Raw genomic sequence first — 81,813 nt, 5'->3', positions numbered from 1 at the left:
ACCCCCGCCAAAACGGTGCCCGGCGGCCTTCACCCCTACCCCCCCCCCCCCGGCCCCCCCCCCCCCCCCCCCCCCCGGGGGCCCCCCCCCCCCCCCCGGGGGGGGGCCCGGCCCTCTTCGTTTCATCATCGCCGAGGACGCGGTCCTCGGACGACTGAGCGAGGCTCAGCGCGACGTGCCGGCCATCTCCGGGACCGGCGCGTCGAGGGCGTCCAGACCGCGCAGGATGTCCTCGACCCGCTGCTTGGCGTCGCCGAAGAGCATCTGGGTGTTCTCCCGGAAGAACAGCGGGTTCTGCACTCCGGCGTACCCGGCGGCCATGGACCGCTTGAAGACGACCACGTTGGCCGCCTCCCACACGTGCAGCACCGGCATGCCGGCGATGGGGCTGGAGGGGTTGTCGGTGGCGGCCGGGTTGACGGTGTCGTTGGCGCCGATGACCAGGACGACCGAGGTGGCGGCGAAGTCGTCGTTGATCTCGTCCATCTCGAGGACGACGTCGTAGGGCACGTTCGCCTCGGCGAGCAGCACGTTCATGTGACCGGGCAGCCGGCCGGCGACGGGGTGGATGCCGAAGCGCACCTCGACGCCCCGCTCGCGCAGCTTGCGCGCCAGTTCGGCGACCGGGTACTGGGCCTGGGCGACCGCCATGCCGTAGCCCGGGGTGATGATCACCGAGGTGGCGTTGCCGAGGAGTTCGGCGGTCTCCTCGGCGTTGATCTCCCGGTGTTCGCCCTGCTCGCCGTCGTCGGCGGCCGCCGCCGGGGTGCCGAAGCCGCCCGCGATCACCGAGATGAAGGAGCGGTTCATCGCCTTGCACATGATGTACGACAGGTAGGCACCGGAGGAGCCCACCAGCGCGCCGGTGACGATCAGCAGGTTGTTGGCGAGCAGGAAGCCCGAGGCCGCCGCCGCCCAGCCGGAGTAGCTGTTGAGCATGGAGACGACCACCGGCATGTCACCGCCGCCGATGGAGGCGACCAGGTGCGCGCCGAGGGCGAACGCGACCACCGTGACGGCGATGAGCAGTCCGATGTTCGGGCGGGCCACGAACGCGACGGTGAGCGCGACGAAGGCGACCAGGGCGCCGACGTTGAGGATGTGCTTGCCGGGCAGCGTCAGCGGGTTCGACTTGATCCGCGCGGACAGCTTCAGATACGCGACGACCGAGCCGGTGAAGGTGACGGCGCCGATGAACACCCCGATGAACACCTCGGCGTGATGGATGCCCAGCAGCGAACCGCTGAGCTGGGGATCGACGTCGAGGTAGCCGTTCCAGCCGACGAACGTGGCGGCGAGGCCGACCAGGCTGTGCATGATGGCGATCAGCTCCGGCATGCCGGTCATCTCGACGACCCGGGCCCGCCACAGGCCGATGCCCGCGCCGACGGCCGTGGCGACGGCGATCAGCACGAGACCGGTGGCGGTGATGCTCCGGGAGGCGAGGCCGACGGTGGCGGCCAGGGCGATGACCATGCCCGCGATGCCCCAGACGACTCCCGAGCGGGAGGTCCGGTGCTGCGAGAGGCCGGCCAGGCTGAGGATGAACAGCAGCGCGGCGACGACGTAGGCGGCCTCTGCGGCCGTGACTGTGGTCATCCGTGATCAGCCCTTCGAGAACATGCCGAGCATGCGGCGGGTGACGGCGAATCCGCCGAAGATGTTGATGCTCGCCAGCAGGATCGCGGCGAACGACAGCACGGTGACCGCCGTGTGTCCCTGCCCGATCTGCAGCAGCGCGCCGACCACCACGATCCCGGAGATGGCGTTGGTGACCGACATCAGCGGAGTGTGCAGCGCGTGGTGCACCTGGCCGATGACGTAGAAACCGATGACGATCGCCAGGACGAACACCGTGAAGTGGCCGATGAGTTCACTCGGCGAGAAGGCCGTCACCAGGAACAGCGCGAGCGCTCCGGCACCGACGAGGGCGTACGGCGCCCACGCGGGCCGGGCGGGCTTCGCCGGAGTCTCCGAAGGCACGGACACGGGTTCCGGGTCCCCGGCCGGGGCGGGCGCGGCGGACACCTGGACCGGAGGCGGGGGCCAGGTCTTCTCGCCCTCGCGGACCACGGTCATCGAACGCTGCACCACGTCGTCGAAGTCGAGGACGAGTTGGCCGTCCTTGCCGGGGGTGAGCAGCTTCATCAGGTTGACGATGTTGGTGCCGTAGAGCTGCGAGGCCTGGGCGGGGAGGCGGCCGGGCAGGTCGGTGTAGCCGATGATCGTCACGTCGTTGTCGGTGACGACGGCCTTCCCGGCTACCGTGCCCTCGACGTTGCCGCCCTGGGCCGCGGCCATGTCGACGATGACGCTGCCGGGCCTCATGCGCGCGACGTCCTCGGCGGTGACGAGCCGGGGCGCCGGGCGGCCCGGGATGAGCGCGGTGGTGATGATGATGTCGACGTCGGCGGCCTGCTCGGCGTAGAGCCGCGCGGCGAGCTGGTTGTAGTCGTCGGAGGTGGCCTTGGCGTAGCCGTCGGTGCTCACCTCCTGCTCGGCACCGACCGTCAGGAACTCGCCGCCCAGCGAGCGGACCTGCTCGGCGACTTCGGGCCGGGGGTCGGTGGCGCGGACCACGGCGCCGAGGCTGCGGGCCGCGCCGATGGCCGCGAGTCCGGCCACACCGGCACCGGCCACCAGCACCTTGGCGGGCGGCACCTTGCCGGCGGCGGTCACCTGGCCGGTGAAGAACCGTCCGAAGGCGTGCGCGGCCTCGACCACGGCCCGGTATCCGGCGATGTTCGCCATCGAGCTGAGCACGTCCAGGGACTGGGCGCGCGAGATCCGCGGCACGGCGTCCATGGCGAGCACCGTGACCGGCCGCCGCGCCAGCTCCTCGACCAACCCGGGGTTGAGGGCGGGGCTGATGAGCGCGATGAGGGTCGCCCCGTCGCGCAGCCGGCCGATCTCCTCGCTGGAGGGGCCGTTGACCTTCAGCACGATCTGAGCCGACCACGGGTCCCCGAGGCTGGCTCCGGCCTCCTCGTAGGCCGTGTCGGAGAAGCGGGACGAGGCTCCCGCTCCCGGTTCGACCACCACGTCGTATCCGAGCGCGACAAGTCTCCCCACGGTGGCCGGCGTCGCCGCCACCCTGGTCTCGCCCGCAGTGGACTCGGCGGGTACGCCGATCCGCTGGGGTTCCGGTTCCGCTGGGGCCATCGTCTGCCTCTCTCGTCGTTCTGCTGCCTGTCCTCCTTGGTGCCCGCATCCTGCACCTTCGACGCGGCAACTGTGGCGGACCGTGGTCACATGGCCGAGGAGGTCGTCCTCACACCGCACAGGGGTTGCCGCGGGACGTGTTTGAGGGTAAGAGAGTGGCGCGCGGGACCGGAGTCGCCTTGTGATGCGACATGCCACGGCCGGGCGCAGACTGAACGCGTGAGCAGCACGCGCCCGGGGCGCGGCGAGGCCTCGCCCCCCACCCGATCGGCGCCGCAGCAGCAGTCTGTGGCACTGGCGGCGATGATGTTCGCCGTCGCGATGACCTTCATCGACCAGACCATCGTGTCGATCGCCGCTCCGGACATCGTCCGCGAACTGAACCTGTCGTCCTCCGGCATGCAGTGGGTGGTGAACGCCTATCTGCTGGCCCTGGCGGCGTTCTTCGCCCTCGGCGGGCGCCTCGCGGACCTCTACGGGCCGCGCCGGGTCGTCGTGATCGGCACGGTGGTGTTCGTCGTGTCGTCGGTGCTGTGCGGCTGTGTCCCCGAGGGCAGCGCGGCACAGACCTGGATGATCGTCTTCCGCGCCACCCAGGGGTTCGGGGCGGCACTGCTCTTCCCGGCGGCTCTGGCCGTGGTGGTGGCGGTGTTCCCGGTCGAGAGACGCGGTCGCGCCCTCGCCCTGTTCTTCGGTGTCTCCGGCGCGCTGACCGCGCTCGGCCCGCTGCTGGGCGGCTGGCTCACCAACTGGACCTGGCGCGCCGTCTTCTGGGTCAACGTCCCTGTGGCGATCGTGGCGCTGGTCCTCACCGCGCTGGCGCACATCGCCGACCGGCGGCGGTCCGGCACCCTGGACGTCCGGGGCGCCGCCCTGATCGCGGTCGGCATGGGGCTGAGCGTCCTCGGCTTCCAGCAGGCCTGGTCCTGGGGCTGGGACTCCTGGGCGACCTGGCTGTGCATCGCGGGCGGCATCGCGGTGCTCTACGGTTTCGTCCGGTTCGAGCGCGACGTGGAGCATCCGCTGATCGACCTGCGGGTCTTCAAGGACAGGGCGTTCAGCGTGGACGCGGCCGTGCTGTTCTTCTCGATGCTCGCCTTCGTCCCGCTGTTCTTCTTCACCTCGGTGTACGCCCAGGTGTCACTGAGCGCCTCGCCGAACCAGGCGGCCCTGTTCCTGCTGTACTTCTTCATCGGCTTCGCGATCGCCTCCCAGTGGGGCGGCCGGATACTCGACAAGAAGGGCGCCCGCCCGGCGCTGAAGCTGGGCACGGTGGTGGGCTGTGTCGGGTTCGCCCTGTGGGCGAACAAACTCACCGACCTGTCCATGCACGACCAGTGGCCGTACGCGGCCCTCGCCGGGGCCGGCATCGGCTTCATCCTCGCCCCGGCCTCCACGGACGCCGTCAACCGGTCCATCGGTGCCTCGTACGGCGAGGTCACCGGCATCACCCAGACCGTGCGCAACTACGCGGCGAGCGTGGGCCTGGCCGTCTACGGCACGGTCCTGACGCACGTCACGACCGACAAGGTGGTGCAGACCCTTGAGGCCCGGGGCATGTCCACGGACGACGCGAACACCGTGGCCCGCGACATCACCGAGTCGATCACGGGCAACGGCGACTCCCAGCCGCCCACCGGGACGGGCCCCGCCGCCGAGGCGACCCGGGACGCCATGAGCGCCATCCGCATGGACTTCGCCGAGGCCAACCAGTGGGTGTTCTACGGCATGGCCATCGCCCTGGGCATCGGGTACCTGTTCGCCGTGCGGCACCCGGGCGGGCGGCCGGCCTCGAGCGAAACGGTGGAGGAGCCGGTCGGTCAGACCCACTGAGGGTCGTCAGGTGAACAGGTCGGTCGTACGTGCCTGGATCTCCTCCGGTGTCAGCTCCTCGATCGGCTGGGAGATCATCCAAAGATGGCCGAACGGGTCGGCGAGACGGCCGCCGCGCTGGCCATAGTGCTGGTCGGCGACTGGGTACACCACCGTCGCGCCGCCCCGCAGCATGGCCTCCGCGACGGCGTCGGCGTCGCTCACGTCGAGGGCCATGATCACCGGGGAGCCGCCGAGGGAGTCCGGCCCCGGGTCGGCGTCGTCGGCGTCCTTGACCGCGATCACGGCGTCGCCGAGACGCAGCATGGCGTGCACGATCCCGCCCTCGGGGTCGGTGTACCGCTCGATCTCCTCGGCGCCGAGCGCGGTCCGGTAGAAGTCGATCGCGCGGGGGCCGTCGGAGACCACGAGCCGGGCGTAGAGCCGGGTGACGGCCGGGGCGTCGGATGGGGTTTCGGCTGCGGTGCCGGGTGTGTTCGTCATGCCTTCACGATCGCGGGTCCCGGGGGCCGTGGATTGTAGAAAACGGCCGTCCGGGCGGGGCCGTCACCCGCCGAGCGGAACGTGGTTGCGCTCCAGCGGCGAGCGCGGTGCGTACGCGGTCGGTGTGATCCCCGCGAGCGCGCGGAACTCATGGATCAGATGGGCCTGGTCGTGGTAGCCGCAGTCCGCGGCGAGGACCGCCCAGTCCGGCTCCGGTGCCCCGGAGTTCACGCGCCGCAGCAGCCGCTGGAAGCGCCGTACCCGCGCATACCGTTTGGGCGGGAGCCCCAGCTGTTCGCCGCACCTGCGCGCCAGCCGCCGGGAGGTCCAGCCGAGCCGGTCGGCGACCTCGCCGACCGGGGTTCCGCGATCGAGCAGCGCGGCGGCGAGGCGGACAGCGGGGTCGGGCTCCAGCGGACGTACCGCCCGCTCCAGCAGGGCCGTCTCCAACTCCCGCAGTCCGGCCTCCGGGCCGGCGGCGGCCACGGCCTGAAGCATCCGCTCGCGCAGCACCGCGCCGTCCGTGCCCCACAGCTCGTCGAGTCCGACCAGCTCGTCGCGGACCGCGGAGACCGGGGCGGCGAGGAAGGGATACGCCCCCGCCGGACGGAACGCCACCCACACGACGGCGCGCTGCTGCGCCGGGTCGATCAGGGCCGGCTCCGTGTACGGCCCCTGCACGGCCGCGCCCCGGATACGCCGGCCGGCGCCGCTCATCGGCGCCGAGGAGAAGGCGTCCTTGTCGAGGTTCACCAGCAGCTGCGCCCCGCCCGTCGGCAGGGCCAGCTCCGCGGCGTGCGCGAACCGCCCCTCGACATACCCCATCGCGCCGATCAGCGGCCCGAGCGCGGCCGCCGAGGGCCGGACCGTGACCGAGAGGGCCGCCGCCCCGGCCGTCTCCTCAGCCGCTTCCCCGGCCGTACGAGCCATGCGTCCAGCCTACGGCCGGTCCACGCCCGCCGCCGGACACCTCGTACGTCAGCCTGAACTCCGGCGGCACGGAGATGATGTGCACGATGAAGCCGCGAGGCCCGCGACGAACTCCTCTTCGGCCGGTCAAGTGGCGCCTGGAGCGCCTGCGTTCCGCGGGCGTGCTCCATCAAGCAGCTCTCCTGCGAACCGAGACCGAACCGTTGACGGAGGTGCGGGGCCCGCTTATCTTCTGACCGACTTCATGGCCGAATTCACGAACTGCGTTCGAAATCGCGGACAGTGAAACCGACAGAGGCGGCTCGTATGCTCCGGACTCCCCCTGTGGCCCCGCGCCGCAACCCCCTGCTCGTCTGCGTGCTCGCCCTGCTCCTCGCCCTAGCCGGCGCGCCCGCGCACGCCGCCGTCCCCGACTCCCCGGCCGTGACGTACACCAACCCGATCGCGGAGCAGCGGGCCGATCCGCACATCTTCAAACACACCGACGGCTACTACTACTTCACCGCGACCGTCCCCGAGTACGACCGCATCGTGCTGCGAAGGGCGACGACCATCCAGGGGCTGAAGACTGCCCCCGAGACGACCATCTGGACCAAGCACGCCAGTGGTGTGATGGGAGCCCACATCTGGGCGCCGGAGATCCACTTCATCGACGGCAAGTGGTACGTGTACTTCGCGGCCGGCGCCGCCGACGACGTGTGGGCGATCCGGATGTACGTCCTGGAGGGCACGGGCGCCAATCCGCTCACCGCCGCCTGGACGGAGAAGGGGCAGATCAGGACCCAGTGGGAGAGCTTCTCCCTGGACGCCACCACCTTCGTCGTGAACGGCGTGCGCTACCTGGCCTGGGCGCAGCGCGACCCGTCCGTGAACAACAACACCGACGTCTACCTGGCGAGGATGGCCAACCCCTGGACGATCACCGGCACTCCGGTGATGCTGTCGCGGCCCACCTACGCCTGGGAGACCGTCGGCTACAAGGTCAACGAGGGCCCGGCGGTCATCCAGCGCGGCGGCAAGGTGTTCATGACGTACTCCGCGAGCGCCACCGACAGCAACTATTGCCTGGGGATGCTCACCGCCTCCGCGAGCGCGAACCTGCTCAGCCAGGCGTCCTGGGGCAAGAGCCCCACGCCGGTGTTCGCGAGCAGCGCCGCGACCGGCCAGTACGGCCCGGGCCACAACTCGTTCACCGTCTCCGAGGACGGCAAGAGCGATGTCCTCGTCTACCACGACCGCGGCTACAAGGACATCAGCGGCGACCCGCTGAACGACCCCAACCGCCGCACCCGCGTGCAGAAGCTGTACTGGAAGGCCGACGGCACCCCGGACTTCGGCATCCCGGTGGCCGACGGGGTCACGCCGCAGCGCTTCTCCTCGTACAACTTCCCCGACCGGTTCGTGCGCCACTACGACTACCGGGCCCGTATCGAGGCGAACGTCGGAAAGCTCGCCGATTCGCAGTTCCGCGTGGTCCCCGGCCTGTCCGGCAGCGGCACGGTCTCCCTCGAGTCGGCCAACTTCCCCGGCCACTATCTGCGGCACAAGAACTTCGAGGTGTGGCTGGAGAGGAACGACGGCAGCGCGGCGTTCGCCTCTGACGCCACCTTCCACCGGCGCGCCGGGCTCGCCGACGCGGCGGGTGTGTCGTACGAGTCGCACAACTACCCGGGGCGATACGTCCGCCACTGGGAGTACCTGCTGAACGTGCAGACGGTCAGCACGGCGACCGACCGGGCGGACGCCACCTTCTACACCCAGTGACGGCAGGTTAAATGAACGTATTGCCCTGATTGTCTTCCCGGTGGGAGGGGCACTCAGGGCATGTGCACACACAAGACGAGCGACCGCGCAGAGTTCTGCTGACGGGGTGGTTCAGCTTCCGGGACCGGGAGGCGACCGCCGGGGACGTCCTGGCCCTGCGCCGGGTGGAGGACGTGCTGCGGGGGACGGGCATCCCCTACGACGTCGCCTGGAGTCCGGGCTTCCGCCCGGAGGCCCTGCATCTGGAGCGGCTGTGGCCCGAGGACTACACCCACCTGGTGTTCGTGTGCGGCCCCTTGCACGGGCCGCAGGTCGAGGAGCTGCACCGGCGGTTCGCGCACTGTGTGCGGATCGCCGTGGGCACCTCGGTGATCGACCCCGGCAGCACGGCCGTGACCGGCTTCCACCGGGTGCTGCCGCGCGACGCTCCCGACCGGGAGCCGGTGGAGGACCTGGCGGCCCGCGCCCCGGACGTGCCCGCCCGGCCCGTCGTCGGGGTGATCCTCGCGCACGGGCAGCACGAGTACGGGCGGCTGCGGCGGCACGGGCAGGTGGCCGAGGAGGTGACGCGGTGGCTGGCCGGGAAGGACTGCGGCAGGCTGGAACTGGAGACGCGGCTCGACGCGCACGACTGGCATCTGAGTGCGACGCCGGCGCAGCTCCAGTCCGTGCTGGCCCGGATGGACCTCGTCGTCACCGACCGGCTGCACGGGCTGGTGATCGCGCTGCGGGTCGGCACCCCGGTGCTGGCCGTCGACCCGGTCGCGGGCGGCTCCAAACTGACCGCGCAGGCCCGCGCCTGCGGCTGGCCCGCGCTGGTGGCCGCCGAGCGGCTGGACGTGCGGCAGTTGGACCGCTGGTGGGACTGGTGCCTGACCGGCGGCCGGGTGACCGCACGGCAGATCCGCGACGGTTTCCGCGAGGGCACCGTGCCGGACAGCGCGGACCGGCTCGTCGAGGCGCTGGCACGGCCGGTCGCCGGTTAGCTCCATGACCTCTCGGGGCATCCGCATCTACGTCCCCGCCGCGTTTCCCCCGCATGCCCCCGCTTCCCCGCCGCACGTCCCCCCGGGAGGAGAGACGGGCCGGCCGACCGGAAGGAGAAAGCGTGTCCATCGGCCGACTTCCCGATCACGAGCAGCGCATCCTCGACGAGATGGAACGCGCCCTGCGCCGCGACCGCCGCCTCGACCGCCGGCTGCGCACCCTGCGGCTGCGCCGTCTCCCCGACCCCGCCCGGGTCCTGGCCCGGCTGGCCGCCTACCGTCCCCGCGTCTGGACCGTGGTGTTCCTGTTCGCGGTGGCGGCCGGCCTGCTGGTCGCCGGGATCGTCACCTCCGCACCGGGGGTGATCTGGGCGTTCGCCGCGATATGCCCGCTGACGCTGTACGCGATGTTCCGGCTGATGTGCCGGTGGTGCGGGACCTCTACCTGACTACCTGACGCCGTCCGGCCCGGGACCGGCCGTGAAGGCCTCCTGGATGGGGCGTTCATCGGCCAGGACACGGCCCCTGGGCGGCCCGTCCAGTACCGCGCGGACCGCCGTCATCAGGTCCGGAGCGACATGGTCCGCGCTCAGGGTCTCCTCGGGGCGGGTCCGGGCGGTCGGTACGAGGATGCCGCGGGCACCGGCCCGGCGAGCGGCCTCCGCGTCGGCGTCGTTGTCGCCGATGACGACGAGGCCGGTGGGCGCGGTGCAGATCCGCCCGGCCGCCCACAGCAGTAAGCCGGGGTGGGGTGCGCGGCAGTGGCAGCCGTCATCGGGGCCGTGCGGGCAGACGGCGAACACGTCGAAGGGGCCGAGCAGTTCACCGACGCGGTGATTGACGCGGCGGACGTCGGCATCGGTCAGCAGTCCGTGGGCGACACCGGACTGCTGGGTGACGACGCCGGTGCGGATGCCGCGGGCGCGCAGCAGGGCGAGCGCCTCCCGGGCGCCCGCGACGGGGCGTACGCGGCCGGGGTCGGCGTTGTGGGGTACGTCCTCCAGCAGCGTGCCGTCACGGTGGAACAGCACGGCCTTCACCGGGTTCACGGGGCCGTCTCCTCCTGCCACGCGGCGGCGTGGCGGTGGCGCCAGGCGCCCGTCAGCCGGTGCCAGGTCGCGGCCGGCGGGATGAGCACGCTGGTTGCCACCATGGTCGTCACTTCGTGGCGGGTGCGCGGGCCGCGCGCGATACGGGCCCGGGCGAACTCCGCCGTGCCGGCCGCCCAGCCGAGCGCACAGGCCGTCGCGGCCCGTCCGTGCCCGGCGGCGGCGAGCGCGCACGCGGCGACACCCGCGGTCGTGATCGCCGCGTGGGTGCGGATCCGGCCGCGCGGCGCGACGGCCTTGTCCCACCAGTCGGGCCCGTGCAGATGCCGCATGAGGGCGTCGTCGGCATTGCCGCGCTGCTGGCGCACCGACTCCCAGCGGGAGGCGGGGTGCACAGGGTGCCGTGTGGTGCGGCGGCCCTGCCGGATGCGCCAGCCCGAGTCGAGGACCCGCAGCGCGAGGTCGGCGTCCTCGCGGAAGGCGCGCTCGAAGCGTTCGTCGAAACCGCCGACCTGCTTGAGCGCCTCCGTGCGGTACGCCATGTCGGAGGTGATCCAGTGGGCGCGGGCGAGTCCCGCCGTGCCGCGTTCCCAGTCTGTGGGGCGGCGTTCGCCGGGCAGCGGGACCGCGATGACGCCTTGGACGCCCGCGATGTCGGGCGATGCCTCGGCGAGGTCCTCGGCCAGCTGATCGCACCAGTGGGGCCCGACCTGGACGTCGTCGTCGAGGAACACGGTCCACGGCGCCGTCACGGCGCGCAGCCCGGTGTTGCGGGCGGCGGCGGGCCCACGACCGCCGCCGCCCAGCACTGTGGTGCGCCCGCGCAGATCACCGAGGACGCTCAACGGATGCTCCAGCGGCCCGGGACCGGGGTCGGTCCGGTCGTCGACGATGACGATCTCTCCCGGCCGGGGTCCGGTCGCGGCGGCGAGCGCCGCGAGACAGTCGGCGAGGGTGTCCCGGACGAGGGTCGGGATCACGACGGCGTACGAGGTCATGCGGCGGTCCTCCCTGCGGCGATCGCCCGCCTTCGGTGCTGGCGAGTGCCGCGGTACGGCCGTCTCAAACGCGACAGGGACTATACGCCGCGCGTATACACGCTATGTATAGTCCCGGCATGCCTTCTCTGACCAAGAAGATGAAGAAAACGGGGATCGCGTTCCGAACGGCCGGAACGCTCGCGGCGACAGCCGCCCTGACACTGGCCCTCAGCGGCTGCGCCGGACCCGACACCACAGCCCCCAGCGCCGTCCGCGCACAAGCGGCGACGGACGTCCAGGCGGCCCGCTACGGCACCGTCGACTGCCGTGAGGCGAAGTGCATCGCGCTCACCTTCGACGCGGGGCCGAGCGAGCATTCCGCGCGCCTGCTGGACATCCTGAAGGAGAGACAGGTCCCGGCGACCTTCTTCCTCCTCGGCGAGCGGCACATCGAGAAGTACCCGGAGCTGGTGCGGCGCATGGCCGACGAGGGCCATGAGGTGGCCAGCCACACCTGGGACCACAAGATCCTGACCCGGCTGAGACCCGAGGAGATACGCGAGGAGCTGGAACGCCCCAACCAGGAGATAGAACGCCTCACCGGACGGCGCCCGACCCTGATGCGCCCTCCCCAGGGCCGCACCGACGACACCGTGCACGAGATCTGCCGCGAGCTGGGCCTCGCCGAGGTGCTGTGGAGCGTGACGGCCAAGGACTACAAGACGACCGACTCGGACCTGATCACCCGCCGCGTCCTCGCCCAGGCCTCACGGGACGGCATCATCCTGCTGCACGACATCTACGACGGCACCGTGCCGGCCGTCCCGGGCATCATCGACGCGCTCAAGGAACGCGGGTACGTGTTCGTGACGGTGCCTCAACTGCTGGCACCGGGAAAGGCGGAGCCCGGGAAGGTGTACCGCTAGGCCGTGTCCGCAAAGTCCCGCCTGCCCCGCGACGCCTGGCACGCACTCTCGCCGCACCGGGCGAACCCCCAAGTACATCCAGTACGAGGGGCTCCACCCGGCACACCGAGAGCACGCACCAGACGCCGCGGGGCCCGCCCTCCGGGCGGACGACGGGACTTTGCGGACACGACCCAGGGCACGAACCCACGGACGGCTCTGGGCCGAGTGGGTGAGCCCTCCCCGACCGGGCCGCCGGACGGCTCGGGTTGCCTACGATCGGGATGTGGCCAACATCCTGCTCGAACGGACGGTCCCGCTCCCCCTCGACGAGGCGTGGCGGCGGATCACGCGGTGGCAGCGGCACGGTGAGGGGGTGCCTTTGACGCGAGTCGGGCCGGTCCCGGCCGGGCCGACCCGCGTAGGCACCCTCGTCGTGGCCCGCACGGGCGTCGGACCGCTGTCCTTCGACGACCCGATGGAGGTCACCGTGTGGGAGCCGCCCAAGGACGGCGTCCCGGGGATGTGCCGTCTGGAGAAACGGGGCCGTGTGGTGCTGGGCTGGGCGGAGCTGGAGGTGCGGCCGGGGCCCGGCGGCCGCAGCCGCGTGGTGTGGCGGGAGGAGATCCGGATCCGGCTGCTGCCGTCGCTCTTCGACGGCCTGGTACGGCGTTCGGCACGGTATGTGTTCGGCCGTGCGCTGAACCGCCTGCTGAGACAGGCGTGACGGGCGCCGGGCACACCGGGCCGGTCCCCGGAGCGTCTCAGGCCACCGACCCGATCCGCCCCACCGCCCCCGGCCGCGGCTCGTGGTGGATCGGCGTATGGGCCCCGGTCAGCGAGACCCCGCTGCCCCCGCGCCGCCCGGCGACGATCTCCGAGGCGATGGAAAGGGCCGTCTCCTCGGGCGTACGGGCGCCGAGGTCCAGGCCGATCGGGGAGTGCAGTCGGCTCAACTCCAGCTCGGTGACGCCGACTTCCTTCAGGCGGGCGTTGCGGTCCAGGTGGGTGCGCCGGGAGCCCATGGCGCCGACGTACGCCACCGGCAGGCGCAACGCCAGCTTCAGCAGGGGCACGTCGAACTTGGCGTCGTGGGTCAGGACGCACAGGACGGTGCGGGCATCGACGTCCGTGCGCTCCAGGTAGCGGTGGGGCCAGTCGACGACGATCTCGTCGGCCTCGGGGAAGCGCGTCCGGGTCGCGAAGACGGGCCGTGCGTCGCACACGGTCACGTGGTAGCCGAGGAACTTGCCCATGCGGACCAGCGCCGACGCGAAGTCGATCGCCCCGAAGACGATCATGCGGGGTGCCGGGCCCGAGGACTCGACCAGGACCGTGAGCGGCGCTCCGCAGCGTGAGCCCTGCTCCCCGATCTCCAGGGTGCCGGTGCGGCCGGCGTCCAGGAAGGCGCCCGCCTCGGCGGCGACCGTGCGGTCCAGTTCCGGGTGGGCGCCGAAACCGCCGTCGCGGGACCCGTCGGGGCGGACCAGCAGGGCCCGGCCCGTCAGTTCGCGTGGGCCCGACACGATCCGCGCCACCGCCGCCGCCTCCCCTCGAGCGGCGGCGGTGAGCGCGGACGCGACCACCGGCCGGACCGGATCGGCGGCCCGGACCGGGGCGACCAGGATGTCGATGACGCCGCCGCAGGTCAGGCCCACGGCGAAGGCGTCGTCGTCGCTGTAGCCGAAGCGCTCCAGGACGGTCTCGCCGTCCCGCAGCGCCTGCTGGCACAGCTCGTAGACCGCGCCCTCCACACAGCCGCCGGAGACCGAGCCGATCGCCGTGCCCTCGGCGGACACCGCGAGCGCCGCGCCGGGCTGCCGGGGCGCGCTGCCGCCGACGGCCACCACGGTGGCCACGGCGAAGTCACGGCCCTGCCCGACCCACCGGTTCAGTTCCTCGGCGATGTCCAGCATCTGTCTCGGTCTCCTTGAGGCTGCGACGAAGGGGGCTGGTGCGCGGGCGTCAGTGGACGCCGAGCCAGCTCTCGATCGGGTTGAGGGCGAAGTACACGAGGAACACCGCCGTCAGGATCCACATGAAGGCGCCGATCTCGCGCCACTTGCCCTGGGCGGTCTTGATGGCGGCGTAGGAGATGACGCCCGCCGCGACACCGGTGGTGATGGTGTAGGTGAACGGCATCAGGACGACCGTCAGGAACACCGGCACGGCGGTGGCCCGGTCGGCCCAGTCCACGTGCCGGGCGTTCATCAGCATCATCGCGCCGATGACGACGAGGGCGGCGGACGCGACCTCCTGCGGCACGATCGCCGTGAGCGGTGTGAAGAACAGACAGGCCGCGAAGAACGCGCCGGTGACGACCGAGGCAAGGCCCGTGCGCGCGCCCTCCCCGACACCCGTCGCGGACTCGATGAACACCGTCTGGCCCGAGCCGCCGGCCACGCCTCCGATCGCGCCGCCGGCCCCGTCGATGAACAATGCCTTGGACAGGCCCGGCATCCGGCCCTTGTCGTCGGCGAGCCTGGCCTCGGTGCCGACGCCGATGATGGTCGCCATCGCGTCGAAGAACCCGGCGAGGACGAGGGTGAAGACGATCATGCCCACCGTCATCGCGCCGACCTGGCCCCAGCCGCCGAACTCCACGTTCCCGAAGAGCGAGAAGTCGGGCATGGACACCGCGCTGCCGTGCAGTTCGGGTGCGCCGCCCTGCCACTGCTTGGGGTCGATGACGCCGGCCGCGTTCAGGATCGCGGCCACGACCGTGCCGCCGACGATGCCGATGAGGATGGCGCCCGGGATGTTCCGGGCCTGGAGCATGAAGATCAGCAGCAGGGTGCCGGCGAAGAGCAGGACCGGCCAGCCGGCCAGTTCGCCCGCCGGGCCGAGCGTGACGGGGGTCGCCTTGCCCTGGTGCACGAAGCCGGACTTGTAGAAGCCGATGAGGGCGATGAACAGGCCGATGCCCATGGTGATGCCGTGCTTGAGCGCGAGCGGGATCGCGTTCATGATCATCTCGCGCAGTCCGGTGACCACCAGCAGCATGATGATCACGCCGTACATCACGCACATGCCCATCGCCTGCGGCCAGGTCATCTCGGGCGCGACCTGGGAGGCGAGGACTCCGGAGACGGACAGGCCCGCGGCGAGGGCGAGCGGCACCTTGCCGACGAACCCCATCAGCAGCGTGGTGAGGGCCGCCGCGAACGCGGTCGCGGTGATGAGGCCCTTCTGCGCGAGGGTGTCCCCCGCCGCGTCCTTGCCGGACAGGATCAGGGGGTTGAGCAGGAGGATGTACGCCATCGCCATGAAGGTGGTGACGCCACCGCGCACCTCGCGCGCGACCGTGGATCCTCTGCCGGATATGTGGAAGTACCGGTCGAGCCAGGACCGTCCGGCCGGGACGCGGGTGCCTTCGCCCGCGTCCTCGGCTGTGGTCCTCGGTTCTACTGACTGCTGGGTCATGTGGGCCTTCTCCCAAGTTTCACAGGGGGTTGGGATGCACGACCCGGGGGACGGCCCGAGACGAACGAAAGGGGTCCGGGGGACACGGGGACGCGGTCCCCCGGACGGGACTCTCCTGCTCAGGCCTCGGAGAGTGACGTACCCGTGAGGTGCTCGGGCCGTACCGGAGTCCGGTTCAGCTCGAGCCCGGTCGCGTTCCGGATGGCCGCGAGGACCGCCGGCGTCGACGACAGGGTGGGCGCTTCGCCGATGCCGCGCAGCCCGTACGGGGCGTGCTCGTCGGCGAGTTCGAGGACGTCGACCGGGATGGTCGGCGTGTCGAGGATGGTCGGGATCAGGTAGTCGGTGAAGGAGGGGTTCTTGACCTTCGCGGTCTTCGGGTCGACGACGATCTCCTCCATGACCGCCACGCCGAGGCCCTGTGTCGTGCCGCCCTGGATCTGGCCGAGCACGGACAGCGGGTTGAGCGCCTTGCCGACGTCCTGGGCGCAGCCCAGCTCGATGACCTTCACCAGCCCGAGCTCGGTGTCGACCTCGACGACGGCACGGTGGGCGGCGAACGAGTACTGCACATGCCCGTTGCCCTGCCCGGTGCGCAGGTCGAAGGCCTCGGTCGGCCGGTGCCGCCACTCCTCCTCGACCTCGACGCTCTCGCCCTCCAGGACGTCGGCCAGATCACCGAGGACCTCACCGCCGTCGGTGACGACCTTGCCGCCCTCCAGCAGCAGCTCGGCCGTGGCCCAGGCCGGGTGGTAGGAGCCGAACTTGCGGCGCCCGATCTCCAGGACCTTCTCCCGGACGAGCTCGCAGGCGTTCTTCACGGCGCCGCCGGTGACGTACGTCTGCCGGGAGGCGGAGGTCGAACCGGCGCTGCCCACCTGGGTGTCGGCCGGGTTGATGGTCACCTGTGTGACGCCCAGTTCGGTCCGGGCGATCTGCGCGTGCACGGTGACACCGCCCTGCCCGACCTCGGCCATGGCCGTGTGCACGGTGACCACGGGCTCACCGCCCACGACCTCCATCCGCACCTTCGCGGTCGAGTAGTCGTCGAAGCCCTCGGAGAAGCCCACGTTCTTGATGCCGACCGCGTAGCCGACCCCGCGTACCACGCCTTCCCCGTGCGTGGTGTTGGACAGACCGCCGGGCAGTTGCCGTACGTCGGCGCCCTCGCTGCTCTCCCACTGGCGCTCCGGCGGCATCGGCATCGCCTTGACGCGGCGCAGGAGTTCGGCGACCGGGGCCGGGGAATCGACGCGCTGCCCGGTCGGCAGCAGGGTGCCCTGCTCCATGGCGTTGAGCTGCCGGAACTCCACCGGGTCCATGCCGAGCTTCCGCGCCAGCTTGTCCATCTGCGCCTCGTAGGCGAAGCACGCCTGGACCGCGCCGAAGCCGCGCATGGCGCCGCAGGGCGGGTTGTTGGTGTAGAGGGCGATGGCCTCGATGTCCACGTCCTCGATCACGTACGGCCCGACGGACAGGGAGGAGGCGTTGCCGACGACGGCCGGGGAGGCGGAGGCGTAGGCGCCGCCGTCCAGGACGATCCGGCACTTCATGTGGGTGAGCTTGCCGTCGCTGGTGGCGCCGTGCTCGTAGTACAGCTTCGCCGGGTGGCGGTGGACGTGCCCGAAGAAGGACTCGAACCGGTTGTAGACGATCTTGACGGGCTTTCCCGTGCGCAGCGCCAGCAGGCAGGCGTGGATCTGCATCGACAGGTCCTCGCGGCCGCCGAACGCGCCGCCGACGCCGGACAGCGTCATCCGCACCTTGTCCTCGGGCAGGCCGAGCACGGGCGCGATCTGGCGCAGGTCGCTGTGCAGCCACTGGGTGGCGATGTAGAGGTGGACGCCGCCGTCCTCCTCGGGGACGGCGAGGCCGGACTCGGGGCCGAGGAAGGCCTGGTCCTGCATGCCGAAGGTGTACTCGCCCTCGACGATGACATCGGCCCGATGCCGCGCGGCGTCGACGTCACCGCGGATGATCGGCTGGCGGTGGACGATGTTCGGGTGCGGGACGTGCCCGGCGTGGTGGTCGTCGCGGCCCTCGTGGATGAGGATCGCGTCCGGCGCGGTCGCGGAGGCCTCGTCGGTGATGACGGGCAGTTCGCGGTAGTCGACCTTGATCTTCGCGGCGGCGCGGCGGGCCGTCTCCGGATGGTCGGCGGCGACGATCGCGACCGGCTCGCCGTGATGGCGGACCTTGCCGTGGGCGAGGACCGGGGTGTCCTGGATCTCCAGGCCGTAGTTCTTCACCTCGGTCGGCAGGTCGTCGTACGTCAGCACGGCGTGGACACCCGCCATGGCCAGCGCCTCACTCGTGTCGATCGACACGATCTCGGCGTGCGCGACGGTCGACCGCAGGATCTGCCCCCACAGCATGTCCTCGTGCCACATGTCGGACGAGTACGCGAACTCGCCGGTGACCTTGAGGGTGCCGTCCGGGCGGAGCGTCGACTCGCCGATGCCGCCCTTGGTCTGCGACCCCTGGGTGATCTTCGTAGGAGCGCCGTTGGCTGCCATGGTCAGACCCCCTGGGATTGCCGGGCGGCCGCCAGGCGGACCGCGTCCATGATCTTCTCGTAGCCGGTGCAGCGGCACAGGTTGCCCGACAGCGCCTCGCGGATGTCCGCGTCGCTCGGGTTGGGGTTGCGCTCCAGCATCTCGTCGGCGGCGACCAGCAGACCGGGCGTGCAGAAGCCGCACTGGACGGCGCCGGCGTCGATGAACGCCTGCTGGATCGGGGAGAGTTCGGTGCCCTCGCCGGTCTGCGAGTCGGTGCCCGCGGCCTGCCACGCCTGGGCGCTCTGCAACGACGTACCGCAGGCTCCGCTCGCACAGCCACCGTGCTCGGCGCGCTGCTTGGCGAAGTCGGCGAGCCCCTCGACGGTGACGACCTCGCGGCCCTCCGCCTGCCCGGCGGCCACCAGGCACGAGCACACCGGCACCCCGTCGAGCCGTACCGTGCACGACCCGCACTCGCCCTGCTCGCAGGCGTTCTTGGACCCGGGAAGGCCCATGCGCTCGCGCAGCACGTAGAGCAGGGACTCGCCCTCCCAGACATCGTCGGCTTCCTGCGGACGGCCGTTGACCGTGAAGTTGACGCGCATTACGCGGCTCCCTCCGTGAGGCGGCGGGTGCCGCGGTAGGACTCCCAGGTCCAGGTCAGGGTGCGGCGGGCCATGACGCCCACGGCGTGGCGGCGGTAGCTCGCGGTGCCCCGGACGTCGTCGATCGGGTTGCAGGCGGCGGAGCACAGGTCCGCGAACTGCTTGGCGACCGACGGGGTGACGATCTTCCCGTTGTCCCAGAAGCCGCCCTCCTCCAGAGCGGCGTTCAGGAACTCCTCGGCGGCCTTGGCCCGAATGGGCGTGGGCGCGGCCGAACCGATCCCGGTCCGCACGGTCCGCGTCTCGGGGTGCAAGGCGATCCCGAAGGCACACACGGCGATGACCATCGCGTTCCTGGTCCCCACCTTGGAGAACTGCTGGGGCCCGTCGGCCTTCCTCACGTGCACGGCACGGATGAGCTCGTCCGCGGCCAGCGCGTTGCGCTTCACGCCCGTGTAGAACTCGTCGATCGGGATCCGGCGCGACCCGCGCACCGACTCCACCTCCACCTCGGCGCCCGCGGCCAGCAGGGCGGGGTGGGCGTCGCCGGCCGGGGAGGCGGTGCCGAGGTTCCCGCCGACACCGCCGCGGTTACGGATCTGCGGGGAGGCGACCGTGTGCGAGGCGAGGGCGAGACCAGGCAGCTCGGCGCGCAGGTTCTCCATGATCTTCGTATAGGGCACGGAGGCACCGACCCGCACGCTCTCCTCGCCCACCTCCCACTCGGAGAGGTCGCCGACGCGGTTCAGGTCCATGAGGTACTCGGGCCGGCGGTGGTCGAAGTTGATCTCGACCATCACGTCGGTGCCACCCGCAATCGGCACAGCGGTGGGGTGCTCGGCCTTCGCGGCGAGCGCCTCCTCCCAGCTGGCGGGGCGAAGGAAGTCCATGACCGCCTCTCTTCTCCGTCTTCTCGTGGGGCGTTCAGATCGAGCCAATCCGTGTGCGGCGGTCCCGGCTCGTTCATGTGCTGTTCACGCGTAGTGGCCTCAGTACACAGCGCGGTACTCCGACCGGGTCAGTCACGGAAACCATGAAGGAGTTGGCTGGCCAGGACGGTCATCTTGTAGATTCGTATGAACGGAGGCCATCAGAAACCTCCTCGTTCTCCTGTGGTAACGCGCGACACAGGCGCGTGACCTGGCACACAGCCGGGACAGGGTTTGATTTCGAGACAAAGAACGGCGGCGACGAGAATGCGGCTGCGCGCACTGCTGGACACCGACGCGCTGGGCCTCAAGCTGCTCGGCGGCGAGGAAGAGCTGGACCGCACGGTGCGCGGCGTGATGACCACCGACCTGCGCGATCCCAGCCGCTATCTCTCGGGCGGCGAACTGGTGCTCACGGGCCTGGCCTGGCGCCATGACGCCGAGGACTCGGAGCCGTTCGTCCGGATCCTGACGCAGCAGGGCGTGACGGCCCTCGCCGCGGGCGAGGCCGAACTGGGGGACGTACCGGAAGACCTGATCGCGGCCTGCGCCCGCCACCGCCTCCCCCTCCTCGCGGTGCACGAGTCGGTGGCGTTCGCGACGATCACCGAGCACGTCGTACGCCAGGTCTCCGGCGAGCGCGCCGGAGACCTGGCGGCCGTGGTCGACCGCCACCGCCGGATGATGACCTCGGGCCCGGCGGGCGGCGGCCCGGACGTGGTCCTGGACCTGCTCGGCTCGGACCTGGACCTGCGCGCCTGGGTCCTCGCCCCCACCGGCCGGCTGATCGCGGGCTCGAAGGCCGCGGGCCCCGCCGCGCTGCCCGCCGAGACCTGCGGACGCCTGGCCGCGGAACACCTGACCGCCACCCGCACGGGCCGCCGCGCCCCGCACCGCGTCCTCCTGGGCGGCACCACCTACTCCCTCTTCCCGATCCGCTCGACGGTCCGCTCCTCCCAGACCGCCCGCGACGCCCGCGAGACCCTGCTGTCCGACTGGCTGCTGGCCGTCGAGGCCGACGCCGGGGACTGGGCCGAGGAACGCCTGGACCTGCTGCACGGCGTCACCCAGCTGATCGCGGTCGAGCGGGACCGCCGCGACGCGGCCCGCACGGTCCGCCGCCGTCTCGCCCAGGAGGTCCTGGAACTGGTCCAGACGGGCGCGGCCCCCGCCGAGATCGCGGCCCGCCTGCGCGTGGCCGCCCCCGTCCTGCTGCCCGGCCTCGGGGCCGCGCCGCACTGGCAGGTGATCGTGGCCCGCGTCGACTGGGACGGGGACGAGATCGAGGGCGGCCCGGTGGCACAGGCCCTGCTGGAGGAGATCCTCGTCGACCCCCTCTCCACCGGACCGGAGCACTCCGACCGCATCGCCGTCGCCCACACCGGCGAGGAGGCCATCGCCCTGGTCCCGCTCCCCGCCGTCGCGGCGGAGCACGACGGCTCCGAGACCGGCGTCCTCGCCGACGCGCTCCTGGAATCCGTACGCGACCCCCTCACGGCGGGTCTCGACGGCGACGGACACCTGACTCTCGGCGTCAGCGCGGCCGTGCACTCGGCGGAGGGCCTGCGCGGCGCCCTGGAGGAGGCCCGCCACGCCCGCCGGGTGGCGGCGGCCCGCCCGGGCCGGGTCTGCGCGGCGGGCCACCAGGAACTGGCCTCGCACGTCCTCCTGCTCCCGTTCGTCCCGGACGACGTCCGCCGCGCCTTCACGGCCCGCCTCCTGGACCCCCTCCGGGACTACGACCGCAGGCACCGGGCCGAGCTGATCCCCACCCTGGAGGCGTTCCTGGACTGCGACGGCTCCTGGACCCGCTGCGCCGGCCGTCTCCACCTGCACGTCAACACGCTGCGCTACCGCGTCGGACGGATCGAGCAGTTGACGGGACGTGACCTGTCGCGGCTCGAGGACAAGCTGGATTTCTTCCTGGCCCTGCGCATGAGCTGAAACACGGGGCGCCCGGGCCCAAACCCCGGACACCCCCGAGTCCCACGACTTTGTGAAATCCTTCACCCACCCTCTTGGCCCGGCGCCGCGATTCGTGCTGAGATGCCGCCACCACTCAACAGCTCGATGGCGTGCTCGGGGAGGGCAACGTGGCGCATACCGCCATGTCTGGTAACGGAACGACCTCTGGTGACGATCCCCTCCAGACCGCGGTATGGCGGCTGCGCTCACGCGGGTGCTGGGCCGACGCGGCCGCCCTGCTGCTGCCGGACACACCCGCGGCGGCGCTCCAGCGCGCGTCGCTGCTGGTGGAACGGTGTCTGTACACCGAGCGGGGCTGGGAGGAGGCCGAGGACGCGCTGCGCACGGCCGAGGCGCTGGCCCACAGCGACGACGAGCGGGGCGCGGCCGCTTGTGAACGCGGTTACTTGGCCTACGCCTCGACGCTGCTCGCGGTGCGGGACCGGGCCGACGAGGCGCGGGCCGCGCTGGGGCGGGCGGCCGCGCTGATCCCTCCGGGGGCTTCGCGGCGGGCCCTGCTGGACTTCCGTCGCGGTCTGCTGGCGGAGAACCTGACGAGCGCTCCGCAGGCGGCGCGGGCGGCGTACCGCCGTGCGCACGCGGGGGCTACGGCGCATGACAACCCACTGCTGCTGTCCTTCACCTGGCGCCATCTGGCCGGGCTGGCCCTGCGGGACGGGGAGTTGGCGGAGGCCCGCCACGGCTTCTCCGAGTCACTGCGGATCCGGGAGGAGCTGGGGTATCTCGTCGGCACGGCCCCCGCGCTGGTCTCCCTGGCCGACACGGAGACCGAGCCGGAGGCGTCCCGGCTACGGGATGAGGCCCGGCGGCTGTACCGGCTGCTCGGGGGCGTACCGACCTGGCTGGCCCGGCAGTTGGCCCCGCTGCCGCCGGCGGCGACGGCTTGAGCGGGTCAGGGGGTGCCCGGTGTCGCGGCTGAGGCCGGGGTGTTACGCAGCTCGGCCACATGAGGTGCTCGGCGTGGGTGCTGGGGCCGGGTGGGTGCGCAACTCGGCGCGACGAAGTGCCGCTGCGCCCACCCGTGCCGCCCCCAGCGGCACGCATGCCCGCAGCTGGGGCGGTGCGCATGCCCGCAGCTGGGGCGGTGCGCGTGCCCGCAGCTGGGGGACTGCGTAAGGGGACGTGTCGGGGGGTGTCCGCCCGCAGTGGTTGGCGCGTCAACGCCAGTGAGTCGGTATGACACCCCATCGCGCCAATCCGAGGACGGACACCCCCCGGCGCGGGGGCCGGGCCCCCCCCCCCCCCCCCCGCGCCCCCCCCCCCCCCCCCCCGGCGCGGCCCCGACCCCCCCCACCCGGCATCAGGCGCGACCCGCGAAGTGCTCCCCCACCAGCACCCGCACCACATCCAGATCCCGCGCGATCAACGCGTCCAGCAACGCCGTGTGTTCATGCGCGTCCGCCACCAGGTCGGCCCGCCCCCGGCCCCCCGGCCCGCCCCCGACCAACGGCCACTGCGCCCGCCGGTGCAGATCCTCCGCGATCTGGACCAACTGCTCGTTCCCCGAGAGCGACAGGACCGCCCGGTGGAACACCCGGTCGGACTCCGCGTAGGCCGCCCGGCAGCCGGAGGACGCCGCACGGACCGTCGCCTCGGCGAGAGGCCGCAGCTCGGCCCACCGCTCGGCGGGGACGGCACGCGCCAGCCGCAGCATCACCGGGACCTCGATCAGCGACCGGACCTCGGCCAGTTCCGCCAGCTCCCGCGCCCCCCGCTCGACGACCCGGAACCCGCGGTTGGGCACGACCTCGACGGCGCCCTCGATGGCCAGCTGCTGCATGGCCTCCCGTACCGGCGTCGCCGACACCCCGAACCGCTCGCCCAGCACCGGCGCCGAGTACACCTCGCCGGGCCGCAGATCCCCCGCCACCAGCGCGGCCCGCAGCGCGTCCACGATCTGCCCGCGCACGGAGGACCGCTGGACGACGGGCCGCGGCCGCGGCAGCACCGGCTCGCTGTGCGTGTGCTCACCGCGCACCGCCCCGGCCTGCTGCGGCACCCGCGCCTGCTCGCCCTGCCCGGTCTGCCCCACCGCCTGCCCCACCGCCCGCTCCCAAGGAGCCCCCGTCCCGGCGGAGCCCTGCGCCCCCTGCTTCACGGGTCCTCCTTGGGACGTGTCGGTACTTGAGGTCATTACGGCGGGTTGTTACTCGTCCGTCAAGCACCATAAGCGCCCCGAGCGCCAGTTCAAATCCCAGCGATCTTGAGTTAGGTTAGGCTTACCTACGAGTAGATCGGTGATCCCATGCCCGAGCCCCGTTCGGCCGTCTCCGGCGCCTACGCCCGTCTGGCCGAGGTCCTCCCCGGGCTCGCCGTCACCGAACTGGCCCTCGAGGACGAAACCCCGCACGGCGGCGGCTGGGCCGCGGCCACCGACCTCGCGGCCGCCGGCCCCGCCCTCGACGCCTTCCTGTCCTGGGACGAGGACCAGATCCGCCGGGACTACGGCCAGGAGGCCCGCCCCGATGTGGTCGCCAGCTTCGGCCTGCACCGCTACGCCTGGCCCGCCTGCCTCCTGATCACCGTCCCCTGGTTCCTCCACCGCCGCGTCCCCCGCTACCCCGTGACCCACGTCTCGTACGACCGCACCGCCCCCGGCCACCCCATCGGCCGCATGGCCGTCCGCCCCGCCGGCTTCGCCTGTCTGCCCGGCGACGAGGCGGCGGGCCTGCCCGGCGCCCGGGTCGTCCCGGACGAGGAGGCACTGCGGGCCGAGGCGCGCTCGGCGGTCGCCGAGCACCTGGAGCCGGTCCTGACCGGCTTCGGACCCCGGATGCGGCGTCGCGGCCGGGCCCTGTGGGGCATGGCGACCGACGAGATCGTCGAGGGGCTCTGGTACGTCGCCCAGCTGTTCGGCGAGATCGAGGAACGGCGCGCGATGCGCGAGCTGGAGCTGCTCCTGCCGGGCGCGACGAAGCCGTACGTGGGCACGGCGGCGTTCCGGGAGCTGACCGGCCCCGACGGCGAGCCGCTGCGCACCCGGGACCGCGCGAGCTGCTGCATGTTCTACACGCTGCGCCCCCAGGACACCTGCGCCACCTGCCCGCGCACCTGCGACGCCGACCGGGTCACCAAGCTGCTGGCCACGGCCAGTTGAGACCCGCCCAGAAATAGCCCGCTCCTCCCGTAGGATCATCGCGGAACTCGCAGCAAGTTCCCGGAGAACCACCCGTACGGGTAGTCTTGTTCGAACTCAACTCCCGCCCCTCACGCGGCAGTTCGAGCAGAACGCCGCCCTGAACATTCCCTTGCACTTCCTTGGCGGCCTCTTGCCCCGAAACCCCCTGAGGGCTGTTGGGATTGGGCCACTATGGCGGGCGTTACGCCCTATCCCAATGCAAGGGACCACCCAGATGAAACTGACCGACATATCGCTGAACTGGCTGCTTCCGGGCGCCGTGCTTCTCCTGGGCATGCTGGCGGCGATAGCGGTTCTCGCGCGCGGCAAGCGTTCCTCGGTCAAGGACACGAGCGCGGATGATTCCTGGGAGCGCAGCGAGGAACGCCGCAGACGCAAGGAGGCCCTTTACGGCACCGTCTCCTACGTCCTCCTCTTCTGCTGCGCGGCCGTCGCCGCCGCACTCTCCTTCCACGGCCTGGTCGGCTTCGGCGAGCAGAACCTCGGCCTCAGCGGCGGCTGGCAGTACCTCGTCCCGTTCGGCCTGGACGGCGCGGCGATGTTCTGCTCCGTGCTCGCGGTGCGCGAGGCCAGCCATGGTGACGCGGCGCTCGGCTCCCGGATACTGGTCTGGACGTTCGCCTTCGCCGCGGCCTGGTTCAACTGGGTGCACGCGCCGAGGGGCGTCGGCCACGCGGGTGCCCCCCACTTCTTCGCGGGCATGTCCCTGTCGGCTGCGGTGCTCTTCGACCGCGCGCTGAAGCAGACCCGCCGCGCCGCCCTGCGGGAACAGGGCCTGGTGCCGCGCCCGCTGCCGCAGATCCGTATCGTGCGCTGGCTGCGGGCCCCCCGCGAGACGTACAGCGCCTGGTCGCTGATGCTCCTGGAGGGTGTGCGCAGCCTCGACGAGGCGGTCGACGAGGTGCGCGACGACAAGCGCAAGAAGGACGAGGCCCGGCAGCGGCGCCGCGACCAGCAGCGCGTGGAGCGGGCCCAGCTGAAGGCGATCAGCCGCGGTCACCGCGGCCACTTCGGCCGCGGCGGCGGCCGGCAGCTGGAGGTACAGGTGGAGCGCGGCTCCTCGCAGGTCTCCGCGGAGCCTGCCATATCCGCGCCGGAGCCGCTGCCCGTCCGCTCGCGTCCCTCCCTGCAGCCCGCTCGCAAAGGAGCTGACCCGGTGACCGTCGACCTCACGGCCGAGGACGACACCATGGCACTGCCGCGTCTGGACTCCCTGGAGCGCAAGCTCAAGGACCTTGAGCAGCAGTTCGGCTAGTCCGGCCGTACAGAACCGGGTAGGGGGCGCGGGCCTGCGGGCCGCGCCCCCTACCCGTTCACATCGTCCCGTTCACGCCGCCTCGGCCTCCAGCTCGAACCAGACGGCCTTGCCCACTCCGTGCGGCCTGACGCCCCATGCGTCCGCGAGGGACTGCACAAGGAACAGGCCCCTGCCGTTCGTACCGTCGTCGGCGATCGGTACGCGCAGCCGGGGTCTGCGGGCCACGAAGTCCCTTACCTCCACCCGCAGTCCGCGCGGTCCGACCGTGGCCGTCAGGAGCGCGTCGCGATCGGTGTGGACGATCGCGTTGGTGACGAGTTCGCTGGTGAGCAGTTCCGCTACGTCCGATCGCCCGGTCCTTCCCCACTGCCCGAGCAGTTCCCGCAGGGCCCTGCGGGCTTCCGGCACGGCCCGCAGGTCCGCCCGCCCGAGTCTGCGCCTCAGCTGAGGCCCGGGCACCTGCTCCGTGTCGTCGTCGGTCTTGTCGTCCGCCGTCTTCGCCGAGAAGGCCCCGATCGTTATGGGACCGCCTCCTCGTGCCTGCCTCTCCATGACCCCCGCCCGCGCGCCGATGTCGGTTCCCCTCCTGCTCGAACACGTTCACGGGGATCCATGCCCGATCGGACACGCGGCAGTCATGTCGAGTCGTCAACGACCGGGTGTTCGGCCAATCGGACGGGCCCGGCGTGCCGGGTTGCGGGCCGCTGAGCGGTACGGCGGTGGCTGGGAGGGGGACAAGAGGGTAGCCGGTATATGTCGTCGTGCGGATCGTGACCGCAGGAGATCGGCCGATGTGCCGATGGCCGGCTGCCGATCCTTGCGTACGCGACGAAGGAGCGGGGCAGCCGGCCCCCGTGCGCGGTGGTCCGGTGAAGTTGGCCGAAGTGCGACGGTCTCCCCCGGGTCCGTGACCGGAACAAGGCCGTCCTCCTGACCCCCGTGGCGGGAGGACGGCCCTGGTCTTCTCCGGTAATCGCTCGGTCAGTACAGCTTGTTGACGGCGGTGGTCGTCGTCTTCTTGAAGGCCGCCACGGGAGCGTCGTCGAAGTCGCCCATCTGACCCCACGACACGACGGTGACGGTCCTGCCGTCCCGTCCGACGGACAGCAGCGAGATGTCCGTGGCGCCCCAGGAGGTCTCGGTGTGCAGGCCGCGGACGCGGGCGCCCTCCTCGACCGGCAGAGTGCCGTAGTCCCGGCCCTCGGCCTCGACGTCCGGGTAGTTCTCCTCGATGCGGTCGGCGCAGGTGCGGATCAGGTCGTCGTAGTGCTTCGCCAGGGCCTTGGCCAGGGCGGCTGTGTCCGCCACGACGGTCAGCTGCACGGCGCTGGTCTCCAGGTCGGTCCGGAACTCCCGGTGCCGGTAGTCGTAGGAGGGCACGCCCTCCGTGCTCACGCAGGAGCCGAGTGCCTCCGGGAACCCTTCGGTGACCGGCCCGGCCGTCCAGGACGACGTCGGGTGCGGCGGCAGCTGGGACGCCGACAGGAACTTGGGTGCGGCGGCCTTCGCCGCGGCGCCGGCCGCCGGTGCGGTGAGAACCGAACCGGCCGCGAGGGCCGCGACGGTGAGCGTGGTGAGCGCGCCTGCTCGGATGCGCATGGGCATGGTTGTCCCCCGTAGGTGAGTGGCGTGGATGTCGGATGCCACCGCGACGCCGGTCGGTCTGCCGGGCCGGTCGGTGCGACACCAAGAGCATCAGCGGTCACAGCCGGCGGACGCAACAGCCCGCGGCCGATCAGCCGGGGTGGAACCATCCCAGCCCGTCTGACGTGCAGGTACAGGGATGCCTGGGATGCCGTCCCGGGCCGGGGTCGGACCTGACGAGGGCGGGGAAACGTGTCGGCACAGGAAGACCGGGAAGACATGGACGACGTCGGGGAGTTCGCGGCGCTGCTGAGAACGCTGAAGGAGCGCACGGACCGCAGTTACGGTTCGCTGGCCCGCCGTCTGGCCATGAACACCTCGACCCTGCACCGCTATTGCGCGGGCGAGGCGGTCCCTGTCGACTTCGCCCCCGTGGAGCGCTTCGCGGCGCTCTGCGGGGCGACCCCGGAGGAACGCCTGGAACTGCACCGCCGCTGGCTCCTGGCGGTGGCGGCACGCCGGCGGCCCCGTACGGCGAGCGCGGTGGAGGAGACGGCACCCCCGGTGGAGGAGAAGGCACCCCCGGTGGAGGAGAAGGGCGACTCGGATCCGGCCCCGCTCCCCCGCCGCCCCTGGTACCGCCGCAGGCGCGTCGCGGTCGGGCTGGCCGCCGCCTGCGCGTTGCTGGCGACGCTGGGGAGTCTGTCCGCCCTCCCGGACGGGCGGCGCCCCGCCGCCGACCGCGCCCGTACGGCCGGACCCGCCCCGTCCGACACGACGGAGGCGAAGGCACCGGACCGCAGCGGCACCTCGCCCACCCCGAGCGGCTCCCCCACCACCAAGCCGCCTTCGGTATCCGCCACCCCCAAGAACAAGCCCTCCCCCGCACCCTCCTCCGGCCCGAGCACCACCCCGCCGGCCAGCGGGCAGAAGCCCGCCCTGCCCCTCACCTGGTCCGCCGACTCCCAGGTCTGGAACCTCGGCTGCGGTCACGACTACGTCGTCGCGAAGCCGCCGCGGCAGGTGCCCCCGCCCCCGGCCCCGCAGGACGCCGGGACCTGGGCGGCGACGCAGGGCGCGGTGCACGGCGGCGAGACGATCGTGGAGCTGTCGGTGCAGGGGCGGACCGACACGGCCGTCGTGCTGAACGCGCTGCGGGTGCGCGTGGTGGGGCGTACGGCACCCGCCCCGGGCAACGCCTACGCCATGGACCAGGGCTGCGGCGGTGCGGTCACCCCGCGCTACTTCGACGTGAACCTGGACAAGGACCGCCCCATCGCCCGCGCGGTGGCCGGGAGCGACACCGGTGTGCCGATCCCGGCGGTGCGCATGCCGTACCGCGTCTCGGCCAAGGACCCCGAGGTGCTGCTGGTCACCGCCCGGACCGTGACCTGCGACTGCCGCTGGTACCTGGAGCTGGACTGGTCCTCCCAGGGCCGCAGGGGCACGGTCCGCATCGACGACGCCGGCCGCCCGTTCCGCACCAGCGGCATCAAGGGCCTGCCCCGGTACATGTACGACACCTCGGCACGCCGGTGGGGCCCTTACAGCTGACCGCGCTGCTCCCGCTCAGGGCCGGGGCACGTTGCGCAGGTTGGAGCGGGCCATCTGGAGCATCCGGCCGACCCCGCCGTCCAGCACCATCTTGGAGGCGGACAGGGCGAAGCCGGTGACCATCTCGGCCTTGATCTTGGGCGGGATGGACAGCGCGTTGGGGTCGGTGACGACGTCGACGAGCGCCGGGCCCTTGTGCTTGAAGGCGTGCTTGAGGGCACCGGCGAGTTCCTTGGGCTTCTCGACCCGGACGCCGTACGCGCCGCAAGCCCGGGCGACGGCGGCGAAGTCGGGGTTCTTGTTGGCGGTGCCGTGCGACGGCAGCCCGGCGACCAGCATCTCCAACTCGACCATGCCGAGGGAGGAGTTGTTGAAGAGGACGACCTTGACCGGGAGGTCGTACTGCACCAGCGTCAGGAAGTCGCCCATCAGCATGGAGAAGCCGCCGTCGCCGGACATGGACACGACCTGCCGCTTGCGGTCGGTGAACTGCGCGCCGATCGCCATGGGCAGCGCGTTGGCCATCGAGCCGTGGGAGAAGGAACCGATGACGCGGCGGCGGCCGTTGGGTGAGATGTAGCGGGCGGCCCAGACGTTGTTCATGCCGGTGTCGACGGTGAACACGGCGTCGTCGGCGGCCACTTCGTCGAGCACGGACGCCACGTACTCGGGGTGGATCGGCGTGTGCTTCTCGACCTTGCGGGTGTACGCCTTCACGACCCCTTCCAGCGCGTCGGCGTGCTTCTTCAGCATGCGGTCGAGGAAGCGGCGGTTCTGCTTCTCCTTCACCCGCGGGATCAGACAGCGCAGGGTCTCCCGGACGTCGCCCCACACGGCGAGGTCCAGCTTCGAACGGCGGCCGAGGTGTTCGGGCCGGACGTCGACCTGGGCGATCTTCACGTCGTCGGGGAGGAACGCGTTGTAGGGGAAGTCGGTGCCGAGCAGGATCAGCAGGTCGCACTCGTGGGTGGCCTCGTAGGCGGCGCCGTAGCCGAGGAGCCCGCTCATGCCCACGTCGTAGGGGTTGTCGTACTGGATCCACTCCTTGCCGCGCAGCGCGTGCCCCACCGGGGACTTGACCTTCCCGGCGAACTCCATGACCTCGGCGTGCGCGCCCGCGGTGCCGGCTCCGCAGAAGAGGGTGACCTTGCCCGCCTCGTCGATCATCTTGGCGAGCCGGTCGATCTCCTCGTCCCCCGGGCGGACCGTGGGCCGGGAGGTGACGAGGGCCGTCTCGACGGGCTTGTCCGGGGCGGGCTCGTCGGCGATGTCGCCGGGCAGGGAGACGACGCTGACACCGCTGCGGCCGACGGCGTTCTGGATGGCGGTCTGGAGCAGCCGGGGCATCTGCTTCGGGCTGGAGATCAGCTCGCTGTAGTGGCTGCACTCGGCGAACAGCCGGTCGGGGTGGGTCTCCTGGAAGAAGCCCAGGCCGATCTCGCTGGAGGGGATCTGGGAGGCGAGGGCGAGGACGGGCGCCATGGAGCGGTGGGCGTCGTACAGGCCGTTGATGAGGTGGAGGTTGCCCGGTCCGCAGGAGCCGGCGCAGGCGGCGAGCCCGCCGGTGATCTGGGCCTCGGCGCTCGCGGCGAAGGCGGCGGTCTCCTCGTGCCGGACATGGATCCAGTCGATGGCGGAGTTGCGCCGGACGGCGTCGACGACCGGGTTCAGGCTGTCGCCGACGACTCCGTAGAGGCGTTTGACTCCGGCTCGGGTCAGGATGTCGACGAACTGTTCCGCGACGTTCTGTTTGGCCATGGCTCTCGTGTGCCCCTTCGGTCTCCAGGGATCCCTCCGGGTTCCATCAAGTCACAGGGCGCTCGCTCACGCCTCCCACACGGCGGCGGCCGTACGGTCGTCCGCGTACCCCTTGACCCGCACCTGGGAGTCCGCGAGGAACGCGGCGAGGCCGGGCGGGTCGGGGCGGGACCACCGCTCGGCGAGGTAGTCGCCCAGTTCGGGTTCGCCGCGCAGCGGGTCGGCGAGGCCACCGCTGCACAGCAGGAGCGTGTCACCCGGGCGGGCGATGGAGGTACGGAAGCGGAAGGGTTCGCGGGGCGGCTCCGGGGCCGGTTCATAGGGGCTGGGCGGGGTCGGAATCCCCAGGTCCATGGTGAAGCGGTCGCCCTCGGGCGTCTCGGACGGCGGCGACCCGAACCCCAGCACGGGCTCGCCCTTGATCTCGGCGACCTGCGGTTCGATGTCCTGCCACTCGCCGTCCCGCAGCCGGAACAGCCCGCCGGGTCCGACACCGAAGAAGACGCGCGTACGGCACTCCGGGTCGGCCGACAGCAGCAGACAGCGCAGGCCGGCGGCGTACTCCTCGGGGTCGACGCCCTGTTCGGCGGCGCTGGCGCGGAGTTTGCCGAGACTGCGGTCGGTGAGGCGGTGCAGTCCCGACTTGAGGTCACCCCGCCGGCCGTCCCTTATGTCCGCCACGAGCCGGGCATGGCTGCGTCCGACGGCCCGGCCGATCCAGTGACAGGCCTCGGCAGCGGCCCGGTGCGCCCCCGGCGTGGCACGGGCCCCGGTCGCCATCGCCACCAGCAGCAGCGCGTGCTCGCCCGTGCCGAAGCGCGCGGTCAGCAACGAGTCGCGACGCGGCTCCCCCCGGTATCGCGCGGAGTCCCCCCGCACGGACACGGCCCGCAACGTACAGGCCCCGTACCGGGCCCCGTCGAGCACGGTGTCCGCGACAAGGTCGTCGAGATCATCGGGGTCCGCCGCCGGCAGCGCGATGGGCTCGGCGTCGTAGGTGGGCGGCCGGGACCCCACGTACCCACGGGGCCGGGGGGAGGGCGCGGGGCGCTCGATCCGGGGGGCGGGTCGGTCGGAGGGTGTATGCGGCGGGGCGGCCGGGCGAGGCGGGGCGAGCGCCGGGTCGGCTGGGCGTGGTGGCGCCGGCGGTGCGTCGGCTGGGCGTGGTGGCGCCGACGGATGTTCGGCGGAGCGGGGTGGCGCGGACGGTGGGTCGACCGGGGCGGGGAGGGCTGTCCCGCTGGGCTCGGTGGCCGGGAAGGCGGCGCTGCCGGACCCGGTGGCGGGGGCGCCGGTGGCCCCGGTGCGGCCGGAATCGGCCACCGGAATCGCGGTCCCACCGGAGTCAGTCCCCGGAGCCCCCGCCTCACCGGAGCCGGCCCCCGGAATCGCGGTCCCACCGGGGCCAGTCACCCGAGCCCCGGTCCCACCGGGCTCACCAGCGGGGAAGGCGGGCTCGGCGGGGCGGAATTCCGGGCTGGGCCAGGAGGGTGGGGTGGTGGGCAGGGGTGGAGGGGGCGGTGCCGGGGTCTGGGGGGTCCGCGACGTGGGGGCCGTTGTCGCGGGGGGATCCACCGGGCCTTCCGAGGGGCTGCGGGGGCCGCCCGTGGGGGGCCGGTCCGGTGCCTGCGCGGCCCCGCCCGACGGCTTCGCGGCGGTCGGGAAGGTCGAGGGGCGCGGGGGCCGGGAAGCCGGTGGCTCCCAGGGCGCGCGTGGCGGGTCCGTGGCCTCGTCGGCGGCTGCCCGGGGTGCCGGGACCACCGGCTCGGAGGCGGGCCGTTCGTCCGCCGGTTCCCCTACCGCCCCCGCCGCCGAGGCGAAGCGGTCGTCCAGGGAATCCGGGGCGGGTGTGGGGCCCGTGTCGTCGGTGGAGTCGTCGTACAAGTGCCTCCACCAGTCGTCGTCCTGACCGGTGGGCCTTCCCCCCTGCTGACTCATGCCCCTGATTGTCCACCGCCCGGGCGGGATGAAAACGGGGCTTCCGGAAAAACCGGTCCGTCACGGCACCGTGAAACGACGGCTCGAGTGATCCCTAGAACGACCATGCGATAAGGGAAGTCGGCGGGCCAAGGGCGGCTGACCTGCGGGTCCTGACCGCGGCCAGCCTTCTGACCTGCGTCTTCTCGTGGATTCCGGCAGGCTGGTCAGATGGGAGTGTGGGACCTCCTGCTGGTCGGGCTGGTCATCCTGCTCGGTCTGTGCGGAGTGCTGCTGCCCGCGGTGCCCGGGTCGTTGCTGGTGTGGGCCGCGGTCATGTGGTGGGCGCTGAAGGACCCCCAGCCCGTCGCCTGGTGGGTCCTGGTGGGTGCCACCGTCCTGATGTTCGTCTCCCAGGGCGTGCGCTGGGCCCTGCCGCCCCGGCGACTCCGGGCGAGCGGCGCCAACCGCCGCATGCTGACCTGGGCCGGAGCCGGATCCACCCTCGGCTTCGTCCTGCTCCCCGTGCTCGGCGCGATCCCCGGATATCTGGCCGGTATCTACCTCTACGAACGCCGCCGCCTGGGCCGCCACGGCGACGCGGTCGCCGCCCTGCGCACGGTGATGCGCTCGGGCGGCTCCAGCATCCTGGCCGAACTGTTCACCTGCCAGCTGATCGCGGCGGCCTGGCTCGGCGCGGTCTTCTGGGGCTGACACCGCCCCGGCGGGCAGGCCTAGAGCACACCCTCGTGCGTGAGCAGCCGTACCTTGCGGTCCATCCCGCCCGCGTAACCGGTCAGGGTGCCGTCGGCGCCGATCACCCGATGGCACGGCCGGACCACCAGCAGCGGATTGGCGCCGATCGCCCCGCCGACGGCCCGTACGGCCGCCCTGGGTGCTCCGATCCGCGCGGCGATCTCGCCGTAGGTCGCGGTCGAGCCGTAGGGGATGTCGTCCAGCGCGGCCCAGACCTTCTCCCGGAAAGCCGTGCCCTCGGTGCGCCACGGCAGCCGGAACTCCTTCAACTCCCCGGCGAAGTAGGCGGCGAGCTGCTCCTCGGCCTCCCGGAAGGGCCCGGGGTCCCGCCGCCAGCCCTCCAGGACCACGCGTCCGCCCTTCTGCCCGGGGACGGACAGCGAGGTCAGCTCACCGGTCGGGGCGGCGGTCAGGAGCAGCTGCCCGAGCGGACCTTCCGCTGTCGTCCAGTACGTCGTGGTCATCAGAACTCCCACTCCCCTGCTGCGCGCAGGTGGTTCAGGGCGTACGAGCGCCAGGGGCGCCAGCTGCCGGGGGCGTCGAGGCCGGGCGGGGCCACGTCCGGGTCGCCGAGGGCGCGGGTGCGGATCTCGGCGATGGTACGGGCGTCCAGGCCGGGCACGGCGCGCAGGGCGTCCTGCGCGTCGTCGCGGTCGGCGCCCGGGTCGAGGCGTACGGCGTGGTCGGCGAGGGCGATGGTGAGCGCGCCGAGGGTGCCGGCGGGCTCGGCCGCGGCGAGGACGGCCGGCTCGGGGAAAAGGTGGGTGAGGCTGCCGCAGGGGGCGTCGAGCGCCTTGCCGTACCCGCGTACGAGCCGTTCCGCCGCCGTCCGCCCGGTCAGCGCGCGCACCGCGAGTTCCTCCGGGTCGGCGGCGCCCGGCGAACGCAGCCCGGGCCGGGCGGCGACCAGGGGCGCGAGCCGCGGGTCGGCGGCGAGGCGCTCGTCGACGGCGTAGGGGTCGGCGTCGAGGTCGAACAGCCGCCGTAGCCGTTGTACGGCGGTCGTCAGGTCGCGGGGGTCGGTGAGGTGCAGCCGGGCGTCGAGCCAGCCGCCGGGGTGGGTGCCGAGCCCGGCCCGGGTGGTGCCGGGGCGCTCGTCGACGGCGACGATGCCGGTGCCGTAGGGGAGGCGGAGGGTGCGCCGGTAGGTGCGGGCGCCGGGCGAACCGCTCACCTCTTCGACGCCGGGTACGGCCTCGCGTTCCAGCAGGTCGAAGACGGGTCCGGCCTGGTAGGGGCCGCGGTGGGCGAGCCGCAGCGGGATGCCGGCGTTCGGGGTGGCCGTACGACGGTTCCGGCCGCCCTTGGGGACGGCGGCGGCGCGCAGCTCGCTCGGTGTCGAGGCGTAGACGGCCCGGATGGTGTCGTTGAACTGCCTGACGCTGGCGAAACCCGACGCGAATCCGATCTCGGTGACCGGCAGCCCGGTGGTCTGGAGCAACACGCGCGCGGTGTGGGCCCGCTGAGCCCGGGCGAGGGCGACCGGACCGGCGCCGAGTTCCGCGGTGAGCTGCCGCTGCACCTGCCGTGCGCTGTAGCCGAGCCGGGTGGCGAGTCCGGCGACGCCCTCCCGGTCGACCACGCCGTCGGTGATCAGCCGCATGGCCCGGCCGACGACGTCCGCGCGGACGTTCCACTCGGCGGAGCCGGGCACGGCGTCCGGGCGGCAGCGCCGGCAGGCCCGGAAGCCCGAGCCCTGCGCGGCGGCGGCCGTGGCGAAGAACCGTACGTTGGCCCGCTTCGGGGTGACCGCGGGGCAGCTCGGCCGGCAGTAGATGCCGGTCGTCTCGACGGCGAAGAAGAACACGCCGTCGAAGCGGGCGTCACGACTGCGTACCGCCTCGTACCTGGTGTCTTCGTCGGTCAGCTGGTCTCTCACACGTCCAGTCTCCGCCGTCGCCCGGCCTGCCGCTGGCGGAAATCGGACATGGCGCTTCGGGCACCGGGCAGGCTGTCGGCAGCGGCCGCTCCGGTCTGCCGGGCGGCCGGGCGGCCGGGAGCGGCGCCGCCCGGGCCGCATCACGCAGGGCTGAGCCGCAGCCGCCGGCGACCACGCAGATCGACTTGTTCCCGCGCGGCGCCGGCCGGCGCATGTCGCCATCCCCTTGATACGAACCCGCGACTTGATACGAACCCGCGACCGCCCCTCGGGCGGCCGCTGATCGTATCCGGCCGAGCGGCGCGCCTACGCGCGCCAGTGCGGCCCGCGCTTGGCCTCCATCGCGGCCCGTCCGATCGCCCCCTTCCGCTTCCAGTCCTTGCGGATCTCCGCCCGGAGCCGGGCGTCCGTCTTGGCGACGATGCGCTTGTTCTCGCGCAGGAGCTTGCGGTAGCTGTCCAGCCGCCGCTCCGGCAGCTCACCGCTCTCGATGGCGGCCAGTACCGCGCAGCCCGGCTCGGCTTCGTGGGCGCAGTCGTGGAAGCGGCACCGCTCGGCCAGTGCCTCGATCTCGGAGAACACCTGCCCGACACCGGTCTCGGCGTCCCAGAGTCCGACGCCCCGCAGTCCGGGGGTGTCGATCAGGACCCCGCCGCCGGGCAGGGCGAGCAGATTGCGGGTGGTCGTGGTGTGCCGGCCCTTGCCGTCGGCGTCCCGGGTGGCCTGGACGGTCATGACGTCCTCGCCGAGCAGTGCGTTGGCGAGGGTCGACTTGCCCGCGCCGGACTGCCCGAGCAAAACGGACGTACCACCGGCGACGATCGCCGCGAGCACGTCGAGCCCGTCCCCGTCGAGCGAGCTGACGGGCACCACCGGCACGCCGGGCGCGCTGTTCTCCACGTCCTGGACGAGGTGGGAGAGGGTGACGGCGTCCGGCACGAGGTCGGCCTTGGAGAGGACGACGACGGGCTGCGCCCCGGACTCCCAGGCGAGTGCGAGGAAACGTTCGATGCGGCCCAGGTCGAGTTCGACGGCGAGGGACACGGCGACGATGGCGTGGTCGACGTTGGCCGCGAGGATCTGCCCCTCGGACCGCTTGGAGGAGGTGGAGCGGACGAACGCGGTGCGGCGCGGCAGGTACGCGCGGACGTAGCGGGGGTTCCCGCCGGGTTCGACGGCGACCCAGTCGCCGGTGCAGACGACCCGCATCGGGTCGTGCGGCGTGACGAACGCGGTGTCGGCCCGCAGGACGCCGTCGGCGGTGACGACATCGCACTGGCCGCGGTCGACCCGGATCACGCGTCCGGGCAGCAGCCCTTCGGTGTCGTAGGGGGCGAACTCGGCCGCCCATGCCTCGTCCCAACCGTAGGGAGCGAGCGCGGAGGAAACGGATGAAGCGGAGCTGGAGGTCAAGGGTGACCCTTTCCAAGGTCGGCCCCCGGCCCGACGGTCGGTCGGATCAGCCGGTGGCCATGGAGGTGGACTTGATGAACTGGATGCGGGCAGCGCTCGTCGCAGTGACAGCCATCGGTCAACACCTCCTCGTCCTTGGACTCTTCGGTTCTCATCGGCTTCTCGTGGAACCGCCGTCACGGTATCCCGTCACGGCGGAGTCGCGTCAACCGGTTTTCGCGCAGTCCTCGCCGTTGAGCTCGAAGTCGTACGGCGGGGAGTTCTTGCCGCGCCAGGAGGCGAGGAAGCCGAAGGCCAGGTCGTCGCCCGCCTGGACCGACTTGTTGTAGTCGGCGGCGGTGGCGGTGACGCGGGAGCCGTTCTGGGCGACGGAGGCGTCCCACATCTGGCCGACCTGCTGGCCGTCCCGGAAGGACCAGGAGACGCGCCAGGAGTCGAGGGGCTCGTTGGTGGTGACGGTGACGGTGGCCTGGAAGCCGTCGGGCCACTGGTTGACCAGGTCGTACTCGACCCGGCAGGCGGGGTCCGCGCTCTCGCGGTCTTCCGGGCGTTCCGTGGGAGAGGAGGTGCCCTGCGGTTCGGTCCGGCTGTCGCCGCTCTCCGGCTTGCCGGGCTTCTGCGACTTCCCCCAGTTCTCGGTGTGCTCGGTGGCCTTGCCGGCCGGCTTCGAGGTCGCGGGAGGCAGGGAGGGGACGGACGGCACGGACAGGTCGGGGTCTGCCACCGGCTGACGGCCGGCGTCGCCGCGTGCGCCGAGGTCGTCGCCGCCGAAGGGCATCATCGAGACGCCGAGGGCCAGGACGGAGACCAGGACGGCGGCGACGAGGAGGCCGTTGCGGGCGACGCGCGCCTTCTGCGCGCCCTCCTCCGACTCTCCGGGCGGCAGTTCCGCCCGGCCGGGGCGGCCGGCGCCCAGCCGCACCTCGGCGGCGCGGCGCCGACGCTCCAGGTAGGCGAGCCCGCCCCAGCCGATCACCCCGCCGGCCAGCGCCCCGGGCAGTCCTCCGCCGTGCAGGCGCAGACAGGCGGCGGCCTCGGCGCACTCCACGCAGGTGGCGAGGTGCCGGGAGAGGTCGCCCGGGGTGTCCGCGGCGGAGGCGCGGGTGACGGCGTCCAGCAGCCGGGCGTAGCTGCGGCACCGGGCGTCCATCGGGGTGTCGAGGTGGTTGCGGTGGCAGCGGTCCCGGAACAGGGTGCGCACCTGCTGGAGTTCGTCGCCGGCGGTGGCCGGGTCGAGGCCCAGGCGGCGGGCGACCAGGGACAGCGGCAGCGCCTCGACCTCGGCCAGCCACAGCAGTTCCGCGTCCGCCTGCTGGAGGTCACGGAGTCCGCGCAGGGCGAGCGGGCGCCGCAGCGGCGGTCCGGTGTAGCGGGCGGCCTTGTCCGAGTTGAGCCACAGGCGCAGGTCGGGGTCGAGTTTGTGGCCCTGCCCCGCGTCCTCCCAGTCCGCGGCCGTGGTGCGTACGGCGGTCAGCAGCAGGGGTATGCGGGGCAGCCGGGCGGGGCGGCGCCCGGAGGTGCGGGCCGGTCCGGCATCGGCGGCGCGTGCCTCACGTATGCCATGTGCGAACGCCTCGCGGCCCAGCTGTGCGGCGGCCGTGGAGCCGGACGTGCACAGGTCGGCGTAGGCGAGGACCGCGTCCCAGCACTCGGAGAACAGCGCGGCCTCGGAGGCGTCCTGAGGGGTCGGCAGGTCGGGCATGGGTCTCCTGCATCCACAAGCGAGGTCAACTCACCATGTTGGCAATGGAGTTGGGGGGAACCTCGGGGAAGGGGAGGAGTTTTTCACGTTCTCGACACAACTGACAAGCCACGTTTTCAAATCCTGACGCAGCCGACTCCGGAAGTAGATACGCGCGGGAGGCCGAAACGACTCGATGGCGACCCGAAGTTCTTCGGGTCGCCATCGAGGCAGGGCCGGAGTTGAGCCCGTTGTCAGATCTCCACCGGCTCGTCCGCGGGCAGGCTGTCCATGAAGGAGCTGACCGAGAAGACCGCGTTGCCCGCGCCGGGGGGACCGTAGCCGGGGGGCGAGGAGAGGCCGAAGTCCTCCATGGTCTGCCGGTACGCCTGGAGCAGACGGATGTGGTACTCCAGGGGCGCACCCTGCGGGTTGGCCTTGCCGAGCGGGGTCGTGGGCTCCGGGCACCAGGTGGTGAAGCGGGGCGTGATGCCGTGGGACATGAAGAAGCGCAGACCCTCGGTGGTGGAGTCGATGGCCTCGTCGACGGTCTTGAACCCGAAGGGCTCGGCCATCTCCACGCCCGCCACGAAGTTGGGGATGACGTTGCGCGCGCCGAAGATGTCCGCCGAGTCGAGGATGCGCTTGTGCCACTCGTCGCGGCCGACGTAGCGCTCCTTGCCCGGGCAGTACATCTTGAAGAGGTACTCGTCCCACACCTCGTAGTTGGGGTGGTAGATCTGCACGCCGTAGTCCTTGAACCGCTGGACGTCGTCCTTGGGCAGCGCCTGGGCGACGACCTTGCCGATCCAGCGGCCCGGGAAGTGCTCCTCGATGGCCTTGGCGTACCGCCCGTAGAAGTCCGCCTCGTCCAGACCCTGGACCTTCGACGTGATCGCGCCACCGGTGAGGGTGTACGCGGTGGACACCTTCGCCGTGTCGTACTTGTCGATGATCTCGAGCGCCTCGAGGACCTCGTCGACGTCCTTCACGCCGGTGTAGGGGCGGCCCGCCGCCTTGTGCTGGCGCCAGTTGTGGTTGATGTCGCAGTACTGGCACTCCTCCTTGGCGCCGAAGTACTGGCAGACGCGGAACGCGGTCAGGTAGATCAGGTAGCCCCACTGGATGGTCGGGGCGACCTCCATGACCGACTTCCCGTTGGCGAGGGTGTGCCGGTAGTACTCGGGCATCGGCGGCACGCCGACGTCGGAGATCCGCTTGCCGTCGAGGTAGAGGCCGAGCACGCCGTCCTCGTTCGCGGCGACGCGGTACGGCGAGGCGGGGTTCACCCGGACCGAGACGACGGTCCGCCGCAGCTCGTACGGGCCGCCGGTGAGGATGATCTCCTCGGGCGGGCGGCGCAGCGCGGCCTCGCCCAGCTCGGGCAGGGTGCCGTGGTCGAAGGAGAAGATGAAGTACGACTTCGGCTTGACCTCGCCCCCCTCGTTGTCACTGAGCGCGGACGGGTCGAAAGCCACTCCGCCCCGAAGCAGGTCCTCCTTGAAGACGGCCTCCCGCGGGACATGCGGGAATCGCTCCATCAGATCCTCGACCAGCGCGGTACGGCTGCCGCTGCTCATCCCGTCTCTCCTCCCGGCTCGGACGTACGACTCCTCACGGTATGCCCATGGCTGCGCGTGAGCGGTACCGGGTCCCCTCGGAGCGGGGGCGCTACCCCACGCGGCGGGCCCGCGCCACCCACTCCGACCTGTGGACCTGCCCCGCCCGGCGGCGGCGCCGGGTCCCCCTGGGGCAGCGGGGCAGCCCACCGACAGGGAGCGGCCCGTGTGGACACCGGCACCGCGGCCGCACAGCCCGCACGGGGCGTGCCGCCGCCGCCCTCGCACGACTCCTCCTCGAACCGGCAGCGGCGCCATGCCCACGCGACGACGGCCCTGGCGGGGCGGGCGGGCCCGGCCGCCCGGTGGCCGCATCGGCGAGGACCCGCCGGGCCGCGCACCCCGGCCGACCCCATCGGAGGCCTCAGCGGCCACGCCTCGGGCAAGCGCACAACAGCCGAACGACGACGCAGGCCGACCTCGACGGCGGGGCAGGGGCAGGCAGCCGCGCGTCGGCGCCCGGACCGCCCTCGGGCGGCCGTCACGGACCAGCGGAACCGCCCGCCCGGCCGACCCATCGACGGCGACCCGCCGGGCCGCCTACCCCATCCGCCCCACCGGGCCCGCACCAAATAGGCCGGCGGGCGCATGGCGGCCGAACCGTGTCGGCCGGTCCGCGCCTGAGGAAGGTCCCCCATGTTCCCGAATCTCAGGAACGGCCCCGTCGGAGCCCGCCCTCAGGCCTCGCGCTCCAGCCCCGTCGGAGCCCGCCCTCAGGCCTCACGCTCCAGCGCCGCCGGATCGACCCCATAGGCCGGCTTCCCTCCGGCCAGCAGCCGTTCCGCCTCCTCCGCCACCGTCCGGCCGAGGCGGGCCAGTTCGTTGCCCTGGGAACCCGCGAGGTGCGGGGTGACGAAGGCGCCGGGCAGGTCGTAGAGGGGCGAGTCGGCGGGGAGGGGCTCGGGGTCGGTGACGTCGAGGATGGCGGTGAGGCGCTCGGCGCGCAGTTCCGTCACGAGGGCGTCGTGGTCGACCAGCGCGCCGCGCGCGGTGTTGACGAGCACGGCCCCGTCGGGCATCAGGGCCAGTTCGCGGCGGCCGATCAGATGGCGGGTCTCGGGTGTCTCGGGGGCGTGCACGGTGACGATGTCGGAGGTGCGCAGCAGGTCGTCCAGCGACAGCAGGGGGACGCCGAGCTCGGCGGCCTCGGCCTCGTCGACGTACGGGTCGGTGAGGGCGGGCCGCAGATCGAAGAGGCGGAGCAGTTCGAGGACGCGGCGGCCGATACGGGAGGCGCCGATGACGCCGACGCGGCGGCCGTAGTTTCCGATGCCGGGGACGACGCCCCAGCCGGAGGAGGCGCGGGACGTGCGCATCCGGTCGCGCGCGGCGAGGACGTCCTTCCCGGCGAGCAGGATCATGGCGAGGGTGTACTCGGCGACCGGCAGCGCGTTGGCGACGGCGGCCGACGAGACGGCGATGCCGCGCCGCCAGATCCCGGGGGTGGCGAAGGACTTCACCGAGCCGCCCGAGTGCAGTACGGCACGCAGCCGGGGAGCCGCGTCGAGGACCGTCTCGTCGATCCGGGGGCAGCCCCAGCCGGTCACCAGGATCTCGGTCCGTGCCAGCACCTCGAGCACCCGCGGGTCGGTGAAGTCCCGTGCCACGAGGGCGGGATCGATGTCCACGGACTCCCGCAGCCGCGCCAGCACCTCGGGCGGGAAGACCAGCGGCACGTTCTCTGCGGCCATGGCGAACAGTGCCTGGGGGCGCTGGCTCAAGGAGGTGACCTTCCGGCTCGGCGGCAACGGCGGAACCGCTGCGGTAGAAAACGCTCTCTACAACGTCTCCACGGTAGGCCGGGCCGGGCGGCCGGAGCAATGGACACCGGGCCGAGGTAGGTTCCGGCGGGGGCATGCCGGTCCCCACAGCCTCGGGGAAGGACGACGTGGATGAACGGGACCGTGACCAACTGGGCGGGCAACATCACCTACGCGGCCAAGGAGCTGCACCGGCCGGGCTCGCTCACCGCGCTGCGGGCGCTGGTCGCGGACAGCGACCGGGTGCGGGTGCTGGGCAGCGGACACTCCTTCAACGAGATCGCCGAGCCGGGCGCCGAGGGCGTCCTGCTGTCGCTGGCCGGGCTGCCGCCGGAGGTGGACGTCGACACGGCGGCCCGTACGGTCCGCGTCGGCGGCGGGGTGCGCTACGCGGAGCTGGCCCGCCGGCTGCACGGGCAGGGCCTGGCGCTGCACAACATGGCGTCCCTGCCGCACATCTCGGTGGCCGGATCGGTCGCGACCGGCACCCATGGCTCGGGCGTCCTCAACGGCCCGCTCTCGACGGTCGTGCGCGAGGTGGAACTGGTCACGGCGGACGGCTCGACGGTGACGACAGGACGGGACGAGGAGCGGTTCGGCGGGGCCGTCACCTCGCTCGGCGCGCTCGGTGTCGTCACCGCGCTCACCCTCGACCTGGAACCGGCCTTCGAGGTCGAGCAGCACGTGTTCACCGAACTGCCCCTGGAGGGACTGGACTCGGGGACGTTCGAGACGGTGATGGCGACGGGATACAGCGTGAGCCTGTTCACCGACTGGCGGGCGCCGGGCTTCCGGCAGGTGTGGCTGAAGCGGCGCACCGACCAGGCCCTGCCGGCCTTCCCCTGGGCCGCTCCCGCCACCGAGAAGATGCACCCGGTGCCGGGCATGCCCGCGGTGAACTGCACCGAGCAGTTCGGTGTGCCGGGGCCGTGGCACGAGCGACTGCCGCACTTCCGGGCGGAGTTCGTCCCGAGCAGCGGGGCGGAGCTGCAGTCGGAGTATCTGCTGCCGCGCGGGCACGCCGTGGAGATGCTGCGCGCGCTCGACGCGATCCGGGACACGGTCGCGCCGGTGCTGCAGACCTGCGAGGTGCGCACGGTCGCCGGCGACGACCAGTGGCTGAGCCCGTCCCACGGCCGGGACACCGTGGCGGCGCACTTCACCTGGGTCGAGGACACGCGGGCGGTGCTGCCGGTGGTCCGGCGGGTCGAGGAGGCGCTGGAGCCCTTCGGGGCGCGGCCGCACTGGGGGAAGGTGTTCACCGTTCCGGCGTCCGTCCTGGGCGGGCTGTATCCGCGGCTGGACGACTTCCGCGCGCTGACGCGGGAGCTGGACCCGGAGGGGAAGTTCGCCAACGCCTTCGTGCGGGATGTACTGGCGAGGGCTTAGGCAGCCGTCCGGCACCGCTCCCCCGACGCGCCCAGCCTGCGCGCCCTGAGGCATCATGAACGAGCCACGGCCGGACGGCGCCGGTCCCACCAGGAGCGCACTTTATAAAGCCCCTTTCCAAACCCCTTGTCGAAAGTCCCGCCAGCCCATAGCCTTGCGCCGCGCCGGTGCCGACGTCGACCCCGGCCAGGGCCGGTCCGGGAAGGAATGGGGCACTCCGGTGAAGCGCACATCACGCGACATCCGCACCGCGAACCGCTACGAGGTGCTGCGCCAGATCATCGCGGAGTCACCGACCTCCAGGCAGGAGCTGGCGGCCGCGACCGGCCTCAGCCTCGCCACGGTGGCCACGCTCGTGGGCGAACTGCTCGACCTCGGCATGATCACGGAGGTCGGCTTCGAGGACTCGGCCGGCGGCCGGCCCCGGGGCCTGGTGGCGGTCAACGCCTCGGGCGGCGCGCTGATCGGCGTCGACATCGCCGAGACCTACGTCCATGTCGAGCTGTTCGACCTGGGGCTGAACGTCCTGGCCCGCGCCGAGGAGGACGTCCGCGCGAGTGAGAGCCTGCCCGAGCAGGTGGTCGGCCACGTGGCCACCGCCGTCGGCTCGGTGGTCACCCAGGCCGGCATCGAGGGCGCCCGGGTGCTCGGGGTCGGGGTGAGCGTGCCGGGGCAGGTGGACCGCGCCACCGGCATCTCGGAGTACGCGCCCAACTGGGACTGGCACGACGTACCACTGCTCGACCTGCTCACGGAGCACATCGCCTACCCGCTCTACCTGGACAACCCGCTGCGCGCCAGCGCGGTCGCCGAGCTGTGGTTCGGGGCCGCGCGCGGGGCCGGGGACGCCGTGGTGGTCAACCTCGGGACCGGCGTGGGCGCCGGGCTCGTCCTGGGCGGCGGGCTGCACCGCGGCGTGAGCAACAGCGCCGGCGAGTGGGGCCACACCACGATGGTGCTGGACGGGCGGCTGTGCCGCTGCGGCAACCACGGCTGTGTGGAGACGTACGTCGGCGCGCGCGGCATCATGCTGAACCTGCGGGAGGTCGGCCCCGACAGCTCGCTGCTGCACGCGGACGACCAGACGGCGACCATCGACGCGCTGGCCCGCGGGATCGCCGCGGACGACCCGGTGGCACGCCGGGCCGTCCATGAGACCGCCCGCTATCTGGGCGCCGGCGTCGCGGACCTGGTGAACCTGTTCAACCCCGAGATCGTCGTGCTGAGCAGCTGGGTCGCCCGCACCCTGGGCGAACCGCTGCTGCACGAGGTGCGCGAGGCCGTGGCACGGCACGCGCTGCCGCGGCCGCTGGCCGCCACCGAGATCGTCCTCTCCCCGATCCCCACCGACCCGGTGTGCCTGGGCGCGGCGACGTTCGCGCTGGAGGGCGCGCTCCAGGCCGTCGGGCAGAAGAACGGCAAACGCGCCGCCCCCGTGAGGAGCCGAACCGCCGCCGCACCACCCTCGTAGCGGCGGAAGCAACTCCTCCACTCCCCCCGCATGTTCGAAATCGCGAACCGGACACAACGCTTCACACAGACTTCGTCCAACCCCTTGCCGAAGCCTTAGTCGAAGCTCTAGCGTCCCGCACCGCACCTCTCTTTGAGCCATCTGGCGCGAGCCCCCGGGCCCGTGAGCCATCAGGCAGTGAGCCGAAGAGCCGCAGCCGCACTCGAGACAAGGACGTCAGCATGTCGGCATCGAGCAACATGAACTGGGACCGCCGCAACGTACTGCGGGCCGCGATGGGCCTGGCCGCCGCGGGCGGACTCGCCGCGTGCGGCAGCAACACCGGGCGGGGCGGTGGGTCCGGGTCGGGCACCAACCTGACGCAGATGTTCCACGCGTACGGCGAGGCAGGCACCGAGCAGGCCATCAAGAAGTACGCGAAGGCGTACAAGGACGCCAACGTGACCACGCAGTGGATCACCAGCGCGGACTTCGAGAGCAAGCTCTTCTCGGCCCTGCTCACCAAGAACGCGCCGGACCTCTTCGAGTTCCACCCGCAGATCCAGATGGTCAAGAGCGGCCAGGTGGCGGACCTGACCGACATCATCGACCCGGTCAAGGACGACTTCAACCCGGCCGACATCAAGTCGCACACGGTCGACGGGAAGATATACGGCGTCCGCATGATCGACGACCCGCAGTTCTTCTTCTACCGCAAGTCGATGCTGGAGAAGGCCAAGGTCGAGGTCCCGACCACGCTGGACGAGCTGATGGAGGCAGCCGCCAAGCTCACCACCGGCAAGGTCAAGGGCCTGTTCATGGGCAACGACCTGCACAGCGTCAACGACACGTTGATCTGGTCGGCCGGCGCCCAGCACCTCGACGAGAAGAACCAGATCGCCTACCACACGGACGGCGTCGTCGAGGGTCTGAAGAAGATGCGCAAGCTGTTCACCAGCGGCGACCTCCTCCTCGGCGCTCCGACCGAGTCCTGGGACCCCTCCTCGTTCAACCAGGGCCTGTGCGCCATCCAGTTCTGCGGCATGTGGGCGATGCCGGCGATCCAGGACGCTCTCGGCGACGACTGGGGAGTCTTCCCCTTCCCCAAGGTCACGGACTCCGGAAAGCCGTCGGTCTACAACGGCGGCTGGTCGATGTTCGTCAACGCCAAGGGCAAGAACGTCGACGCGGCCAAGGAGTACGTCAAGTGGCTGTGGATCGACCAGAAGGAGTACCAGGAGGACTGGGCCACCTCCTACGGCTTCCACATCCCGCCGCGCACCTCACTCGCCAAGGAGGCCGACAAGCTCAAGTCGGGCAACGCCGCTGAGGGCGTCCGTCTCTTCAACGAGTTCGGGCACTTCGACAACATCGGCTGGACCCAGGCCATGCGCACCGCCTTCGAGGACGTCTTCGCCAACTGCGTCCGCAAGAACATGGACCCGGAGAAGGCCCTCGACAGGTGCGACACGGCCGTCAACCGCGAGCTCAAGAAGCTGTTCGGATAGGTCGCGGGACGGAACACGACATGTCGACGACCACCAAGCTCGACCTCGCGAGCCCCGCCTCGGCCAAGGCCTCCCCGGCCAAGCCGCGGCGGGGTCTGCGGGGCAGCCCCACCGTCAACTTCTGGCTCTTCACCGGACCGTTCCTGATCGGCCTGGCGATCTTCGTCTACGCGCCGATCCTCTGGAGCCTGTGGCTCAGCTTCTTCGAGGCCCGCTTCACCGTCACCCCCGACAAGTTCGTCGGCTTCGACAACTACGTGTACATGCTGACGAACGACGACTTCGTCGGCTCGCTCGGCACCTTCACCGTCTTCGCCGCGTTCATCGTGCCCACCACCTGGGCGCTCTCCCTGAGCCTGGCCCTGCTGGTGAACCGGATGCGCTTCATGCGGGCGTTCTTCCGGTCGGTCTTCTTCCTGCCGACCGCGGTCAGCTATGTCGCCGCGTCGCTCATCTGGAAGATGTCCATCTTCAGCGGGGTCCGCTTCGGCCTGATGAACACGGTCCTCGGCTGGTTCGGCATCGAGAACATCGCCTGGCTGATCGACCCCAACCCGCCCTGGTACTGGCTGGTCATCGTGACCGCCCGGCTGTGGCTGCAGTCCGGCTTCTACATGATCCTTTTCATCGCCGCGCTGCAGAACATCCCGGACGAGCTGTACGAGGCCGCCGCCATCGACGGCGCCAAGCCGGGCTGGCAGACTTTCTGGCACATCACCCTGCCCCAGCTGCGCGCCACGTCCACCGCGGTGATCCTGCTGCTGCTCGTCGCCGCCTACCAGGCCTTCGACGAGTTCTTCAACCTGCTGTCGAAGACCACCTGGGGCCGCCCGCCCCTCATGGAGCTCTACTACAAGGCCCTGGGCGAGAGCCAGGACTACGGCGCCGGCAGCGCGGGCGCGCTGATCCTGACCGTGCTGATCTGCGCCGTGACCCTGCTCCAGGGCAAGCTCATGGGCTTCGGAAGGGGGGACGAGTCCAAGTGACCACCACCATGCCCAAGGTGCGCAAGTCCGCGCCGGATTCGGACACGACCAGCCGGGCCAGGCGCGGCGGCGGAGTGATGAGCTCCACCGGCCTCTACGTCGCCACGGGTGTCGCCGCGTTCCTCTTTCTGATCCCGTTCTACATCCTCGTCCGCAACGCCCTCTCCACCGACGCCGAGATCACCGGAGAGAACTGGAAGTTCTTCCCCACGGACATCCAGTGGGGCAACATCGGCGAGCTCTTCACCGACGAGACGGTCCCCTTCGCCCAGTCCCTGTGGAACTCGGCGGTCGTGGCCACCCTGCACACCGTCGGTGTCCTGCTGGTGTGCTCCCTCGCGGGCTACGCCCTGGCCCGCATCCCGTACAAGCACGCCAACAAGGTCTTCTACGCCGTCCTGGGCACCCTGATGGTCCCCACCGCGGTCACCTTCGTACCGAGCTTCGTGCTGGTCTCCTCGCTCGGCTGGGTGGACACCTACCGGGGTCTCATCATCCCGGGCCTGTTCAGTGGTTTCACCTGCTTCCTCTTCCGGCAGTACTTCCTGGGGTTCCCCAAGGAGCTGGAGGAGGCGGCGCGCATGGACGGTCTGGGCTACTGGGGCGCCTACTGGCGTGTCGTCGTACCCAACTCACTGAACTTCTTCGCGGCCATGGCGACCATCACCTTCATCGCGGGCTGGAACGCCTTCCTGTGGCCCCTGGTCATCGGGCAGGATCCGGGGGCGTGGACCGTGCAGGTCGCGCTGTCCAGCTACATGACCAACCAGACCGTCGTGTTCCACATGATCTTCATGGCCACGGCCGTATCCATCCTGCCCCTGGTGTTCGTCTTCCTCTTCCTCCAGCGCTGGCTGGTGCAGGGGATCGCCCAGACCGGCATCAAGGGCTGAGCTAGGAGACCGATGTCTTTCCGCACCACCGCCGACTATGTCGAGGACGTCTCCCCGGGCAGCGGGGCCCTCGCGCCCCGCGCCTGGTACGCGTCCTCGGACGCCGCGTCCCTGTCGCTGAACGGCAGCTGGCGCTTCCGGCTGTCGGCCACCGTCGACGCCGAGGACGACTCGTTCGCCGAGGAGGGCTACGACGCCGAGGGCTGGGCCGAGGTCACGGTCCCCGGGCACTGGGTCCTCCAGGGCGACGGGGCGTTCGGGTCCCCGATCTACACCAACCACCTCTACCCCTTCCCGGTGGACCCGCCGCACGTCCCGACGGAGAACCCGACCGGTGACCATCTGCGGGTCTTCGACCTGCCGTCGGACTGGCCGGCGGACGGCGGGGCGGTGCTGCGGTTCGACGGCGTCGAGTCATGCGCCCGCCTCTGGCTGAACGGCACGGAGCTCGGCGAGTTCAAGGGCTCCCGGCTGCCGCACGAGTTCGCGGTGGGGCATCTGCTGAAGCCGGGCGGCAACGTCCTGGCGGTGCGGGTGCACCAGTGGTCGGCGGGCTCGTACCTGGAGGACCAGGACCAGTGGTGGCTGCCGGGCATCTTCCGTGACGTGACGTTGCTGCACCGACCGGCGGGCAGTGTGGGCGACTTCTTCGTGCACGCGTCGTACGACCACACCACCGGCGAGGGCACCCTGCGGGTCGACTCCGACGTCGAGGGGCGGGTGACCGTCCCGGGCCTGGACATCGATGTCGCGACCGGCGAGGCGGTGACGGTGGCCGTCGAGCCGTGGACCGCCGAGACGCCGAAGCTGTACGACGGTGTGCTGGCCACCGAGGGCGAGCGCGTGCCGCTGCGGATCGGTTTCCGTACCGTCGTGCTCGAGGACGGGCTGATCAAGGTCAACGGGAAGGCCGTCCTCTTCAAGGGCGTCAACCGGCACGAGTGGCACCCGGAGCAGGGCCGTGCCCTCGACCTGGAGACCATGCGCGAGGACGTGCTGCTGATGAAGCGGCACAACCTCAACGCCGTGCGCACCTCGCACTACCCGCCGCACCCGGCCTTCCTGGACCTGTGCGACGAGTACGGCCTGTGGGTCATCGACGAGTGCGACCTGGAGACCCACGGCTTCGTCGAGCAGGACTGGCGGGACAACCCGGTCGACGACGACCGCTGGACCCCGGCCCTGCTGGACCGCGCGGAGCGGATGGTCGAGCGGGACAAGAACCACCCGTCGGTGGTGTTCTGGTCGCTGGGCAACGAGGCCGGCACCGGCCGCGGGCTCACCGCGATGGCCGAGTGGATCCACGACCGCGACCCCGAGCGCCTCGTGCACTACGAGGGTGACTGGAACTGCCGCGACACGGACGTGTACTCGCGAATGTACGCCTTCCACGACGAGGTCGACAAGATCGGGCAGCGGCTCGACGGCGGGACCGGCAAGCGCCGGGAGCTTCCCTTCATCCAGTGCGAGTACGGGCACGCGATGGGCAACGGCCCGGGCGGGCTCGCCGACTACCAGGAGCTGTTCGAGAAGCACGAGCGGCTCCAGGGCGGGTTCATCTGGGAGTGGATCGACCACGGCGTCAGGCACGCCGAGCTGGGTTACGCGTACGGCGGTGACTTCGGCGAGGAACTGCACGACGGCAACTTCGTCTGCGACGGGCTGGTCTTCCCGGACCGGACGCCGTCGCCCGGCCTGATCGAGTACAAGAAGGTCATCGAGCCGGTCCGTATCGAGGGCGACGGCACGAGCGGCACCGTGCGGATCACCAACAAGCAGGACTTCGCCGACCTGTCCGCGCTGGCCTTCGAGTGGTCGTGCCAGGTGGACGGCGAGACCGTCGAGTCGGGGCCGCTGGCGGTGCCGGTGCTCGTACCGGGCGAGTCGGCCGAGGTGAAGCTGCCCGAGCCGCCCGCGGACGGCCGGGGCGGCGAACGCCAGTGGACGGTGCGGGCGCTGCTCGCCGAGGACACGGTCTGGGGTCCGAAGGACCATGTCGTGGCCTGGGGGCAGTTCGCCGTCGGGGCACGGCCGCTGCCGTCCTTCCCGGCGAGCGACCGGCCCGTGGCCGGCCCGGACCGGATCACCCTCGGTCCGGCCGAGTTCGACCCCCGCACCGGCGCCCTGCGCTCGATCGGCGGGGTGACGGTCGGCGCGGCGCCCAAGCTGGACGTGTGGCGGGCGCCGACCGACAACGACGACGGCGCGGAATGGCAGACCGACACCCGCTACGGGATGCTGTGGCGCACGCTCGGCCTGCACCGGATGCGGCACCGCCTGGTCTCGGTCGAGGCCGGCGACGACGCGCTGACGGTCCGGACCCGGGTGGCGCCCGCGGCCCGCGAGGTCGGCCTGGACACGGTGTACCGCTGGACGTCCGACGGCGAACGGCTGCGGCTGACCGTGTCCGTGACCCCGGAGGGCGACTGGACGGTGCCGCTGCCCCGGCTCGGTGTCCGCTTCGGGCTGGCCGAGGCCGACCGGGTGGAGTGGTTCGGCGGCGGTCCGGGCGAGGCGTACCCGGACACCAGGACGGCGTCGATGGTGGGCCGCTGGCAGTCGACGGTGGACGGGCTGCAGACGCCGTACGTCCGTCCGCAGGAGAACGGTGCCCGTGCCGACGTCCGCTGGGTGGAGCTGGGCGGGCTGCGGATCGAGGGCGACCCGGAATTCTGGTTCACCGCGCGGCGCTGGACGACCGAGCAGCTCGAGGCGGCCCGGCACCGCACCGACCTCACGGCCGGCGACACGGTGTGGGTCAACCTCGACCACGGGCAGCACGGCATCGGCTCGCAGTCGTGCGGTCCGGGCCCGCTGCCGCGGTACTTCCTGAAGGCGGAGCCGGCGGAGTTCTCGTTCGTGTTCTCGACCACCAGGTAAGAAACCTGTTAATCGATTGACCGATTGATCGACATTCCGACAGGGTCGGGATGTCATCCGCGGCCGGTCGGCCCTAGAGCCGACCGGCCGCAGCCGTGTTCATCGCATGGAAGCAGGTGGGTCGATTGAGTGTCGCCATCGAGGTCCGCGGGCTGTCCCGGACCTTCCACACCACGGTCCGCCGCCCCGGTGTCCTGGGCGCCGTCCGCTCGCTCGTCAACCCCGAGCGGGTGGCCAAGCACGCCGTCTCCGACATCACCTTCGACGTGGCCCCGGGCGAACTCCTCGCCCTGCTCGGCCCGAACGGCGCCGGCAAGTCCACCACCATCAAGATGCTGACCGGCATCCTCACCCCCACCTCCGGCGAGGCCCGGGTCGCGGGCGTCGTGCCGTACCGGGAGCGGGAACGCAACGCCCGGAACGTCGGCGCGGTGTTCGGGCAGCGCACCCAGCTCTGGTGGGACCTGCCGGTGCGCGAGTCGTTCGCGATCCTGCGGGACATCTACGAGGTGCCGAAGGCCGAGCACGCCGCCCGGCTGAAGGAGTTCGACGAGATCCTGGGCCTGTCGTCCTTCTGGGACACCCGGGTCCGCCATCTCTCCCTCGGCCAGCGGGTGCGCAGCGACCTGGCCGCCGCCCTGCTGCACGATCCGCCGGTGGTCTTCCTCGACGAGCCGACCATCGGCATGGACGTGGTGGTCAAGGAGCAGGTGCGGGAGTTCCTGCGTCACCAGGTGGAGCAGCGCGGCCGTACGGTCCTGCTGACCACGCACGACATGACGGAGGTCGAGCGGCTCGCGGAGCGGGTGGTGCTGGTCAACCACGGCCGGCTGATGCTGGACGGCGACCTCGACGAGATCCGCCGCAAGTTCGGCTCCACCTGGCAGGTGCGGGCCACCCTCGCCGACCCGCACGCCGAGGTCCTGCCGCCGCCCGGCACCGCGCTCCTGCGGCACAGCGGCGCACACGTCGTCTTCGGCCCCGACGGGCCCGGCGCCCCCACCGTCCACCAGGCGCTCAAGGCGGTGATCGAGCGGTACGAGGTGACCGACATCGCCCTGGACGAGGCGGACCTGGAGGACGTGATGCGGGCCGCGTACGCGCATGCCGGGGAGGTCTGACATGGCCGTGCCGCACGCCTGGCGCGCCGCCCGCGTCACCCCGCTGGGCGAGCTGAACGCGCCGCCCCGGATGACGGCCGTCGCCCTGCGGCTGGCCGTGCAGGTGGTGCTGGTCTGGTCGCTGTGGCGCGGCCTGTACGCGCACTCCGGCACGACCGCCGGCCTGAGCCGGGACCAGGCCGTCACCTACGCCGTACTGGCCGTACTGGCCTCCCGGCTGCGGGAGCTGGACCAGTACGCGGGCCGGGACACGGTCCTCCAGCACATGCACTTCGGCACCATCGTCTACTGGTACCTGCGCCCGCTGCCGCCGCAGCGCTACTACGCCCTGCGGGCCGCGGGCGAGCAGTTGTACGGGCTCGCGTGGGCGCTGACCGGGTACGTGATCTGCCTGGCCGCCGGGCTCGTCGACCCGCCCCGCTCGGCCGCCGTGGCCGGGGTTTTCGTAGTGAGCATGCTGCTGGGCCAGTGGGTCCTGTACTACGTCATGCTCGTGCTCGACCAGTTGTGCTTCTGGACGATCCGCAACACCGCCGCGATGCTCATCCTGCTGTTCGCGCAGAACCTGCTGTCCGGTGTGTACGCGCCGCTGTGGTTCTTCCCTGACTGGTTCGTGACGATGAGCGCCTTCCTGCCCTTCCAGGCCACGCTGAGCGTGCCGCTGTCGCTGTACGTGGGCCGGATTCCCTTGTCCGACGCGGCCTTCCAGCTCTGTGTGCAGGCCGGGTGGGTCGTGGTGCTGGCGTTGTTCACCCGGCTGCTGTGGCGGCGGGCCGCCCGGCGCGTGATCTCGCAGGGAGGCTGAGATGTCGCTGAAGGCTCTGCGGATCGTGTGGCGCGTGACGGCGCTCAACTTCCGCGCGCAGATGGAGTACCGCACCGAGTTCCTGCTGATGATCGCGATCGGGGCGATCTGGCAGGTGTCGGTGATCGTCTTCGCCACGGTGCTGCTGACCCGGTTCGCCGGGATGGGCGGCTGGGACAGCTCGGACGTGCTGCTGATCCCGGCGACGCGCATGCTGGCGCACGGCCTGTTCGTGCTGTTCCTGGGGCGGATGCACTGGGCCGGCCGACAGGTCCAGGAGGGCCGGATCGACATCTACCTGATGCGCCCGATGCCGGTGCACCGGCAGATCCAACTGGCGTTCTTCCCCACCAACGCCATCGGGGACCTCACGGTGGCGGCGGGCCTGATGGTGGGCGCGCTGTCCCGCAGCGACCTGGACTGGACTGCGGGCCGGATCACGTATCTGATCGCGGCCGTGCTGGGCGGCATGCTCCTGGAGGCGGCCCTGTTCACGGTCGTGGCCGGCGCGTCCCTGCGCTTCCCGGCCGCCGACATGTGGGGCCGCTGGCTGGAGGAACTCCTCGGCACGTTCGGCAGCTATCCGCTGAACGTGCTGCCCAAGGCCGTGGGAGGACTCCTGACCTACGGCCTCCCGCTCGCGTTCGTCGCCTACTTCCCGACGGCGGTGCTGACCGGGCACGGCCATACGACCGGTGTGCCGTACTGGCTGGCGGCGGCCTCACCGCTGCTCGGGCTGCTGGCGTATCTGGGGGCACGGGTGCTGTGGCGGTGGAGTCTGCGGCACTACAGCGGGGTCAACGGCTGACGGGCCGGCCCGCCCCGCGCACCGGGGTGAACAGGGCGGCTACGGCAAGCAGGACGCAGGTCGCTCCGGCGGCCAGGGCGACCGGCGTCGTGCCCTGTTCCTCCGCGGCCCAGGTCAGCACGGCGGCGCCGATCGGTGCCGCCGCGTAGTGCAGGGTCCAGAACGCGGAGGTGACCCGGCCCAGGAGGTGTTCCGGGGTCACCTCCTGGCGGAGCGACATCGAACAGGTGCCTCCCATGGCGGCGCAGCCGAGGAAGGCGGCGCACAGGGCCGCGACCACGGGCACGTCCCGGGCCCAGCCGAGACCGGCGAAGGCGAGCCCGCACACCGCGACCGAGCCGGCCCACGTCGGCCCGAAGCCCAGGCGTCGACGGATCCGGGCCACGAGCAGGGCGCCGGCGATGGTGCCGAGCGCGCCGGCCGCCATGACGGTGCCGACCGTGCCGTCGTCCTGGCCGAGGTCGTGCTTGAGGTGGTAGATGACCAGGTCGTGGATCCCGAGGGTGAGGAAGCTGAAGACGAACAGCAGGACGGTGAGCGAGCGCAGCACGGGGTGGCCGTAGAGGAAGGAGACGCCGGTGCGCAGGTCCTGCCACAGTCCGGCGCGCGTGCCCGGCTGTTCGTCCGGGGCGCGTCTGCGGAACCGTACGAAGAACAGGAGCGCCGCCGAGACCCCGAAGCTGGCCGCGTTCACGCCGACCGCGGCGGCCGGGCCGGACCAGGCGGCGACCAGCCCGGCGCACAGCGGCCCCAGCACCCCCGCTGCGGCGGCCGTGGCGTTCAACCGGCCGTTGGCCTCGGTGAGTTGCCCGGTGCCGACCAGGCCGCGTACGACGGTGACGTAGCCGACCGCGAACAGCATGCCGACGGCCTCGCACAGCGGCAGCACCGCGTACAGCAGCCAGATCCGCGGGCCCAACAGCCACACCAGGGGGATCACCCCGTACAGCCCCATCCGTACGAGGTCGCAGGTGATGAGCAGCCGGCGCCGGTCCACCCGGTCCACCACCGCCCCGGCGAACACGGCCGCGAGGACCGACGCCGCCCCGCCCACGGCGGTCAGCAGCCCCATCCGCGCGACCGAGCCCGTCGCCTCCAGGACCAGCAGGGGCAGGGCGATCAGGGCGAAGGAGTCACCGAGGACGGAGAGGGTCTGCGCGGTCCAGAAGATCCCGAAGTCCCGCTGCCGCCACAGCGGGCGGGTGCCGCGGCGGGTACCGCGTAAGCCGTCGTCGCCGGTGTCCGAGGGCGTGCCGCCGCCGGGCTCGTCCTCGCGCCGTGCCGCCTCGTGCGTCATGCGCCCTCCCCCGTCGCCGATGCACGGCAACCTTACGGTCCTCAGCGGCGACCGGGGGATGTCGCACCCGCATCCTCACCTCCCCCTGGAGGAGCCATGCCGCACACCCCCGACAGGCACCGCTCCCTTCGTCTGCCCACGCTCGCCGCCACGGGCACCCTGCTCGCCACGGCCACGGTCGCGCTCCCGCAGCTCACGGCTTCCAGGCGCACTTCGTCGTCGGCCAGCTGCCGTCCTCCATGAAGGCGAACCTGAAGCGCTGCTCCGACCTCGGCCTGGAGGTGTCGATCAGCGAACTCGACGTCCGCATCCCGCTGCCGGCGTCGTCGGCCGAGCTGGCCCAGCAGTCCACCGACTACAAGACGGCCACGGAGAACTGCCTGGGCGTGCCCCGCTGCGCGGGCGTCACGGTCTGGGGCATCACCGACGAGTACTCCTGGGTGCCGGGCACGTTCAGCGGTTACGGGGCGGCCCTGCCGTACAGCGAGACCTACGGCGCGAAGCCCGCGTACCAGGGGCTCTCCGACGGGCTCGATCCGCAGGCGTAGGCGGAAGAAAACCGTTACCGGCGGGCGGTGCGGGCGCAGTAGCGTCCGCACCGTGAGCGACACACTGGCGGCCTTCACCGCAAGGGCGACCGAGGATCCCGCGGTCGTGGGTCTGGTCCTCAGCGGCTCCCAGGTCCACGAGGGCATGCCGACCGTCCATTCCGACCACGACCTGCATGTCATCGTCGGGGACGAAGCACCTTCGTCCCTCACCGAACTGAACGGATTCCGCTCGGCCCGCCTCGACCTCGTCGTCATCCCGCTGGCCGAGTTCCGCACCCGCGGTATGCCCGGCCGCCCCGATCACTTCGCGCGCTACTCCTACGTCCACGCGGAGGTACTGCTCGACCGCCTCGACGGGACGATCGCGCGGATCCTCGACGAGAAGCGGAGCCTGGGCGCGGAAGAGGCCCGGGCCGCGGTCGACGGCTGGCTCGACGCCTACGTCAACCAGGCCTACCGCTCCCTGAAGAGCTACCGCGACGGCCACCCGGACATGGGCCACCTGGACGGCGCCGAGTCCGTCCCCTACGCCCTGGAGGTGCTCTTCGCGCTGCACCGCCGCGTCCGGCCCTACAACAAGTACCTGCGGTGGGAGCTGGAGCGCAGCCCGCTGGGCGACCGGCGGTGGGAGGCGGACCGGCTGCTGCCGGTCGTGGAACGGCTGCTCGCCGACGGCGACCCGGACACGCAGCGTGCGCTCTTCACCGACCTCGAGGAGGCGGCGCGGAGGGCCGGGCACGGCGAGGTCCTCGACTCCTGGGGGCCGGACCTGGAGCTGCTGCGTCACTCCTGACGCCGGGGCGTCTCCCACTGTTTTCCCGACTTCCCTTGCGTACCGAGGGTGTTGCCCCCGAACCTGAGCACCGTTCACTTTTCTTCCCCCTCCGCTCCCTCCCCTCCCCGACCGGAGACACCCCCCATGAAGAGACTGATCGGCACGCTCATGGCCGCCGCCCTGGCCGTCACGGGCCTGGCCGCCACCGCCGCGACACCCGCCGTCGCCGCGGACTCCGGCTCCTTCAACGTCCTCACCTACAACGTCGCGGGCCTCCCCGAGGGCCTGAGCTCCGGCAGTCCGGAGAAGAACACCCCGCTGATCTCCCCTCGCCTCGGGGCGTACGACATCGTCAATGTGCAGGAGGACTTCAACTACCACGCGGCCCTGTACGCGGGCGACGACCACGCCCACCGCACCGCGACCAGCGGTGGCGTGCCGTTCGGGGACGGCCTCAACACCCTCTCGGACCATCCCTTCGAGGACTTCCAGCGGGTGAAGTGGAACAACTGCACCGGTACCAACTGCCTTACGCCCAAGGGATTCTCGCTGGCCCGGGTACGGCTCGCCGAGGGTGTCTTCGTGGACCTCTACAACGTGCACACGAACGCGGACGCCACGGACGACGCGCTCGCCGCCCGCCGGGCCAACGTCGAGCAGCTCTCGGACTTCATCCAGGCGAACTCCGCGGGCAACGCGGTGATCGTCATGGGCGACACGAACACGCGGTACACGCGCTCCGGCGACAACATCCGCACGCTGCTGAGCGAGAACGGCCTCACCGACGCGTGGGTCCAGCGGGTGAAGGGCGGGACGCCCCCGGCCCAGGGCAGCGACGCGCTCGTCTGCCCCACGACAGCGCCCACGAACGACTGCGAGGTCGTGGACAAGGTCCTCTACCGAGGCAGCAGGCTGCTCAGCCTGAACGCGACCCGCTACAGCAACGAGTGGGCGTCCTTCCTCGACCCGGCCGGTGCCAACCTGTCCGACCACTTCCCGCACGCGGTCGACTTCTCCTACACGCTCGACTCCTCCCTGCGCGCGAGCGACTTCTTCGGCGGTCCGCACGGCACGGCCTTCAACGACGCGGACGACCTGCCGACGACCCCGGCGCCTCGCACGCTGACCCTGCGCGGCAGCGCCCGCCTGGACGCGGTGTCCCTGACCCACGACGGCGGTACGACGCTCAGCCACGGCGGCACGGGCGGCACGGCGACGTCCCTGACGCTGGCGGCCGGTGAGCACCTGACCTCCGTGAAGCTCACGCAGGGACAGAAGGACGGCCGGACGCGCCTGTTCTCCGCGGCGTTCTCGACCGACAAGGGCCGCACCCTGTCCACCGGCACGGCCACGTCCGACGCGAAGACCTTCACGGCCCCTGCCGGGCGACAGATCGTGGGCTTCACCGGCCGCGCGGGAGCCGAAGTCGACAAGCTGGGGGTGGTCTACGCCCCGATCCGCTGAGTCCGCGAATCAGCGGATCGGCGGGCGCAGGGCCGTCAGGTCGGCCGGCAGCAGTTCCGGGTGGTACGTCGCCAGGGCCGCGCCGCCGAGCCACCAGCCACGGTGGACCAGGGCCCGGCACAGGCCCGGGTCGAGGCGGTCGAAGACGGTCGGGACGAGGGCCAGGTGCCGGTTGTCGAAGGCGGGCTGTTCGGCGAAGGCGGCGCGCCAGCGGCGCAGGGCGTCCGGGCCGTCGGCCGGGAAGTCGGTGGAGAGCTGGACGAGGACTCCCCGGCGGGCACCGCGCGGCAGTTCGCCGTCCGGGCCCGCCGCCCTCGCCCTCTCGAAGCGGTCGACGACGGCCCGGGTCCGCAGCGTGGTGCTCTGCCGGTACAGCAGTGAGTTCGCCCGGGCCAGGTCGCGGACGACGGGGACGCGCCCGTACACACCGGGGCGCAGCAGTCCTCCGGCGTTGAGGGCGCACAGGAAGGTGTGGCGGTAGCGGTCCCCGTCGATGGCCTCCAGGCCGGTGTTGTCGTACGTACCGCCGTCGAGCAGCGCGGGCGCGTGGGTGGCGCACGGGAAGGGACGTCGGTCGAGGACGACGGGCGGGAAGGCGCCGGGCACCGCCGCGGAGGCCGACACGGCCCGGCTCAGCCGCAGCCCCGAGCCGGCGGTGGGCACGAGGCCGATGGTGTAGTCGCCGTAGACGTCGCGTTCGAAGGTGAAGCGGGCACCGGTGGTCAGGTTGGCCGCGTTGACGATCCAGCGCACCTGCGGGTCCAGCCGCTCCAGTTCGGCCTTCTCGAAGAACCACTCGTCCAGGCGTCCGGCCAGGAGGTCGGTGCGGGTCGTGGAGCCAGGGGTACGCCACAGCCCGCGCAGGAGGGCCCGCTTGAGGGAGCGGGAGGAGACACGGTCGACGACCGGGTCGATGACGAGTTCGTCCACGGCGCGCGCGGTGAAGCCCTCCTGCCGCAGCGCGGGCCAGGCCGTGGCCAGGCAGCCGTTGGCGATCGAGCCGCCGGACACGGAGGAGGAGTAGCGCAGCCGGGCCAGCAGCCCGGTGTCGGCCAGCAGCCGGACGAAGCCCAGTGCGGCGAGGGTGGCGCGGAATCCTCCGCCGGACATCGCGAGCGCGACCGGGTGCGCCGTGGCGGGCGGTTCGGCCGGGCGGAGGGTGTCACCGCAGGGGCGGGCCGTGAGGCCGGTGCCGACGGCGGGCGAGTCCACGATCCATCCCGGAGCGGCGGGCGTCATGGTCCCGGCCGGTGGCGCGGACGGGGCGGGGGCGTGCCGGGTGGAGGTCATGGCCGGTCTCCGATCGTGACGACGAGCGCCTGCTCGGCGGGCTCCCGGACGTCCACGCCGAACGCGCGGCCCTCGCTCAGCCGCGTCAGTTCCTCCTCGGCGAACGGGATGTGGTTGGTCAGGTGGACGACGTACTCGTCGTCCGGTGCCCGGGACTCGACGAGCCAGCGCAGGGTGTCCTCGTTGGGATGGTGGTGGCGGACGCCGTCGGCGGAGACGACGTAGTGGTCGGCCCGCACCTGCTCGAAGAAGCCGGCTTCCACGTTGCGGTCGCTGCCGTGGTGCGGCAGCTTCAGCAGATCGACGTGCAGCGGTTCCGAGTCGTCGAGCAGGCCGAGATCGCGCAGCCCGGTCAGGACGTGGTCGCCGCGGGCGTCGCCGGTGAGCAGCGCGGTGCGGCCGTCGTGGCGCAGCAGCAGGACGATGCTGGAGAGGTTCTGCACCGACGAGTCGGAGTACGCCGCCGTGATGACGTCGGGGTCCCCGCGCTGCTTCGCCTTGCGCCAGCGTTCCTCCAGCTCCTCCAGGGCCGCTTCGTCGGGCGCGACGACCGTGACGTCCAGGTCGGCGAGGGTGGCCTCGGCGCCCTCGGTGAGCGGTCCGCCGAACGGGGTGTTGCCGTCCAGGTGCAGTGCGCTTGCCGCGTTGCGGATGTCGCGGCCCTGCTGGTAGCTGGCGCCGAACGCCGCGTCGGTGGCGGCCCGTTCGAGGAGCGGCCGGACGGAGGCGCTCAGGCCGGGGGCGCGCTTGTCGACGAGTTCCTCCACGGAGTTGAACCACAGGGCGTCCACCGCGTACGGCGGGGCGTCCCCGTCCTGCTGGGCCTGCCGCATCTCACGGAAGAGCCGTACGAGTCCGCCGGCGTGGTCGTCGTCGACGTGGGAGAGGCAGACGACGTCGAGGTGCGGCGGGCCGTCTCCGCCGGCTGTTCCGAGCTGCTGGAGCCGGCCGCGGAGCGTGGCCCGGTAGACGCCTGTGGGACCGCCGTCGACGAGCATGACCCGTTCGTCGGGTGCGCCCCAGCGGACGAGGAAGCAGTCGCCGTGCCGGGCGTCGAGGAAATCGAAGGTATACATGTCAACCTGCCTGGCTGGTGGTTCGGCCGGTCAGACGGACTGCACGGCGCGCAGCACGTCGACGAGACCGTGGCCCTGGAAGTGGCGTTCGCGGGCGAGGTCGGTCGCGGTGGCGCAGAGGATCTCCTTCACGCGTTCCGGGCGGCCGAGCAGCTCCCGGTGGCGGGCCAGCAGCATGGCGGCGGCTCCGCTGACATGGGCCGCCGCCTGGCTGGTCCCGTGCATGGCGGAGATGCCCTCGCCGGGGATGGGGCCGTCGATGTCCTCCCCCGGTGCCACCAGGTCGGGCTTGAGCCGCCCGTCGCCGGTGGGGCCCCGGCTGGAGAAGTAGCTGACGCCGTGGCGGTGCGGGTTGCTGCGGTGGGTGGAGCCGACGGTGATGACAGACTCCGCGTTGCCGGGGTCGGAGATGCTGATGTCCCGGTAGTCGGCGCCCACGGTGTGGGCGGTGCCGCCGGTGAACCCCGCGTTCCCGGCCGCGGTGACGACCACGACACCCGACCGGGTCAGGCGGTCGCACTCGACGCACACGGGTGTCCAGCCGGTGGAGTGGCTGGCGACGTCGTGCGGGACCGACAGGCTGATGTTGACCCCTGCGACGATGAACCGTCCGGCCTGCTCGTTGATGTGACGGATCGCCTGGAGCGCGGTGACGATGGAGAACTCGTCGCCGTCGCCCTCGTCGTCGAGGACCCGGAAGTCGTAGAGGCGGATGCGCGGGCAGATGCCGCGGAAGTCCAGCTCCGGCCACCAGCCGCCGATGATGCCGGCGATGTGGGTGCCGTGCTGGTCGCCGGGCGGCGGCCGGGCGGGCTGTCCCGGGGCCGGGGTGGTCTCGACGGACGGCAGGGCGGCCGCCCAGTTGACGAGTCCGCCCACGAGGACGTCGGCGGAGAGCTTCTCCCGTACGCCGGTGAAGTCGAAGGAGCGGGCGATGCGCGTCTCCAGCGGCTGCGGCGTCGGGCCGGTGGTGTCCCAGTCGTGGAAGGCGGGGTGCCGCGCGTCGATGCCGCTGTCGACCACCGCCCACCCGATGGTGGCGGTGTCGACCGAGAAGACCTGCTCCGCCGCGTCGGCCTTGATCGTCCGCCGGGACCGTACGACCGCGCGGGTCGCCGGCCGGTTCGTCGTCACGGAGACGATCGGGTACTTCTGCCTGCGGTCGGCCACGCGCCCGACGGGTGTGTGCGGCCCGCGCACCGGGGTGGTGTCCACGACGACGTCGCCCAGCATGTCGACGAGTACGCCGGTCACCTCCTGTTCCCGCGTGTCGCTCCGGGCCAGGTCCGGCCTCGCGTTCTCCACGACGCGGTGCAGCAGCCGCAGGAGCCAGGTGAGATGACGGCCGCGCTCCTGCCGGCGCTCCATGCTGTCGTGGATCTCGCTGGTGGCCGGGGTCCTGACGTGTCCGGCGAGGGCCGCCTCGATGCCGTCCGCGCCGCCGGTCCCGGCGAGTTCATGGGCGACCCGCACCGCTCCGGCGAGACTGGTCAGGGGCAGCAGGCAGCTGACGAGTTCCTTCAGCGTCAGCCGGGCCGCCACGAAGCTGCCGGCGGCGATCGGACGGCACTTCTCCATCAGCCCGCGGCTCTGGAACCGTTCCAGCACCCGCTCGACGCCGTACTCCTCACGGATCGCGAGGATCAGGTCCTGCCGTCCCTCCGAGGACGGCCGCGGCGGCTGGGCGAACGCCAGCCACACGTCGAAGTGGACGGGGCAGTAGGTGGCCCAGAGGACAGGTACGGGTCCCTCCCCGTAGAACACCGCTGCGAGATCGGCTCGGTCCATGTGGATTCCCGGTGCGCTGTGCGTACGCCCCCGCGCGTGGCGGTGGGGGACGGCGATGGCGGCCGAGGGGTCTGTTCCCATTTTCCGCCCTGGTCATGGGCACTGCAACCGCTGGCCCGGCTACGATCAACCCCCATGCCCAGAGCCGGCCTCACCCCCGACCGCCTCGTCGCCGCCGCGGCCGACCTCGCCGACGAGGCCGGCTTCGAGCGTGTGACGCTGTCCGCGCTGGCCCGGCGCTTCGGTGTGAAGGACGCCAGCCTGTACACCCACGTCCGGAACCTCCAGGACCTCCGCACCCGCCTGGCTCTCTTCGCGGGCGGCGAGCTGATCGACCGGATCGCGGCGGCGGTCGAGGGCCGGGAAGCGGGCCGGGACACGCTCGCCGCGTTCGCCGGCGCCTACCGGGCCTACGCCCTGGAACACCCGGGCAGGTACGCGGCGACCCAGATCCCGGTCGACCAGGACCTCCTGGCCGACTCCCCCGCGATGCGCCGCACGGCCGACGTCACCTACGGCATGCTCCGCGCCTACGGCCTGGAGGAACCCGACCTCACGGATGCCGTACGCCTGCTGCGCAGCACCTTCCACGGCTACTGCGCCCTGGAGTCCAACGGCGCCTTCGGCGCACCCCGTGACGTACAGGCGTCCTGGGACCGGGCCGTCGACGCCCTGCACGCGCTGCTCCGGAACTGGCCCCGCGAGGAGAGGAACCCCGATGCGTGACACCGCCGACTCGATAGCCGAGCTCTACTCGCTCGGCACCGGCCCCTGGGCGATGACGCCCGTCACCCGGGGCGCACTCGGCCAGATCTGGAAACTCACCGGGCACGGCCGGTCCTGGGCCGTGAAGGAGCTCCTCTTCGGCTGCGACGAAGCCCAGGTACGACGCGAGGCCGCCTTACGGGACTCCGCGGAACGCCTCGGCATCGCCTCGCCCCGGCTGCACACCGACCGGCACGGCGCGCACGTCTCCCGCCTCGACACCCCGGGCGGCAACTCCTGGGTGAAGCTGTACGACTGGGTCGACGGCACCCGGGCGGACGCCTCCGACCCGGACGTCCTCGACTGGTTCGGCCGGACCATGGCCCTGCTGCACCAGGCCGGGGAGGACGCCGTGGACACCCCGAGCGGCTGGTACGAGAGGTGTCCCGACGAGGCCGAGTGGGAGGACGTGCTCAAGAAGGTGCGGGACGCCGGCCTGCCCTGGTCGGACGAGCTCGGCGGTTTTGTCGCCACGTCCGCTCCCCCGCTGGCTCACTGGGTCACCCCGTCGGAATCGCGCGGCCTCGTGACCTCGCACCTCGATCTCCAGCCCCAGAACGTCCTGGTCGGCCCGGACGGGCCGGTCCTCCTCGACTGGGACAACGCGGGGCCGGTCTCGGCGGAACGGGAGTTCGCCCGGGCCCTCTACGTCTGGTCGGGCGGCAATGACGTGAACATCGAATCCGCCCGCCGGCTGGCACGCGCCTACCGCAGTGCCGGGGGCCCGGCTGTCATCACGGGCCCGGAGTCGTTCTCGATGCTCTTCGCGACGGCTCTCAACTACGTCCAGGTACAGGCCGAGACGGCCGTCGACCCCGCTGTGACCGATGAGCAACGCGCGTTCGCGGGTGAGCAGGCCGTCGCCTTGCTGCGCGGTCTGCCGGACCTGGCCGCCGTCGCGCTGCTGGTCGCCGCGCTCGACACCTAGGTCGTGTCCGCAAGGTCCCTCCTGTACCGCGAGCCCTGGCAGACTTCCTACACGCCTACAACCACCACCGCTGCCACACCGCACTCGGCGGTCAGCCACCGATCAGCCGCGTTAACAACCCTGCGGGTCAATACACCTAGCGGGTCGCGAACCCGGCCACCTCGCCGTAGGACGGTGTCATGCCTCCCGGCGTCCGCCCCGCCCGGATGTCCGCCACCGCCTCCAGTGCCGCGCCCAGTGCCCTCCGGTACAGCAGCGAGCCGAGGCTGATCCGGCGCACGCCGACGTCGGCGAGGTGGGGGACGGGCGGGCCGCCGGGCGAGTAGAGGACGTTGAGGGGGACGTCCAGGTGGTGCACCAGGCCGGCGATCCGCCGCAGGTCGGTGAGGCCGGGGACGAACACGCCGTCCGCGCCCGCCTGTCGGTAGGCGTCGAGGCGGGTGAGCGTGTCCGCGGTGTCGCCGTCGCCGAGCCAGTGGGTGTCGGTGCGTGCGTTGACGAAGAGGGCGGGCGCCGCCTTCTTGACCGCGGCGATCTTCGCCGCGTGCCGGGCGACGGGCCCGAGGCCGTCCTCCAGGTTGATGCCGACCGCTCCCACGGCGTACAGCTCGCGCGCGAACTCCGCCACCTCGTCCGGGTCGTCGCTGAAGCCGCCCTCCGCGTCGACCGACAGCCGGAACCGTTCGGATCCCAGGGCGAAGGCCAGCCGGAGCGTCTCCTTCCGGGTCGCCGCCGCACCGTCGGGCAGTCCGGCGACCGCGGCGACGCCCAGACTCGTCGTCGCGATCGCCCGGAAGCCCTGCCCCGCGAGGGCCCGGGCCGAGGCGTGGTCCCAGGCGTTGGGCAGGAGGAGGGGCTCGTCCTCGTGGTGGAGGTCGGCGAAGGTGGTCATGGCGCCACGCTAGACGCGGGTCGCTTCGGCGCGGACCGAACCATGGTCTGTGGTGAGAATCGCTCGTCTCAAGCCGTGACGTCCGCCCCCGACTCCGTCAGCCGGACCCGTGTCACGCCGCCGTCGCCCCAGCGGACCTCCAGTGCTCCGGCACCGTCGGCGCGGACGGAGACCGACTCCTCCAGTGGGACCGGGTCCGGCTCGGCCGTCAGCCGGGCCAGGGCGACGAAGAGGGTGGGGGTCTCGCCCACGACGCCCGTCAGGGAGTCCGTGAGTCCGAGCGCCGGTACGAGTTCGGCCCGCAGGCCCTCCGCGGCCGGCCAGCCGGTCACCCGGACCGGCGTCCCGGGCTCCGCGCCCGTCACCAGATGCGCCCGGACCTCCGCGGCCCCGCGTGCCAGCACCAGACTGGTCACCCGCGCTCCCCCGCCCGCCGTGTGCCGGGATGCCGCCCAGCCCTCGCCGACGCCCAGCGGTTCGATGCCGGTGCGGCTCGGGTCCTCGCCGACGATCACGCTGTTGTCGTACGACGAGGAGGACGCCGGGGCCGGGGCCGTCACGGTCGAGTACGCCAGGCGCGTGTAGTACGGGTCGTAGCGGACGTCCTCGCTGCCGTGGTTGTGGAGGCGGACCACGCCGTCCGAACGGGTCGACTGGAGAAGCCAGTTGGGAGGGCCCACGGGCGTGACGGCGTCCGCGCGCTCGGTCGGCCCGGGTTCCTCCGCCGCCGTCCAGACCTCGTGGTCGGCGGGAAGCAGCAGGCCGAGGAAGCCCTTGCTCGCCCAGTACGGGGAGGCCGGGCCCGAGTAGCCCTGGAGGACGGACGGGTCGGGGCCGTGCCAGCCGAGGGACAGCAGGCCCCTGTCGTCCACCGCGCCCCGGTCGAGGAAGTACCGCAGCGCTCCCGAGGCCAGGCGCCGGGTCTCCCCGGGCGACAGGGGCGTGCGGCCGGTCAGCGCTCCCAGCCACAGAGGGGCCGTCGTGGCGAAGCGGTAGGTGAGGGAGCGGCCCTGGTGCATCGGGGCGCCGTCGCCGCCGAACAGCCGGGCGTAGTCGGAGAGGTGGCGCGAGAGACGGTCGCCGTACAGGTCCAGCAGGCGCTCGTCCTGCTCCAGCCAGGCGTGCAGCACCGGGTAGAGGTGCATCGCCCAGCCGTTGTAGTAGTCGAACTTGCGGCCGTCGCCGTCGGTGTACCAGCCGTCGCCCAGGTACCACTGCTCGATGCGTTCCAGGCCGCGGTCGATCGCCGCGCGGGACGCGTCCGGCTCGTGGCCGATCTCGGCCAGGAAGCCGCCGACCGTGACGGGGAACAGCTCCCAGTTGCAGGGCCACGCCTCGGCGGTGAGCGCGTCGCCGAGCCAGCCGGCCGCCCGCTGCCGTACGCCGTCGTCCAGCCGGTCCCACAGCAGGTCCCGGGTCAGGCGCAGGGCCAGCGCGATCGACGCCGCCTCCACCAGGGGCTGGCTACGGTCCTCGATGCGGGGCCAGACGCCCGAGACACCGGCGGCGAGGCCGGTGGCGTAGCGCTCCAGGGCCTTCTCGTCGCGGCGGAAGGCGGCCAGCAGCAGGGTGCGGGCGTAGCCCTCCAGACCGTCGGAGAGGCGGCCCGACCAGCTGGTCCGGTCGCCGGGCAGGTAGTAGAGGGCGCGGTCGTCGGTGGCGTAGGGCTCGACGGAGGTGAGCAGGGCGTCGGCCGCCGCCTCCCAGTGGGCGCGGGTGTAGCCGGTGAACGGAGACGTCGTGCGGTCGGCTGCGGGCAGCTGCATCGGTTCTCTTTCGTGCTCAGGGCGTTCAAAGGCTCAGGACACTCGGCCGGACCTGGAGCGCCCCGGTTCCGGTCGGGGCGCCCCAGGGGCTCTATCCCACCCGCACCTTGCCCTTCGGCACCAGATGCTGAGTGACGAGTTCGTCGCGGACGAGGCCCGCGTAGGCCGTGGCACCGCTCACGGAGGTGTGCGTGTTGTCCCGTGCCTCGTTGTAGAGGTACAGCGCCTTGGAGCCCTCCACGCCGAGGGACTCCACGAGGGCCTTGGTCTTCGCGGTGAGGTCGATCAGCGGGACGTCACGCTCGGCGGCGACGGAGCGGGTGACCGCCGGGTGGTCGACGCCGAGGCCGTTGACCAGGAGCGCGGTTCCGTTGTTCAGCGTGCCGTCCGCGTTGAACCAGCGTCGCACGATGGGAGTGACAAGGACCGGCTGTCCGCCCCGCGCCCGGACGCCTTCCACCAGGGTCTCCAGGTTGGCCCGGTAGGTGGCCTCGTCCGTGGTCTTGTCGTTGTGGGCGAGCTGGACCAGGACCAGATCGCCGGGGCGGATCAGGGGCCGTACGGTGGCCCACAGCTTCGGGTTCCCCAGATAGGAGACCGTATTCTCCCCGGAGTCGGCGTAGTTGGCGACGGACACGCCCTCGCGGAGGTACTGGGGCAGTCGCTGGCCCCAGCCGGAGTACGGGTCGCCGGACTGGTCGCAGACGGTGGAGTCGCCGACGAGGAAGATCTGGCGGGTGTGCCGGGCGGGGGTGACCCGGATGCCGGCGAGGGCGGGTGCGGAACCGCCGATCCGCAGGTCGAGGCCGGGGGTTCCGTCGGGGCCGGTGGGCTCGCCCTCGGGGGTGCGGACGTTCACGGTGAAGCTGCGGGTGACCCGTTCGCCTGCCGGGGCGGCTGTCTCGGGGAGCAGGGCACGGCGGGTCTCGCCGCTGACGCTGGTGGCGGACGCGGTTGCCCCGCCGAGCACGACCCGCACGTGATAGGTGCCCGGGGGGACATCGAAGTGACAGGTGTCCGCCGCGCACTGTGCGAGGCCGGAGTGGGCCTGCGCCGGTACGGACGGCAACGCGCTTCCCACGGCCACCGCCGCGACGACGGCGATGCTGAAACGTCTCACTCCCGGCTCCTCCCAGCGGACGACAAGACCTGGGGGTGGACGGTACCGCTCCGGACAAGCGCTTTCTAGATCCCGAGCAGCATTCACGAGATGGACTGCTTCACATGACCGAAAGCCCTTTCGCGAAATCGATTCAACTGTCACCCTCTCTCCCACCCGAACTCCCCCCACCCTCCCGAGGAGGCCCCCATGTCCGGATCCGCGCGCAGACCGGTCGGCCGCCGCACCTTCGTCCTCGCCGCCACCGCGGCCGGGACGGCCCTCACCGTCGGCACGGCCCACGCCGCCGCCTTCGGCTACAGCGACGACGGCTCGCACTACGTCGTCGACACCGGCGCCCAGCTGGTCTTCAAGGTCAGCAAGTCCACCGGCGACCTGACCTCGCTGGTCTACCGGGGCACGGAGTACCAGGGCTACGGCGGCATGAACTCGCACATCGAGTCCGGCCTCGGCGCCTCCACCGTCGCCATCAGGCAGTCCGGTTCGACGATCCTGGTCTCCGTCACGCACGGCACGCTGAAGCACTACTACGCGGCCCGCAGCGGCGAGAACAACATCTACCTCTGGACGAACAAGGCCGACACGTCCGTCTCCGCCACCCGGTACATCGTGCGCGTGAAGAAGGGCGCGTTCCTCAACGACGAGCCCGACTCGTACACCTACGCGCCGACCACCATCGAGGCCTCGGACGTCTTCCGGAAGTCCGACGGGCAGACCCGCTCGAAGCACTACTCCAAGCGGCGCGTCATGGACTACGACTACGTCGGCTGGTCCTCCGGCGGTGTCGGCCTGTGGGTCGTGCGCAGCAACCACGAGAAGGCCTCCGGCGGGCCCTTCTACCGCTCTCTGCTGCGCCACCAGAGCGCCGACGGCGGCGGCCTCTACGAGATCCTGTACTACGGCCAGAACCAGACCGAGGCCCAGCGCTTCGGCCTCCAGGGCCCGTACGTCATCGCCTTCACGGACGGCGGGGCGCCCTCCTCGGCGCTGTTCCCGGGCACGCTGACCACGCCGTGGGCCGACGCGCTCGGCATCTCCGGGTACGTGCCGGCGAGCGGCCGGGGCAAGGTGGCGGGTGTCGGGATATCGGGCCGGAACCCGGCGTACCCGTACACGGTCGGGCTGGCCAACTCGGCCGCGCAGTACTGGGGTCCGGCGCGTTCCTCGGACGGCTGGTTCTCGATCGCGGGCGTGCTGCCGGGGACGTACACGCTGACCGTCTTCAAGGGCGAGCTGGCGGTGTACACGACGTCGGTGAGCGTATCGGCGGGTGGGACGGCCACCCTGAACACGATCGCCCTGCCGTCCTCGAACGACCCGGCCAACGCGAGCGCGATCTGGCGGATCGGCGACTGGAACGGCACGCCGGGCGGTTTCAAGAACGCGGACCTGATGACGTACGCGCATCCGTCGGACGTACGGGCCGTGTCCTGGACCGGGAACGTGGTGATCGGCGGCGGCGGGGAGACGGCGGCCTTCCCCTGCTACCTCTGGAAGGACGTCAACAGCGGCCTCCTCGTGCACTTCAAGCTGACCGCCGCGCAGGCCGCCGCCGCGCACACCCTGCGCATCGGCGTGACGACGGCGTACGCGAACGGCAGGCCCCAGGTCACCGTCAACGACACCTGGACGTCCGCCATCCCCTCCCCGCCCACCCAGCCGAACACCCGGTCGCTGACCAACGGTTCCTACCGCGGCAACAACCACACGTTCACGTACAGCGTGCCCGCGTCCGCCTGGAAGACGGACACGAGCCAGTACAACGTGCTGAGGATCGACGTGGTGAGCGGGTCGGGGGCGAGCGGCTATCTCAGCGCGGGCACCGCGATCGACGCGATCGACCTGCTCGCCTGAGCCCGGTCAGGTGCCGCGCGTCCACTGCTGGTTGGTGCCGCCGTTGCACGTGTACGTGATGAGCGCGGCGCCGTTGGCGGCGGACGCGCCGTTCACGTCCAGGCACTCGCCGGTGGCGCGCGACTTGACGTTCACGTACGAGCCGGTGGTGGTCAGCGACCACTGCTGGCTCGTCGTCAAGGAGCAGTTCTCCTGCGTGACCGTGCTCGCGTTCTCCTGGACGCACAGGGAGCTGTTCCTGACCATGAGCTGGTAGTAGCCGCTGCCGACGGACTTGAACCAGTACCTCTGGTTGGCGCCGCCGTTGCAGTCGTACTGCTTCAGCTGGGCACCGGCCCACAGCGACTGGCTCGTCACGTCCGCGCACCTGGAGGAGTGGCGGGCGATGAGGGTGTTGTAGGTGGCGCTGGTGCCGGAGACGGTCCCGGCGGCCGTGTCGAGGGTGACCTCCGGCGACCAGGACATGGACATCGTGGTCGCGTTGGAGAAGGTCAGGGGCAGCCACACGTACCGCGAGTCGTTGACGGTCCCGCCGAAGGAGTTGCCCCAGCGGTCGCCCAGGTAGAGGTACGAGGTGCCCGAGGTGCCCTGCACGGGCAGGACGAACGCGGTCTGCGAGCCGTAGGTCGTCGAGTCGCCGACGTTCTTCATGGCCGACCAGGGGCCTGCGATGTTCGTGGCGGTGGCGTACTGCTGCTGGTTGGGGTTCCAGCCCGTGGCGCCCGAGGTCAGCATGAAGTACACGCCGTTCCGCTTGAACAGGGCCGGGGCCTCGCGGTGGCCGCCGGGCCAGGGGTTGGCGACCAGGGTGGCGATGCCCGTGTAGTCGCTGGTCAGGCGGTAGATCTGGAGGTCGTAGTTCTCCCGCGCGGCGGAGATCATGTAGCCGGCGCCGTCGGTGTCGACGAAGACCGTGATGTCACGGGACATGTGCTGGCCGAGCGGCCGGAAGCTGCCCTTCCAAGTGTAGTTCCCGTCGACGGTGTCGGAGACGGCGACGGCGGCCCGGGCCTCGCTGTAGTCGGTGCCGTTCTCCTTGTGCATCCACATCACGAACTTGCCGGTGGACGCGTTGTACATGACCTTCGGCCGCTCGATGTTGGCGGTCGCCAGCTCCGGGTCACTGGCCTCGGTCAGGACGTGGTTGCGGAACTCCCAGTTCTTCAGGTCGGTCGAGCGGTAGGCGTCGACGTACCGGAAGGTGTTGTCGGCGTTGCGGTGCTCGCCGAACCAGTAGTAGTAGGAGCCGACCTTGAGGACTCCGCCGCCGTGCGCGTGGACGGGGTTGCCCGAGGTGTCCTTGAACTGGGTGCCGTTGGTGATCGTCTGGGGCGCGGCCTGGGCGGGGCCGGCGGTGGCGAGGGCACCGAACAGGCCGAGGCACAGGGCGAGGAGGGCGGCGTAGGCACGTCTCATCTCAGTCACCCGCTTCTGTGGCGTCGGCGACCGGGATGCCGAAGTCCGGGGTGCCGTCCGGCTTCCAGCCGAGCTTCTGGATACGGGTGTGGCGGTTGGGGTCGTTCAGCGGGTCGCCGTTGATCTCCTTGTACTGGCGGGCGTGGTAGACGAGGACGTCGGTGCGGCCGTCCTCGGCCACCGTGAAGCAGTTGTGGCCGGGGCCGTACTGCTTGGTGGTGTCGTTGCTGGTGAAGACCGGCGTCGGGGACTTGGCCCAGCTGATGGGGTCCAGGAGGTGGCTGTCGGCGTCGGCGGTCAGCAGGCCCACGCAGTAGTTGAAGTCGGTGGCGCTGGCCGAGTACGTCATGAAGAGGCGGCCGTTGCGCTTCAGCACATAGGGACCCTCGTTGACCTTGAAGCCGATGCGCTCCCAGTCGTACTCCGGGGTGGAGAGCCGCACCTGCGGGCCCGTGAGGGTCCAGGGGTTCGCCATCTCGGAGAGGAAGATGCCGGTGTTGTTGTCCATGCCGGGCTCGTGCTGCGCCCAGGCGAGGTAGCGCTTGCCCCGGTGGGTGAAGGTGGTGGCGTCCAGGGAGAAGGTCTCCCAGGCCGTCTTGACCTGGCCCTTCTCCACCCAGGTGCCCTTGAAGGGGTTGGGGTGGGCGTTCTCCAGCACCCAGATGCGGATGGCCCAGACGTCCTCGGCGGGCGCGGAGGCGAAGTAGATGTACCACTTGCCGCCGATGCGGTGCAGTTCGGGCGCCCAGATGTGCGCGCCCATGTTCCCGGTGGGGTGGGCGCGCCAGATGACGGACTCGGCCGCCGTGCCGAGGCCGTTCAGCGTGCGGGAGCGGCGCAGGATGATGCGGTCGTACTCGGGGGCGGTGGCGGTGAAGTAGTAGAAGCCGTCCTTGTGCCGGTGGATGTGCGGATCGGCCCGGTTGCGGACGAGCGGGTTCTCGAAGGGGGCCGGCTTGGGGTGCCTGGCCGGGGTGGCGGCCTGGGCCACGCCCGGGAGGGCGGGAACGGCGGCCAGGGCGCCGGCGGCTGCGGCGCCCTTCAGCAGCAGTCTGCGGCTGGGGGGTTCGGGCAGAGCGTGGTCGCGGTCGCGGCTCATGCGGGGGGCTGCCTCTCACTGGGGGACACACGGCGTTGCTGATACCTGATGCGGCGTCTGACATTTCGAACACCATCTGTCATTACGAACGCCGAAAAGGTAAGGGGGTGACACGTGGAGGTCAACGGGTCTGACGGGACGAAGACGGCCGGGTCTCAGAAGGGGCGGCTGTAGGGGGACTTGCCCACACGGTCGTGGATCGCGCGCAGCCATGGCTCACGGACGGCGGGCAACCGGGCCAGTGTGTGGAGGAGGATGCGCGGGTCGGGCCGGAACAGCGAATGCGGGCGCAGGGGCAAGGGGTCATCGCGCTCGACTCCGTCGGGCAGGCGACCGGTCGCGGGAGCGGGCAACCGCGCGGGCTGGAGCGCCAGCTGGAGCCACACACCGGCGGACACGGGCACGGTGTGCGCGACGCCGGGCGGCGCCTGCCACACCTCGCCGGTCCGCGGGTGCCGGGGGACGAGGAGGATGTCGGGGGCGGGGCCGGGGACGGGCAGGCCCGGTCCGGCGAGGGCCGCCGCCTTCCTCGGTGCACGCCCCCGCGGGAGCAGCAGGTCGAGTGCTCGGCCAAGCGTCTCGGCGAGAAGGCCGTCGGGAAGGCTCACCGGTGTGCCCGCCGAGGCGGCCAGCAGGTGGGCGAGGGCCACCCCGAGGGCCGCCTCCCACCGGGGATCCCACCACCCGCCCTGCTCGACGGGCGGGATGGCCTCGTACTCCCGGCCCAGCGCCGACCAATCCGCCGGGAGAGCGGGTGCGTCTGCGGTGAGGGTCTGAACGGCGTCAGGGTCCAACCGCACCGCCTGCCAGAGCGTGCAGTCGTCGACGCGTGTCGCGACGGCCTGTCCGCACCGGGCGCAGGCCAGGTTGGGGCCGCTGCTCCCGTCCAGACCCAGGCAGTAGCCCTGGCATCGCTCGGGGATGAGAACCGTCCCGCGCACATCGCCGGGCGCGACGACGACCGCGCCCCGCGACCCGAAGGACAGCGCGGGTACGGGCGCGAACACGCCCCGTGCCCCCGCCTCCTGCGCCCCGACCTCGCTCCACCGCCGCCAGGGCGGTCCGGAGGGCTCGGGATCCACGGCGTAGGTGCCCGATTCCATCAGGGCGGGGAGCAGCTCATGGCCGTAGGTCTGACGGGCGTGGTCGGGCAGCGCCACCGGCGACACGGGCACGGTCAGCTCGGCACCGCACCGCGCACACCCGAACACGGCCACGCGGCCTCCCCCTTGTTCTCCCCTGGTCAGGGGGAGTATCACCGCGCGGCAACGGGCCGCCAACCCATTTTTCTGTTATCGGCGCCCGCCACTCCCGTCTCCGGTGATGTGCGCAGCCTCACCACCCACACCACAGCAGCGACCGTCGGCGTTCTCGCGGCGGTCGCGTCTCTGCTCGGCGCTCCCCCGGCGGCGGCCGGTGGTCCCCGGGACGTCACGGCCGCCGTGCTCGACGGGCGGGACGTGACGCTCGCCGGGGACACGGTCGTCACCGTGCCGCCCGGGACGACGACCTACGACGGCGTGTTCCGGGGTGAGGGCACGCTCACCGTGCGCGGCAGCGGGACGCTGGTCCTCACCAGGGACAGCGATTTCACACTGCCCCGCTCCCGGCAGCGGCAGACCGTGCGGACGCTCGGCGGCAACCACCCGTATGTGACCGTGGCCCGCCCGGATCCGCCCGCGATCACGGTCGAGCGCGGGGCGACCCTCCAGTACGGCGACGGGGGCACGACCGGGCTCATCGGCCACTTCCCGTACGGCACCCCGGCGTTCCGGCTCAACCAGGACAACATCCGGGTCGACGGCACCCTGCGGCTCGCCTTGAAGAGCGCCTACAACCTGGGCACCGTCAGCGGCTCCGGGCTGATCGCCCAGCCGCGTTTCCTCTGGGGCACCTGGGACCTGTCGGGGGCCCACTCCTTCTCCGGGGTGATCGACAACGGCACGCAGGCGAACGCCGGCCGGCCGGAGTACGCGACCTCGCTGCCGCGCGTGCGCAAGATCCTCAACCAGGGCACCTGGACGGTCGACACCCCGCTGGGGCAGACCGTCACCATGGGCATGGACTTCTACCAGCGCGAGTACGGCAGCGACATCAACGTCCAGTCGCGGCCGGGCGGCCAGGTCGTACTGACCGGGCAGTACAGCTGGTCGGACCAGGGCGGCGACACCGACCCCTCGCTCAGCGACCCCGCCCTGAACTGGACGCCCGCCCGCAAGAACGTCAACAAGCGCGGCACCAACATCAAGGGCGCGAACGTCCGGTGGGGCAACGGCACCACGAGCAGGATCTTCATGCCGGGCACCGCGGAGACCGTGTACATCAACCTCCTCGCGGCCCGGGAGCGTTCGAGGCTCACCTTCGACTACAAGGGCCCGGTGACACTCGGCGCCCCCATCGGCGGCGGCCGGTTCCACGACACGCTCTCCGCTCCCGGCGCCGGCGACATCGTCATCGCGGGAACCCCCGGCAACGACGTCACCTTCGCGGCCGTCCAGTTCTACAACGGCTCCACGACGGTCGAGAAGGGCGCGGTGCTGCGCCTGGGCAGCAGAAAGAGGGGCGGCGACGGCGGCCTGTACACGCGGGGCGCCCTCTCCGAGGTCGTCAACAACGGCGCGCTCGTCCTGCGCAACACGGACAGGCCCCTCACCCTGTCCCGCGTCGGCGGCAGCGGCTCGCTCACGCAGTCGGGCGCGGCCACGACGACACTGACGGGCGGCTCGGTGACGTACACCGGGACGACCACGGTCTCCAGGGGCACGCTGGCCCTGCGCGACGGAGCCACGCTCGCCCGCAGCAGAGCGATCCGGCTCACCTCGGCCGGTGCCCGGCTGGACACGGGCCGGACGGGCCTGCACGTGTCGACCACCCTCTCCGGCAAGGGCGCGGTCAAAGGCCCGGTCACCAACGAAGGCACCGTCACGACCGGCCTCACCGTCAACGGCCCCTACACGCAGAGCGCGAAAGGCTCCCTGCTCCTGCGGGACAAGCCACTGAAGGTGACGGGCGCGGTACGGCTGTCCGGAGAGCTCGACGTGTCCGCCGCCGGGAGCCGGCCCGCCCGTGTGATCCCCGTCCTCGACAACCGGGGCCGCTCCAAGCCCTCGGGGACCTTCGCCGGCCTGAAGGAGGGCGCCCGCCTGAAACTGGCCGACATCGACTACCGCATCAGCTACCGCGCCGGCGACGGCAACGACATCGCCCTGACGGCGGTCGCGGCCACCCCGGGCCCGTCCCCCACCGCGGCCGGCCCGCCCGCGTCCGACCCGGTGACGCCCCGCAGCGCCGGTGCGTCGGAGAACGTCGGCTTCGGCTGGTGGCCCTACGCGCTCGGCCTGGCCCTCGTCGTCAGCCTCGCCGTGCCGATGGCGGCCCGGCGCGGGCGGGGTCGGCGGCGTCATGCGGGCAGGGCGCGGCGGTGAGGCTCACACCTCGGACTCGCCCCACACCGCGACGGCCGCTTCGTCGCCGACCGAGACCTCGCCGGGCCGGAGTACCGCGTACTTCGTGCCGAAGGCGATACCGCCCTGGGACGCCCGCCGGTAGGCGGCGAGGGTGCGCAGGGGTTCCGGGCCCGCCCTGGTTCCGGAGCGCTGGTCGACCAGGGTGACCGCGCAGCGGATGGCGAGCTTCGCATAGCCCAGTTCGGTGTCGCCGATGCGGATGCGGTGGGCGCGGTCCTCGGTGTGGGGGTCGTCCCAGCCGTCCAGCACGAGGTTGGGGCGGAAGCGGTCCATGGGCAGCGGGCGTGCCCCGCGCTCGGTCAGTTTCCGGTTGAGCAGGTCGAGGGTGGAGCGGGAGACGACGTGCAGGGCACAGCTGTCGGCGTATCCGGAGGTGCCTGGTGTCATGCCGTCGGTCACCCGGTCGTGCTCCGGCGGTACGCGCACGAGCCGGCTCCGGGCGCCGAGTACGTCCGAGAGCCAGCCGGCTGCCGCGTCGCCCTGGTCGATGCCCTGGTAGGGGGTGCCGAACAGATCGACCTTCTGCCGGGGACCGGAAGCGTCCACGCTCAGGTGCAGGGCCTCCAGTCCTGGTGCCCGGAGAGTGAGTCGCGCGCCTTCGGCGGTGATGGCGGGCCGGATGAGGGCCAGCCTGGGGTCCCGGCGCTGCGTCCGGTACCCGCCGTCCTCGCTGACCACCATGAAGCTGCGGTCGTGTGCCAGTCCGGCGGGTGTCAGCAGCGCCTCCTGGACCGATGTCCCGGCGCACCCCTTGAGGGGGTAGTACGTCAACTCGACCACGTGCGCCACGTTTCCCCGCCTTCTGTCCGCCGTCAGCGTCCGCTGGGTGCCTCGGGAAAGCCGAGTTGTGGAGCCAGCAGCCGCGCCTCGGCGGCCCACTCGGCGAGGAAGGCCAGGGCCGAGCCGCGTTCGCGGTAACGGAGTTCGGCGGGGGCCGTGCCCCGGCCGCCGTAGGCCACCGGCGACTCGCCCGCCCGGGCCAGCATCAGCGCGGTGAGCCAGTCGTACTTCACGGCCGAGGCGCACACGCCGAGGCGTACCAGTCGTTCGTCGCCGTGCCAGCCGCTGTCGCGCAGGCCGTGCAGGTAGGCGTCGTAGGCCGCCTTGGCCAGGCCCGGAAGGTCGGCGGCCGGGACGAATAGGTCGAACACGGAGTCGGGGAGGTGGTTGCCGAGGTCCTCGCCGAGCGCGCCGTCGCCCGCGAACGCCCAGTCGAACAGGACGCTGTCGGTGCCGTCGGAGCGGACGTTGGCCGGCCACTGGTCGAGGTGGGAGAAGGCGCGGGGCAGGGACTCCATGACCGTGAGGAACCACTCGCGGTCGTGGTGGAGGCGGACCATGTCCGCGCGCAGGCCCGCCGGGAAGTGCTCCCGGACCAGGGGGTGTCGCCAGGCCTCGTCGTCGTCGAGGAGGTCCTGGCCCGTCGTCTTTCCCGAGACGTAGTCACGCAGGAATTGCCTCGACAGCCACGGGGGGTCCTCCCCCGCTCCCGTCGCGCCCTGCGCGGCGCCGAGCCGGTGGGCGTGGTCGAGGTGCCGGGCGAGCGGCCAGGCCGTCGCCGCCTCACCCGGTACGTCCTCCAGCCACAGCGCCACATCGCCGTCGGGGCGGTCGACGCAGGCCAGGAGCCGGGGAGCGCGGATGCCGTGCCGCTGCCAGACCTGGGCGAGCCCGGAACGGTAGACGTAGGCCTCGCGGCGCCAGAAGTTCCAGTGCCGGGGGTCGTTGGAGGCGGACCAGGCGACGCTGGTCTCCTTCGTCCGCGTCAGCACCTTCAGAACCGCCGAGCGGCCGCCGCCCGTGACCCGCCACACCCCGGCCGTGACGCCGTTGTGCGGGTTGTGCGCGAGCGGCTCGAACACCGCCTTCTCCCCCGGGACTCCCAGGACCTCACGTACTTCGGCATCGACGACAGCGACAGCGACCTCGGGCATCCCCCGATGCTATGCCGAGGCCCCCGCCGGAGGGGTGGTCAACTGCTGGCAGTCGACTGCGCACAGGCGTGTTCTGGCGCATATGAGTGAGCGTCCGAGCCGCGGCGCGTGCGGCCCCATGGAGGTGGAACGAAGGTTCCTTGGTCGAATGTGTGACCTTTGCCGGTGGTGATCGTTGAGAGTGGTGAGCGTTTACCAGCCAGCGCAGGGACGGGGGTGGTGGAGATGGGCGGGCTGCGGGAGATGGCGGCACCGTTCGTCGCTCTGGGCCCGTCCGGTGTGGCGGTCCGCGACCGGCTCAAGCACCTGACCACCGAGGACGAGAACGTACTGCGTCTGGTCGGTGACCATCTGGGCACGCTCGCCTCCCGGGACCTGAAAGCACGGTGCGCGGCCGGGCTGGACCATGACACCGAGCAGTGGGCGCAGCGCAAGCGGACCCTGACACAGGAGTCCTCCTCCCGCTGGGCCGGATCGATCACCAAGGCCACCCACGATCAGTGGGCGCTGGCCCGGCGCGGGCAGCTCGCCCACATCCAGAGTCTGGAAGCGGGGGTGCGCACGATCGCGCACCGGCTGTCGCTGCCGGTCGGGGAGAAGGGCAGCAAGCGGGCTCCGGGCGGCTACGCCAGCAGGCAGGCGTGGCATGCCAAGGCCCGTCGCCTGTATGTGCTCGAAGACCGGCTTCGGGCGGCGCGCGCGGACTGGGAGGCCGGACGTGTGCGGGTGGTGCGGGGCGGGAAGCGGCTGCTGAACACCCGACACCACCTGGAGACCGCACAGCTCAGCCAGGAGCAGTGGCGCACCAGGTGGCAGGCCGGGCGCCAGTTCCTTGAGGCCGACGGCGAGTCCGGGAAGCGGTTCGGCAACGAGACCATCCGCGTCACCTGCGAGGGTGAGGTCTCCCTCAGACTCCCCGCTCCGCTGGCGCATCTGGCCAACGCTCCGCACGGCCGGTACGTCCTCGCCTGTCGGGTGGGGTTCGCGCACCGGGGTGAGCAGTGGCGCGACCGGGTCACCGCGAACCGGGCTGTGGCCTACCGTATCCACGAAGACACCGCCCGCGGGCGCTGGTACCTCACCGCCTCATGGACCATCCCCCCGGCCAAAACCGTGCCCCTGGCCCCAGCCCGCGCGAACGGCCTGGTCGGCGTCGACACCAACGCCGACCACTTGGCCGCCTGGCGACTGGACACCCACGGCAACCCCGTCGGCCAGCCCCTCCGCTTCGGCTACGACCTGTCCGGCACCTCCACCCACCGCGACGCCCAAGTACGCCACGCCCTGATCCGCCTGCTGCACTGGGCCCGACGCCACCACCTCGCCATCGCGATCGAAGACCTCGACTTCCAAGCGGAGAAGACCCGCGAGAAACACGGCCGCCGTAAACGCTTCCGCAACCTCATCTCCGGCATGCCCGTAGCCAGGCTGCAGGCCCGCCTCGTGAGCATGGCCGCCGAACTCGGCATCACCATCGTCGCCGTCGACCCCGCCTACACCAGCCGCTGGGGCGCCCAGCACTGGCAAAAACCCCTCACCAGCAAGACCAGAAAGCCCACTCGCCACGACGCAGCCGCCGTGGCGATCGGAAGACGCGCCCTGGGGCACCCGATCCGGCGACGGACGACACCGCCCCCACACGACCGGAGCGATCGTGTGGGGCATCGGACCGTCCAGGCCGAGTCGGTGGCCCCGGGGCGTGAGGAACCCCGCCCCCGCATCCCCGGACCACGGACCCGATCCGTGCCGCCGGACGCGGAGCGAACGCGGGCTACCAGGACATCCAAAACCGTTCGGGATGTCCGCAGTGACCATGAATGGGTCCAAGACTCGCTCCTGCTCACTGAATAGGAACGGTGTCCTTGCGTCCCCGCAGCCACACGTACACCGGAATCCCGGCGAACAGGAACAGCACGCCCTGGTAGACGGCCGCGTACCCGGCGCCCGCGATCAGCCAGAAGGAGAAGCCGAAGGAGAGGGCCGCGACCATCAGGTCGCGAGTGAGGCCCGCCGGGCGGACGAGTTCGCGGGAGCCGCGGGCCAGCCAGTACAGCTGGGCCGCCGCCGACAGCAGATACGGCACGCAGCCGGTGAACGTGGTGATCAGGACGAGGACGCGGAAGGTGGTGTCCGGGCCGGCCGTGTAGTTGAGGGCGATGAGGAGCGTGCCGAGGACCACGCAGGCCCACACGCCGAAGCCGGGGACGCCGCCCTTGCCCAGCCGCGCGAACGGCGCCGGGAAGAGTCCGTCGCGGGCGGCGGCGTACGGCATCTGCGCGGCCATGAGGATCCAGCCGTTGAGGCAGCCGGTGATCGAGGCGACGGCGACCAGGGCGATGGCGGTGCCGCCCCAGGAACTGCCGGTGATGGCGTTGACGGCGTCGGCGAACGGGGCGCCGGAGTCGACGAGCCGGTCGTGCGGGACCAGTCCGAAGACGGCGACCGTGCCGAGGATGTAGACCAGGGCCGAGGCCAGTGTGCCGAGGACGCTCGCCCGGCCGACCGTGCGCTCCGGGTCGCGGACCTCGCCCGCGCTGACGGCGGCCGACTCGACGCCGAGGAAGCTGTACAGCAGCAGCGCGGCGGAGGCGGCCAGCGCGCCCGAGACGCTCTGGCCGGAGGCGTTGAACGGGCCGAAGTTGTCCGCGTCGACGAAGAACAGCCCGATCGTGGCGAGCAGCAGCAGCGGTACGAACTTCAGGACCGTCGAGACGACCTGCACCGTGCCGACCCACCGGGTGCCCGCGAAGTTCGCGGCGGCGGGCAGCCACAGGGCGGCCAGGGCGACGGCGGCCTGGAGGGCGTGGTTGCCGTGCAGGGGTATCAGGACCTCGACGTAGCCGACGACCGCGACGGCCAGGGCGGCGATGCTGACCCAGCACATCGTCCAGTACGACCAGGCCGACAGGAACCCGGCGAACTCGCCGAACGCGTCGCGCGGGTAGACGTAGAGACCGCCGGTGACGGGGCTGCGCCGGGCCAGCTTGCCGAAGAGCAGCGCGAGCGCCACGGCTCCCACCGAGAGCACGACGAACGCGAGCAGGCTGACCGTGCCGTAGGGGGCGACGGTGGCGGGCAGGGCGAAGATGCCGCCGCCGATGATGTTGCCCATGACGAGGGCCGTGGCGGCGGCGAGGCCGAAGGTGCGGCGGGGAGCGGGTGTCGCCGCGGTGGCCGGCTCGGAGGGTTCGGCGGCCTCGGTGGGGCTGGGGACGGTCATGAGCGATCCTGTACAAGCGGAGGGGGAGGGTCCTGATCGTAACCGCCATCCCACATGGTGGTCGACCTGTTCATGTACTGGACACAATCGGCTGGGGTCCGCCGCCGGATCTCGATTACCGTCGTGCCTATGACGAGCACCATCACCCTCGCCGAAGCCCTCGCCGCCGGGACCGTCGTCCTCGACGGCGGCATGTCCAACCAGCTCGAATCGGCCGGGCACGACCTGAGCGACGAGCTGTGGTCCGCACGGCTGCTCGCCGAGCAGCCGGAGGCGATCACCGAGGCGCATCTGGCCTACTTCCGGGCGGGCGCGGACGTGGCGATCACCTCCAGCTACCAGGCCACGTTCCAGGGCTTCGAGAAGCGCGGGATCGGCCACGACCGGGCGGCGGAACTCATGGCGCTCAGCGTGGAGCTGGCACGGGAGGCGGCTCGCCGGGCCCGCGTCCCCCGGCCCCTGTGGGTGGCGGCCTCGGCGGGGCCCTACGGCGCGATGCTCGCGGACGGCTCGGAGTACCGGGGCCGCTACGGGCTCACGGTCGACGAACTGGAACGCTTCCACCGGCCGCGCCTCGAGGTGCTGGCGGCGGCGCGCCCCGACGTCCTCGCCCTGGAGACGGTCCCCGACGCCGACGAGGCCACGGCGCTGCTGCGGGCGGTGCGCGGGCTCGGGGTGCCGGCCTGGCTGACGTACTCCGTCGCCGGAGGACGCACGCGTGCCGGGCAGCCGCTGGAGGAGGCCTTCGCCCTGGCCGCCGACGCCGACGAGGTCATCGCGGTCGGCGTGAACTGCTGCGCGCCCGAGGACGTGGACGCCGCCGCCTCGGCCGCGGCGCGGGTCACCGGCAAGCCGGTCGTCGTCTACCCCAACAGCGGCGAGACCTGGGACGCCGAGGCGCGCGCCTGGACCGGCCGTTCCCGGTTCACGGCCGACCAGGTGACGGGCTGGCGGCAGGCGGGGGCCCGGCTGATCGGCGGCTGCTGCCGGGTCGGGCCGGAGGCGATCTCGGGGATCGCGGGGACGCTGGGCGCGGCGTAGGCGGGAGCCCGGCACCAGTCCGCGCACACCCCTCCTCCCCACCCCCGGCCACTGCTAGCCTCCGTCCATGGGAACCGGTTGCCATGGCATTGCCGCAGCTCCCGAGGGGGCGGGTGCGGACCGGTGCCCGGGAGAGACGAGGCAGGCATGACGAGGAAGAGCGGGGACGCGAGCCGCAGCACCATCCGGGACGTGGCGCTGCGCGCGGGCGTCTCGGCGTCGACGGTGTCCCGGGTGCTCGGCGGGGTGTACCCGGTGAGCGCGGCGACACGCGGGAGCGTGATGCGGGCGGTCCGTGAGCTGGACTATGTGGCCGACGCGAGGGCGAAGGCGATCGCGGGTGCCGGCACGCCCACCCTCGCCTTCGTGCTGGAGGACA

The 81,813-nt window shown here is 71.9% G+C and carries 66 protein-coding genes (1 of these 66 running past the window's edge); 31 read left to right on the top strand and 35 right to left on the bottom strand.

Annotated elements, in window-relative coordinates:
• Positions 1-165: 165 nt before the first annotated feature.
• Entirely contained in the window at positions 166-1,599 is a 1,434-nt protein-coding gene (pntB, locus tag ACFZBT_RS22145) for a Re/Si-specific NAD(P)(+) transhydrogenase subunit beta (protein WP_391105986.1), read from the bottom strand.
• Positions 1,600-1,605: 6 nt separating this feature from the next.
• On the bottom strand, positions 1,606-3,162 hold the full coding sequence (locus ACFZBT_RS22140) for a Re/Si-specific NAD(P)(+) transhydrogenase subunit alpha (RefSeq protein ID WP_391105985.1): 1,557 nt from the start codon (positions 3,160-3,162) through the stop codon (positions 1,606-1,608).
• Between the two features lie 303 nt (positions 3,163-3,465).
• On the opposite strand from ACFZBT_RS22140, the gene ACFZBT_RS22135 reads away from it, so the two are divergent.
• Entirely contained in the window at positions 3,466-4,995 is a 1,530-nt protein-coding gene (locus ACFZBT_RS22135) for an MFS transporter (RefSeq protein WP_391106000.1), read from the top strand.
• A 6-nt stretch (positions 4,996-5,001) separates the two neighbouring features.
• Here ACFZBT_RS22135 and ACFZBT_RS22130 read toward each other — a convergent pair whose 3' ends face one another.
• Both ACFZBT_RS22130 and ACFZBT_RS22125 read right to left on the bottom strand, forming a co-directional pair.
• Positions 5,002-5,478: a VOC family protein gene (locus tag ACFZBT_RS22130; RefSeq protein WP_391105983.1), complete on the bottom strand. Its 477-nt coding sequence runs from the start codon at positions 5,476-5,478 to the stop codon at positions 5,002-5,004.
• 63 nt (positions 5,479-5,541) lie between these two features.
• Complete coding sequence (locus tag ACFZBT_RS22125) at positions 5,542-6,408, bottom strand: helix-turn-helix domain-containing protein (protein ID WP_391105981.1); 867 nt, start codon at positions 6,406-6,408, stop codon at positions 5,542-5,544.
• Positions 6,409-6,714: 306 nt separating this feature from the next.
• On the opposite strand from ACFZBT_RS22125, the gene ACFZBT_RS22120 reads away from it, so the two are divergent.
• The 3 genes from ACFZBT_RS22120 (at position 6,715) to ACFZBT_RS22110 (ending at position 9,607) form a co-directional block, all read left to right on the top strand.
• Positions 6,715-8,172: a family 43 glycosylhydrolase gene (locus tag ACFZBT_RS22120; protein WP_391105979.1), complete on the top strand. Its 1,458-nt coding sequence runs from the start codon at positions 6,715-6,717 to the stop codon at positions 8,170-8,172.
• Positions 8,173-8,234: 62 nt separating this feature from the next.
• Positions 8,235-9,158, top strand: a complete 924-nt coding sequence (locus ACFZBT_RS22115; protein ID WP_391105977.1) for a polysaccharide pyruvyl transferase family protein — start codon at positions 8,235-8,237, stop codon at positions 9,156-9,158.
• Positions 9,159-9,280: 122 nt separating this feature from the next.
• Positions 9,281-9,607: a DUF3040 domain-containing protein gene (locus ACFZBT_RS22110; RefSeq protein ID WP_391105975.1), complete on the top strand. Its 327-nt coding sequence runs from the start codon at positions 9,281-9,283 to the stop codon at positions 9,605-9,607.
• On the opposite strand, the gene ACFZBT_RS22105 is transcribed toward ACFZBT_RS22110, so the two are convergent.
• Both ACFZBT_RS22105 and ACFZBT_RS22100 read right to left on the bottom strand, forming a co-directional pair.
• The gene (locus tag ACFZBT_RS22105; RefSeq protein ID WP_391105973.1) at positions 9,608-10,207 is read right to left on the bottom strand and encodes an HAD-IIIA family hydrolase; all 600 of its coding nucleotides are present in this window, start codon (positions 10,205-10,207) and stop codon (positions 9,608-9,610) included.
• Positions 10,204-11,205, bottom strand: coding sequence for a glycosyltransferase (locus tag ACFZBT_RS22100; protein ID WP_391105971.1), 1,002 nt, complete (start codon positions 11,203-11,205; stop codon positions 10,204-10,206). The genes ACFZBT_RS22105 and ACFZBT_RS22100 overlap by 4 nt, the downstream gene beginning before the upstream one ends.
• A 140-nt stretch (positions 11,206-11,345) precedes the next feature.
• Here ACFZBT_RS22100 and ACFZBT_RS22095 point away from each other — a divergent pair, with 140 nt between their 5' ends.
• On the top strand, positions 11,346-12,113 hold the full coding sequence (locus ACFZBT_RS22095; RefSeq protein WP_391105998.1) for a polysaccharide deacetylase family protein: 768 nt from the start codon (positions 11,346-11,348) through the stop codon (positions 12,111-12,113).
• Positions 12,114-12,378: 265 nt separating this feature from the next.
• Complete coding sequence (locus ACFZBT_RS22090) at positions 12,379-12,819, top strand: SRPBCC family protein (protein ID WP_391105969.1); 441 nt, start codon at positions 12,379-12,381, stop codon at positions 12,817-12,819.
• A gap of 37 nt (positions 12,820-12,856) precedes the next feature.
• On the opposite strand, the gene ACFZBT_RS22085 is transcribed toward ACFZBT_RS22090, so the two are convergent.
• The 5 genes from ACFZBT_RS22085 to ACFZBT_RS22065 all read right to left on the bottom strand — a co-directional run bounded on the left by ACFZBT_RS22085 (position 12,857) and on the right by ACFZBT_RS22065 (position 19,508).
• Complete coding sequence (locus ACFZBT_RS22085; protein WP_391105967.1) at positions 12,857-14,008, bottom strand: XdhC family protein; 1,152 nt, start codon at positions 14,006-14,008, stop codon at positions 12,857-12,859.
• Positions 14,009-14,057: 49 nt separating this feature from the next.
• On the bottom strand, positions 14,058-15,515 hold the full coding sequence (locus tag ACFZBT_RS22080; RefSeq protein WP_391105965.1) for a solute carrier family 23 protein: 1,458 nt from the start codon (positions 15,513-15,515) through the stop codon (positions 14,058-14,060).
• A 119-nt stretch (positions 15,516-15,634) separates the two neighbouring features.
• Positions 15,635-18,031: a xanthine dehydrogenase subunit D gene (pucD, locus tag ACFZBT_RS22075; protein ID WP_391105963.1), complete on the bottom strand. Its 2,397-nt coding sequence runs from the start codon at positions 18,029-18,031 to the stop codon at positions 15,635-15,637.
• Positions 18,032-18,033: 2 nt separating this feature from the next.
• Positions 18,034-18,618: a 2Fe-2S iron-sulfur cluster-binding protein gene (locus ACFZBT_RS22070; RefSeq protein ID WP_391105961.1), complete on the bottom strand. Its 585-nt coding sequence runs from the start codon at positions 18,616-18,618 to the stop codon at positions 18,034-18,036.
• Positions 18,618-19,508: an FAD binding domain-containing protein gene (locus tag ACFZBT_RS22065; RefSeq protein WP_391105959.1), complete on the bottom strand. Its 891-nt coding sequence runs from the start codon at positions 19,506-19,508 to the stop codon at positions 18,618-18,620. Before ACFZBT_RS22065 ends, ACFZBT_RS22070 begins: the two co-directional genes overlap by 1 nt.
• A 306-nt stretch (positions 19,509-19,814) precedes the next feature.
• Between ACFZBT_RS22065 and ACFZBT_RS22060 the strand changes: the two genes are divergently transcribed.
• Both ACFZBT_RS22060 and ACFZBT_RS22055 read left to right on the top strand, forming a co-directional pair.
• The gene (locus ACFZBT_RS22060) at positions 19,815-21,491 is read left to right on the top strand and encodes a PucR family transcriptional regulator ligand-binding domain-containing protein (protein WP_391105957.1); all 1,677 of its coding nucleotides are present in this window, start codon (positions 19,815-19,817) and stop codon (positions 21,489-21,491) included.
• Positions 21,492-21,655: 164 nt separating this feature from the next.
• Positions 21,656-22,420, top strand: a complete 765-nt coding sequence (locus ACFZBT_RS22055) for a hypothetical protein (RefSeq protein WP_391105955.1) — start codon at positions 21,656-21,658, stop codon at positions 22,418-22,420.
• 413 nt (positions 22,421-22,833) lie between these two features.
• Here the strand turns inward: ACFZBT_RS22055 and ACFZBT_RS22050 are convergent, their stop codons facing one another.
• The gene (locus tag ACFZBT_RS22050) at positions 22,834-23,667 is read right to left on the bottom strand and encodes an FCD domain-containing protein (protein ID WP_391105953.1); all 834 of its coding nucleotides are present in this window, start codon (positions 23,665-23,667) and stop codon (positions 22,834-22,836) included.
• A 111-nt stretch (positions 23,668-23,778) separates the two neighbouring features.
• Here ACFZBT_RS22050 and ACFZBT_RS22045 point away from each other — a divergent pair, with 111 nt between their 5' ends.
• Positions 23,779-24,630 carry a (2Fe-2S)-binding protein gene (locus tag ACFZBT_RS22045; RefSeq protein ID WP_391105951.1) on the top strand — a complete coding sequence of 284 codons (852 nt, stop codon included), beginning with the start codon at positions 23,779-23,781 and terminating at the stop codon, positions 24,628-24,630.
• A 256-nt stretch (positions 24,631-24,886) separates the two neighbouring features.
• Entirely contained in the window at positions 24,887-25,927 is a 1,041-nt protein-coding gene (locus ACFZBT_RS22040) for a DUF2637 domain-containing protein (protein WP_391105949.1), read from the top strand.
• Positions 25,928-25,999: 72 nt separating this feature from the next.
• Here ACFZBT_RS22040 and ACFZBT_RS22035 read toward each other — a convergent pair whose 3' ends face one another.
• Positions 26,000-26,482: an ATP-binding protein gene (locus ACFZBT_RS22035; RefSeq protein ID WP_391105947.1), complete on the bottom strand. Its 483-nt coding sequence runs from the start codon at positions 26,480-26,482 to the stop codon at positions 26,000-26,002.
• Positions 26,483-26,911: 429 nt separating this feature from the next.
• A complete protein-coding gene (locus ACFZBT_RS22030; RefSeq protein ID WP_391105945.1) occupies positions 26,912-27,535 on the bottom strand; it encodes a hypothetical protein in 624 nt (207 codons plus the stop codon).
• Between the two features lie 258 nt (positions 27,536-27,793).
• Here ACFZBT_RS22030 and ACFZBT_RS22025 point away from each other — a divergent pair, with 258 nt between their 5' ends.
• Positions 27,794-29,068 carry a helix-turn-helix domain-containing protein gene (locus ACFZBT_RS22025; protein WP_391105943.1) on the top strand — a complete coding sequence of 425 codons (1,275 nt, stop codon included), beginning with the start codon at positions 27,794-27,796 and terminating at the stop codon, positions 29,066-29,068.
• Positions 29,069-29,083: 15 nt separating this feature from the next.
• On the opposite strand, the gene ACFZBT_RS22020 is transcribed toward ACFZBT_RS22025, so the two are convergent.
• Both ACFZBT_RS22020 and ACFZBT_RS22015 read right to left on the bottom strand, forming a co-directional pair.
• Positions 29,084-30,826 carry a pyruvate dehydrogenase gene (locus ACFZBT_RS22020; RefSeq protein WP_391105941.1) on the bottom strand — a complete coding sequence of 581 codons (1,743 nt, stop codon included), beginning with the start codon at positions 30,824-30,826 and terminating at the stop codon, positions 29,084-29,086.
• A gap of 66 nt (positions 30,827-30,892) precedes the next feature.
• Positions 30,893-31,843: a protein phosphatase 2C domain-containing protein gene (locus ACFZBT_RS22015; RefSeq protein ID WP_391105939.1), complete on the bottom strand. Its 951-nt coding sequence runs from the start codon at positions 31,841-31,843 to the stop codon at positions 30,893-30,895.
• Positions 31,844-32,974: 1,131 nt separating this feature from the next.
• On the opposite strand from ACFZBT_RS22015, the gene ACFZBT_RS22010 reads away from it, so the two are divergent.
• Positions 32,975-33,457 (top strand): DUF456 family protein, encoded by a 483-nt coding sequence (locus tag ACFZBT_RS22010; RefSeq protein ID WP_391105937.1) that lies wholly within the window; start codon positions 32,975-32,977, stop codon positions 33,455-33,457.
• 20 nt (positions 33,458-33,477) lie between these two features.
• Here the strand turns inward: ACFZBT_RS22010 and ACFZBT_RS22005 are convergent, their stop codons facing one another.
• The 6 genes from ACFZBT_RS22005 to ACFZBT_RS21980 form a co-directional block, all read right to left on the bottom strand.
• Positions 33,478-33,963: a methylated-DNA--[protein]-cysteine S-methyltransferase gene (locus ACFZBT_RS22005; protein ID WP_391105935.1), complete on the bottom strand. Its 486-nt coding sequence runs from the start codon at positions 33,961-33,963 to the stop codon at positions 33,478-33,480.
• The gene (locus ACFZBT_RS22000) at positions 33,963-35,378 is read right to left on the bottom strand and encodes an AlkA N-terminal domain-containing protein (protein WP_391105933.1); all 1,416 of its coding nucleotides are present in this window, start codon (positions 35,376-35,378) and stop codon (positions 33,963-33,965) included. The genes ACFZBT_RS22005 and ACFZBT_RS22000 overlap by 1 nt, the downstream gene beginning before the upstream one ends.
• 306 nt (positions 35,379-35,684) lie before the next feature.
• The gene (rsgA, locus tag ACFZBT_RS21995) at positions 35,685-36,791 is read right to left on the bottom strand and encodes a ribosome small subunit-dependent GTPase A (RefSeq protein WP_391105931.1); all 1,107 of its coding nucleotides are present in this window, start codon (positions 36,789-36,791) and stop codon (positions 35,685-35,687) included.
• A 205-nt stretch (positions 36,792-36,996) separates the two neighbouring features.
• Positions 36,997-38,493 carry a cellulose binding domain-containing protein gene (locus tag ACFZBT_RS21990; protein WP_391105929.1) on the bottom strand — a complete coding sequence of 499 codons (1,497 nt, stop codon included), beginning with the start codon at positions 38,491-38,493 and terminating at the stop codon, positions 36,997-36,999.
• A gap of 233 nt (positions 38,494-38,726) precedes the next feature.
• A complete protein-coding gene (locus ACFZBT_RS21985; RefSeq protein ID WP_391105927.1) occupies positions 38,727-40,052 on the bottom strand; it encodes a radical SAM protein in 1,326 nt (441 codons plus the stop codon).
• 752 nt (positions 40,053-40,804) lie between these two features.
• The gene (locus ACFZBT_RS21980; protein ID WP_391105925.1) at positions 40,805-41,812 is read right to left on the bottom strand and encodes an NAD(P)-dependent oxidoreductase; all 1,008 of its coding nucleotides are present in this window, start codon (positions 41,810-41,812) and stop codon (positions 40,805-40,807) included.
• Between the two features lie 171 nt (positions 41,813-41,983).
• On the opposite strand from ACFZBT_RS21980, the gene ACFZBT_RS21975 reads away from it, so the two are divergent.
• The 9 genes from ACFZBT_RS21975 (at position 41,984) to ACFZBT_RS21935 (ending at position 53,691) form a co-directional block, all read left to right on the top strand.
• A complete protein-coding gene (locus ACFZBT_RS21975) occupies positions 41,984-43,240 on the top strand; it encodes a D-arabinono-1,4-lactone oxidase (protein ID WP_391105923.1) in 1,257 nt (418 codons plus the stop codon).
• 220 nt (positions 43,241-43,460) lie between these two features.
• Positions 43,461-44,711, top strand: coding sequence for an ROK family protein (locus tag ACFZBT_RS21970; protein WP_391105921.1), 1,251 nt, complete (start codon positions 43,461-43,463; stop codon positions 44,709-44,711).
• Between the two features lie 221 nt (positions 44,712-44,932).
• Positions 44,933-46,198: an extracellular solute-binding protein gene (locus tag ACFZBT_RS21965; RefSeq protein WP_391105919.1), complete on the top strand. Its 1,266-nt coding sequence runs from the start codon at positions 44,933-44,935 to the stop codon at positions 46,196-46,198.
• Positions 46,199-46,218: 20 nt separating this feature from the next.
• On the top strand, positions 46,219-47,184 hold the full coding sequence (locus ACFZBT_RS21960; protein ID WP_391105917.1) for an ABC transporter permease subunit: 966 nt from the start codon (positions 46,219-46,221) through the stop codon (positions 47,182-47,184).
• Entirely contained in the window at positions 47,181-48,077 is an 897-nt protein-coding gene (locus tag ACFZBT_RS21955; protein ID WP_391105915.1) for an ABC transporter permease subunit, read from the top strand. The genes ACFZBT_RS21960 and ACFZBT_RS21955 overlap by 4 nt, the downstream gene beginning before the upstream one ends.
• A gap of 12 nt (positions 48,078-48,089) precedes the next feature.
• Positions 48,090-50,957 carry a glycoside hydrolase family 2 TIM barrel-domain containing protein gene (locus tag ACFZBT_RS21950; RefSeq protein ID WP_391105913.1) on the top strand — a complete coding sequence of 956 codons (2,868 nt, stop codon included), beginning with the start codon at positions 48,090-48,092 and terminating at the stop codon, positions 50,955-50,957.
• A 125-nt stretch (positions 50,958-51,082) separates the two neighbouring features.
• Positions 51,083-52,078 (top strand): ATP-binding cassette domain-containing protein, encoded by a 996-nt coding sequence (locus tag ACFZBT_RS21945; protein ID WP_391105911.1) that lies wholly within the window; start codon positions 51,083-51,085, stop codon positions 52,076-52,078.
• Position 52,079: 1 nt separating this feature from the next.
• On the top strand, positions 52,080-52,883 hold the full coding sequence (locus tag ACFZBT_RS21940) for an ABC-2 family transporter protein (RefSeq protein WP_391105909.1): 804 nt from the start codon (positions 52,080-52,082) through the stop codon (positions 52,881-52,883).
• 1 nt (position 52,884) lies between these two features.
• Positions 52,885-53,691, top strand: coding sequence for an ABC-2 family transporter protein (locus tag ACFZBT_RS21935; RefSeq protein WP_391105908.1), 807 nt, complete (start codon positions 52,885-52,887; stop codon positions 53,689-53,691).
• Here ACFZBT_RS21935 and ACFZBT_RS21930 read toward each other — a convergent pair.
• Positions 53,681-54,988, bottom strand: a complete 1,308-nt coding sequence (locus ACFZBT_RS21930) for an MFS transporter (protein ID WP_391105906.1) — start codon at positions 54,986-54,988, stop codon at positions 53,681-53,683. The two genes, ACFZBT_RS21935 and ACFZBT_RS21930, sit on opposite strands and share 11 nt — an antisense overlap.
• Between ACFZBT_RS21930 and ACFZBT_RS21925 the strand changes: the two genes are divergently transcribed.
• From ACFZBT_RS21925 to ACFZBT_RS21915, 3 genes are all read left to right on the top strand, one after another.
• Positions 54,970-55,536: an endo-1,4-beta-xylanase gene (locus ACFZBT_RS21925; protein WP_391105904.1), complete on the top strand. Its 567-nt coding sequence runs from the start codon at positions 54,970-54,972 to the stop codon at positions 55,534-55,536. The genes ACFZBT_RS21930 and ACFZBT_RS21925 overlap by 19 nt on opposite strands.
• Before the next feature lie 52 nt (positions 55,537-55,588).
• Positions 55,589-56,332 carry a hypothetical protein gene (locus ACFZBT_RS21920; protein WP_391105902.1) on the top strand — a complete coding sequence of 248 codons (744 nt, stop codon included), beginning with the start codon at positions 55,589-55,591 and terminating at the stop codon, positions 56,330-56,332.
• A gap of 126 nt (positions 56,333-56,458) precedes the next feature.
• Positions 56,459-57,778 (top strand): jacalin-like lectin, encoded by a 1,320-nt coding sequence (locus ACFZBT_RS21915; RefSeq protein ID WP_391105900.1) that lies wholly within the window; start codon positions 56,459-56,461, stop codon positions 57,776-57,778.
• Between the two features lie 9 nt (positions 57,779-57,787).
• Here ACFZBT_RS21915 and ACFZBT_RS21910 read toward each other — a convergent pair whose 3' ends face one another.
• Genes ACFZBT_RS21910 through ACFZBT_RS21900 form a run of 3 tightly spaced genes read right to left on the bottom strand, consistent with a single transcriptional unit; the run spans position 57,788 to position 61,932 of the window.
• Positions 57,788-59,068 (bottom strand): patatin-like phospholipase family protein, encoded by a 1,281-nt coding sequence (locus ACFZBT_RS21910; protein WP_391105898.1) that lies wholly within the window; start codon positions 59,066-59,068, stop codon positions 57,788-57,790.
• On the bottom strand, positions 59,065-60,144 hold the full coding sequence (locus ACFZBT_RS21905; protein ID WP_391105896.1) for an MBL fold metallo-hydrolase: 1,080 nt from the start codon (positions 60,142-60,144) through the stop codon (positions 59,065-59,067). The genes ACFZBT_RS21910 and ACFZBT_RS21905 overlap by 4 nt, the downstream gene beginning before the upstream one ends.
• Before the next feature lie 30 nt (positions 60,145-60,174).
• Complete coding sequence (locus ACFZBT_RS21900; protein ID WP_391105894.1) at positions 60,175-61,932, bottom strand: S8 family serine peptidase; 1,758 nt, start codon at positions 61,930-61,932, stop codon at positions 60,175-60,177.
• 135 nt (positions 61,933-62,067) lie between these two features.
• Between ACFZBT_RS21900 and ACFZBT_RS21895 the strand changes: the two genes are divergently transcribed.
• Both ACFZBT_RS21895 and ACFZBT_RS21890 read left to right on the top strand, forming a co-directional pair.
• A complete protein-coding gene (locus tag ACFZBT_RS21895; protein WP_391105892.1) occupies positions 62,068-62,658 on the top strand; it encodes a WHG domain-containing protein in 591 nt (196 codons plus the stop codon).
• Positions 62,651-63,625: a phosphotransferase enzyme family protein gene (locus ACFZBT_RS21890; RefSeq protein WP_391105890.1), complete on the top strand. Its 975-nt coding sequence runs from the start codon at positions 62,651-62,653 to the stop codon at positions 63,623-63,625. Before ACFZBT_RS21895 ends, ACFZBT_RS21890 begins: the two co-directional genes overlap by 8 nt.
• 136 nt (positions 63,626-63,761) lie before the next feature.
• Here ACFZBT_RS21890 and ACFZBT_RS21885 read toward each other — a convergent pair whose 3' ends face one another.
• From ACFZBT_RS21885 to ACFZBT_RS21875, 3 genes are all read right to left on the bottom strand, one after another.
• Positions 63,762-64,517 (bottom strand): isocitrate lyase/phosphoenolpyruvate mutase family protein, encoded by a 756-nt coding sequence (locus tag ACFZBT_RS21885; protein WP_391105888.1) that lies wholly within the window; start codon positions 64,515-64,517, stop codon positions 63,762-63,764.
• Between the two features lie 68 nt (positions 64,518-64,585).
• The gene (locus ACFZBT_RS21880; protein WP_391105886.1) at positions 64,586-66,283 is read right to left on the bottom strand and encodes a DUF2264 domain-containing protein; all 1,698 of its coding nucleotides are present in this window, start codon (positions 66,281-66,283) and stop codon (positions 64,586-64,588) included.
• Positions 66,284-66,374: 91 nt separating this feature from the next.
• Positions 66,375-67,403, bottom strand: coding sequence for a GDSL-type esterase/lipase family protein (locus ACFZBT_RS21875; RefSeq protein ID WP_391105884.1), 1,029 nt, complete (start codon positions 67,401-67,403; stop codon positions 66,375-66,377).
• Between the two features lie 189 nt (positions 67,404-67,592).
• Between ACFZBT_RS21875 and ACFZBT_RS21870 the strand changes: the two genes are divergently transcribed.
• Entirely contained in the window at positions 67,593-69,257 is a 1,665-nt protein-coding gene (locus ACFZBT_RS21870) for a rhamnogalacturonan lyase B N-terminal domain-containing protein (protein WP_391105882.1), read from the top strand.
• A 6-nt stretch (positions 69,258-69,263) separates the two neighbouring features.
• On the opposite strand, the gene ACFZBT_RS21865 is transcribed toward ACFZBT_RS21870, so the two are convergent.
• The 3 genes from ACFZBT_RS21865 to ACFZBT_RS21855 all read right to left on the bottom strand — a co-directional run bounded on the left by ACFZBT_RS21865 (position 69,264) and on the right by ACFZBT_RS21855 (position 72,989).
• Positions 69,264-70,673 carry an RICIN domain-containing protein gene (locus ACFZBT_RS21865; protein WP_391105880.1) on the bottom strand — a complete coding sequence of 470 codons (1,410 nt, stop codon included), beginning with the start codon at positions 70,671-70,673 and terminating at the stop codon, positions 69,264-69,266.
• Between the two features lies 1 nt (position 70,674).
• On the bottom strand, positions 70,675-71,772 hold the full coding sequence (locus ACFZBT_RS21860; protein WP_391105878.1) for a family 43 glycosylhydrolase: 1,098 nt from the start codon (positions 71,770-71,772) through the stop codon (positions 70,675-70,677).
• A 155-nt stretch (positions 71,773-71,927) separates the two neighbouring features.
• Complete coding sequence (locus ACFZBT_RS21855) at positions 71,928-72,989, bottom strand: hypothetical protein (RefSeq protein WP_391105876.1); 1,062 nt, start codon at positions 72,987-72,989, stop codon at positions 71,928-71,930.
• Positions 72,990-73,097: 108 nt separating this feature from the next.
• Between ACFZBT_RS21855 and ACFZBT_RS21850 the strand changes: the two genes are divergently transcribed.
• Complete coding sequence (locus ACFZBT_RS21850) at positions 73,098-75,197, top strand: autotransporter-associated beta strand repeat-containing protein (RefSeq protein WP_391105874.1); 2,100 nt, start codon at positions 73,098-73,100, stop codon at positions 75,195-75,197.
• A gap of 3 nt (positions 75,198-75,200) precedes the next feature.
• Here ACFZBT_RS21850 and ACFZBT_RS21845 read toward each other — a convergent pair whose 3' ends face one another.
• Positions 75,201-76,028 (bottom strand): MOSC N-terminal beta barrel domain-containing protein, encoded by an 828-nt coding sequence (locus ACFZBT_RS21845; protein ID WP_391105872.1) that lies wholly within the window; start codon positions 76,026-76,028, stop codon positions 75,201-75,203.
• Between the two features lie 23 nt (positions 76,029-76,051).
• Complete coding sequence (locus ACFZBT_RS21840) at positions 76,052-77,173, bottom strand: aminoglycoside phosphotransferase (protein WP_391105871.1); 1,122 nt, start codon at positions 77,171-77,173, stop codon at positions 76,052-76,054.
• A gap of 225 nt (positions 77,174-77,398) precedes the next feature.
• Between ACFZBT_RS21840 and ACFZBT_RS21835 the strand changes: the two genes are divergently transcribed.
• Positions 77,399-79,024, top strand: coding sequence for an IS200/IS605 family accessory protein TnpB-related protein (locus ACFZBT_RS21835; protein WP_391105869.1), 1,626 nt, complete (start codon positions 77,399-77,401; stop codon positions 79,022-79,024).
• Here ACFZBT_RS21835 and ACFZBT_RS21830 read toward each other — a convergent pair.
• Positions 79,014-80,393, bottom strand: coding sequence for an amino acid permease (locus ACFZBT_RS21830; protein WP_391105867.1), 1,380 nt, complete (start codon positions 80,391-80,393; stop codon positions 79,014-79,016). The genes ACFZBT_RS21835 and ACFZBT_RS21830 overlap by 11 nt on opposite strands.
• Positions 80,394-80,522: 129 nt before the next feature.
• Between ACFZBT_RS21830 and mmuM the strand changes: the two genes are divergently transcribed.
• Entirely contained in the window at positions 80,523-81,434 is a 912-nt protein-coding gene (mmuM, locus tag ACFZBT_RS21825; protein ID WP_391105865.1) for a homocysteine S-methyltransferase, read from the top strand.
• A 147-nt stretch (positions 81,435-81,581) separates the two neighbouring features.
• On the top strand, positions 81,582-81,813 hold the beginning of the coding sequence (locus ACFZBT_RS21820) for a substrate-binding domain-containing protein (protein ID WP_391105863.1). The gene runs 827 nt beyond the window's last position; 232 of the gene's 1,059 nt are visible here — the first part of the coding sequence; the start codon lies at positions 81,582-81,584; the stop codon falls past the right edge of the window.

This window comes from Streptomyces sp. NPDC008137 (genome assembly GCF_042957035.1).
Classification (GTDB): domain Bacteria; phylum Actinomycetota; class Actinomycetes; order Streptomycetales; family Streptomycetaceae; genus Streptomyces.
The sequence above is the reverse complement of the archived record's forward strand: the minus strand, read 5'-3'. Positions and strand labels throughout refer to the sequence as shown.

Coding starts and splice junctions, on each gene's coding strand:
- ACFZBT_RS21990 (WP_391105929.1), bottom strand. CDS start 38,493: ATGCCCGACCTGCCGACCCCTCAGGACGCCTCCGAGGCCGCGCTGTTC.
- ACFZBT_RS21870 (WP_391105882.1), top strand. CDS start 67,593: ATGTCCGGATCCGCGCGCAGACCGGTCGGCCGCCGCACCTTCGTCCTC.
- ACFZBT_RS22025 (WP_391105943.1), top strand. CDS start 27,794: ATGGACGACGTCGGGGAGTTCGCGGCGCTGCTGAGAACGCTGAAGGAG.
- ACFZBT_RS21935 (WP_391105908.1), top strand. CDS start 52,885: ATGTCGCTGAAGGCTCTGCGGATCGTGTGGCGCGTGACGGCGCTCAAC.
- ACFZBT_RS22120 (WP_391105979.1), top strand. CDS start 6,715: ATGCTCCGGACTCCCCCTGTGGCCCCGCGCCGCAACCCCCTGCTCGTC.
- ACFZBT_RS21885 (WP_391105888.1), bottom strand. CDS start 64,517: ATGACCACCTTCGCCGACCTCCACCACGAGGACGAGCCCCTCCTCCTG.
- ACFZBT_RS21835 (WP_391105869.1), top strand. CDS start 77,399: ATGGGCGGGCTGCGGGAGATGGCGGCACCGTTCGTCGCTCTGGGCCCG.
- ACFZBT_RS22060 (WP_391105957.1), top strand. CDS start 19,815: ATGCGGCTGCGCGCACTGCTGGACACCGACGCGCTGGGCCTCAAGCTG.
- ACFZBT_RS21905 (WP_391105896.1), bottom strand. CDS start 60,144: ATGTATACCTTCGATTTCCTCGACGCCCGGCACGGCGACTGCTTCCTC.
- ACFZBT_RS21950 (WP_391105913.1), top strand. CDS start 48,090: ATGTCTTTCCGCACCACCGCCGACTATGTCGAGGACGTCTCCCCGGGC.
- ACFZBT_RS21915 (WP_391105900.1), top strand. CDS start 56,459: ATGAAGAGACTGATCGGCACGCTCATGGCCGCCGCCCTGGCCGTCACG.
- ACFZBT_RS21840 (WP_391105871.1), bottom strand. CDS start 77,173: ATGCCCGAGGTCGCTGTCGCTGTCGTCGATGCCGAAGTACGTGAGGTC.
- ACFZBT_RS22050 (WP_391105953.1), bottom strand. CDS start 23,667: ATGACCTCAAGTACCGACACGTCCCAAGGAGGACCCGTGAAGCAGGGG.
- ACFZBT_RS22100 (WP_391105971.1), bottom strand. CDS start 11,205: ATGACCTCGTACGCCGTCGTGATCCCGACCCTCGTCCGGGACACCCTC.
- ACFZBT_RS22135 (WP_391106000.1), top strand. CDS start 3,466: ATGATGTTCGCCGTCGCGATGACCTTCATCGACCAGACCATCGTGTCG.
- ACFZBT_RS22125 (WP_391105981.1), bottom strand. CDS start 6,408: ATGGCTCGTACGGCCGGGGAAGCGGCTGAGGAGACGGCCGGGGCGGCG.
- ACFZBT_RS22035 (WP_391105947.1), bottom strand. CDS start 26,482: ATGGAGAGGCAGGCACGAGGAGGCGGTCCCATAACGATCGGGGCCTTC.
- ACFZBT_RS21890 (WP_391105890.1), top strand. CDS start 62,651: ATGCGTGACACCGCCGACTCGATAGCCGAGCTCTACTCGCTCGGCACC.
- ACFZBT_RS22085 (WP_391105967.1), bottom strand. CDS start 14,008: ATGCTGGACATCGCCGAGGAACTGAACCGGTGGGTCGGGCAGGGCCGT.
- ACFZBT_RS22095 (WP_391105998.1), top strand. CDS start 11,346: ATGAAGAAAACGGGGATCGCGTTCCGAACGGCCGGAACGCTCGCGGCG.
- ACFZBT_RS21985 (WP_391105927.1), bottom strand. CDS start 40,052: ATGAGCAGCGGCAGCCGTACCGCGCTGGTCGAGGATCTGATGGAGCGA.
- ACFZBT_RS21865 (WP_391105880.1), bottom strand. CDS start 70,673: ATGAGACGTGCCTACGCCGCCCTCCTCGCCCTGTGCCTCGGCCTGTTC.
- ACFZBT_RS21975 (WP_391105923.1), top strand. CDS start 41,984: ATGAACGGGACCGTGACCAACTGGGCGGGCAACATCACCTACGCGGCC.
- ACFZBT_RS22030 (WP_391105945.1), bottom strand. CDS start 27,535: ATGCCCATGCGCATCCGAGCAGGCGCGCTCACCACGCTCACCGTCGCG.
- ACFZBT_RS22010 (WP_391105937.1), top strand. CDS start 32,975: ATGGGAGTGTGGGACCTCCTGCTGGTCGGGCTGGTCATCCTGCTCGGT.
- ACFZBT_RS22140 (WP_391105985.1), bottom strand. CDS start 3,162: ATGGCCCCAGCGGAACCGGAACCCCAGCGGATCGGCGTACCCGCCGAG.
- pucD (WP_391105963.1), bottom strand. CDS start 18,031: ATGGCAGCCAACGGCGCTCCTACGAAGATCACCCAGGGGTCGCAGACC.
- ACFZBT_RS22065 (WP_391105959.1), bottom strand. CDS start 19,508: ATGGACTTCCTTCGCCCCGCCAGCTGGGAGGAGGCGCTCGCCGCGAAG.
- ACFZBT_RS22070 (WP_391105961.1), bottom strand. CDS start 18,618: ATGCGCGTCAACTTCACGGTCAACGGCCGTCCGCAGGAAGCCGACGAT.
- ACFZBT_RS22020 (WP_391105941.1), bottom strand. CDS start 30,826: ATGGCCAAACAGAACGTCGCGGAACAGTTCGTCGACATCCTGACCCGA.
- ACFZBT_RS21965 (WP_391105919.1), top strand. CDS start 44,933: ATGTCGGCATCGAGCAACATGAACTGGGACCGCCGCAACGTACTGCGG.
- pntB (WP_391105986.1), bottom strand. CDS start 1,599: ATGACCACAGTCACGGCCGCAGAGGCCGCCTACGTCGTCGCCGCGCTG.
- ACFZBT_RS21860 (WP_391105878.1), bottom strand. CDS start 71,772: ATGAGCCGCGACCGCGACCACGCTCTGCCCGAACCCCCCAGCCGCAGA.
- ACFZBT_RS22040 (WP_391105949.1), top strand. CDS start 24,887: ATGAAACTGACCGACATATCGCTGAACTGGCTGCTTCCGGGCGCCGTG.
- ACFZBT_RS21940 (WP_391105909.1), top strand. CDS start 52,080: ATGGCCGTGCCGCACGCCTGGCGCGCCGCCCGCGTCACCCCGCTGGGC.
- ACFZBT_RS22045 (WP_391105951.1), top strand. CDS start 23,779: ATGCCCGAGCCCCGTTCGGCCGTCTCCGGCGCCTACGCCCGTCTGGCC.
- ACFZBT_RS21960 (WP_391105917.1), top strand. CDS start 46,219: ATGTCGACGACCACCAAGCTCGACCTCGCGAGCCCCGCCTCGGCCAAG.
- ACFZBT_RS21900 (WP_391105894.1), bottom strand. CDS start 61,932: ATGGACCGAGCCGATCTCGCAGCGGTGTTCTACGGGGAGGGACCCGTA.
- ACFZBT_RS21910 (WP_391105898.1), bottom strand. CDS start 59,068: ATGACCTCCACCCGGCACGCCCCCGCCCCGTCCGCGCCACCGGCCGGG.
- ACFZBT_RS22080 (WP_391105965.1), bottom strand. CDS start 15,515: ATGACCCAGCAGTCAGTAGAACCGAGGACCACAGCCGAGGACGCGGGC.
- ACFZBT_RS21880 (WP_391105886.1), bottom strand. CDS start 66,283: ATGCAGCTGCCCGCAGCCGACCGCACGACGTCTCCGTTCACCGGCTAC.
- ACFZBT_RS22005 (WP_391105935.1), bottom strand. CDS start 33,963: ATGACCACGACGTACTGGACGACAGCGGAAGGTCCGCTCGGGCAGCTG.
- ACFZBT_RS21830 (WP_391105867.1), bottom strand. CDS start 80,393: ATGACCGTCCCCAGCCCCACCGAGGCCGCCGAACCCTCCGAGCCGGCC.
- ACFZBT_RS21895 (WP_391105892.1), top strand. CDS start 62,068: ATGCCCAGAGCCGGCCTCACCCCCGACCGCCTCGTCGCCGCCGCGGCC.
- ACFZBT_RS21930 (WP_391105906.1), bottom strand. CDS start 54,988: ATGACGCACGAGGCGGCACGGCGCGAGGACGAGCCCGGCGGCGGCACG.
- mmuM (WP_391105865.1), top strand. CDS start 80,523: ATGACGAGCACCATCACCCTCGCCGAAGCCCTCGCCGCCGGGACCGTC.
- ACFZBT_RS22055 (WP_391105955.1), top strand. CDS start 21,656: ATGTCTGGTAACGGAACGACCTCTGGTGACGATCCCCTCCAGACCGCG.
- ACFZBT_RS22130 (WP_391105983.1), bottom strand. CDS start 5,478: ATGACGAACACACCCGGCACCGCAGCCGAAACCCCATCCGACGCCCCG.